General features: G+C 56.8%; 101 protein-coding genes and 1 pseudogene (1 of these 102 cut by a window edge). 29 read left to right on the top strand and 73 right to left on the bottom strand.

Annotated features, from left to right (window positions below; all coding sequences use genetic code 11):
- The 4 genes in view from arsJ to LN244_RS05605 are tightly spaced (at most 60 nt apart) and all read right to left on the bottom strand, a layout consistent with a single transcriptional unit that may run on beyond the window.
- On the bottom strand, positions 1 to 14 hold the 5' end (the start) of the coding sequence (gene arsJ, locus LN244_RS05620; protein WP_239041868.1) for an organoarsenical effux MFS transporter ArsJ. 1,231 nt of this gene lie to the left of the window's left edge; only the first 14 of its 1,245 coding nucleotides appear in the window; it begins with the start codon at positions 12 to 14; its stop codon lies beyond the left edge, outside the window.
- Positions 15 to 47: 33 nt separating this feature from the next.
- Positions 48 to 1,058, bottom strand: coding sequence for an ArsJ-associated glyceraldehyde-3-phosphate dehydrogenase (locus LN244_RS05615; RefSeq protein WP_239041867.1), 1,011 nt, complete (start codon positions 1,056 to 1,058; stop codon positions 48 to 50).
- A gap of 60 nt (positions 1,059 to 1,118) precedes the next feature.
- A complete protein-coding gene (arsB, locus tag LN244_RS05610; protein WP_239041866.1) occupies positions 1,119 to 2,141 on the bottom strand; it encodes an ACR3 family arsenite efflux transporter in 1,023 nt (340 codons plus the stop codon).
- A 25-nt stretch (positions 2,142 to 2,166) separates the two neighbouring features.
- Entirely contained in the window at positions 2,167 to 2,523 is a 357-nt protein-coding gene (locus tag LN244_RS05605) for a metalloregulator ArsR/SmtB family transcription factor (RefSeq protein WP_239041865.1), read from the bottom strand.
- A 300-nt stretch (positions 2,524 to 2,823) separates the two neighbouring features.
- Between LN244_RS05605 and LN244_RS05600 the strand changes: the two genes are divergently transcribed.
- The 4 genes from LN244_RS05600 to LN244_RS05585 all read left to right on the top strand — a co-directional run bounded on the left by LN244_RS05600 (position 2,824) and on the right by LN244_RS05585 (position 7,369).
- Complete coding sequence (locus LN244_RS05600; protein WP_239041864.1) at positions 2,824 to 4,314, top strand: SulP family inorganic anion transporter; 1,491 nt, start codon at positions 2,824 to 2,826, stop codon at positions 4,312 to 4,314.
- A 9-nt stretch (positions 4,315 to 4,323) separates the two neighbouring features.
- The gene (locus tag LN244_RS05595; RefSeq protein ID WP_239041863.1) at positions 4,324 to 5,184 is read left to right on the top strand and encodes a universal stress protein; all 861 of its coding nucleotides are present in this window, start codon (positions 4,324 to 4,326) and stop codon (positions 5,182 to 5,184) included.
- A gap of 214 nt (positions 5,185 to 5,398) precedes the next feature.
- Positions 5,399 to 5,974 (top strand): fasciclin domain-containing protein, encoded by a 576-nt coding sequence (locus tag LN244_RS05590; RefSeq protein ID WP_239041862.1) that lies wholly within the window; start codon positions 5,399 to 5,401, stop codon positions 5,972 to 5,974.
- A gap of 225 nt (positions 5,975 to 6,199) precedes the next feature.
- Complete coding sequence (locus LN244_RS05585; RefSeq protein WP_239041861.1) at positions 6,200 to 7,369, top strand: HD domain-containing phosphohydrolase; 1,170 nt, start codon at positions 6,200 to 6,202, stop codon at positions 7,367 to 7,369.
- 54 nt (positions 7,370 to 7,423) lie between these two features.
- On the opposite strand, the gene LN244_RS05580 is transcribed toward LN244_RS05585, so the two are convergent.
- Positions 7,424 to 10,651 (bottom strand): translocation/assembly module TamB domain-containing protein, encoded by a 3,228-nt coding sequence (locus tag LN244_RS05580; RefSeq protein ID WP_239041860.1) that lies wholly within the window; start codon positions 10,649 to 10,651, stop codon positions 7,424 to 7,426.
- The gene (locus LN244_RS05575; RefSeq protein WP_239041859.1) at positions 10,648 to 12,387 is read right to left on the bottom strand and encodes an autotransporter assembly complex protein TamA; all 1,740 of its coding nucleotides are present in this window, start codon (positions 12,385 to 12,387) and stop codon (positions 10,648 to 10,650) included. The genes LN244_RS05580 and LN244_RS05575 overlap by 4 nt, the downstream gene beginning before the upstream one ends.
- Positions 12,388 to 12,554: 167 nt before the next feature.
- On the opposite strand from LN244_RS05575, the gene LN244_RS05570 reads away from it, so the two are divergent.
- From LN244_RS05570 to LN244_RS05555, 4 genes are read left to right on the top strand one after another with little or no spacing between them, the layout of a single operon-like run.
- Positions 12,555 to 13,103, top strand: coding sequence for a ZrgA family zinc uptake protein (locus tag LN244_RS05570; protein WP_239041858.1), 549 nt, complete (start codon positions 12,555 to 12,557; stop codon positions 13,101 to 13,103).
- Entirely contained in the window at positions 13,100 to 13,789 is a 690-nt protein-coding gene (locus LN244_RS05565; protein WP_239041857.1) for an ABC transporter ATP-binding protein, read from the top strand. The genes LN244_RS05570 and LN244_RS05565 overlap by 4 nt, the downstream gene beginning before the upstream one ends.
- Complete coding sequence (locus tag LN244_RS05560; RefSeq protein WP_239041856.1) at positions 13,783 to 15,039, top strand: ABC transporter permease; 1,257 nt, start codon at positions 13,783 to 13,785, stop codon at positions 15,037 to 15,039. The genes LN244_RS05565 and LN244_RS05560 overlap by 7 nt, the downstream gene beginning before the upstream one ends.
- A gap of 15 nt (positions 15,040 to 15,054) precedes the next feature.
- On the top strand, positions 15,055 to 15,600 hold the full coding sequence (locus tag LN244_RS05555; protein WP_239041855.1) for a DUF3299 domain-containing protein: 546 nt from the start codon (positions 15,055 to 15,057) through the stop codon (positions 15,598 to 15,600).
- Between the two features lie 64 nt (positions 15,601 to 15,664).
- On the opposite strand, the gene LN244_RS05550 is transcribed toward LN244_RS05555, so the two are convergent.
- The 3 genes from LN244_RS05550 to LN244_RS05540 all read right to left on the bottom strand — a co-directional run bounded on the left by LN244_RS05550 (position 15,665) and on the right by LN244_RS05540 (position 22,843).
- Positions 15,665 to 18,529, bottom strand: a complete 2,865-nt coding sequence (locus tag LN244_RS05550; RefSeq protein ID WP_239041854.1) for a bifunctional diguanylate cyclase/phosphodiesterase — start codon at positions 18,527 to 18,529, stop codon at positions 15,665 to 15,667.
- A 128-nt stretch (positions 18,530 to 18,657) separates the two neighbouring features.
- Positions 18,658 to 22,077, bottom strand: coding sequence for an EAL domain-containing protein (locus LN244_RS05545; RefSeq protein ID WP_239041853.1), 3,420 nt, complete (start codon positions 22,075 to 22,077; stop codon positions 18,658 to 18,660).
- A gap of 67 nt (positions 22,078 to 22,144) precedes the next feature.
- Complete coding sequence (locus LN244_RS05540) at positions 22,145 to 22,843, bottom strand: SDR family oxidoreductase (RefSeq protein WP_239041852.1); 699 nt, start codon at positions 22,841 to 22,843, stop codon at positions 22,145 to 22,147.
- Between the two features lie 109 nt (positions 22,844 to 22,952).
- On the opposite strand from LN244_RS05540, the gene LN244_RS05535 reads away from it, so the two are divergent.
- Positions 22,953 to 24,053 carry a tRNA-queuosine alpha-mannosyltransferase domain-containing protein gene (locus tag LN244_RS05535; RefSeq protein WP_239041851.1) on the top strand — a complete coding sequence of 367 codons (1,101 nt, stop codon included), beginning with the start codon at positions 22,953 to 22,955 and terminating at the stop codon, positions 24,051 to 24,053.
- Here LN244_RS05535 and LN244_RS05530 read toward each other — a convergent pair.
- Positions 24,050 to 24,241 (bottom strand): zf-HC2 domain-containing protein, encoded by a 192-nt coding sequence (locus tag LN244_RS05530; RefSeq protein WP_239041850.1) that lies wholly within the window; start codon positions 24,239 to 24,241, stop codon positions 24,050 to 24,052. The two genes, LN244_RS05535 and LN244_RS05530, sit on opposite strands and share 4 nt — an antisense overlap.
- The gene (locus LN244_RS05525; RefSeq protein ID WP_239041849.1) at positions 24,228 to 24,836 is read right to left on the bottom strand and encodes a sigma-70 family RNA polymerase sigma factor; all 609 of its coding nucleotides are present in this window, start codon (positions 24,834 to 24,836) and stop codon (positions 24,228 to 24,230) included. Before LN244_RS05525 ends, LN244_RS05530 begins: the two co-directional genes overlap by 14 nt.
- Before the next feature lie 222 nt (positions 24,837 to 25,058).
- Here LN244_RS05525 and LN244_RS05520 point away from each other — a divergent pair, with 222 nt between their 5' ends.
- Positions 25,059 to 26,825, top strand: coding sequence for a DEAD/DEAH box helicase (locus LN244_RS05520; RefSeq protein ID WP_239041848.1), 1,767 nt, complete (start codon positions 25,059 to 25,061; stop codon positions 26,823 to 26,825).
- A 1-nt stretch (position 26,826) separates the two neighbouring features.
- Here the strand turns inward: LN244_RS05520 and LN244_RS05515 are convergent, their stop codons facing one another.
- Complete coding sequence (locus LN244_RS05515) at positions 26,827 to 28,053, bottom strand: NnrS family protein (RefSeq protein ID WP_239041847.1); 1,227 nt, start codon at positions 28,051 to 28,053, stop codon at positions 26,827 to 26,829.
- Between the two features lie 180 nt (positions 28,054 to 28,233).
- Between LN244_RS05515 and LN244_RS05510 the strand changes: the two genes are divergently transcribed.
- Positions 28,234 to 30,846 carry an EAL domain-containing protein gene (locus LN244_RS05510; RefSeq protein WP_239041846.1) on the top strand — a complete coding sequence of 871 codons (2,613 nt, stop codon included), beginning with the start codon at positions 28,234 to 28,236 and terminating at the stop codon, positions 30,844 to 30,846.
- Positions 30,847 to 30,856: 10 nt separating this feature from the next.
- On the opposite strand, the gene dauA is transcribed toward LN244_RS05510, so the two are convergent.
- Entirely contained in the window at positions 30,857 to 32,578 is a 1,722-nt protein-coding gene (dauA, locus tag LN244_RS05505; RefSeq protein ID WP_239041845.1) for a C4-dicarboxylic acid transporter DauA, read from the bottom strand.
- Between the two features lie 115 nt (positions 32,579 to 32,693).
- On the opposite strand from dauA, the gene LN244_RS05500 reads away from it, so the two are divergent.
- The 8 genes from LN244_RS05500 (at position 32,694) to LN244_RS05465 (ending at position 39,779) form a co-directional block, all read left to right on the top strand.
- The gene (locus LN244_RS05500) at positions 32,694 to 32,885 is read left to right on the top strand and encodes a CopG family transcriptional regulator (protein WP_239041844.1); all 192 of its coding nucleotides are present in this window, start codon (positions 32,694 to 32,696) and stop codon (positions 32,883 to 32,885) included.
- A gap of 80 nt (positions 32,886 to 32,965) precedes the next feature.
- Complete coding sequence (locus tag LN244_RS05495; RefSeq protein ID WP_239041843.1) at positions 32,966 to 33,175, top strand: DUF2788 domain-containing protein; 210 nt, start codon at positions 32,966 to 32,968, stop codon at positions 33,173 to 33,175.
- A 116-nt stretch (positions 33,176 to 33,291) separates the two neighbouring features.
- The gene (locus LN244_RS05490) at positions 33,292 to 33,864 is read left to right on the top strand and encodes a LemA family protein (protein WP_239041842.1); all 573 of its coding nucleotides are present in this window, start codon (positions 33,292 to 33,294) and stop codon (positions 33,862 to 33,864) included.
- Positions 33,865 to 33,870: 6 nt separating this feature from the next.
- Positions 33,871 to 34,797 (top strand): GIDE domain-containing protein, encoded by a 927-nt coding sequence (locus LN244_RS05485; protein WP_239041841.1) that lies wholly within the window; start codon positions 33,871 to 33,873, stop codon positions 34,795 to 34,797.
- 74 nt (positions 34,798 to 34,871) lie between these two features.
- The gene (locus LN244_RS05480) at positions 34,872 to 35,276 is read left to right on the top strand and encodes a hypothetical protein (RefSeq protein ID WP_239041840.1); all 405 of its coding nucleotides are present in this window, start codon (positions 34,872 to 34,874) and stop codon (positions 35,274 to 35,276) included.
- Positions 35,277 to 35,312: 36 nt separating this feature from the next.
- Positions 35,313 to 36,161 carry a 3-deoxy-8-phosphooctulonate synthase gene (gene kdsA, locus LN244_RS05475; RefSeq protein ID WP_239041839.1) on the top strand — a complete coding sequence of 283 codons (849 nt, stop codon included), beginning with the start codon at positions 35,313 to 35,315 and terminating at the stop codon, positions 36,159 to 36,161.
- A gap of 96 nt (positions 36,162 to 36,257) precedes the next feature.
- Positions 36,258 to 38,345: an SUMF1/EgtB/PvdO family nonheme iron enzyme gene (locus LN244_RS05470; RefSeq protein WP_239041838.1), complete on the top strand. Its 2,088-nt coding sequence runs from the start codon at positions 36,258 to 36,260 to the stop codon at positions 38,343 to 38,345.
- 12 nt (positions 38,346 to 38,357) lie between these two features.
- Positions 38,358 to 39,779, top strand: a complete 1,422-nt coding sequence (locus LN244_RS05465) for a DUF4139 domain-containing protein (RefSeq protein ID WP_239041837.1) — start codon at positions 38,358 to 38,360, stop codon at positions 39,777 to 39,779.
- On the opposite strand, the gene LN244_RS05460 is transcribed toward LN244_RS05465, so the two are convergent.
- On the bottom strand, positions 39,769 to 40,260 hold the full coding sequence (locus tag LN244_RS05460) for a tetratricopeptide repeat protein (protein ID WP_239041836.1): 492 nt from the start codon (positions 40,258 to 40,260) through the stop codon (positions 39,769 to 39,771). The genes LN244_RS05465 and LN244_RS05460 overlap by 11 nt on opposite strands.
- 177 nt (positions 40,261 to 40,437) lie before the next feature.
- Between LN244_RS05460 and cysK the strand changes: the two genes are divergently transcribed.
- Entirely contained in the window at positions 40,438 to 41,406 is a 969-nt protein-coding gene (cysK, locus tag LN244_RS05455; RefSeq protein WP_239041835.1) for a cysteine synthase A, read from the top strand.
- Positions 41,407 to 41,484: 78 nt separating this feature from the next.
- On the opposite strand, the gene LN244_RS05450 is transcribed toward cysK, so the two are convergent.
- The 7 genes from LN244_RS05450 to LN244_RS05420 all read right to left on the bottom strand — a co-directional run bounded on the left by LN244_RS05450 (position 41,485) and on the right by LN244_RS05420 (position 48,083).
- Complete coding sequence (locus LN244_RS05450; protein ID WP_239041834.1) at positions 41,485 to 41,682, bottom strand: hypothetical protein; 198 nt, start codon at positions 41,680 to 41,682, stop codon at positions 41,485 to 41,487.
- 114 nt (positions 41,683 to 41,796) lie between these two features.
- A complete protein-coding gene (locus tag LN244_RS05445) occupies positions 41,797 to 42,690 on the bottom strand; it encodes a patatin-like phospholipase family protein (protein WP_239041833.1) in 894 nt (297 codons plus the stop codon).
- 131 nt (positions 42,691 to 42,821) lie between these two features.
- A complete protein-coding gene (locus LN244_RS05440; RefSeq protein ID WP_239041832.1) occupies positions 42,822 to 44,744 on the bottom strand; it encodes a S8 family peptidase in 1,923 nt (640 codons plus the stop codon).
- 284 nt (positions 44,745 to 45,028) lie between these two features.
- Complete coding sequence (locus tag LN244_RS05435) at positions 45,029 to 45,247, bottom strand: VF530 family protein (protein ID WP_239041831.1); 219 nt, start codon at positions 45,245 to 45,247, stop codon at positions 45,029 to 45,031.
- A gap of 79 nt (positions 45,248 to 45,326) precedes the next feature.
- Complete coding sequence (locus tag LN244_RS05430) at positions 45,327 to 45,752, bottom strand: DUF3010 family protein (RefSeq protein ID WP_239041830.1); 426 nt, start codon at positions 45,750 to 45,752, stop codon at positions 45,327 to 45,329.
- 98 nt (positions 45,753 to 45,850) lie between these two features.
- Positions 45,851 to 46,780, bottom strand: a complete 930-nt coding sequence (locus LN244_RS05425) for a Dyp-type peroxidase (RefSeq protein ID WP_239041829.1) — start codon at positions 46,778 to 46,780, stop codon at positions 45,851 to 45,853.
- A gap of 25 nt (positions 46,781 to 46,805) precedes the next feature.
- Entirely contained in the window at positions 46,806 to 48,083 is a 1,278-nt protein-coding gene (locus LN244_RS05420; protein WP_239041828.1) for a tryptophan--tRNA ligase, read from the bottom strand.
- A 161-nt stretch (positions 48,084 to 48,244) separates the two neighbouring features.
- On the opposite strand from LN244_RS05420, the gene LN244_RS05415 reads away from it, so the two are divergent.
- The 3 genes from LN244_RS05415 (at position 48,245) to yaaA (ending at position 49,700) form a co-directional block, all read left to right on the top strand.
- A complete protein-coding gene (locus tag LN244_RS05415; RefSeq protein WP_239041827.1) occupies positions 48,245 to 48,523 on the top strand; it encodes a hypothetical protein in 279 nt (92 codons plus the stop codon).
- 86 nt (positions 48,524 to 48,609) lie between these two features.
- Entirely contained in the window at positions 48,610 to 48,843 is a 234-nt protein-coding gene (locus LN244_RS05410; RefSeq protein WP_239041826.1) for a DUF2789 domain-containing protein, read from the top strand.
- 74 nt (positions 48,844 to 48,917) lie between these two features.
- The gene (gene yaaA / locus LN244_RS05405) at positions 48,918 to 49,700 is read left to right on the top strand and encodes a peroxide stress protein YaaA (RefSeq protein ID WP_239041825.1); all 783 of its coding nucleotides are present in this window, start codon (positions 48,918 to 48,920) and stop codon (positions 49,698 to 49,700) included.
- A 35-nt stretch (positions 49,701 to 49,735) separates the two neighbouring features.
- Here the strand turns inward: yaaA and LN244_RS05400 are convergent, their stop codons facing one another.
- The 5 genes from LN244_RS05400 to LN244_RS05380 all read right to left on the bottom strand — a co-directional run bounded on the left by LN244_RS05400 (position 49,736) and on the right by LN244_RS05380 (position 55,953).
- Positions 49,736 to 51,886 (bottom strand): methyl-accepting chemotaxis protein, encoded by a 2,151-nt coding sequence (locus LN244_RS05400; RefSeq protein WP_239041824.1) that lies wholly within the window; start codon positions 51,884 to 51,886, stop codon positions 49,736 to 49,738.
- A 203-nt stretch (positions 51,887 to 52,089) separates the two neighbouring features.
- Entirely contained in the window at positions 52,090 to 52,959 is an 870-nt protein-coding gene (locus tag LN244_RS05395) for a Tim44 domain-containing protein (protein WP_239041823.1), read from the bottom strand.
- 9 nt (positions 52,960 to 52,968) lie between these two features.
- Complete coding sequence (locus LN244_RS05390) at positions 52,969 to 53,865, bottom strand: DMT family transporter (RefSeq protein WP_239041822.1); 897 nt, start codon at positions 53,863 to 53,865, stop codon at positions 52,969 to 52,971.
- Complete coding sequence (locus tag LN244_RS05385) at positions 53,865 to 55,565, bottom strand: potassium channel family protein (protein ID WP_239041821.1); 1,701 nt, start codon at positions 55,563 to 55,565, stop codon at positions 53,865 to 53,867. The genes LN244_RS05390 and LN244_RS05385 overlap by 1 nt, the downstream gene beginning before the upstream one ends.
- A 4-nt stretch (positions 55,566 to 55,569) precedes the next feature.
- Positions 55,570 to 55,953, bottom strand: a complete 384-nt coding sequence (locus tag LN244_RS05380) for a DUF6394 family protein (protein WP_239041820.1) — start codon at positions 55,951 to 55,953, stop codon at positions 55,570 to 55,572.
- Between the two features lie 167 nt (positions 55,954 to 56,120).
- Here LN244_RS05380 and LN244_RS05375 point away from each other — a divergent pair, with 167 nt between their 5' ends.
- Complete coding sequence (locus LN244_RS05375) at positions 56,121 to 58,961, top strand: insulinase family protein (RefSeq protein ID WP_239041819.1); 2,841 nt, start codon at positions 56,121 to 56,123, stop codon at positions 58,959 to 58,961.
- Between the two features lie 6 nt (positions 58,962 to 58,967).
- On the opposite strand, the gene LN244_RS05370 is transcribed toward LN244_RS05375, so the two are convergent.
- Positions 58,968 to 59,564, bottom strand: a complete 597-nt coding sequence (locus LN244_RS05370; RefSeq protein ID WP_239041818.1) for a hypothetical protein — start codon at positions 59,562 to 59,564, stop codon at positions 58,968 to 58,970.
- Positions 59,530 to 60,984, bottom strand: coding sequence for an exodeoxyribonuclease I (sbcB, locus tag LN244_RS05365; RefSeq protein WP_239041817.1), 1,455 nt, complete (start codon positions 60,982 to 60,984; stop codon positions 59,530 to 59,532). The genes LN244_RS05370 and sbcB overlap by 35 nt, the downstream gene beginning before the upstream one ends.
- A gap of 89 nt (positions 60,985 to 61,073) precedes the next feature.
- Here sbcB and LN244_RS05360 point away from each other — a divergent pair, with 89 nt between their 5' ends.
- The 3 genes from LN244_RS05360 to LN244_RS05350 all read left to right on the top strand — a co-directional run bounded on the left by LN244_RS05360 (position 61,074) and on the right by LN244_RS05350 (position 65,451).
- Entirely contained in the window at positions 61,074 to 61,502 is a 429-nt protein-coding gene (locus LN244_RS05360; RefSeq protein WP_239041816.1) for a YchJ family protein, read from the top strand.
- A 66-nt stretch (positions 61,503 to 61,568) separates the two neighbouring features.
- Positions 61,569 to 62,699 carry an EF-hand domain-containing protein gene (locus LN244_RS05355; RefSeq protein WP_239041815.1) on the top strand — a complete coding sequence of 377 codons (1,131 nt, stop codon included), beginning with the start codon at positions 61,569 to 61,571 and terminating at the stop codon, positions 62,697 to 62,699.
- Between the two features lie 139 nt (positions 62,700 to 62,838).
- The gene (locus LN244_RS05350) at positions 62,839 to 65,451 is read left to right on the top strand and encodes a DUF349 domain-containing protein (RefSeq protein ID WP_239041814.1); all 2,613 of its coding nucleotides are present in this window, start codon (positions 62,839 to 62,841) and stop codon (positions 65,449 to 65,451) included.
- Between the two features lie 78 nt (positions 65,452 to 65,529).
- On the opposite strand, the gene LN244_RS05345 is transcribed toward LN244_RS05350, so the two are convergent.
- The 10 genes and pseudogenes from LN244_RS05345 to ampD form a co-directional block, all read right to left on the bottom strand.
- The gene (locus tag LN244_RS05345; RefSeq protein ID WP_239041813.1) at positions 65,530 to 65,862 is read right to left on the bottom strand and encodes a DUF7352 domain-containing protein; all 333 of its coding nucleotides are present in this window, start codon (positions 65,860 to 65,862) and stop codon (positions 65,530 to 65,532) included.
- 98 nt (positions 65,863 to 65,960) lie between these two features.
- Positions 65,961 to 66,854, bottom strand: coding sequence for a LysR family transcriptional regulator (locus tag LN244_RS05340; RefSeq protein ID WP_239041812.1), 894 nt, complete (start codon positions 66,852 to 66,854; stop codon positions 65,961 to 65,963).
- Between the two features lie 113 nt (positions 66,855 to 66,967).
- Positions 66,968 to 67,879, bottom strand: coding sequence for a hypothetical protein (locus LN244_RS05335; RefSeq protein WP_239041811.1), 912 nt, complete (start codon positions 67,877 to 67,879; stop codon positions 66,968 to 66,970).
- 176 nt (positions 67,880 to 68,055) lie between these two features.
- The gene (locus tag LN244_RS05330; RefSeq protein ID WP_239041810.1) at positions 68,056 to 68,568 is read right to left on the bottom strand and encodes a M48 metallopeptidase family protein; all 513 of its coding nucleotides are present in this window, start codon (positions 68,566 to 68,568) and stop codon (positions 68,056 to 68,058) included.
- 23 nt (positions 68,569 to 68,591) lie between these two features.
- On the bottom strand, positions 68,592 to 68,897 hold the full coding sequence (locus LN244_RS05325; protein WP_239041809.1) for an MTH1187 family thiamine-binding protein: 306 nt from the start codon (positions 68,895 to 68,897) through the stop codon (positions 68,592 to 68,594).
- Positions 68,898 to 69,104: 207 nt separating this feature from the next.
- A pseudogene (locus tag LN244_RS05320) lies at positions 69,105 to 69,188 on the bottom strand (excalibur calcium-binding domain-containing protein); the annotation flags it as partial.
- Between the two features lie 22 nt (positions 69,189 to 69,210).
- The gene (locus tag LN244_RS05315) at positions 69,211 to 70,230 is read right to left on the bottom strand and encodes a leucine-rich repeat domain-containing protein (RefSeq protein WP_239041808.1); all 1,020 of its coding nucleotides are present in this window, start codon (positions 70,228 to 70,230) and stop codon (positions 69,211 to 69,213) included.
- 115 nt (positions 70,231 to 70,345) lie between these two features.
- Positions 70,346 to 71,011, bottom strand: coding sequence for a cold shock domain-containing protein (locus tag LN244_RS05310; protein ID WP_239041807.1), 666 nt, complete (start codon positions 71,009 to 71,011; stop codon positions 70,346 to 70,348).
- 352 nt (positions 71,012 to 71,363) lie between these two features.
- Complete coding sequence (locus tag LN244_RS05305; RefSeq protein WP_239041806.1) at positions 71,364 to 72,419, bottom strand: ABC transporter ATP-binding protein; 1,056 nt, start codon at positions 72,417 to 72,419, stop codon at positions 71,364 to 71,366.
- A 59-nt stretch (positions 72,420 to 72,478) separates the two neighbouring features.
- On the bottom strand, positions 72,479 to 73,018 hold the full coding sequence (ampD, locus tag LN244_RS05300) for a 1,6-anhydro-N-acetylmuramyl-L-alanine amidase AmpD (protein WP_239041805.1): 540 nt from the start codon (positions 73,016 to 73,018) through the stop codon (positions 72,479 to 72,481).
- Between the two features lie 102 nt (positions 73,019 to 73,120).
- Here ampD and nadC point away from each other — a divergent pair, with 102 nt between their 5' ends.
- Positions 73,121 to 73,966, top strand: coding sequence for a carboxylating nicotinate-nucleotide diphosphorylase (gene nadC / locus LN244_RS05295; RefSeq protein ID WP_239041804.1), 846 nt, complete (start codon positions 73,121 to 73,123; stop codon positions 73,964 to 73,966).
- 92 nt (positions 73,967 to 74,058) lie between these two features.
- Here the strand turns inward: nadC and LN244_RS05290 are convergent, their stop codons facing one another.
- From LN244_RS05290 to LN244_RS05120, 35 genes are all read right to left on the bottom strand, one after another.
- Positions 74,059 to 74,994, bottom strand: a complete 936-nt coding sequence (locus LN244_RS05290) for a Nudix family hydrolase (protein ID WP_239041803.1) — start codon at positions 74,992 to 74,994, stop codon at positions 74,059 to 74,061.
- 3 nt (positions 74,995 to 74,997) lie between these two features.
- A complete protein-coding gene (gene argJ, locus LN244_RS05285; protein WP_239041802.1) occupies positions 74,998 to 76,215 on the bottom strand; it encodes a bifunctional glutamate N-acetyltransferase/amino-acid acetyltransferase ArgJ in 1,218 nt (405 codons plus the stop codon).
- Positions 76,216 to 76,239: 24 nt separating this feature from the next.
- Positions 76,240 to 78,984, bottom strand: a complete 2,745-nt coding sequence (gene secA / locus LN244_RS05280; RefSeq protein WP_239041801.1) for a preprotein translocase subunit SecA — start codon at positions 78,982 to 78,984, stop codon at positions 76,240 to 76,242.
- 206 nt (positions 78,985 to 79,190) lie between these two features.
- The gene (gene lpxC / locus LN244_RS05275) at positions 79,191 to 80,105 is read right to left on the bottom strand and encodes a UDP-3-O-acyl-N-acetylglucosamine deacetylase (RefSeq protein WP_239041800.1); all 915 of its coding nucleotides are present in this window, start codon (positions 80,103 to 80,105) and stop codon (positions 79,191 to 79,193) included.
- Positions 80,106 to 80,202: 97 nt separating this feature from the next.
- On the bottom strand, positions 80,203 to 81,381 hold the full coding sequence (gene ftsZ / locus LN244_RS05270) for a cell division protein FtsZ (protein WP_239041799.1): 1,179 nt from the start codon (positions 81,379 to 81,381) through the stop codon (positions 80,203 to 80,205).
- A 69-nt stretch (positions 81,382 to 81,450) separates the two neighbouring features.
- Positions 81,451 to 82,740, bottom strand: coding sequence for a cell division protein FtsA (gene ftsA / locus LN244_RS05265; protein WP_239041798.1), 1,290 nt, complete (start codon positions 82,738 to 82,740; stop codon positions 81,451 to 81,453).
- Positions 82,730 to 83,488, bottom strand: a complete 759-nt coding sequence (locus LN244_RS05260) for a cell division protein FtsQ/DivIB (protein ID WP_239041797.1) — start codon at positions 83,486 to 83,488, stop codon at positions 82,730 to 82,732. Before LN244_RS05260 ends, ftsA begins: the two co-directional genes overlap by 11 nt.
- 2 nt (positions 83,489 to 83,490) lie before the next feature.
- A complete protein-coding gene (locus tag LN244_RS05255; RefSeq protein ID WP_239041796.1) occupies positions 83,491 to 84,435 on the bottom strand; it encodes a D-alanine--D-alanine ligase in 945 nt (314 codons plus the stop codon).
- Positions 84,432 to 85,841, bottom strand: a complete 1,410-nt coding sequence (gene murC, locus LN244_RS05250) for a UDP-N-acetylmuramate--L-alanine ligase (protein WP_239042368.1) — start codon at positions 85,839 to 85,841, stop codon at positions 84,432 to 84,434. The genes LN244_RS05255 and murC overlap by 4 nt, the downstream gene beginning before the upstream one ends.
- Positions 85,842 to 85,882: 41 nt before the next feature.
- On the bottom strand, positions 85,883 to 86,965 hold the full coding sequence (murG, locus tag LN244_RS05245) for an undecaprenyldiphospho-muramoylpentapeptide beta-N-acetylglucosaminyltransferase (RefSeq protein WP_239041795.1): 1,083 nt from the start codon (positions 86,963 to 86,965) through the stop codon (positions 85,883 to 85,885).
- Positions 86,962 to 88,194, bottom strand: coding sequence for a putative lipid II flippase FtsW (ftsW, locus tag LN244_RS05240; protein WP_338037885.1), 1,233 nt, complete (start codon positions 88,192 to 88,194; stop codon positions 86,962 to 86,964). The genes murG and ftsW overlap by 4 nt, the downstream gene beginning before the upstream one ends.
- Positions 88,191 to 89,540: a UDP-N-acetylmuramoyl-L-alanine--D-glutamate ligase gene (murD, locus tag LN244_RS05235; RefSeq protein ID WP_239041794.1), complete on the bottom strand. Its 1,350-nt coding sequence runs from the start codon at positions 89,538 to 89,540 to the stop codon at positions 88,191 to 88,193. Before murD ends, ftsW begins: the two co-directional genes overlap by 4 nt.
- A gap of 12 nt (positions 89,541 to 89,552) precedes the next feature.
- Positions 89,553 to 90,635, bottom strand: coding sequence for a phospho-N-acetylmuramoyl-pentapeptide-transferase (gene mraY, locus LN244_RS05230; RefSeq protein ID WP_239041793.1), 1,083 nt, complete (start codon positions 90,633 to 90,635; stop codon positions 89,553 to 89,555).
- Positions 90,636 to 90,639: 4 nt separating this feature from the next.
- A complete protein-coding gene (locus LN244_RS05225; protein ID WP_239041792.1) occupies positions 90,640 to 92,013 on the bottom strand; it encodes a UDP-N-acetylmuramoyl-tripeptide--D-alanyl-D-alanine ligase in 1,374 nt (457 codons plus the stop codon).
- On the bottom strand, positions 92,010 to 93,524 hold the full coding sequence (locus LN244_RS05220) for a UDP-N-acetylmuramoyl-L-alanyl-D-glutamate--2,6-diaminopimelate ligase (RefSeq protein WP_239041791.1): 1,515 nt from the start codon (positions 93,522 to 93,524) through the stop codon (positions 92,010 to 92,012). Before LN244_RS05220 ends, LN244_RS05225 begins: the two co-directional genes overlap by 4 nt.
- Positions 93,521 to 95,239: a peptidoglycan D,D-transpeptidase FtsI family protein gene (locus LN244_RS05215; RefSeq protein WP_239041790.1), complete on the bottom strand. Its 1,719-nt coding sequence runs from the start codon at positions 95,237 to 95,239 to the stop codon at positions 93,521 to 93,523. Before LN244_RS05215 ends, LN244_RS05220 begins: the two co-directional genes overlap by 4 nt.
- A complete protein-coding gene (gene ftsL, locus LN244_RS05210; protein WP_239041789.1) occupies positions 95,226 to 95,639 on the bottom strand; it encodes a cell division protein FtsL in 414 nt (137 codons plus the stop codon). Before ftsL ends, LN244_RS05215 begins: the two co-directional genes overlap by 14 nt.
- On the bottom strand, positions 95,636 to 96,574 hold the full coding sequence (gene rsmH, locus LN244_RS05205) for a 16S rRNA (cytosine(1402)-N(4))-methyltransferase RsmH (RefSeq protein ID WP_239041788.1): 939 nt from the start codon (positions 96,572 to 96,574) through the stop codon (positions 95,636 to 95,638). Before rsmH ends, ftsL begins: the two co-directional genes overlap by 4 nt.
- Before the next feature lie 21 nt (positions 96,575 to 96,595).
- Positions 96,596 to 97,048 carry a division/cell wall cluster transcriptional repressor MraZ gene (mraZ, locus tag LN244_RS05200; protein ID WP_239041787.1) on the bottom strand — a complete coding sequence of 151 codons (453 nt, stop codon included), beginning with the start codon at positions 97,046 to 97,048 and terminating at the stop codon, positions 96,596 to 96,598.
- 463 nt (positions 97,049 to 97,511) lie between these two features.
- A complete protein-coding gene (locus tag LN244_RS05195; RefSeq protein ID WP_239041786.1) occupies positions 97,512 to 99,164 on the bottom strand; it encodes an electron transfer flavoprotein-ubiquinone oxidoreductase in 1,653 nt (550 codons plus the stop codon).
- Positions 99,161 to 99,814, bottom strand: a complete 654-nt coding sequence (locus LN244_RS05190) for a TetR family transcriptional regulator (RefSeq protein WP_239041785.1) — start codon at positions 99,812 to 99,814, stop codon at positions 99,161 to 99,163. The genes LN244_RS05195 and LN244_RS05190 overlap by 4 nt, the downstream gene beginning before the upstream one ends.
- Positions 99,815 to 99,826: 12 nt before the next feature.
- Positions 99,827 to 100,582: an SDR family NAD(P)-dependent oxidoreductase gene (locus LN244_RS05185; protein WP_239041784.1), complete on the bottom strand. Its 756-nt coding sequence runs from the start codon at positions 100,580 to 100,582 to the stop codon at positions 99,827 to 99,829.
- Between the two features lie 64 nt (positions 100,583 to 100,646).
- Positions 100,647 to 101,852, bottom strand: coding sequence for an acetyl-CoA C-acyltransferase (locus LN244_RS05180; RefSeq protein ID WP_239041783.1), 1,206 nt, complete (start codon positions 101,850 to 101,852; stop codon positions 100,647 to 100,649).
- 11 nt (positions 101,853 to 101,863) lie between these two features.
- Positions 101,864 to 102,334, bottom strand: coding sequence for a MaoC family dehydratase (locus LN244_RS05175; RefSeq protein WP_239041782.1), 471 nt, complete (start codon positions 102,332 to 102,334; stop codon positions 101,864 to 101,866).
- 11 nt (positions 102,335 to 102,345) lie between these two features.
- Entirely contained in the window at positions 102,346 to 103,131 is a 786-nt protein-coding gene (locus tag LN244_RS05170) for an SDR family oxidoreductase (protein WP_239041781.1), read from the bottom strand.
- An 11-nt stretch (positions 103,132 to 103,142) separates the two neighbouring features.
- Positions 103,143 to 104,027, bottom strand: coding sequence for an SDR family oxidoreductase (locus LN244_RS05165; RefSeq protein WP_239041780.1), 885 nt, complete (start codon positions 104,025 to 104,027; stop codon positions 103,143 to 103,145).
- 71 nt (positions 104,028 to 104,098) lie between these two features.
- Positions 104,099 to 105,253, bottom strand: coding sequence for an acetyl-CoA C-acetyltransferase (locus LN244_RS05160; RefSeq protein WP_239041779.1), 1,155 nt, complete (start codon positions 105,251 to 105,253; stop codon positions 104,099 to 104,101).
- The gene (locus LN244_RS05155; protein WP_239041778.1) at positions 105,253 to 106,314 is read right to left on the bottom strand and encodes an acyl-CoA dehydrogenase family protein; all 1,062 of its coding nucleotides are present in this window, start codon (positions 106,312 to 106,314) and stop codon (positions 105,253 to 105,255) included. Before LN244_RS05155 ends, LN244_RS05160 begins: the two co-directional genes overlap by 1 nt.
- An 8-nt stretch (positions 106,315 to 106,322) precedes the next feature.
- Positions 106,323 to 107,489, bottom strand: coding sequence for an acyl-CoA dehydrogenase family protein (locus tag LN244_RS05150; protein ID WP_239041777.1), 1,167 nt, complete (start codon positions 107,487 to 107,489; stop codon positions 106,323 to 106,325).
- Between the two features lie 8 nt (positions 107,490 to 107,497).
- On the bottom strand, positions 107,498 to 108,250 hold the full coding sequence (locus LN244_RS05145) for an enoyl-CoA hydratase family protein (RefSeq protein ID WP_239041776.1): 753 nt from the start codon (positions 108,248 to 108,250) through the stop codon (positions 107,498 to 107,500).
- A gap of 1 nt (position 108,251) precedes the next feature.
- Entirely contained in the window at positions 108,252 to 109,355 is a 1,104-nt protein-coding gene (locus LN244_RS05140; RefSeq protein ID WP_239041775.1) for an NAD(P)H-dependent flavin oxidoreductase, read from the bottom strand.
- Positions 109,352 to 110,275: an enoyl-CoA hydratase gene (locus tag LN244_RS05135; protein ID WP_239041774.1), complete on the bottom strand. Its 924-nt coding sequence runs from the start codon at positions 110,273 to 110,275 to the stop codon at positions 109,352 to 109,354. The genes LN244_RS05140 and LN244_RS05135 overlap by 4 nt, the downstream gene beginning before the upstream one ends.
- A 13-nt stretch (positions 110,276 to 110,288) precedes the next feature.
- Positions 110,289 to 111,098: a CoA-transferase subunit beta gene (locus tag LN244_RS05130; protein ID WP_239041773.1), complete on the bottom strand. Its 810-nt coding sequence runs from the start codon at positions 111,096 to 111,098 to the stop codon at positions 110,289 to 110,291.
- Between the two features lie 14 nt (positions 111,099 to 111,112).
- On the bottom strand, positions 111,113 to 111,985 hold the full coding sequence (locus tag LN244_RS05125) for a CoA transferase subunit A (RefSeq protein ID WP_239041772.1): 873 nt from the start codon (positions 111,983 to 111,985) through the stop codon (positions 111,113 to 111,115).
- A gap of 28 nt (positions 111,986 to 112,013) precedes the next feature.
- Positions 112,014 to 112,904, bottom strand: a complete 891-nt coding sequence (locus tag LN244_RS05120; protein ID WP_239041771.1) for a VOC family protein — start codon at positions 112,902 to 112,904, stop codon at positions 112,014 to 112,016.
- Between the two features lie 257 nt (positions 112,905 to 113,161).
- Between LN244_RS05120 and LN244_RS05115 the strand changes: the two genes are divergently transcribed.
- Positions 113,162 to 115,087: an FAD-dependent monooxygenase gene (locus tag LN244_RS05115; protein ID WP_239041770.1), complete on the top strand. Its 1,926-nt coding sequence runs from the start codon at positions 113,162 to 113,164 to the stop codon at positions 115,085 to 115,087.
- Positions 115,088 to 115,343: the final 256 nt, after the last annotated feature.

The following is a 115,343-nucleotide window of genomic DNA, read 5'->3' as shown; positions in this document are numbered from 1 at the left end:
AGCTGGCTCAACATGATCTCGTGTGCCCTGTCGTCGTCAGTTTCAACTCAAGCCTGGTCCAGCCGCCCAACCTTCAGCGCCAGCTCTGCCGTGCGATTGGCATAGCCCCACTCGTTGTCGTACCAGAGGTACAGTTTCACCTGAGTACCGTTCACCACCATGGTAGACAGGGCATCCACTACGCTGGAGCGCGGATCGGTACGGTAGTCGATGGACACCAGGGGGCGCTCCTCGAACCCCAGCACACCTTTCAACTCTCCCTCAGCCGCCTGCTTCAGCAGTCGATTGACCTCTTCCACGGAGGTTTCACGCTCGACCTCGAACACGCAGTCGGTAATCGAGGCATTTGCCAACGGCACACGAATCGCGTGGCCGTTCAGCTTGCCTTTCAACTCAGGAAAAATATGGGTGATGGCCGTGGCTGAACCGGTTGTCGTCGGGATCAGACTCATGCCACAGGCCCGTGCACGGCGCAGATCCTTGTGTGGCGCGTCCAGAATCGTCTGCGTGTTGGTGATATCGTGAATGGTGGTCATCGAACCATGCTTGATCCCCAACTGTTCGTGAATCACCTTCACCACGGGTGCCAGGCAATTGGTGGTGCAGGAAGCCGCCGTGACAATCGGATACTGCTGCGAGTCATACAGGTCATCATTAACGCCCATGACAATGTTCAGTATGCCCTCTTCCTTCACGGGTGCCGTGACCACCACCCGCTTTACGCCCTGATCCAGATAGGCTTGCAGCAATGCTCGTGTTTTCATCTTGCCGGAAGCCTCAATCACCAGATCACAGCCGGACCAGTCCGTTTCGCTGATAGCCTTGTTGGCAGAGACCACAATGCTCTGATCACCGATCATCATGACATCCGCGTCCGCCAAAGCTTCATGGTTCCAGCGGCCGTGAACCGAATCAAAGTTCATCAGGTGTGCCAAAGTCGCCGCATCGCCGGCAGGATCATTGATCTGGACGATTTGAACGTCGGCATGATCGAAAATGGCACGCATGGTCAGGCGCCCCATGCGCCCGAAACCGTTGATGCCCACTTTAATGGTCATGATGTGACTCCTGTGAAAAAACGGTCATTCAATGAATTTGAGAACTGAATATCTGCAGAATCAGGTTCTGTCGAACCAGTGCCGGGTTCGATTGGCCACGGCGACCAATGACAGCATTACCGGTACTTCGACCAGCACACCAACAACCGTCGCCAAGGCTGCACCGGAGTGCAGGCCAAACAGGGAGATGGCTACAGCCACTGCCAGCTCGAAAAAGTTGGACGTCCCGATCATGCAGGCAGGGGCAGCAACTCGATGAGGCAGCTTTAACCACCAGGCAGCCAGATAGGCAATGATAAAGATTCCGTAGGTCTGGATCAGAAGTGGAGCCGCGATCAAGGCAATCGTTTGTGGTTGCTCGATAATGGTCCGAGCCTGAAAACCGAATAACAGCACCACGGTCGCCAGCAACCCCATAATCGACCAGGGCTTGAGTTGCTGCAGTAACCGCTCCAGACGGCGGCCGTCGTCCAGCCGTTCCAGCTGATGACGTGTCAACGCCCCTGCTACCAACGGCAGCAGCACATACAGTACGACCGATAGCAGCAGCGTTTCCCAGGGGACGTGTATATCGCTGACCCCGAGCAGAAAAGCCGCAATCGGCGCGAATGCAAACACCATGATGATGTCATTGACCGATACCTGTACCAGCGTGTAGTTGGGGTCTCCCTTGGTCAGCTGACTCCAGACAAACACCATCGCCGTGCAGGGCGCCACTCCCAGCAGAATCATGCCGGCAATGTATTCGCCGGCGCTCTGCGGGTCGACCCAGTCCACGAAAAGAACACGGAAGAACAGCCAGCCAAGCGCAGCCATCGTGAATGGCTTGATCAACCAGTTAACGACCAGAGTGAGCACCAGCCCGCGCGGACGCTTGCCGACATCCTTGATTGCGCGGAAGTCGACCTGCACCATCATCGGATAGATCATCACCCAGATGAACAGCGCTACCACCAGATTAACGTGTGCGTATTCAAGATCTGCCACTACGCTAAACAGCACCGGTATAAGGTTGCCCAGCACAACCCCCGCCAGAATACTGAGTCCAACCCACAGGGTCAGATATCGCTCGAAAATTCCCATCATTGCTCCTTGGTACTGACCTTATTCAACATGCCGAACCACAGGCATCGCCTCCGCCCGATGGGCGGGAAGCCATATTGGCGAGACGCTCCAGTGCGTCCTGCATCAGTAACTGCTCACTCTGCCCAACCTGCGCCAGCATCTCTGGCACCCAAGGCGGGAGCTCCGCATGCAAACGGTAAAACACCCACTGCCCCTGGCGCCTGTCAGCCAGCAAACCCGACCGACGAAGCTGCGCAAGGTGGCGCGAGACTTTTGGCTGAGCTTCTCCCAGCGCTTCCATCAACTCACAGACGCAGAGTTCACCTTCCCGCTGAATCAACAGGACACTGCGCAGACGGGTTTCGTCTGCCAGTGCCTTGAACAGGTCCTGTGCTTTCATCACGCCTCCCGCTACAAATATATGAAAAAACATATATATGATTTCACATATATTCAAGCACCACAGGATTACATTCGGGTTTCAAGCTGCATGCACTCGGGCTTTTCTGTATAATTTTGCGCCTTTATCGCTACAGAAAACGCATGTACCGCGTTTCTGTGCCGCCCGACGCCCAATACCCGGAGAAACGCTGTTCCGGTGTCGTAACGGTTGTCATCCAGCAACCCTAGACTTGTCCCGGCTCCGCCCTGAGCGAACGACGGCCTCCGAACAACTGACAACTCAAGCAAGAGACTGTAGATGCTGCAACGAATGAAACAGGAGTGGTTCTCCAACGTCCGCAACGATCTGTTGTCCGGGACGGTGGTAGCCCTGGCCCTGATCCCCGAAGCGATCGCCTTCTCCATCATCGCCGGCGTCGACCCCAAGGTCGGCCTGTACGCTTCCTTCTGTATCGCTGTGATCATCGCCTTTGTCGGCGGCCGACCGGGGATGATTTCTGCCGCGACCGGCGCCATGGCACTGCTGATGGTCACGCTGGTCAAGGAGCATGGCCTGCAGTACCTGCTGGCTGCCACACTGCTCACCGGGGTGTTCCAGATTCTGGCCGGTTTCCTGCGACTGGGGGACCTGATGCGCTTTGTCTCGCGCTCAGTGGTGACAGGCTTCGTCAACGCGCTGGCCATTCTGATTTTCATGGCCCAACTGCCCGAGTTGACCGATGTCACCTGGCACGTCTATGCCATGACGGCGGCTGGTCTTGGCATCATCTATCTGTTCCCGTATATCCCATTGATTGGCAAGAGCCTGCCTTCACCGCTGGTCTGCATCATCAGCCTGACCATCGTTTCCATGCTGATGGGCCTGGATATCCGCACCGTGGGTGATATGGGCGAGCTGCCGGACACACTGCCGATCTTCCTCTGGCCAGAGGTCCCGCTCAACCTTGAAACCCTGATGATTATCCTGCCCTACTCGCTGGGTCTGGCGGTTGTCGGCCTGCTGGAATCGATGATGACGGCCTCAATTGTCGACGAACTGACCGACACCAACAGCAACCGCAACCAGGAGTGCAAGGGTCAGGGTATCGCCAATATTGGCGCCGGTCTGCTGGGCGGCATGGCCGGTTGCGCCATGATTGGCCAGTCAGTGATCAACGTTAAATCCGGTGGTCGTGGTCGCCTTTCGACCTTCGTTGCCGGCCTTTTCCTGATCATTCTGGTGGTGTTCCTCGATGAATGGATCAGCCAGATCCCGATGGCGGCACTGGTTGCCGTGATGATCATGGTTTCCATCGGCACCTTCTCCTGGGAATCGGTCCGAGACCTGCGCAAGCATCCGCTTTCCACCAACATCGTGATGATCGCCACCGTAGCCGTGGTCGTCGCCACACACAACCTGGCACTGGGTGTCTTCGTCGGCGTGCTGCTGGCATCACTGTTCTTCGCCAACAAGGTGGGCCAGTACATGAGCATCAGCAGCGAAAAGGACAGCAGTACCGAAACCCGCACCTATCGCGTCAGCGGTCAGGTGTTCTTTGCTGCCTGTGAAAAGTTCACTGCTGCCTTTGATTTCAAGGAAGTGCTTGATAAGGTCATCATAGACCTGAGCCACGCCCACTTCTGGGATATCAGCGCCGTATCGGCCCTGGACAAGGTGGTGATCAAGTTCCGCCGTGAGGGTGTGGAGGTCGAGGTCATTGGACTCAATGAAGCCAGCCGCACCATCGTCGACAAGCTGGCCGTTCACGACAAGCCGGAGCAGGTCGACAAAATCATGGCCGGGCACTAAGGAGCGAAAATGAGCAAGATTATTGCCTGTATCGATGGCTCTCAGGCCGCGCTGGCGGTCTGTGCCGCCGCAGCCTGGGCTCAACAACAGCTGGACGCACCGCTGCAACTGCTGCACGTCCTGGAAAAGAGCGACTACCCGACCGAAAGTGACATGAGTGGCAATATCGGCCTGGGTACCCGTGAACACCTGCTTGAAGAGCTGGCGGAACTGGATAACCAGCGCAGTCGATTGATGCTGGAGCAGGGCCGCTTCATGCTTCAGGAAGCCCAGCACCAGATCGAAGCGGCCGGTGTCGCCACCGAGCAGATAGATCGTTTGCAGCGCCATGACACCCTGGTCGATACCCTTCAGGAATATGAAGGTGATACTCGACTGTTAATCATGGGTCGCCAAGGGGAGGCACATGACAGCAGTACCGTTGCGGTCGGCAGCCATCTTGAAAACGTAACGCGCACCCTTCACAAGCCCATACTGGTGGCACTGGACGGCTTCAAGGCACCACAGCGTTTCATGCTTGCATACGATGGCAGCGCCACCGCCAATAAGGCCCTGACCATGGTTGCCCAGAGCCCTTTGCTCAAGGGCGCACCCTGTCATCTGGTGATGGCAGGCAAACGGGTCGAGCGCCAGCGTGAACAGCTGGCCAATGCTGAAAAAATGTTGCAGGGCAATGGCTTTGATGTCACCACAACCACGCTTGAGCAGGAAGAGGTGCGCCCGGCACTGATCGACCATATCAAGGAACATGACATCGAACTGCTGGTAATGGGCGCCTGGGGCCATTCCCGGATTCGACATCTGCTGGTCGGGAGTATGACCAACTGGATGCTGCACAACAGTCCCGTGCCGCTCTTGCTGCTGCGCTGATTCCAGATTACATCCGGACCAAACCCGGCTGATCGCCGGGTTTTTCTTTTCGGAGCGGACCCTCTCCAGAAAACACCTCATCGAAGCATGTCAGTGATACTGACGTCGATGATCCACCCCTGAAACGTCCTCGTAAACGCCCTTACATCAGGACATCTCCGACAGGGACAGCCTCTCCCACCAAAACGTGATCAGCATCACGGGAGCAGCACCCATGAAAATAACAACACGCGTACTTGCCATCACCGCCTTCATGGCACTCCCCCTAACCGCCTCCGCTGAGGGCCCCAAGGACATCAATAGCCTGGTCGATACCGCGGTCAGCGTGAACAGCGAAGGCCCATTTGCAGGCGAGTTCGATACGCTTATTACCCTGCTGACTCAGGATACAGGCAACAGAGCCGCCATCCTGTCAACGCTAGACAGCAAAGGTCAGCATACTGTTTTCGCCCCTACTGACAGCGCCTTTGAGGCATTGCAGCAAACGGCGTTGACCCTTGGCTACTGCAGCCTCAATGACCTGGATCCCTATATCATCGATGTTGTACTGCTGTATCACGTTGCCCATGGCCGTCTCTACGCTTCGGATGTACTGGACGCCGAGCGGGTACGCATGCTGACCGGCGGCTTCTTGATGCATGAGTCTGCAGTACTGACCGACAACCTGGGTCGTACAGCCAACCTGATTCCGGGAGCTCTGGATGTTGAAGCAGATAACGGGGTTATCCATGCAATCGACGCAGTAGTGCTCCCCGTCTTGCCCGATTTGGGACCAGGCAATTGTTCATGACTCACTGACATCGCTGATTAGCGCAAGCCTCGGCACAACCTGCCGGGGCTTTATCTGACGGGCAAGAAATTCTATTACTTCTTTATTAAGCAAAATTTGAATATCCTCTTTTTTACGCCAGAATGAATCTGACATTTTTGCTTTGAACACACCTGCGGTCTTCAATGTATAATGGACAGTTCGTCGCCATATTGCGTCACAAAGGAATGACAGGTTGAGGACCTTATGCTCAAGTTCAACGGAATACCGCTTTTCGGCAATGTTGATTCTCTTACCGGCCGACTTGAGCTGCTTCATAACCGGATGCTTGAGAGCATTCCCGGCATCGCCCGCATTGCCTGCGCACTCTATGACACCGATACAGACCTGCTGAAGACATTTATCAACAGCACACACCAGGGACATGCTATTGTCTCCTATGAATATCCGCTTTCAGCAAGCAAATCACTGCAGCAGATGTCCAGGGACGGCAGCTGTCGGGTGATTGATGATATCGCCACTGATATTCCCCCCGGCACCGCACATTCGGATTGGCTGCTGAAGCAGGGGTACCGATCCTCGTTAACCCTGCCCATCTTCAACGGCCAGCAATTCATGGGGTTTATCTTCGTGGACAGCCGCCAGACCGGCGTTTTTACCGATGCCGTGCAACGGGATGTAGTCATGTTCTGCAACATGATCACCATGACCATCTCCAACGAGATTTCCACCGTACGAGCCCTGCTGGCCACAGCACAGGCGGCACGTCAGTTTGCAGACTTGCGTGACTTTGAGACTGGCAAACATCTGACCCGTATCGCACAGTTCTCGAGACTAATCGCCAAGGGCGTTGCGGACCAATTTGGACTCAGTGACGAAAAGGTTGAACACATCTGTCTGTTTGCGTCACTTCACGACATTGGCAAAATCGGCATTCCCGACAGGATTCTGCTCAAGCCCAGTCGATTGACCGCTGATGAGCGCACCATCATGCGGGAGCACGTCAACAAGGGCGTCCAGATCATCCTGAAAGTCCTTAAAGACTCCCAGCTGGATCATTTGAGTGATGCTCAAAGCATGCTCAATATCGTGGCCTGCCATCATGAGTTTCTGGACGGGAGCGGCTATCCCAAGGGACTCAGTGGCGACCAGATACCTGTTGAAGCCCGCATCGTGACAGTTGCCGACATCTTCGATGCACTGACCAGCAAGCGCCCCTATAAAGCCCCCTGGGAAGTACCCGCTGCCATTGAGGAGCTCGAGCGCATGGCCGCAGCCGGCAAGCTGGACACCTTCTGCGTGTCGGCATTAAAAGCGCAACTGGAAGCCGCGACACAGATTGTGACCCGGTTTAGAGATACCGAGGAAAACACCCCTGAGCCTCAAGGGCTCACCGCTGAAGCACTGAGTTATTGAATGGGCCCGTGTCCCGGGCCTGACTTCTGAACAACATCGAAGGGCGCTGCAGGCCTAGCGCTCCAGTGTGTAGAGAATATCCGCACCACTGCCCAGCTCGCTGCTTTGCGCCTCCACGCGCCACTTGTCGCTGACCTTGTACTTGAGGCTCAGGGTGTTGACCGCATCCAGCACGCCAATACCGTAACGCAGGTAGAGACGGGGCGACAAATACTTGCCGATGAAAAACGCAGACTCGTCACTGGCACTGCTATCAAACCCGAATTCATCCAGTGCCAGCGTCTCGCGCAGCTTGCCCGTGATCTTGTTGCCCTGACTCATCCCCAGTGCCAACGCAGCCTGCATAAGCATTTGTTGCTCGCCGGCAGAGCTTTCGCTTGGTGGCTTACCCAGCAAGAGATAAGAGAGCACACTGCTGTCTGGCATGGCGGGTTCTCCGTAAAGCTCCATGCGCGGATCTCGCAAAGTGCCACTGATATCGGCCCCGACAATCACCTCCTCGACCTGCCGCCCAATGCGCAGGTCCAGCCCCGGATTGTCCACCGGGCCCGCGGTATACACGAGGCTGCCGCGACGAATGTCGAGATCCTGCCCGTACAAGCGGTATTCACCGCTTTCGACCTGAATGCTGCCGGTCGCTCGAGTCGCCTGCCCGGGACTCTCTTCGATCTGCAAGGCACCCAGCAGACGCCCCTTGAAGCCGAGCGCATCCACACGAACGTCGTCACCCAGTTCTATGCGAAGATCGGCATAGACCGGTATCACGGGCTCTTTCTCAATCACCTTACCCTCTTTCACCAGAACAACGTCTGCTGACGGTTTCAGGGCGCTTTCGCGGGTTTTCGGTGGTGAAATATGGGCCAAGGGCACTTTCAGCGAACCGCCCAGACGGATCTCGCGCGCCCCTAACTGCAGTTGCAGATCCGGACTGATAAGAGCCCTGATCTCTGCCGTATCCATCGCTGTGAAATTGTCACCGCCGAGAGTCAGCACACCCTCCCGTGCTGCCAAATCATAATCTCCCTGCAGATCGAGGCGCCCTTCTCCGGAGGTTGCAGCAGCCGTGAAGCGCACCTGCCCTGGCAGGCCACTCTGGTTAAGGCGAAGCTCCAGCGGCGCAATCACCAGCCCCAGAGCCGGCAACTCAACAGCGCCATCCAGATAGTTCAACTCGCCTTCCAGCTCAGGCGCAGAGAGGCTGCCACTCAACAAAACCTCGCCCCCTACGCGCCCCTGAACGTTCTGCAGATCAGGCACCAGCACGGATACTCGGCTCAAGTCATCAGCCTGCAGCTTTAAGTTGCCCCGCAGTTGTTGCGCTGCACTCAAACCGCGGATATTCAGAGATAACGCCAGCTCACCGGAGAGAAACTCCAGCAGTGTTCGAGCCTGTACCTCCAGATCATCATCAGCCAGTTCAATACTGGCAGCGATCGGTGCCAGCGACAGCGTCTGATCAGCCTGCGCGGGCGTCAGCTCTCCGGCACTGGTCTCGAGAGAGGCCGTCAATGAAGGCTTGCCTCCCCGCTGCTGGCTGAACAGCACATCGGCGGACAGACTCGGGGTCAGTCGCATTCCGTTGAGGAGCGGCGCCAACAACTCCATAGCCAGCTGATTCAACTTCACCACAACGTCGGTGTCGCCAGCGAAACTGCCTTCTGCCTGCACGCAGAGGCTACCGCCTGCACTGAGCTCGTCCAGACAAAGACGTTGTAACTGATACCCTTCAGGCGACACCGCAAGTCCTGCAGCCGCCGACGAACGCCAGTGACTGAGCGGTTGGGGTTGCAACTCCAGTCGCTGCAATTGACCACCCCAGCGCTGATCGGCTGCCACCCAGCCACCGGCGGCCGATAGCTCTGCCCGTCCCGGTGAGCCACTGGCGGTCAGCGTCAGCTGATGTTGCTCGGGTATGCCCGTGAGCTTCAGTAACACCTTTTCAAGTGTATGCCCACTGGCCTCGGCATTGATCAGTTGCAAGTCCGCTGCCCAATCGCTCTTGCCGGATAAATCCAATGCCACATCACCACTGATCCTCTCCAGACGCGCCTGCTCGGCATAAGCCAACCCCCGTGCTCGAATACGTGCCTTGATAGCGGGTTGCAAGCGAGGACCACTGATCTCACCGCTCAGCTCCAGCTGGCCGCTGGCCGCTGGCAACAAGCGGGTCAGGTTCGGAGCACTCAAGGCCCATGTAAGCGCCAATTGGTCGCTGACAGCGCCGCTGATATCAGCCTTGGCACCGGCATAACGCAGTTTCAGGGCCTTAACCTGCCATTCGCGGGTATCGCCGGACAGGCTGGCGGTGGCACTGATTGACTCCTGCCTGAGCTGCCCCTGCAGGCTGTTAAGCTCCACTGCCACTTGTGGCAACTCATTACCCAGCTCAACACGACCACTGGCATCCACTGCCAGGCTACCGGGCCACTCCGGCGCGGCAAGGGCCGTATCCACCCCCTGGGCATTGAGCTGATAGCTGATGACAATACCCTCAGTTCCATCAATCTGGGATTGCAATCGCAGCCGAGTCTCTGCAAGTTCGGCATTCAGCGAGAGTGTGAGGTTGCGCGCAGCACCATCCAGATCAATCACCATGTCAGCCTCGAGCGGCAGCTGCTCAGGCCAATGATCGAAACGAATCCAACGTGCCAGGTCGGTTCCCGCCTGCAATTCCAGGTGGGTCAAAAACTGCTGTGATGGTTCCGTCCAGCCACTGAGTTCAAGGCGACTGCCAGGCTGCTCCATGATCAAGGGTTCGATCAATACCAGATTATTCAGGGTTCTAAGCGTGAGACTCAGACTGAGCTCATCCACCAGCACCTGCTCAGCCTGCACAACACGAACATGCCCCAGCGCGACACGTTCAGCTTCAATCGTCAGAGGCAGCGTTACTGAAGGCAACTCGGGCAACTGTCCGGCGGGGGCACCACCATCAGCCGCCTCCTGTTCAGCAGACGGCGGCAAACTGACATCAAGACGGACCACACTGAGTTCATGAATCTTCAACAGCGATTGCGTCAATAACCAGGGCTGCCAGGACAGGCGCAACTCAGACAGATCCAGCACCAGCTCATTTTGCTCGAAGCGCAGATGCTTGATCTGCAGCTCCGAAGCCAGGGTGCCATCAACCCCTTCGACTTCCACCTGAGGCAGAAGAGACGCTGTGAAATTAATCGCAAAACGAGTACCTGACGGCAGAAAAAGCACGGCCGACACCAGTACCAAAACGGTCAACAACAGGGCCAGAAAAGTCCCCAGCCCCCAGCGCAACAGCGGTCTCACAAATCAGGCCCCAAAGTGAAGTGTATCTGCCAGCCATCCTCATCGAGCGGTACAGCAAAGTCGAGTCGCACCGGCCCAACCGGTGACTGCCAGCGAGCCCCAAGGCCGACACCGGTTTTCAGCTCGGCCTGGGTATCATCAAAAGCATTACCGCTGTCCACGAAAGCAGCGACACGCCAATTTTCCTTGATGAGGTAATCCACTTCGACGCTTCCGGCGATCAGGTAGCGGCCACCGATCACATCGCCATCATCCCCTTGAGGGCCCAATGACTGGTAGTCGTAACCGCGCACGCTGTTATCACCTCCGGCATAGAAACGCATGCTGGCCGGTAGCTCATCAACAGAATCGATGAACGTCACACCCAACTCGGCTCGGGTTAGCAGACGCCAGCGTTCTGAGAGGGTATCCACCCGCTTGCCGCGCAGATCAAGCTGTAGCAGATCGGTATCTGACAGCAGTGTTTTGGCCGCGGCGGCGACCCCCAGGCTGATCTGATGCCCACGGGTTGTATTGATTCGGTTGTCTGCTCGGGTTCGGCTGAAACGTGCGCTGGGCACCAGCAAGGTCGAGTCCTGCTCCAGCCCTTCGAAGCGCCAGGTTTCCTGCTGCCAGTCCAGCGCCAACAGGCGCTCCCAGTCGCCCAACTGCTTCTGCCAGCTGCCGCCGATCCTCAGTGTGCGAGCATCAATGGTGTCTGACTGTTCGTCCTCCAATTGAAAATTGAGGGCAAAGCGGTCCGTCGTCGGATTCTGACCGGGAATCTGATAGCTGCTGGAAAGCTGTTGGCGGATTTCGGACAGGCGCAGACGGGTATCCAGTGTATGCCCCCGGCTATTGAGCCAGCGACGGGTAAGGCCCAACTGCATCCGGGCACCGGTATCGGTACCATAGCCGAATCCGGCCTGATAAAGGCTGCGTTTACGAGGCGTCAGTTTCACATCAATCGGCAGCTCTGCCCCCGCTCGCTCATCCAGTCGGGGCCGTACTTCAACGTCCGCGAAGTAGTCACTATTGATCAGGTGACGCTGAAGCTCCACCAGCTTGGCTGTCTCCACGGGATCTCCGCTATCAAAAGGCAAGTAACGACGCAGCAATGACTCTGAAACGGGGGCGGCATCAAAGCGGATTTCACCAATGCGTGCACGAGGTCCGGTTTCATAGATGAGCTCTATATCGGCCAGATTTGCCTCTACATCGACCCTGATCTCATTCGTGCTGAAACGCGCCTGATAATATCCACGCTCTGAGGCGTGAGACTGCAACCGGCTTTTTAACGCTTCATATTCCCCATGCAGCAGCGCAGCGCCTGCCTTGATCGACGACTCATCAATAACCTGTTGTAAAACTTCGTCTGTCTCACCCGGGCCTTCAAGTGCCAGCCTGGCACGATTTATTCGCATCTGAGGTCCGGCTTCGACCCTGTAGACAGCTGACCATTGATCCGGCTCCCCCTCAATGTTGAGCAGAAGCTTGAGTGTCGGCCGATAGTATCCATAGGGCTGCAGAGCAGTTCGAATCTCCGCTTCAGACTGACGGTGGAGATAGCGCAAGCGGCTGGCTGTGGGCAAGGAGCCTTCAGCCGTCATCAGGTCATCAATACTTAACAGGGCTCGAATATTGTCCGCCAGTTCCCCCTCGACACCTTCAAGGACAAACTGGGCTGCCATCAACTGCCCACTGATAGGCAACAGAAGCAATACGATCAGCTTGCGCAGTGGGGACAAGAAATTCACGCAGACGGCTCCCTGAGTAAGTGTGCCTTCATTCTAAACGCCAAAGTGATGAAAGTCCTTGTCTGACAGGCACGAAGCCTTGATTTGACTGCGTATCAAGAACTCACTGGAATTCATTTTGTTATGTAGTAACATCTCTCATCATTTCTGTCGAGGTTGAGGTCTGAATGCGCCTGGTTGCTACGTTACTTTTGATTGCCGGTTTACCTGTCCATATGGCTGTGGCTGCAAGTATCCATCAACATGGCGTAGCGCAGCTGGACATGGTGATTGAGCCACCGATGGTCGCAATCACATTGACCTCTCCATTGGCTAACCTGACCGGTTTCGAACACCAGCCCACCCGTCATGAGGAACTGGCTGTTTGGGATGCAACACTGGTCAAACTGAGACAGGCCGATGAGCTGATCAGGTTTCCGGAAGGGGCCGATTGCAGCCTGAGCCGGGTTGAGCTGCATTTGCCCTATACGCCCGACAGCCACGAACAGATGCACCATCACGCCCATGAACATGAAACGTCTCACTCGGCCGCTCATGCTGATCTGATGGCGGAGTACCAGTATCTTTGTGCCGACAGCCGGAAATTGAATGCCCTTGAGCTGCCCTTGATGCACCACTTTCCTGCCATCGAACACCTGGAACTGCAGCTCATTACACCTGATGGTCAGCACCGGCACATGCTTAACGCCGGGCACACCCGGTTGTCGCTGCCATGAGCTCGGTTCTGCGCCTTAAATCGCTCCGTTTTGCCTGGCCCAATCAGGCACCGATCCTGATGATCGACCAGCTTGAACTCGGGCCTGGTGATCATTTGCTTATTCAGGGACCATCCGGCAGCGGCAAGACCACGCTGCTGAACCTCATTTCCGGACTGCAGCCCGGTTATGACGGCACTCTGGAAGTCGCCGGGCAAAACCTGGCCTCGATGTCATCACGCGCCCTGGACCGGTTTCGGGCAGATCAGGTCGGCATGCTGTTCCAGCAGTTCAACCTGCTGCCCTACCTGAACCTGATCGATAATGTGACCCTACCCTGCTCCCTGTCAGCTCTGCGACGACACAGAGCAGGCATCAATGGTCAGTGTGTGGAGCAGGAAGCGGAGCGTCTGCTCACCAGGCTTCAGCTTGACCCTGCCCTGTTCCGGCAGCGCAAGGTAACCGAGCTGTCGATCGGACAGCAGCAAAGGGTCGCCGCTGCCCGTGCGCTGATCGGGCGGCCGTCACTGCTCATTGCCGATGAACCGACCTCGGCACTTGATACAGACAGCCGCGATCACTTCATGCAGCTGCTTTTTGAGGAGCTGAATCAGAGTAACACCACCTTGCTGATGGTCAGTCATGACCCTGCACTGGCAAAGTACTTCGCCCAGAGACTGTTCCTGGGGAGAACTGCCTCATGTTGATCCGCCTGGCATGGAACAGTTTGCAGAGCCGGCGCACATCCGTGTTGCTGACTCTTTTTACCATCACGCTGAGCACAGCCTTGCTGCTGGGTGTGCAGCAAATACGCGAGCAAAGCCGCCAGAATTTCATGGCAACCGTGGCAGGCACGGATCTGATTGTTGGTGCCCGTTCGGGACCTGTCCAGCTGCTGCTCTATTCACTGTTTCATATAGGCTCTGCAACCAGCAACATGGACTGGAGCAGTTATGAGTCTCTGACCAACGACGCTCGAGTTGAGTGGACCATTCCACTCTCACTGGGAGACTCACATCGGGGTTACCGGGTTATCGGTACGCATAACAGTCTGTTTCAGCATTATCGTTTTGCTGACCAGCAGGCACTGGCCTTTACCGCCGGAGGCCCCTTCGACGACCTTTTCTCCATTGTGATCGGTGCCGAAGTCGCACGTAAGCTGGGCTACCAGCCGGGTGACCCTGTAATCATCGCCCATGGCAGCGGAAATACCAGCTTCATGAAGCACACGCAGATGCCCTTCAGCGTTAGCGGCATCCTGGCCCCGACCGGCACACCACTGGATCGCACATTGATGGTATCACTGGAGGGGTTGGAGGCTGTACATCTTGGTTGGAGAGCCGGTGTGCCCTTGCCTGGACTTCAGATCAGCCCGGAGCGCGCACGCCAGCGCGATTTGACGCCGACTGAAGTGACGGCCGTTCTGGTCGGACTGAAATCGCGCCTCAACACCTTCCACCTGCAGCGAGAGCTGAACAATCGACGTGAAGCGCCCCTCACCGCCATTCTGCCGGGCGTTGCCCTGCAGGAATTGTGGCAACTGGTCGGCGTGGCGGAAAAAGCATTGCTCGCAGTCTCTGCAGCCGCTCTGCTGATTGGCATGACCGGAATGCTGGCTGTTTTCCTGGCCGCCACCCAACAGCGGCGACATGAAATTGCAGTCTTGCGAGCCCTTGGCTGCCCGCCCTGTCGAGTTGCTCAGTTGCTGATGCTTGAGTGCCTGATGCTTTCCCTGGGCGGTGTTCTGGGCGGTATCCTGTTGCTTCAGGCAGGAATGGCGCTGCTGCAGCAACCTCTACTGGAACAGTTCGGCCTGTTGCTCTATTTGGGGATGCTAAGCCCAACACAATGGCAGCTGTGTGCCGTGATTCTGACGCTGGGACTTGCAAGCGGGCTCATACCAGCGCTACTGGCCTGGCGAATGGCTTCGGCCAGCCGCCTGATACGACGATACTGACCGAGTACTTTCACCATGAGAAGTGTAATCCTGATGCTGGCGGCTCTGCTGAATCTGACGGCTGCCCATGCCGAAGACGTGATCATCAACGGTGAGGCGGCGCCGGAAATCGACTGGGCAGTGCTCATGCCCGAGGATTATGCGCTGTCACTGGAAACGATGTACAACAACCCGGAGCTGGAACAGCTCGATGACTACAGTGACAAGGCACAACGGCTTTATGATGAGCTGATGCAGTCACTGGCTTCAGCCCCGGTCGTTGAAACCATGAACGGGCAGATGGTCAGTGTCCCGGGGTTTGTCGTTCCCCTGGAAGGTGAAGGCGACAAAGTGGATCGTTTCTTTCTGGTGCCGTATTTTGGTGCCTGCATCCATGTGCCGCCACCACCATCCAACCAGATTATCGATGTCCACTACGAGCCTGGCACCCGTATTGAGAGTTTGTATGATGCCGTAATCGTCAGTGGCCGCCTGACTACAGAGGTATTCAGTCACGAAATGGGAACTGCGGGCTATCGGCTGGAGGCCTTCCGTATAGCCCCTTATGAGATCCCCGAGTGAACCGCCAGACATCACCGAACAGAGCCAGGATTGCGCCTTATTGATCCAAACTCAGAACAGTTGCCTACTCATTGACAGACATAACAGAAGGCTTGACTGACAGCTCTTCGACAGGCTGCGGCCGTCCAAAGAGATAGCCTTGCACGGAGTCGCAATCGTGTTTCTGAAGAAAGGCACTCTGCTCAGCGGTCTCGACACCTTCTGCCAGTACTTCGATACCCAAACTATGCCCAAGCGCGATGGTACTGAGCACCACGGCCTCGTCCTTGGGATTACGACCGATATCGCGCGTAAAACTCTTGTCGATCTTGATTCTGTTCAACGGCAGGTACTTGATGCGATCGAGCGAGGAGTAGCCGGTGCCGAAATCATCCAGTGCCAAGTGGTAACCTGACAGACGCAAGCGCTGCAGCTGCCGGATCACGAAGTCCGGGTCCTGCATAATCATCGACTCGGTAATTTCAAGCTCCAGCAGGTGACGATCCAGCTCATGTTCGGCCACGATCTGATTGAGACGCTGGATAAAATCGGCCTGTAACAGCTGCTGCGGTGAAATATTGATTGCGACCAGAGGTGTATTCACTCCCTCTTTACGCCACTGTGCCAATTGTCTGCAGACCAGTTCGATCACCTGCCAGCCCAGAGGCACGATCAGCTGCGTCTCTTCCGCCAGGGGTATGAAACGGTCAGGCCCCAACAGCCCCTGCTCCGGGTGTTGCCAACGCACCAGCGCTTCATAACCACAGAGTGAGCGGTCAGATAACTGATACTGTGGCTGATAATGAATCACCAGCTCCTGCTTATGCAGCCCAAGGCGCAGATCCTGCTCCAGTGAGAAATAGTTGAGCGCATCTGTGGTCAGATCAGCGGAATACAGCTCATATCGGTTCTTGCCTCGTCCTTTGGCACGGTACATTGCGGTATCAGCATGCTTGATAAGGTTGTTCGCGTTGTCGCCATGGTCTGGATACAGGCTGATCCCAATACTCGCGGTCAGCTGGAGGCGGTGACCCGCCACGGGGAAGGAGTTCTCCAACACGGCCAGTACGCCTTTCGCTTCGGCCTCGGCACGCTTCTGGCCACCCGGAACCAGCAGAATGAATTCATCACCGCCCATTCGAAAAAGCTTGAGATCATCGGGCATCTGCTGACTCAAGGCGCCGGCAACCGTCTGCAGGAGCGCATCACCGACCTGGTGCCCAAGACTGTCATTCACGTGCTTGAAGCGGTCAAGGTCAATGAACAACAGCGCAAAATGCGCATCGGACCCCGACAGTAGCTGTGTCAGGGTTTCATGCAAACCTTTTCGATTTTGTAACCGGGTCAAATCATCGTGACGCGCCTGCCAGGCCAGATCATCCGTTTGCTGCTGCACCCTCGCTTCCAGCTGTTGTTCACGGTTGTGCATCGACAACACCAGAAGGGAACCGAGACACCCGATACCGACCAGTAGTACCTGCAGGTACTGCGCCTGACTGATGGGGTGTGCCGCAAGATAATCGGGGCCAGCCAGAGCCTCAACGCGCCATACCTGCTGCGCCAACTGGATCTCAAATACCTGATGCAGATCCTGCTGGTGTGTGATGTCTTCGGTTGTCGTCGAATAGAAAGGTGGTTGCCCTGCCTCACTGACACGCAGTTCGATATTCTGCACACTGTTGCCGATCAGCACTGCCTCAAGCATGCGGTGAATCGTAAAGACCCCCACGACGAATCCCTGGAGTTGTCGTTGACTCTGCATCAACCCCTCGCCCACCAGGCGGTATACCGGTTGCAAAATCAGCATACCGGGCTCGTCCGGGGCCTGCGTCAAGTGCAACACTTCAGTTGCAACCGCTTCACCACGGGTTTGCGCCAGCCACACCCAACGACGACGATCTTCCAGTGAATAGAGATTGAAACCCAATGCCGCCATATTCGCGTCCATAGGTTCGACAAACTGAACCGGAATCAGCACGCGTTCCGTTTCAGGTGACTCACCATAGATACTGTACTCAGGCCACTGCAATTGCTCCCGGGTCCATTGCTCAAAGGCATCACGATCACTGCGCAGCACCAGTGGATCCCATGAGTAAGCGCGTAGTGCAGGGTTATTCTCCAGCAACGGTGCCACCAGCGCATGGAAATCATCACGAGAAACCTGCGTTTCCTTGTTCAACTCTTGTGCGAGGCGTGACAGGTCTCTCAGGTTCTGTTGAATGATCATCTGTATGCGAGCATCAACCAGCTGGACATCTTGCTCAAAGCTCTGCTTTAACAGACCAGAGAGGTGAGACAGGTAGTATTGGTTGATCAGAACGATGGCAAATAGGGTGCTACTCAATCGCAGCGGCAAAATCCAGTTGCGTTTTTGACCAGTCCCCCTGAAGGCACCTGTAAAAGACAGGAAGAGAGGCGTTCCCAGAATCACGCCAAAACTGTCGCCCAACCACCAGGTTGCCATATCCAGCAAAACTCCCTGACTGCCACCTGATTGGTTGAAGAAGGTAACCGCAAAGGTGCCGATTGAAGCGTTTAAAAGGCACACCAACAACCCGCTGAACAGCACGTAGCGCAGCATCCATTGATCTCGATGGGGCCGAGTGGGATCAGCCCCGTAACGCTGCAACAGCCAGCAACCGAGTGCAGTCTGGAGCGTCGCCCCGGTCGCGATCATTAATGCACTCCAAAAATGGTGCGCAGCCAAGGGATAGTTGAGGGCCGGGATGACCAGGTTGATCAACAGGCTGCCCAAGCCTATGCCCGGCAGGAACCTGAAGCCGCCGCGCAATACCGCGGCCAGTCCGAGGCCCGCAGGCAACCAGAGAGGCACTATCTGCTCATGAAGACCGGTTGGCAGGAATAACAGGCCAAGCAACATATAGCCCAGCGCCAACAAAAGGTTGGCGCCGATTGTCCCGAACAAAGGAAGTGGAGCGGATGTCTTCATGACGCTGAGTCTTCCCTGCCAAATTCAAGCAGACGTTTAACTGTCTGCGTAATCCTACAGGAAAAATACTCTAACCCCAGCAAAATACGTCCACTAATATGAAATCTGCCGGCCGGGCTTGTTTCAAGTCAAATTTCTCTGTTGACCAGCAAGGCCTCCAGCTCGGTTGCAGGCAAGGGACGGCTTTTGAGATATCCCTGGAATTGATGACATCCCAGACGTTCCAGTTCGACCCTTTGTCTCTCATCTTCAACACCTTCTGCCAGTACACTCAGACCCAACTTGTGGCCAAGCATGACAACCGTTTCCACAATGGCCTTGGCTTCATCACTGGCCAACAGGTCATCAGTAAATGACTTGTCAATTTTGAGCATATTCAAAGGAAAACGCTTCAGATATGCCAGTGACGAATAACCGGTACCGAAATCATCGATCGCAAGGCTCACCCCTAGCACGCGCAATGCGTTCAGCATCTCGACCGCCTCTACTCCCGGTGACATCAGAGCACTCTCGGTTAGCTCCAATTCCAGCAGTGTCGGTGGTATATGAGTCTGCTGGAGAATACTGGCCACTTCCTGCGGCAAATGGTGATGATGCAATTGCTGTGGCGAGACATTGACGGCAACGCGAGGCACCTGAATCCCTTGTACCAGCCAGCGAGCGATCTGCTCACAGGCGCTGCGCAACACCCAACTGCCTATTTGGCTGATCAGTGCACTTTGCTCAGCAACAGGGATAAACTCGGCAGGCGATATCAATCCCTTTTCCGGGTCTTGCCACCGCACCAATGCTTCGACGCCTGTCATTCTGGAGCCGTCAATCGACCACTGGGGCTGATAGTAAAGGCACAGTTCGTCATGCTCCAGGGCTCTTCTGAGCCGCTGTTCAAGCTGCATGCGATGATGAACAGCCAGGGTGAGATCATCACTGAAAAAGTGCAGGCTGCCCCGCTGCTCCTTGGCTTTAAACAAAGCGGCGTCTGCCTGCTGCAAAATCACCTCCGGCGATAAGCCCTGATCATCAATTAGCGTGATCCCCCAGCTTGCACTGGCACGCACCTCTGCACAGTCGCTCAGGCGAAACACTGGCTGCAAACGCTGTATCAATGCAGCGGCCGTGGAAACAACATCGTTGCTGTCCGAAACTTCCTGCAGCAAAATGCCGAATTCGTCCCCACCCAATCGATACAACAAATCACCTTCGCGCACTCCTTCCTCAAGCCGCTCAACAATCTGCTGTAGCAGACGATCACCCTCCGGGTGCCCAAGGCTGTCATTGATATCCCTGAAATTATCCAGATCAGCCATTAACAGAGCCGAAAGGCGCTCATGATGCCGATTGTAATGGCTGCAGGCTTCAAGCTGCCGGAACAGCGCCTTGCGATTGGGCAAACCTGTCAATGCATCATGGTTAGCCAGGTACTCGATTCGGGATTCACTGTTTTTCAATCTGGATATATCGGTAAAGACACTGACATAATGGCTGGCATCCTCGCTGTCCAGCCTAATCCGGCTGATACTCAACAGCGCCGGAAAGACCTCTCCATGACGCCGCCGGCACATGATCTCACCCTGCCAATGCCCCTCTTCCCCAACTTGCTGCCAAAGTGCATGGTAGAAACTGGCAGGGTGAAACTCGGAACGCAGAACAGCAAGCGATTGCTGACTCAGCTCCTCCTCATTCCAGCCAAACATGTCGGTGAATGCCGGATTGACCTGAATCACCTGCCGGTTGGCGTTGGTGATCAACACCCCTTCTCGGGTACTTTGCACAACGGCAGCAGCCTGCTGCAATCGTCTCTCCTGCTGCCGACGTGTTGTGATGTCAGTCAAAACCCCTTCAATAGCGACCACCTTGCCGGTCGGGTCCTGCAATACATGGGTTTGATCCTCAACCCAACAGGGATCATCCTCAGCTTTGTTACCCAGCCGGTAAGTCTGGGTAAATGTAGTCACGCCCTGTTGCATATACCGGTGCGCTTCTTCACTGACCCGGGTACGGTCCTGAGGATGTATGAATGATTCAAACCGACTGTCCCTGTGCATCAACTGCTCAGGCTCCAGGCCCAGATTGCGAATATTCTCCGACACATACTCGATCGGCCAGCCCTGTTCATGACGCCAGCGGATCAATACAAACGGGCTGGAGTTGATCACCTGATTGGCTGCTTCAAGAGCCTGATCTCGACTGATCGAATCGAGAGCAAAACCGATATCATGGGCCAGTTCTTCCAACGTTTTGACCAGCTTGGGAGAGAAAAAGTCGACGCTATCAGAATAGAGCGTCAGGTTGGCATAGACCTCCCCCTTATGGTGCAGGGGCAAGGCGATCGCCGAAAGACAGCGAAAACGACTGGCGAACTCGTGCCAAGGCTGATACTCGGCAACGGCCAAGCAGTCATTGACCACGACTGTCTCATCATTCAACACTGCCTGCTCACTTACGCCCTGGCCCGGGTGGCGCGCAAAGATTTGCATCAACTGCCGCACACCCAATGCAGTCGCTGGATCCCCTGCGTGAGCCTGTGAACCGGTAATTCGCCGATGCTCATCACACAAACCTATCCAGGCAAAACGGAGCTGGCCTTCTTCAACCGCAATCCTGCAAGCGGCCTGCAGCACTTCATCGACAGTTCGGCTGTACAGAATGACCTGATTAATTCTGGACAGCATGTTGTACAGATTCGACTGACGCTGGAGGGCTCGCTGGTTATGCTGCTCCCGAGTCAGGTCCTGTATCATGCAGATGACATGCTCCGGCAAGCCAGAACCGTCACGCAGCAGCTTGATATAGATTCGCACAGGTACATGTTGACCGCTGGCGGCAATAAAACGTTTTTCGAGCTGATAGGCTTCCGTATCACCATTCAACAACCGCCGGAAGGCACTCTCATCTGCAGCCAGATCCTCGGGATGGGTCAACTCCTGCCAGGTTTTCTGCCGCAGCTCTTCAACACTGAAGCCCAGGAGGCATTCCAGGCAGTCGTTAACCTTTATCCAGTGTCCCGTAGTGGGGTCAGTCAACCCCATACCGATGAAGGGCATGTCAAAAAAACGCCCCAACAACTGCTCTCGTTGGGATGCGACAGAATCAAGGTGCCACGCCAGACTCAGATTCAGCTGGCGACGGTAAATCAGAATGAGCAGGGCAGAGAGGGCCATGGCGGCCAGACCGGTCAGTAGCCATGCCTGTGTTGCATCGGCGAGAATGGCTTTCTCGGCTTCCAGCCACAGCGTCAGCGCGCCACCGACCGAAGGCAGCGCTAACGCAATGAGCATCAGGCTGGCAAAGATCACCCACTGTCCTCGGTCATGAACGACAGGCTCACCGGAGACTAACCTGTCGCTGGGCGGAGCGAGCGCAAGGTACAAACAGCTGGCACTGATTACAACAAAGGCGCTGCCCTTGAAGCTGTTAATCAGATCAAAGAGCCCGACACTGGGCGCCAACAGGCTGATCAGAAAATCCGATCCATGAACCCAGATCAACCCAAACAGCAGATAGAGAACAACATAACCGAGTGGCCGCCACTCTTTGCGGTGCATCATCCCAATCCACCTCTTGATACTAGCTATCCATAGAGACTGTTACTCTACTGCAGTACCACCCTCTTCACTACCAGTCGATCACAGAACCATCATAGTTCAAAAAACTGCCACTTTGGGACAAGTCCAACTGCGCCAGCAGAGTACGTAACGCGGAGACACTTTCTTCCGCTGATATGAGCGCATTCTGCCCCCCCATATCGGTTTGCACCCAGCCAGGATGAAGTGCGACAACCTTGACCCCAGCTCCTTCAAGGTCAATGGAAAGGCTTTTTATCACCTGATTCAGTGCCGTTTTGGAGCTGCGATAGTAATACCCACCGCCCGACTGGTTATCGCTGATACTGCCCACTTTGCTGCTCAAAAACGCAACGGTTTTCAGTTTGCTTGTCGCGATACGCGGGTAAAAGGTTTGCGTCAGCATCAACGGGCTCAGGGTATTGGTTTCCAATACCTGGCGCCACAATTCACGCTCTACCTTGCCGAAACACACGCCTCTGGGACCATAATAGCCAGCATTGTTGATCAGCAAATCAATGGTTTCATCACCGAGCACACGGTCCAATGCCTTGATCTGACCGTCCTTGTTCACATCCAGGGTGTGCAACTGGATTTGCTCGGGAAAACGAGCCTCCAACGCCTGCAAGTCCTCCGCATGCACCAGATCACGTGCACAGGCATGAACACGCCAGCCGTCACGGGCATACTGGTAGGCAAACTCTAGTCCAATACCTCGGTTACAACCGGTAATCAATACTGTTCCTGACATCTGACGTACTCCGCATGAGACTACCTCTCAGTCAAGCAGCCCACCCGAGATCTGACAAGTCTGCTTGTTCTCTGGCACAATCGCCCTCCCATTGCTCTGGAGAGTTCGGATGCGCATTCTGCTTTTATCCGCCTATGATGCGGTCAGTCATCGTTACTGGCGGCAAGGCCTGGTCACCGCCTTCCCGGAATACGACTGGACAACCCTGTCATTGCCTCCACGCTATTTCGCCTGGCGCATCCGCGGCAACAGTCTGAGCTGGGCCTTCAGCGAACGCGAAACACTGACTCGCCCCTATGACCTGATCATCGCTACCTCAATGGTAGACCTCACTGGCCTGCGCGGGCTGGTGCCTGAATTGGCAAGCATCCCTACGCTGGTCTATTTCCACGAGAATCAGTTTGCCTATCCGGCATCAGGTCGAGAGTTCAACAGTGTTGAGCCGCAAATGCTTAACCTCTACAACGCTCTGGCAGCCGACCATGTGCTATTCAACTCCGAATTCAATCGCCACACTCTACTCGAAGGCGCACAGACGCTTCTTCGCAAGCTCCCGGACCAGGTACCGGCCGGGCTGACAGAGCAGATAGCCCGACAGTCGCAAGTCATTCCCGTGCCTTTGCCCGATGAGGTCTTTCTTGATTCGAGTCCTGAAAGCGGACCTTTACAGCTGGTCTGGAACCATCGCTGGGAGTTCGACAAGGGACCTGAATTGCTGCTGGATGCCATTCTGATGATGCAGCAACGACAACTGGACTTCCGACTACATGTGGTTGGGCAGCAATTTCGCCACACCCCAAAGGTGTTCGACCACATTCATCAGACGCTGGAGGAAGGCGATAATCTTGGATATTGGGGGCATGTCGAATCACTGGAGGAGTATCGCCAGCTACTGCAGCAGGCAGATGTCGTGTTGTCGACGGCACTGCATGATTATCAGGGCATCGCCGTTCTGGAAGGAGTCGCGGCGGGCTGCACCCCTGTGGTGCCGGACCGCTTGGCTTACCGAGAGCTGTTTGACTCAGAGTATCGCTACGCACAAACCCATGAAGCAGAGGCGTTGACAGCTCGTCTTGAGCGACTGTCGGCTCTTAAGCGCAACAACCACCCGATGCCCTGTCCAAGCATCCGACAACTGAGCTGGACGCACCAGAAACCGGAATATCAGCGGGCCATGGATAAGGCCAGAGAGGCACGACGCAAAGCCTAATCTTGCTCAGTCTCGGACTGCCGAGATCGTGAGGAGGCCAGCTGGTGAAGCACCTTGAACTGCTCATCGCATTTGCGACAATGGCGACACATCATCAGATGCATGCGCAAGCTGAGTTTCTCGTTCATTTTCAGCTCACGGTCAAGCTGCTGAGACATCAGCTCAGTGGCACGTTTACAGGACTGCATTGCTTTCCCCCTTGCTGAACCAGCCGTTTTCAAGACAGGCACGTAACTTCAAGCGAGCCCGGTGCAGGATCACCCAGCAATTCTGCTCACTGATCTGCAACGTTTCGCAGATCTCGGCTGTTTCCATCCCCATCAATTCTCGCATCGAGAACACCTTGGCAGTATTTTCCGGCAGGTGCAGCACACAGAAATCAAATACCTGCCAGAATCCATCCTGCAGACACGCCTGCTCCGGCTCATGCCACTGCTGTGGTCGAGCCGATGGCAACCAGTGCGCCTTGGGATTGAACAGACCATCGACCTCAGGCATGTCATCGGGATTAAAGCCTGTCGTCTGCTCGCGGCTACGATAACGAATCTCGTCGATCAACTTGTGCTTGAGAATGCCAAATACCCAGGTTTCAAGTTTTGCGTTTCCGGCAAAGCTGTCCAGGCCTTGCCAAGCGGAGACCAGCGTTTCCTGTACCAGATCTTCCGCTTGCGCCTGGTCCCCCAGTTGCAAGCGGGCAAACGCCAGCAGCCTGGGGCGGATGTCCTCCAAACGCTGCTCAACCTCATCATCTTCCGGCATTGCTCGACCTTCTGTTGCCTTCAAGTTGCCCTTCCCCCATTCAACCTTCACCGAGCAGCCTTACCAGAGCTGAGCGGTATTAACATAGTCGTCTATGCTGGCCGATCCTTACAGATTCGACCAGTCCTTTGTGTGAATATACAAAATTACCTGCTTTGCCTCCCCGCCTTTCTCACCGTAGCGTTTGGCTATTTCAGTCCGTATCATCACCGTATCGCTCTAAAGATTCAGGAACTGACTCCAGGCATGCCCCAACCCGCCTTTACCCTGCGTGACTATCAGCAGGATGCCGTAGATGCCACTCTCAAGCACTTTCGATCCAGTGACGACCCGGCCGTCATTGTCTTGCCTACCGGTGCAGGCAAAAGCCTGGTCATCGCTGAGCTGGCCCGGCTTGCTCGTAAACGCATCCTGGTTATCACCCATGTGCGCGAACTGGTAGAACAAAACCATGCCAAGTATGCCGCACTGGGTCTGGAGGCCGGCATATTTTCAGCAGGTCTTGGTCGCAAGGAGTTCAGCCATCAGGTGACCTTTGCCAGCGTGCAGTCCGTTGCCCGAAACCTGACATCATTCGCAGATACCTTTTCATTGCTGATCATCGACGAGTGTCACCGTGTCGGTGAAGACGAGGACAGTCAGTATCAGCAGGTGATCCGCCACTTGCGTACACACAACCCGGGGCTGAAAGTGCTTGGACTCACCGCAACGCCCTATCGCCTGGGATATGGCTGGATCTACCGGGCTCATTACCGCGGCTTCGTGCGCAGCGAAGAGCCCAGGGTATTCGAAAAATGCATTTTCGAACTGCCACTGAGCCACATGATCCGCAACGGTTACCTGACCCCACCCGAAGTGATCGACGCCGCCATTGCCCACTATGATTTTTCCTCACTGTCACCCTCGGACAACGGCCACTACCCGGAGCGGGAACTGAACAGCCTGCTCGCCAGGCACCCGCGTGTCACGCGAGCAATCTGCGAGCAACTGGAGGAATTGGCACAGGCGCGTGAAGGGGTCATGGTGTTTGCCGCGACAGTGGCGCATGCCCATGAAATCGGGGGTTATCTGCCTGCCGATCAAACGGCCGTCATCACCGGCGAAACACCCGGGGACGAGCGCGACCGTCTAATCGGCATGTTCAAGGAACGCAAGTTCAAATATCTGGTGAATGTGGCCGTACTGACAACCGGGTTCGATGCGCCTCATGTCGATCTGATCGCCATTCTGCGGCCCACTGCCTCGGTCAGCCTCTACCAGCAAATTGTTGGCCGTGGGCTAAGGCTTAGCGCGAACAAGAAAAACTGCCTGGTAATCGACTATGCCGGCAACGGTTTCAACCTGCATCATCCTGAGGTAGGCACCCCCAAGCCCGCAACGGACTCTGAACCCGTTCAGGTATTTTGTCCCGGCTGCGGATTTGCCAACATTTTCTGGGGCAAAACCGATGACACGGGTCAGGTCATCGAACATTACGGACGTCGTTGCCAGGGACTGCTGGAAATGGAAGGAGAAAAGCCCCAGCAGTGCGATTACCGTTTTCGTTTCAAGGAGTGCCCACACTGTGGGGCAGAAAATGATATTGCGGCTCGTTATTGCCAAAGTTGCAGTGAGGCCATTATTGACCCTGATGATCTGCTCAAGCGCGCGTTGCAACTGAAGGATGCTCGTGTAATCCGCTGTGCGGGAATCAGCCTGAGCGCCAACAACGAGTGTGTGACGGTGACCTACCACGAGGAACAGGGTGAAGAGCTGCGTGAGCGCTTTCACCTTGATCGGCCAGCACAACGCGCAGTGTTTAATTCGCTGTTTGGCAGACGCTGCAATGCCGGAACTTCACCGCGTCAGTTCAGAACGGCGTCAGACGTCATGGCGGTCCAGCACCTGCTGCCGGCACCTGATTTTGTCATCGCCAGGCAAAGCGGCAAAAAAGGCCGTCAGGCAGGCTACTGGCAGGTGCGCGAGCGGCTGTTTGATTACCAGGGAGCCTACCGCAAGGCCAATGAGATGTGAGTCACCCTTTTTGGGTACTCGTCTGCGCTTTCAAACGATCACTGAAACTGAGCGATGGCCCCAAAAGAATTGGCAGATAGCGCCAGGCAAAAAACGCAAACGCCATCAGCCAAAGCAGCCCGGCAAGCATTAGCAATGAAGATGTCATCGCCGGCCAGAGGGACGCAAGCACTCGCACCAGTGCAGCCAGATGCAGACTGATAAACGCCATCACCATCAGCGGTCCCGCTACAAGCTCTCGCCCGGTATGCCCCAGTGCGGCGCGGGAGGCGACAGCCATAATCATCCCGCCCATTGCGCCAACCGTCAGCGCATGCAGGCCGGCACTCGGCAACCACAACCCGACACTACTACCTGCCAGCAACAGCAGGCCAATACCGAGCCAGGCGTAGCCCACATGCAACACCAGCAGCAGCGGCTCGGAAGCCGTCTGCCAGCCGCACCAGCGCACGAGTCGAACCAGCTGCGCTCCGCCAGCCAAGAACAGCAAGCATGCGGTGACTGGACTTTGTGACCAGAAAACCCATGCTGCACCCGCCACCGGGGTCGACACCGCCGCAACAATATCAACAACACCAAAAGCAGCCGGCATTTGAGCGGCTTCGAGTGACTGGCGGTTGAGCCAATTTCGGGTAAACGCAGGCGTAATACGTCCACCGATCAGAGTCAGCAGCGCCAGCACCAATACCACCGCCAGATGCAGAACCTGCAGCTCGGGCAGCCAATGCAGATGAAACGCCAAGCTTAACAGAGCAAAGAGCGCAATAATGACCAACACCTTGATATTACGCCGGTTGCCAGAATGGATTAACTCGCGACCGAACAGAAACGCCAGTAACAGCCAGTAACTGACCGCCCCCATCGCATTGATCACGTCAGGCCAGGCTCCTGCCGTTAGCGCCACAAACCGAGCCAACAACCAGGTACAGGCCAACAACAGAAGCGGCACTCCCGAAACAGGCTTGCGACCGGTCCAGTTGGCTACGGCTGCCAGCAGGAACCCTCCAATGGCGGCTCCGACAAAACCAAACAGCATCTCGTGCCCATGCCAAAGCACTGCCTGAAGCATGTCCCCAGGCGGATTCATCCACCCGCGCCAGAACGCCAGCCAGGCAGCCACTGCCAGAAGCGCCAGAGCACTCGCCAGAGCAAACATCGGCCGAAAGCCGTTACTCAGTATCCAGCCGATGCGTCCGCTCGGTTGATGCTCAAGGTTTATCACGGCCATAACGGAACCTTTAAATGTATTATGAATGCATTTTATAACGTGCAAATTCTCGCTTCTTTACCTGATCAATGTCTATAGTCAGGATTAAAATTGCCAATAGATTGATTTCACTATAGCAATGAGTCTCCAACACGATACACTTTGCACTTTAGATCCTCGCGCCTTTAACCAGAAGAACAGATGAGCAAATCCTCTACTCGCAAGTTGAAGCTGATTTTGCTGCTGACAGGTATCAACCTGTGCGTGCTCTTTTTTATCCTCTGGAAGGAAACCACTCCGGGTACGGGTAATGCCAGCATCGACAGCCGAGTTATCGGCGTTGTCATGTTTATCGTCTTTGCGCTGCTCTTCCTGCTGATGGGCGACCTGATGCGGCGCTTTGTGATTCTGCGCCGACAATCAGACAAGGCCCGGGAACGCATGCATGACGCGGTGGAAAGCCTTTCCGAGGCCTTTGCGCTCTTCAGTCCGACCGGGAGAATGCTGCTCTGCAATAGCCGGTGGCGTCAGGTCTACCCCTGGCTGGATAACCTTGAGTTAGAACGCTGGGATACATTCAAGGAACAGCTCAAGCCCCATCTCACCCACTTTGAACCGGTTGAAAGCGAGCAACCGGGCAGTACCAGCTATGTCGAACACCTTGACAGCGGCCACGCCATCCTGGCGAGTGATAGCCGAACTCGTGAAGGCGGCCTTGCCTGCGTGCGAACCGATATCACGCATACTCAGAAGATCGAGCAGAAGCTGCGCAACCTGGGACGAGCGCTCGAGCAAAGCCCTGCCTCAGTCATGATCACCAATACCCGGGGCATCATCGAGTATGTAAACCCGAAGTTTTGTGAAGTATCCGGTTACAGTCGTGAAGAGGCTATTGGCCAGGGAGCCGGAATGCTTCGGTCTGGCGAGATGCCGGATGATGTCTATCGTGATCTGTGGAAAACTCTCGAGAAAGGCAAGGAATGGCACGGCCACCTGCTTAACCGGCGCAAGGATGGTTCCTTGTTCTGGGAGTCTGCCTCCATCTCCGCTGTCCGCGACGAGTTTGGCAATTGCCAAAGCTATATTGCGGTGAAGGAAGACATCACCCAACAGAAGGAAATGGAAGAACAGCTGAAAATGATCGAGGCGGTGTTCAGCACCAGTAATGAAGCGATCATGGTGGCCGACCGAGACGGTCTGATCAAGACGATCAACCCGGCTTTCAGCCGTATCACCGGGTACACCCTTGAAGAGGTTCAGGGCCGCAACCCCAGCATTCTGAGTTCCGGGCGTCACGAGGCCGGGTTCTATCAGGACATGTGGCAGGACATCATGCAACAGGGCTGTTGGAGCGGCGAAATCTGGAACCGACGCAAGAATGGAACCATTTATCCTGAGTGGCTGTCCGTATCGGTTGTGTATGACAGCGAAGGCAACCCCAGTGAATACGTCGCGGTATTCTCCGACATCACCCAGCGCAAAAACGATGAAGCCCAGATCGTGCGGCAGGCTTACTACGATGAATTGACCGAGCTGCCCAACCGCACCTTGCTTTCAGACCGCCTCAATCTTGCCATCGCAACAGCCAACCGCGACGAGCAAATCATTGCGCTGCTGTTCATTGACCTGGACCGTTTCAAGTACGTCAACGACTCCATGGGGCATGAATATGGCGATGATCTTCTGAAGCAGGTGGCGCAGAGGCTGAACGGCTGCGTGCGTAACACGGATACAGTCGCCCGCTTCGGCGGCGATGAGTTCGTTATCTTGCTGCACAATATCAAGTCAGAAGCCGATGCTTCCTATGTCGCAAACAAACTGATCGAATCCCTGAGCACCCCCTTCCTGCTGGCCGAGCGGGAGATCATTATTGGGGCCAGTATCGGTATTGCCATGCACCCCGGGGATGCCGATACGGCTGAAACCCTGCTTCGTAACGCCGACTTGGCGATGTACAGAGCCAAACAGTCTGGCCGCAACCAGGCCCACTTTTTCACCGCTGCCATGCAGGAACATGCCAATCAGCGCATGACCCTTGAGCAGGACCTGCGCCACGCTCTGGAGCGCAAGCAGCTGGAAGTCTATTACCAGCCAATCATCACGGGTGATAGTGGGGATGTTAAAGGTGTGGAAGCCTTACTGCGCTGGCACCACCCTGAAAGAGGCATGATTCCACCCGATCAGTTCATCCCGATGGCTGAAGAAACGGGCCTGATCGGCAGCATTGGCGAATGGGTTCTGGACACAGCATGCCAACAGATTCAGCAGCTGGCGGCAGCCGGGCATGAGCTTTATCTGTCCGTCAATGTCTCGGAACGTCAGCGAGATCTGGGCCTGGACGCCGAGGCAGTGCGGGCCGTGCTTGAGCACCACAACCTTCACCCTTCTCGTCTGATACTCGAGATTACAGAAGGCCTGCTTCTGCAGGACAGCGAAGAAACCGTTACCTGGCTGCAAGGCTTCAAGGATCTGGGAATTTCCCTCGCAATTGACGACTTTGGCACCGGCTACTCTTCGTTGAGCTACCTGAAGCACTTCCCGGTGGACAGCCTTAAAATCGACCGAGAATTTGTCCGCGATCTGGACAGTGACCGTTATGCCGGCTCGCTCGTGACGGCGATCATTTCCATGGCTGCCAGCCTGGAGCTGCGGCTCATTGCCGAGGGCGTCGAAACCGAGAAGCAGCGCCTGACGCTGGTCAGTCAGGGCTGCCGTTACATGCAAGGCTATCTTTTCTGCCCGCCACTACCCGTGGATAAACTCTCAAGCTGGCTGGACAACTACCGGCCCACCCATTGTGGAATGGAGCCCTGACCCCGCATTTTCAAGTGCTTAACAAGGGCTGCAGGGCTTCAGCCAATGTCGGTGTAAACTTCAACTCCCCCTCGACCGGCATCATTCCGGCACGCGCCAAGGCTCGCAGGGGCTGGAATTGCAGATCCGCGATCACCAGTTCAATACCCTGCCGGCGACAGAGCTGGGTAAAGTGCGTCAAGGCACTCAGCCCCCCCGCATCCAGCAATGGCACCCCATCCATATAAAGCACGACCCCGCGAGAGCCTTTGATGTCTGTCTGCAGCTCATCAAAAACCCGGTCAGCCGCAGCGAAGAACAGCGGCCCACTCAACTTGTAGACCTTCCAGCCGGGTAACAGCTCGCCCGGCACATGCTTGGTCTGGCGACTGACATCGGTAAAACGTGTCATTCCGGCCAGGTCGCGCATGAACAGCAAGGATGCCAACAGAATGCCGGCAAAGATCGCGATCACCATATCGAAAAGCACCGTCAACAACAGGCAGGTGAACAACACCAGCACATCACCCGGAGGAGCTTTGCGCAGCAAGGCTATCAGCTTGGGCGCTTCGCTCATGTTCCAGGCCACCATCAACAACAGTGCCGCCATACTCGCCATCGGCAGCCAGGCCAGTACCGGCGCAAGAAGCAACAGACCTGCCAATACCACCAGAGCATGCACCATACTGGCTACCGGCGAGCAGGCCCCGGCACGGTAGTTGGCCGCCGACCGCGCCAACGCTGCTGTGGCCGTAAACCCGCCAAAAAAAGGGGCTATCAGATTACCCAACCCCTGCCCCAGAAGTTCACCATTGGCATGGTGTCGTTTTCCGGTCATACCATCGAGAACAACAGCACACAGCAGAGACTCGATGGCTCCCAGCATGGCGATGGAGAACGCCGCCGGCAGCAGCTCACGCACCAGCGACCAGCTGAGCTCAACCGTCCCTCCGTCCGGACCCGGACGATCCCAGGGCCAGGCGAACTCAGGCAGGAAAGGGGGTATACCGGCACCCAGCGAGCCATCGGGCAGAAGATAACTGAAACGGCTCCCGATAGTTTCCACTGAGTACCCCATTAGCCCCATGCTCCAGGCCACCAGAAGCCCCACCGCCAGCGCCGGCAAATGCCCGGGCATCGGCAGCTTCAAGCGCGGCCAGATGACCAGAACAGCCAGGGTAGAAACAGCCACTGCTGTCGCAGCCATGTCCAGTGTCGGCACAGCCGCACCCAGCGCAGCCACTTTTTGCCACCAGTGCTCCGGCAGCTGGTCCAGCCCCAGACCGAAGAAATCATTGACCTGAAGGGTCGCGATGACGATGGCAATACCAGATGTAAACCCCAGCGTGACCGGCTCGGGAATATACTCGATGAGCCGCCCCATTCTGGCGAAAGCGAGTCCCAGTAAAATAACAGCTGACATCAGCGTGGCAATCAGCAACCCCGCCAGCCCGTAGGCCTGGGCAACAGGATAAAGAATGACGACAAAAGCGGCCGTCGGCCCGGAAACGCTGTAACGAGAGCCTCCTGCCAAAGCGATAATGAAGCCGGCGATAATCGCCGTATAGAGCCCGTACTCAGGCCGGACTCCACTGGCGATGGCCAGTGCCATCGACAGGGGAATGGCAATGATGCCAACGCTCAGCCCAGCCATCAGATCCTGCATCAATGCTCGGCGGCCATATCCCTCCCGCACTGTTGCACGCAAGGCGCTGGCAAAAGAAAGCGAGTGAAGCCGGGCTTGCCTGGACATGGGAAAGCATCCTTACTCTGGTCACGTTTTGTTCACCTACATTAACTGTCCATCATGTATGATTCAATGTTAATATCATTAACATGCTATGCCGCTGTAGAGATGAGATTCGACCATGGAAAACCGCACTGCCCGTCTGACACTGCTGATCGACCCGAAAAAGAAAGCCGTTTTTGAGCAGCTCTGCAGCCGACAGGACGTCACCCCCTCTCAGATGGTCCGCAAGTTCATTCGTGAGTTTATCGAGCAGGAGCTGGGGGAAGATTGGCAGGATCAGGTCTATGGCAAGGATGACACCCTCGGCTGACCCACCTGTTGGCAAGCACCGGTATTTGAAAACGCCAAATTGATGTATCATCTGTTCGCCATTTAACCAGGAGGTTTTTCATGCGTCTCGCCGAGATCGAAGCCATCATGCTTAACGTGGGTCTGGTCGTATTTGCCGGTGCCGTTTTCTTCATCATTTACGATCTGGCAAAGAAATCGAATGCCGGCCGCTTTGGCACCTTCATTCTGTTCTTCGCACTGGGACTGGGATTGGCTGCTTTCCTGATCAAAACGGTTGTCGTTGAAATGATTGGAGGCGGTGGCGTATAGAGAACCGGCTCACAAGCCCCCTTCTCAATCATCGCCCCTGATCAAACGGGTAGACTTTCGCCAGCCGATAAACACGGTATAGTGTCGAAAACGCGTCTGGCAAGGTAATCACCAATATGGATATTTCTCTGATCATTGTGCTGGCGATCATTGTTGTTGCCGCCCTCTACTTCGTCTCGCTTTACAATCACCTGGTGCGTCTCAAGCATGGCGTTTCACGAGCCTGGGCCAATATTGATGTGTTGCTCAAGCAACGCCACGATGAACTGCCGAAGCTGGTCGAAACCTGCAAACAGCACATGGGATATGAACAGGACACCCTCACTGCAGTCATTGAAGCCCGTTCCGCGGTAGCCAAGGCGCGCGAGCAAGGTGATGTCGGTGCCCTGGGTCAGGCGGAAACCCAACTGCGCCTGGGGCTTGGCAACCTGTTCGCCGTTGCCGAGGATTACCCGGAGCTGACCGCAAGCGACAGTTTCCATCACCTTCGCAGCCGTATCACCGGACTGGAATCAGGCATTGCGGATCGTCGGGAGTACTACAACGACTCCGTCAACCACCTCAACGTGCGTATCGAGCAGTTTCCCGATGTCATCATTGCCCGCCGCTTCGGTTTCAAGCCCGCACAATTGCTGGAGTTCGACGAAGCAGAAAAAGCGGATGTCAATATCCAGCAACTGTTCGGATAAGCTTCCATGCTGTTGGATCTTGCCCCTCTGGAGACAGAAGAAAAACTGATTTTCATACTGATCTGCATCCTGGGGGCCCTGGCCTCAATCTGGTTCGTGTTCAGCCGAATGGCCCGCTATCGGCTCATAGCCGATACCCCGACTGCCAAAATCCGCTCGGCCCCCCAGGGCTACGTGGAATTGATTGGTCACGTCATCGCCGGCGAAGATGGTTTACTCAATGCCCCCCTGTCTGGACGTGCCTGTGTCTGGTATGACTACAAGGTCGAAGAGCTTGATGAAGAGGGTGAGCGCAAGCGGTGGCGCCATGTTCGCAGCGGCCGATCCAATCACTGGTTTCAGATCAATGACGGCACTGATACCTGCCTGATCGACCCCGAAGGTGCCGAAGTCAGCGCACAGCACAAGCATAGCTGGCGAGGACGCAGCGCCTTTCCGGGAGGCCATAATCTTGACCCGCACACAGCCGCGGCCTTCTTGAGCAGCCAGATAGGCGACGGGCAATACCGTTTTACCGAGCGGCTGATTTTCGAACATGAAAAGCTTTATGCTCTGGGGCATTTTCATACCGTTGGCGGAGGACGCGATCAACTGGATATGAACGCCACCGTCCGCGACCTCCTGCGTCTCTGGAAACGCGACAAAGAGCAGCTGGTTAAGCGTTTCGACACTAATGGTGACGGTAAAATCAGCGCCGAGGAATGGCATGCGGCACGTCAGGCAGCGGAGCAGGAGGCATTACACCAGCAGCAGTCTCTGCACCAACTGCCCAGCATGAACGTGCTGACTGATCCACAGACGTCGCGGATGCCGTATCTGTTATCGACACTCGACGAAGCGGACTTAATCAAGCGCTACCGATGGATGACACTTGGGTGCCTGGTTGCCGCAGCGCTGTTTTTCTGGCTATTTCTTGAGATCCTGCTGGCATAATGAGGCAAAAGTGCTCAAGCTGTAATTATAAACGCCGATAGAATTTCATATCTTCTGCGTTTGAGGAAGGGATTATGATTGGCCCGCAATGCTATCTGCAGCATCCAGAGCAGATCGAACTCGAACTCAACCCTCTCATGGAGGCACCCGCCTCTTCAACACCGCCTTTACCCCTTGGTCTCCTGCTGCACTGCCACCACTATTATCCCAGCGGCAAATGGTTACGCATTCAGGCCCCGGCACTCACCGAAGAGTTAAGCTTCAATGCTCGAGTGGTTGACTGCAACCCCGGACGAAAAGGGGATTACCTGCTCAAACTGTCATTCCCTGACCAGGAACAGCTGTTTCGTGCCCGGATGCTTGAACAACTGTGCCAGATTTTCATTTATCAGCCCCAGGGACCGGATAAGGACCTGGATCAGCGAGCCCTTGAATGGATCGAAGCAGAGGCGGCACATTTCCCGTCTAATGGCTTATAATTCACTTTTTGCCAAAGCCAGTGACGAGAGGTTGATATGCAGCAAAAGGTCGTACGTGCCGGATCCATCGAGATCGGCAACGACAAGCCGATGGTTTTGTTCGGCGGTATGAACGTACTGGAATCCCGTGACCTGGCCCTGAGCATTGCCGAATACTATGTTGAGGTCACTGAGCGCCTGAACATCCCTTATGTGTTCAAGGCTTCGTTCGACAAGGCCAACCGGTCATCCCTGAATTCCTTCCGCGGCCCTGGCCTGGACGAAGGACTGAAGATTCTGGAAGAGGTGAAAAACACTTTCAATGTACCGCTGATCACGGATGTGCATGAGCCCTACCAGGCGGCACCTGCGGCCGAGGTCTGCGATATCATTCAGTTGCCCGCCTTCCTCTCCCGTCAGACCGACCTGGTAACGGCCATGGCGGCAACAGGTGCAGTCATCAATATCAAGAAGGCGCAATTTCTGGCCCCTCAGGAAATGAAGCACATCCTGCACAAGTGCGAAGAAGCCGGTAATGACCGATTGATTTTATGCGAGCGCGGCACCAGCTTCGGCTACAACAACCTGGTCGTGGATATGCTGGGCTTCAGCGTCATGAAAGAGTTCGGCTATCCGGTCATGTTCGATGCCACTCATGCCCTGCAGATGCCCGGCGGACGTGCCGACTCTGCCGGCGGTCGACGCGCACTGGCCGCTCAACTGGCGCGTGCCGGGGTCTCACAAGGCATCGCGGGCCTGTTCCTCGAGGCTCACCCGAACCCAGAGGAAGCCAAGTGTGACGGTCCCTGTGCCCTGCCGTTGGCACAGCTGGAGCCCTACCTGGCGCAGATGAAAGCAGTTGACGAGCTGGTCAAATCTTTCGCCCCACTGGACACCAGCGCCTGATTGTCCCACCGTCATTACTCTTTGGCCCCTGCCCTCCCGGGTAGCGGCCAAAGGGTTCCGTGGTCGTCATAATGGTTACAAGGAAGCCCTGGACTGATGAACACCCCGACAGATGCCATTTTTGCCGCTCTCAAGGAAGAGTTGGTCATCGGACCCAACCATCATCGTTTTCAGCTGGTGCGTCACCAGCGCGACCACTATCTTGGAACTATCTGGCTCGCTGAAGATATCTCGACGACATCTCGTATCGAAGTCAGCCTGCTTATTCTGCGGCCGGAGCTGGCCCGACAACCCTCACTGACCGACAAACTGCGCAAGCGTATCACGCAACTGCGCCCGGCAATGGATCATCCCCACATCGCCACCTGCTATGGATATTTCAGTTGGCGAGGGCTGGAATTCCTGTCTTTCGAGCAGCTTAGCGGACAGACACTGTCGGACCTGATGGCTCGAAAGCAGGCATCCAAACTTAAGCCACTGCAGAAACAGGGACTACTGACTCAACTGGCCAAGGCGCTGGACTATAGCCAAATCAAAACCCACCTTTCCCACGGTCTACTGGCTCCCGATCTGGTTTTCCTTAATCCCGGAGGTGGGGTCAAACTGATCGGCCAGGGGTTACGGGATTTGGTAGAGCCGATTCATAGCCTCCTGCCACATGCGCCTGAATACACACGCTATCAGCCACCTGAAGCCTTCCACCCTCAACCCGCACACGCGGGACATGACGTCTATGCCCTGGCCCTGATTGCCTGGGAAGTATACAGCGGCAAGCAGGCGTTCCAGGCCGATGACCCTGAATCCTCTCGCTTCCAACGCGAACTTAAGGCTCCAGCGGAATTGAGCAAGCAACAATCGCAGGCATTGTCACGCGGGCTAAACCCTGATCCCGAGCAGCGTTACTCAAACTGCAGTGAGTTGATTCGTGCGCTCTTCGTGCAGGAAGAAGAATCCTCCCATGAGAATGACACCGATAAACCGGACCAAAACACGGCAACACTGGACGTCGCTGCCAATGATCCCGATTCTCCGCAACCATCCAGCTTGCCAGCCGATCAGGACACACCTGCAGCAGATGCAGCACCTCTTGCCCCCAAGAGCCGCTCTGCAAGCTTTGCGCGTCGTCTACTGAGCAAACCTTTCAAGCGCATGCTGTTGGCTGTATTGATCTTCGGCGGCGGTTTTGCTGCGGGTGTATGGAGTACGCTACTGCTGACCCAGGGCCAACTGGATTCGATCAGCGCTCAGGCGTTGAACCAGATGAAAAGCAATCGCGAGCTGCGTGCAGCCTTCGAGTCATTGGAACAGGCACACGAGCAGCTCCAAAAAGAGCATGAAGCCGTCAAAGCCTCAACTTCGCGCTCCGAGCCCAGCAGCTCCAAAGACAAGATTGAGTCTGCAAAAGAACTTCGTGAGGCCCAGCACCCTGCTGCCAATCTGACACTGTTCCAGGACGAACTGAACGATGGCAGCCGCGGCCCTGAGATGGTCATCATCCCTGCCGGTCGATTCCGTATGGGAGACCTGCACGGACAGGGTGATGACAATGAATATCCCGTGCACGAAGTCGTGATTGGCCACAGCTTTGCGCTCGCCCGCCACGAAATCACCTTTGCGGAATATGACCGTTTCGCTCAGGCCACCGGCCGCCCAATGCCCGATGACGAGGGCTGGGGACGGGGCCAGCGCCCAGTAGTGAATGTTACTTGGCTGGATGCAGAGGCCTACACTCAATGGCTCAGCGAACAGACGGGACAACCTTACCGGTTGCCGACCGAAGCCGAGTGGGAATACAGCGCCCGTGCCAGTACCGAGTCCGTTTACTGGTGGGGAGACAAGGTCATGGATGGTTACGCGGTCTGCGACGGCTGCGGCTCGGACTGGGACGGAAAAAGTACGGCGCCGGTCGGAAGCACAAAAGCCAACCCCTGGGGCGTTTTTGACCTCAGTGGTAACGTGGATGAGTGGGTACAGGACTGCTACCAGCCCAACTACAATAACGCCCCGGGTGATGGCCGTGCAGAACAAAGCAGTAGATGCCATCAACGCGTGATGCGTGGCGGTTCATGGTTCGATATCCCTCGACTGGTACGACCATCCAGCCGTTATCGACACCCGGCTGACACTTCACGTAACAGCTGGGGTTTCAGGGTTGCACTCGACCTGCCAGCCAGCATGCAATAAGGAGAGCCTCAAATGCTGAACAACCGATTCGTTGTCATTCTGGGACTGGGTATGGCACTGACGACTACTTCCGGGTGGGCCGCCTCCGGCGAGCACTTCCTGGACGAGGCAACCCGCAGCCAGTTGAGTCTGACGCTCTATCAGCAAAACCTGGCGCTGGTCGAGGAGCAGCGTGAGATTCCCAGCCTGGCTACCGGCAGCCGTGTCATTCTTCAGGGGGTTAGCCCGCAAATGCAGGCCGAAACACTGCAGATCTCCGGGGCCGGCGTCGTCACCGAACAAAACCTCGAGCAGAACCTGCTCAGCCTGGCCCAACTGCTGCAACAGAATACCGGCAAAATGATTACCCTGGCTCGTTTTAACAGCGTGACGGGCGTCGAAACCCGCCAGCAGGTTCGTTTACTGAAAGCCGAAGGCAATCAGGCATTGATCGAAAACAGCGAGGGCCACATTGAAACCCTGCCACTGAATCACAGCGGCTGGCGACTTATCTTTCCGGCTCCCGCAGAAGGCTTCCAGCTTCAACCGCAGCTCTCTTTCGTTAGCGAAGGCCTGAAAAAACCCGGTTTCGCTCAACTCAGCTACCTGACCCGCGGGCTTAGCTGGAGTATGGATTATGTCATCAGCCTCAATAAGGAAGGCGATGCATTGAGCCTGCAAGGCCTGGCGACCCTGAGCAACCAGAGCGGCCAAGCCTGGCCTGAAGCCCACATCAAACTGCTGGCCGGCACTGTCAATGAGCCAATGGAACAGCCTCATTTCGAGGCACTCGGGGTCATGCGCGCAGCCAAGATGGACCAAACCGGTGGACAGATCGCCCCTGGCAATGTGCAGGACTATCATCTGTATGCTCTGCCAGCGCCCTTGGCACTGAAGGATCAGCAGCAGAAACAGATACCGCTGATCCACCGCGAGCAGATCAAGTCAGAAATTCGCTATCATCACCAATTACAGGTAAGCGCTCATCAACAGCTTCAGACGCAGCAATACAAGGCGAGCATACATCTGACATTCGATGCGCCGCAGATGGATAATGCAAAGACCCCTCTGCCCTCGGGACAGGCCCGTGTTTTCCGTCCTGATGCCTCGGGCCAGATGCAGTTTATCGGCGGCAGTCAGCTTCATGCGACCGCACCGGGCGACACCACACGACTGGTGCTGGGTGAAGCTTTCGATGTAGGCGTTGAATACACCCAAACCGGCTTTAAAAAGGTGTTTGATGGTTATGAGGTCAGCTATGAAGTCCTGCTGACCAATCGTTCGGCAAAAGACAAGCCATTCAACCTGATTGCACTGATGCCCATTCCATTCACACTGCAGCAGGCCAGCCTGAAACCGACTGAGGAGACCGCAGCACAGATCGGCTGGACCTTTGACCTGAAGGCCGGAGAAGAGAAGACGCTGACCTTTACCGCCAAACTGATCAAGTCCTGATAGCCGCCTCGGGCAGGGGCGACAGGCGCTTGCGCCAGCACTCTGCCCGAGCCGGATCAATCGCAGCACCTAAAGCCCCTTCGTCATAGACTGCAATCATTCGCTTAACGGCCAGCGGATGATTTTGCTCTCCCGCAAGGCGATAGTATGCCAGCGCCTTGACCGGATCCGGCCTGAAATAATGCTCAAAGCCTTGCTCATAAATCCTGCCCATCTGGTACTGTGCCTTGGCATCCCCAAGGTTAGCCGCACGTTCAAGATAGATCCCTCCCTGAATACGGCTGCTGACATCCTCGCCACGAAAGTGCAGCAAGTGGCCATAGGTGGAAAGCGCATTGCGATTACCCTGCTCAGCAGCCCACCGGAACAGGCGCATCGCTGCCCGATGGCGACTGCTGGAACCGCGAAGGAAAGGAAGATGAAACAACTGTCCGGCCAACCCATTGATCAAAGGCGCTGTTCGCCGCATCAGCCAGCTCATATATATCCCCTAGCAATCAATCCTGTTATTTTTATAACAATATGATAAAAATGTCTGACATGGTCGCGCGTAGACCGATACACTGAACTATACCTGTTGTCGACCGGGATACAGAAGCCCGTTCTGACATCAAAGAGTTTCGACAATCAACCGAGCAGCTTTGGAGTTCACTCCCTGATGAACATCTTCGAAGACAACGCCCTGACAATCGGCAACACCCCTCTCGTCCGCCTGAAGCACCTGTGGCCAGCCGGCAACCTCTTTGCCAAGATCGAATCCCGCAACCCAGCCGGTTCGGTCAAATGCCGTATTGGTGCCAACATGATCTGGGCCGCCGAGCAGGATGGCCGCCTGAAGCCGGGCATGACCCTGATTGAGCCAACCAGCGGCAACACCGGTATCGCCCTGGCTTTCGTTGCAGCAGCCAAAGGCTACAAACTGATTCTGACCATGCCCTCCTCCATGTCTCTGGAGCGTCGCAAGCTGATGAAAGCCCTGGGAGCCGAGATCGTGCTGACTGAGCCGGCAAAAGGCATGAAGGGCGCAATCGAAAAGGCACAACAGCTGGTGGACGAGAATCCCGACACCTACCTGATGCTGCAGCAGTTTGAGAATCCGGCCAACCCGGCGATTCACGAACAGACAACGGGCCCTGAAATCTGGCGCGACACCGACGGTGGCATCGATATCTTTGTAGCCGGTGTAGGTACCGGCGGCACTCTCAGCGGCGTTTCTCGCTTCATCAAGAAAACGCAGGGCAAGGCGATCACAAGCGTGGCTGTAGAGCCGGTTGATTCTCCTGTCATTTCTCAGACACTGGCCGGTGACGAAGTCAAACCCGCGCCACACAAGATTCAGGGTATCGGTGCGGGTTTTGTGCCCAAGAACCTGGATCTGGAACTGGTCGACAAAGTGGAGCAGGTCAGCAACGATGAAGCGATTGCAACCGCACGCGAGCTGATGCAGAAGGAAGGCATTCTGGCAGGCATCTCCTGTGGTGCGGCCCTCACCGCAGCGCTGCGCCAGGCCAGGCTGCCGGAAAATGCAGACAAGCAGATCGTTGTTATCCTGCCGGACTCCGGTGAGCGTTACCTGTCATCTGTATTGTTCGAAGGCATGTTCAGCGAAAACGAACTGGTCCAGTAACTCAGGGGTTGAATCGCCCACAAACAAAAACAGCCGCATCAGCGGCTGTTTTTTTGCGTGCATTCTGCAGCCGGGCTATCAGGCCATCAGCTCACGAACCTGTTGATGGCTTGGAAAGCTGCTCAGATTGCGAACTTCAGCCTTGTCGCCGGTGCGGGTCAGGATGTATGAACTTGGCTTGCGCGCGCTGCCCTGGTAGACACCGCTGACTTCGAAGCTTTCGCCGTCTACGCCCAGAATTGCGATGGTGCGCTCGTGTTTGACCTGTACATCCATTCTCTTAACCTCGCCCACTATTTTGTAGTTTTATTACAATAAGGATAGCCTAAACAGAGAATTTGACAAGTCCGTGAGCGTTTTTTTGTCGTTTGATGACAAGATCATCTAAGCTTATCGCACTTCCTGCTCAACCCCCAGCAGCTCTTCTGCCATTCGGTAGCCCAAGTCAATCATCTCGGCAGCCCGGTTGAACTCGAGCAGCTGGCAGGCGTTACGTGGCACTTCAATAACCTTGTCAGGTGGATAAACCGCCAGCTTCTGTCGCGCAATACTGCTTTGCATGGTATCGAATGCCTGAATCGCCACTTCATAAGCGCCCCAATCTCCGTGACGACTATCGACCATATTCTGCTGCCAGCGTTGAATAAACCGGTTGATCCTGTCTCTGATCGGCGATGCCGAGGCTTCTTCCGCCTCCGCTGGCACCTCATCCAGAACGGCCTTTTCAGACACCGGTGCGTTGAGGTTAACCGCCAGCGTCAAGTCGGTATCATCATGAAAGGCCGGTGCAATGGGGACCGGGTTCAAGACCCCTCCATCCACCAACACATGCCCCTTGTACTTGAATGGCGTAAACAGCAGAGGAATCGCTATAGATGCGCGTATGGCATCGAACAGCTTGCCGGTATTGATCCAGACTTCCTTCTGAGTGTGTAGATCCGTTGCCACTGCCGTGAAATGGATCGGCAGGTCCTCAAGGTGAACATCACCCACCAGATCGATAAGAGTGTCGATCAGCTTATCGCCTCTCACCAGCCCTCCCTTATCCCAGGTAAGATCCAGTAACGCCATGATATCTCTGCGAGTCACAGAGCGAACCCACTCCTCATATTGGTCCAGTTTGCCGGCGGCATATATTCCCCCGATCAAGGCTCCCATCGAACAGCCGGATATTGACTGTATCCTGTAACCGTTTTCCTCAAGCCAGTGGATAACACCGATATGAGCCAATCCCCTGGCTCCCCCACTGCCAAGTACCAACGATACGGTTTTGTCTGCAGACACTACGAGCTCCCCATGCGATCCATCACTGTCAATGTCGGTCTGACCAATATCCGTACCAAGACGGATGGGTCCACGATAGGCCAACGACTGATACCCAACATATAACAGGAGAACTCCACGTCCAAAATTACCTAACATTGGCCTCTCTCCTTCTTCTTGGGAGGGCAACCACCGTTCCCGCCGCTGTCCCCCCCGCCACCACTGTCAGCGGACACACTTCCGCTTTGTGTCTGATTCGGGCGTTTAAGGTTCAGCGAAGTGGATACAGAAGACGGCTGGCTGCCATCGTCCACGGTCAGTGTCACGGTATAACTGCCTTTACCGGCATACTCATGCTGCACGGTCATACCACTGACATTGACACCATCACCGAAGGCCCAATCGTAGTTCAGGCTTTCACTACCGGTACTCGCTTCAGCGTTAAAGGCACAGGTGAAACCACTGCAGGCATAACTGAATGCAGCCACTGGCGGCACATACCCAGGCGGCTCAGGCGCTCCGTCATCTGCCAGCGCCGCAGCCACATCAAGTCGCCCGAAACGGGTCCAGTCACGCAGATTCTGACCGCGAGCACCAAGCGCAGCGGCGTTGTTCTGCAACCGGTCTCGCACCAGTCGATTGCAGGGCACTGCATTCAGCTCACATGGCATTGTTTGAGCGAGTTCCGGGTGGTCAGCATGCAAATCTGACCAGACCAGTGCTGCACCACCAGCCACAAGCGGTGCTGCCATTGAGGTACCATCCCACCAGTCCACACAACTGTCGACTCCCGAAGCGAGCCCGCACTGCGCGTCCGGCAGGATACCGATAATAGCCTCACCCGGTGCCGACAATGAGACCCAGGGATCGGAAGGCCAGCTGAACGTGGTAAATGCGGCACGATCGTCATGATGATCAGAGGCCGCCACCGCTATAACGGTCGACTCACCGGCAGCATCCGTGCAGGCAGCGGGATAAACACGACCGGTATCTCCGTTATTGCCTGCTGCCGCCACCACCACTACGCCGTTATTCCAGGCTGACTCGATCGCTTCACACTCGGCATTGGACGGCCCGGTCGGATATATATTGCCCTGCTCGTCAATGAAGTCGCTGCCATAACTCATGGTAATGACCGAGTAACGGCTGCGCAGCAACTGGCCATCGCCGTCGAGCTGGTCTTGAGAGGCATGCTCGATCGCCGCAATTGAGCCGGAGACAGGACAGAGCCCCACCACGAAATAATTGATGTAGTCGGTTACCAGCTCCTGATAACAGACCTTGAAGATGCCCAGACTCGTATCCCATCCAATGCCGGCGATACCCTCGCCATTATCAGTATTGGCCGCCACTTCCGAACTGACGAAGGTGCCATGGCCCAGATTATCGCAGGCTGGCTCACTGCCGGTGCAGTAGTCGAAATACCCAACGGAAAGCCCGACCAGGTTCACCTGCTCGACACATTTCCCTGACAGCTCCAGCGTATTACAGTCAGCACCGCTGTCCAGCACGGCCACTTTTGGGGTGCCTCTCGCTGTCGCAACCACCGTACGCTGTCCAATACTGATATCCCATGCTTCGGGCGCATTGATGTCGGTGCCATCGCTGCCCTGAGTGGTTCCCAGCTGACTGCCGATGGGCGTGCTCTGAACATAGGTATGCTTCTGCCCCTCATTGTGCAGGTACCACTGCTCGTTAAAGTAATTCCCTCCACCTGCAGGAGTAGGCCCGGGTTCTTCGGCCGGGATACGTAACAGACGGTAATAGTCCGGCTCTGCATAGAGCACATTGGGGTTGGACTGATAGAGACTGATCGCCGCTGGAACCGAACCGGAAGGTACGCTGATCAGCTGCACGCCAATGGAGTCGAAAGCATCCATCACGTGCCCACCAGCCGCCTGGTGTGCCAGAAGCTGCGCTTGCGCCACCACGCCGGGTCGAAACTTGACCAGCACCTTATCAGGTGCATAAGGGGAGAGTCCCAAATCAGACAGTGACAGAGCCCCTGCAGCGGCAGAACTCAACACAGCGCCGCAGCAAAGAGCAAACAGAATTACACGAAGTCGGTAGAACATTGGATGCCCTCCTGTCCTGCTGTTCCGGCCTGGTCGGGGGCATACGGCTCAAGGCCTGAGAGAGGCATGTATACTGGATGACTTACTTCAGATATAGGCCAGTGACACATTTCCTGCACACTGTCCTTGGCAGTGTAAACTGTCAGGCCTGGTTTACATCCAAATAGATTTGTTCTTTTAAATCAAAACCTTGCTAAAACACCGGCAGGACTTGCAAGAAAAGTGAAATTTTCTACAGTTTCAGCGAGGCATCAGGAAATTCTGTCATCCTGATGCCTGCCCCCTCAGCAAAAGGTCGACAGGTAGAGCTGCTCAACCTTGGCTCGTGCCCAGGGGGTCCTGCGCAGAAACTTCAGAGAAGACTTGATGGAAGGGTCGTTTTTGAAGCAATTAATATTGATCATCAGCGCAAGCTCGTCCCAGCCATAGTGTTCCACCAGTCGAAGCAGAATGGTTTCCAGCTTGAGACCATGCAGCGGGTTGTTCGGTTGTTCCGTGTTCATCGTGACCACCTCAAGAACCCAACAAAGCTCCAGTCTATTCTGGACGAGAGCATCGTTGATGGGCTGACCGGGATAACGTTTACTTCAGCATATGGGCTGCGTAGGCGAGGTTGAATGCCGACTCCTGAAAGACTTTAAGTCCGGTTTCGGCAAAAGGAATGGGCAGCGGATGTTCCGACAACGCTGTCTTGATCTGCGCAGCCGACAGCAACTCTACTTCAAGGCCCTCAATCAGCTGGATAGCGGCTTCCAGTTTGAAGCTGACCGCACCACCGGCAAACTTGCCCTTTTGCATGCGCTCTCGAATAACGACCTTGTCGACGCTGTAGTCACTCATCAGCTTCGCAAAGGCAAACTGGAATTGCTTCAGGTCTCCTTGCGTGTGCCCCTTTTGAAGAGTCAGCTTGCGCACTCGGCACTCGGGTATCAGAAATTGCCCCTGATTCAGGCTCAGAAGACATACAACGGCATCATTGCCGGTTAACTCAACACCACAGATATTCATTTGAATTCATCTCTATTGCAGGATCACAACCTGCTGAAAAAGCCGCGTTTACACAAAGACGGCATTACCGGCCCCTGTTTGGACACAGGACGCCGGCATCAATCACCCAGCTGCACCAGCCAGGCATTAGAGGGCAGGAAGAATGAAGCGCCGGTCACGGCTCGCGTAAATTCAAGAATACGATCGGCCCTGCCATCTTCATCACCTTCCACCATGCTCTTGAGCATCAGCCCGAAGTGCTCTGGCGTGCGGCAAGTACTGATAAATACAAGACCCTTTCGCTGACTATCGCCATACGGCATGCTATGTCGCAGGATCTCCATGGAGCTGCCATCGGGACGCTTCAACGAAGTACGCCTGGTGTGCGCATGAGGTGATTTCTGGTCACCGGGATACTCGATGTTGTCCACCTTGGTGCGACCATAAGCGTCTTCCTGCTGCTTGACTGACAAACGCTGCCAGGCGGTCAAGTCATGCTCATAACGCTGCAGATGGAGATAGCTGCCACCGGCAAACTCCGGATCTTCATCTCCCACCAGTGCTACCTCAAGGCGGTCATCACCCTGAGGGTTCTCGGTACCGTCGACGAAACCGGTCAAGTCACGCATATCCTGATAACGGAAGCCGTGCACCTCCTCCACCAGTTCAGCTGCATCACTGAGTGACTCGATGATCTCCTGCCCAAGCTCAAACACGGCATCGTGCTGATCGGCACGGATGATGAACAGCAGATCAACCGGTGTCGAAGGCGCCACACGCTCACCGTTTTCCAGTGCCGGGAAGCCGCGCAACAGCGCCGGACGCTCCTCTGGACTGAGACGGTCCCAGTAGGCAGAGCCGATTCCGACGACCAGATGCAAGCCCGCATCTGGATAACGCTCACGGAATCGGGCCAGCAGTGCCGGCATACCGGCAAGCTCCTTGCGCACCACCTCGGTGGCATCAGGTTCGTGGCTCTGATTGAAGGTCAGGAACAGTGCATCCTTGCTGGCTTCAGCAATCACGCCGGACTGGTAAGTATCTCGCATGACTCTCTCCTGGGACTGAGGCCGCTTACAGCAGGGCGGCCAACTCTTCGGTCAACAGATCCAGTTCATTCTGGGCTTTCTGACGCGCTTTCTTCTTCAACGACTCCACTTCAGCAGTCTTCTGCGCTACCAGCGCCTGAGCTGCAGCCGCCTTGTCATCGGCCTGTTCCACCTGATCCAGCAACGGGCGAATCTGCATCAGAATCGCACGACGGCGACCTTCTTCGGCGCGAGCAATCTCCTCAGCTGACTTTTCCTTTTCCTTCACGTCAGCCTTTTGCTGGCTTGCACTGGTGTCAGTCAGGCGACGAATGCCGACAGCGTGGCGGACTTTGTCCAGGAAAGGCGCGGAGTATTCACGCGCACGCTCGGCACCCTTGTCCAGAATCGCCTCCACGGCCCCCATGTCGTTCATCAGCTCGTTATAACGGGCACGGGGCGCGGTCAACTGAGCATCGATGAACTCGAACAGTTCCTTCTTGGCATCCCCCCAGCCAATCCCTTCGATAAAGCGCTGACGCATCGCCGCGCTCTCCGTTTCGCTGGCAAAGCAGCGGTACAAGTGCATCAGGGTATTGTCTGGATCTTTGGGCTCACCCGGCTCACGTGTATCAGTCACGATCTGGTTGATCAGCTTGCGCAGCTCGTCTGAAGAGCAGAACAACGGAATAGTGTTGTTATAGCTCTTGGACATCTTGCGTCCATCCAGCCCGGGAATCAGCTGGGTCTCTTCATCCACCTGCGCTTCCGGCAGGGTGAACAGTGGCTCGAAGTTGTGGTTGAAACGGCCAGCGATGTCTCGCGCCATCTCGATATGCTGAATCTGATCCTTGCCGACCGGAATGATGTCGGCATTGAACATCAGGATGTCAGCGGCCATCAGAATCGGGTAATTGAACAGCCCCATGGTAACACCGTCATCCAGGTCTTCCTTGCCCGCTTCGCGGTTGGCGTCCACAGCCGCCTTGTAGGCGTGTGCACGGTTCATCAACCCCTTTGAAGTCTGGCAGGTCAGAATCCAGGTCAGTTCGGTAATTTCCGGGATGTCGGTCTGACGGTAGAAGGTCGCCTTGTCGGTATCCAGTCCCAAAGCCAGCCAGGTTGCCGCAATTTCTCGGGTTGAACGCGCTACACGTTCAGGCTCCTGGCACTTGATCAGGGCATGGAAATCGGCCAGAAAGAAATAGCTGTTGAAAGCAGGATTTTCGCTGGCTTCAATAGCAGGCTTGATGGCGCCGAGGTAGTTGCCGATATGCGGTGTACCGGTGGTAGTAATACCGGTCAGAACGGTTTTCTTACTCATCTATTCACTCGTCAGTCGTTTCATCCTGCCGGGGTCACGGGCTAATGGATGACCCAGCGTGGCTCAAAAGGCTATGATACAGCTTGCATCGCTGCTGTCCCAGTGTAATGGCCAACTGATACACCGGGAAAATCACATTGCGACACAGGAGAGAAGTACCCATGGACGATCAACTGCCCTCTTGGATTACGTTGAGCGGTTTTATCCTGCCGGCGTTGATTCTCGTATTGAAAGAACATCCCCGTGACCTTGCTACGGTCAGCTACCTCATGGTCATTGCCGGACTCTGCCTGCTCGGCGGCCTGCTCTTCTCCGCAGCCCTGATCCATTGGCAGCCGAATATCGGCCAGCCGCTGCTGGGTTCAGCGCTGGTGTTGATCGGCGCTCTGCTCAGCCTTGGTTTGAGAACCCTCTGGTCTCGCTGGCTTAAAGTTGACTAAAACCATTGGTTTTTTGACAAGCCTGCGTCCTCGGCCATAATAGAACCGAACCAAGTGCATGATTGCAGACAACAAGGAGGACCCCCATGGATACTTCCACGCATACCTTCTCGGCGCTTTTCGAGCAGCTGGGTCTGGCAAGCGACAAGGACTCCATCGAGCAATTCATTCGAACTCACCAGCTGTTCAGTAACGAAGTTGCGCTGCACGAAGCGTCTTTCTGGAACGAATCCCAGTCCGCTTTTTTGCGCGATGCCATCACGAACGATTCTGACTGGGCTGAAGTCGTCGACGAACTGAACAACAGCCTGCACGCCTGACACGATTGTCGATAGCGCGGGCCCATTTGGCCCGCAGAGTTTATTTTTGTCTCCAGAACAAGGGACTTACCTAGATGCTGACACTGGTTTCACCAGCCAAAACCCTCGATTACGATTCCCCCCTGGCAACCCAGGTCTACTCTCAGCCGCGATTTACCGAGCACTCTCAGGAGCTGATCTCCACTCTGCGCACACTGTCGGTTCAGGATGTTGCTGAATTGATGAAACTCAGTGACAAGCTGTCCAGCCTGAACGTGGCTCGATACGAAAGCTGGCAGCCGGAACACACACTGGACAATGCCCGCCAGGCCATTCTCGCCTTCAAGGGCGATGTGTATACCGGCCTGGATGCAGACAGCTTTTCTGCCGCCGATTTTGAGTTCGCACAACAGCACCTGCGTATTCTGTCAGGGCTTTACGGTGTCCTGCGTCCGCTGGATTTGCTGGAACCCTACCGCCTGGAGATGGGCACCAGGCTGAAAAACGCGCGCGGCGACAACCTTTACCACTTCTGGGGCGATCTGATTACCGAAGCGTTGAATGGAGAATTAGCCGAGCAGAATGCTGACGTTGTAGTCAACCTGGCCTCCAACGAGTATTTCAAGGCGGTCAAGCCCAAATCCCTGAAGGCACGCCTGATCACACCCGTGTTCAAGGACTTCAAGAATGGTCAGTACAAGATCATCAGTTTCTATGCCAAGAAGGCCCGCGGCCTGATGAGCCGTTACCTGATTCAGAACCGGATCGACACCCCTGAAGCATTGAAGCAGTTCGACCTGGAGGGTTACTACTTCAGCGAAGAGCAAAGCAAGGGAGACACCTGGGTCTTCCTGCGTGACGAACCACCGGCCAAGTAACGATCAGGCCCGGGCTTTGCCGGGCCTGGGTGCTTTTATTTGATGGCACTGACTTCGAAGGCGCCAACCAGCTGCTGAAGTTTGGCCGCCGTACCCTTCACCTGATCTGAGCTAAACTGCAGTTCACTGACCGCACGGTTCATCCGGGTGGTGATCTCGGCAACGGATCGTGCATGACCGCCATGTGCCTGACTGTGCTGATCCAGATGCTTGATGATATCGAACATCTCGGCCACCGAATCATGCAGCGCCGAGTTGTCCGAGGTGGACTGCTCGGCCAGAGTCAGACTGCGATCCACGTCTTCGACGCCAGACTCCATGAATCTGACCGCTTCCTCACTTTCAGCCTGAATACGTCCGACCCGCTCACCGATCTCACGTGCCGCCTGATCCGTACGGGCTGCCAGTCCTCGCACCTCATCCGCGACCACCGAGAAACCGCGTCCGTGCTCACCGGCTCGAGCCGCTTCAATTGCTGCATTCAGCGCCAGCAGATTGGTCTGGGCCGTAATATCGGTAATGAGCGTGACGATCTCGTCAATTTCGGTGGTTCTGGAATTCAGAGCCTGCACGCGCTCAGCAGACGTCTGCACGATATCACGGATCGCCTGAGTGCCCGAGCGCACGGATTCATATTGATCACGCGCTTGTTCAACCACCTGCTCCATGGCGGATTTCATCACTTCAGCAGTGGATGAGGCACGCCCTATTCCCTCGAGCTGAGCCTCCACCAACGCCAGCATCCGCTCGGCCGCTTCGTCAACCGAGGTCGCGGCTTCCAGAGCCACCTGATTTCGGGTCTGCATCAGCTGGCTGTTCTCGCCCACATCCCCTGCGGCACGAATCACCTGCGCGACAATATTGTCCAGATTATCGACAAAGCTATTGATCCAACGCGCGAGATCCCCGGTTTCATCCGCCACGATCCCCTCTGAATCCAACCGCTGGCTCAGGTTACCTTCACCTTCGGCCAAATTACGAATCACCTCTGTCATATCCCTCAGCCGCTTCGATTGCGGACGGATACCGATCCGCCAGAACACCAGCACCGACATCATGACAAACAGGAAATTGAGCAACATACCCGGCAGAGGATCCAGCGCCAGCCAGTACTGCAGCCCGTAGCTGGCCCCCAGACCAACGGCCAGAGATCCCAGCAGGCTGGAGAACATGCGCACGCTCAGTGAGCGACGCCGATACACCTCCTCCAGGTCTGACTCGCACATCATGCCCCAACGGTCACGTGATCCTGGCATGGTGAAGGTGACGCCTTTACCGATCACGGGAATGTGGCGGTAGTCGGAATACCCGGGGTAAGTGACGAACAGATTTTCGCCATTGCGGATCGTCTCCCTGACACCCGGATGCAACTGTCCCGTTGCCGGATCGGTAAAACGAATTTCGAACTCGGTATGCCGGCTGACCTTGACGGTACCCCACTGGGTTCTGATGCCGCTTTTCAGGTTGTCACCATGCGAAAAGGTGTCATCCTCAAAGCGTGAGCGCGAGAGGGCGACCCCCTGCTCAATCGTTGGATCGAAGCGGGAATCCACCATGAAGAGGTAGTTGTCACCGGATTCTGGATAAATATGACCGGCCTCACGCTGGATCAGGTCACCCAGAACATCATTGGGTACCCGTGCACACAACAAGCCAACGGTTTGGCCTCCACGTACAACCGGTTGATAGAACATCAGGGTAACCGCATCATGAAAGCGCGAGGAGCTTGGCCCAAGCTCAAGAGTCACCTGATCGACATAGGGACCATGTAAGAAAGGAGCGCGACATCCCTCACGAACCGCGGCCGGATTCAGGTCGCTAAGCCCAATGCGCGAGGGTGCTGTCGAGAACAGTACCTTGCCTTCGGGGTCGACATATGCGAGTTCGGACCAGTCCACTGCCTGCTTCAATTTGTAGTCAAACAGCTTTGCAGACTCTGCCGGGGAGTTTGTATCGATCTGTTCGGCCAATGCAGCCAACAACTCCCATTGAGTTTGTGCCCACTGGGTCAACAGACGAACACGAATTTCAGCAATACCCTCGAACGTCTGCTCTACCATCGGTAGCGTACTGCGGTTCAACCAGCAGGATTTGCGCATCGCCAGTTTTCCGGTCGCCCCCCACCAGGGCAACCAATGACGTTCTGCGTTGGAAAGCTGCATCCGGGTACTTTTTAACACTGACATCCACTTTCTCCATTCTTGCAATGAGAGAGCTTTAGCAATAAGTGCGCCAAAGAGGGGCAAGGAGAAAAAAATGCGTAAAAATGGCAACACTTACCCGGGCGACCGCACCAAGGGTGTGCACCTATTGAGCTTTAAACGAGGGAATGCACCATAAGTGAGCAGTGCGGTCGCATCGAATGTGCGACCGCTGCAGCCAGACCGGATCAGCCGGCCTGTTCGATACCGACGATTTTCCAGTCCGCGCCGGCAACCTGCATATTGCGGTTCAGGTGCCAGACTTCACTGAATTCACTGGTGGGCTGCCCGGATTCGGCAATCCAGCCATAGAAATGGATACTGGCGACAACATGATCGCCTTCGTCGATGAAGTTGACCAGTTCGGCCATCACAGAATCGACCTCGGTGTGTTGCTGATCCGGCAGCTTGGCACGTTCTTGCTGGAGAGACGCGAACATTTCTTCCGACATATAGTCACGAATCTCGCTCCAGTCCTGTGTATCCCAGGCCTTCTGCAGATGAATAAAGTGCTGCTGGGCACCCTCCACAAATGCCTTCTCGTTAAACCATTCAGGCAAGTTCAGACGGCTGGAAGCCAGGGCTGCATTGCTGGCACCGCTGAAGACCGGGGACTGCGGAGCGGCCGCCTGAGGTTCCGTCTCTTGGTGCATCATGCCGCCGTCCGGCGTGGCGTAGGCCGGCTGAGGCTGCTGCACCTTGCGGCGGGCAAAAAGCTTGAACAGCACAAACCCGATTACCGCAATCAACAGGATGTCCATAATCTGGATGCCTTCGAAAGCACCTCCCATGAACAGAGCCGCCAGCAAACCACCCGCCAGCAGGCCGCCCATCAGGCCACCGAAGCCCTTGGATTTGGTGCCCGTTGCGGTAGTCCCGGTTTTAGCAGTGGAAGTAGTAGCCGTTTGCTCTCGGGTTGGCGTCGGAGCCGTCCGCTGAGGCGTGGAGTAGCTTTTGCCAAAGCTGGAGCCACCGCCCAGACGCTTGGCCTCTGCCATATCCGGCATCATGACAAAGCCCAGCAACAGGGCAAAGAAGCTGTTGATCAACGTTCGCATTTTTTCTCCTCAAGTGGTTTTGCTTAACCGGCGCAGGGATTGCGCCAGTATTGCGATATAAAGTCCGGTAAAGATCAGCAGAATTCCGACCAGGTGATAAAGCCCCAGGCTTTCCCCCAGAAACACGGTCGCCAGCAACAGCCCGAACATCGGCATCAGATGGATAAACAGTCCGGCTGTTGCAGCTCCCAGCCGCTCTACCCCCAGGTTCCAGAACAGGAACGACAGGATCGACGGAAATATGGCCATATAGAGTACAGTCAGCAGAAAGGGTTCCGTGGTGGGGACAACAAATCGTCCACCCTGCTCCCACAACATCAGGGGAAAGAGTACGACAACACCGACCAGCACCGAGAAACCGAAGAAGGTCAAACCATCAAGCACTGCCGGGCGCCAGCGAAGGCTGATCGTATACAGTGACCAGCTGAGCATGGCCAGAAAGATCCACAGGTCGCCTTCGTTGAAGGCAAATCCCGTCAGCACCTCCAGCTGACCGCGACTGACCAGTACCATTACGCCGCCCAGGGAAAGCACGACCCCCAGCCACTGGCGCCCGCTCGCCCGCTCACCAAACATCAGCGCACCCAGCAGCAGAATCATCAGTGGCACTGCCGACTGCATCAACATGGCATTGGATGCCTGTGTGTACTGAACGCCGAAGTAGACCAGCGTATTGAAACAGGCCACACCGAGAATGCCCTGTACAGCAAGTACGGGCAGGTTGGCCTTCAGGGTCTGGCGCATTTTCCAGGCACGGGGCAGCCACCAGGGCGCGATGATCAGCAGTGCCAGTGCCCAGCGCAGGAAGGCCAGGGTAAAGGGCTGCATATCAAGGTGAATGGCGCGCGCCAGCACGAAATTGCCAGCCCAGAACAGGGTTGTCAGTATCAACAGCAGGTAGGGCATCAAAGGGTCTCTTGTTTGTTCCGGCGCAACAACCGGGCAAGCAGGGTATGAGGCGGATCTTCACCGGTCAGCAGGTAGTGAAGCACGTTGTAGTTATTAACACTCCACTCCATCTGACGCTTGGCCGCTGCCAGGCCACAAAACAGCAGCTCATCACCAACATTGATCGCGTGCAGTTCTCCCGGCAGCAGGTGAACACCTCCAGCGGTTTTCAACAGCAGCGGGAAACAGGGAAGCATGCGATCACGCTGACGTGGATCCTTGCTCAGGTAGCGCAAGGACACCGGCCGCTGGGCCAGCATAGTCGTTACGGCAGGAGCCGTCTCTGGCGTGACCTGAACAGACCAGCTATCGAGTTCCCGATCCCCCACCACGCTGCTCATGCGATTGACCAATGTGTGCGCCCAGACATCATCCTTGTGCTGCAGATGCTCCAGAAACAGCGGCAACAGGGGCGTTTTCAGCTGGGCCAGAATGCGATTGGCGATGATTCTGCCGGGCTCCATCACAAAGTCACACCGACTGTTACGGAAAACGAGAGCGTTCTGATGCAGGTTCTGACGCACGACCGTGGTCAGCCTGGGGTTAAGCTCACGCGCCGTCATAATAATGGACAGGTTATCGGCATCATTGCCGGTACCGGCGATAATACCTACGGCTGTATCCACACCCGCATCCATCAGTGTATGAGCTTCGGTACCCACCCCGACCACCGCGTTCCTCAGCGGCGCCAGGCTGCCGGGACTCGGGTCGATAATGGTCATGTCCATCTCTTCAGCTGAAAAAGCGGCTGCCAGGGCACGACCAAAACGGCCGTAGCCACAGATGATCCAGCGCCCGGGGGCATGTTTGTAGACACTGGACAGAGTGCGGTGATGCGGGTTCATCAACCAGTCATAGGCCAGTAGCTTGTGCGGAGAGCGAGCCGCCAGCGCCATGTAGTCAGCATACGCACGAAAGGGATCAACGATCATGTCAGTTCCGAAGGAAGCCATGTTCGCCGTTGTCACTTCCGAATTGGTGCGGGTGATCACCTGTCGCCTCGGGGCAAGCAGCTTACTGGCAATCGCAATCGACAGGTTGACGTTGTCATTGTTGGTCAGCGCCAATACGCCAATGCACTGCTTATGCTGCAGACCGGCGTGGTCGAGGATATCCGGCAGCGAGGCATCGGCACAGAGCGCAGGCACCGGAATCACCAGATTATCCAGTTCCAGCGCATCGATACGGTCCTGTTCGATATCAACCACGACCACGCGGACACCACGGTCGATTAACCTCTTGACCACGATGCTGCCGGTCACGCCGTAGCCGCATACCAGATAGAACGGCTCGCGCAGATTACGTACGTGTGAGGTAAACCCACGCAGCCGCATGAGGCGGCCAAACATCGGCTCCTGCAGCACGGCAAGCGTCTGACCGATGCCATAGAGCCAGCTGATGACCGTGGCGTAGATCGACAGGGTGACCCACATTCGCTGGGCATCGGTGAACTCATAGGGAATCTCGCCGAAGCCTATGGTCGTCCCCATGAAGGAGACGAAGTAGAAGGCATGGAAGAAATCCATGTACCAGATGTTACCCTCAGCATCACGACCGGGGATCAGCGTCATGCCAAACACGGTGATCGCGTAGACGGTGATCAGCGTGATCAGCGGCGCACGCAAGCGCCGCATGAACAGGAAAACCAGGTTATTCATGCGCTCAGCGCCGTATCAAAGCGGTTTCCACCACCAGCAGGATAACCGAGATCAGGTTCGCCACTGCTGCGCCGGCAGCAAAAGACACCACGCTGGCCATCATTTTCGGTGTCATCCCGGTCGCCGCCACTTGCTCGCCATAGCCCCAGAAAACCGCAGCGATGATCAACTGAACGTCCGCCACCAGACTGGTTGCCAGCATCAGTGCCCCAAGATGAGTACGATCGCCAAACTTCAGCACGGTACAGATCAGGCTCACCACCAGTGCTGCAAACAGTTCAAACACATCGTGGTGGTCGACATTGTCCAGATCCCCCAGGACAAAGCCGAAGTTCAGCGTCAGTGCCAGCACAATGAAAAACGCAAAGATCACCTTTTCACGGTTCATCCGTCAGTTTCCTATCCTGTAAACTCTGACTGATTGTATCGACTGTCTGCGTCCTCTGCATCCACGACGGTATAAAACGGGCATCGCACTGCACCCTTGAATTGAACTGCCCGTGCCTGCGGCTGTCCCAAAATGTTCAGAGACCGTATAACTTCAAGTGAGGGAATATGCTCCGTCTTCGTCTCCCATTGGCTTTTCTGCTGCTTCTGCTGCTCACCTGGCTCTCTCTGCCATTGCGGGCCGAAATCATCACTGCACCTGTGGATACCCGTGAATACCGCTATCTGCAGCTGGAGAACGGACTGAGAGTGGTCGTCATATCCGATCCGCGTACCGACAAGGCAGCGGTCTCGCTTAACGTTTCGGTAGGCTCCAATGCCAACCCTGCCGAGCGCCCAGGACTGGCACACTTCCTTGAGCACATGCTGTTTCTTGGTACGGAGAAATACCCGGAAGCCGACAGCTATCAAAAGTTCATCAGCTCGCAAGGGGGCAGTCATAACGCCTTCACCGCCTATGAAAACACCAACTATTTTTTCGATGTCGAAGCCAGCGCCCTGCCCGAAGCGCTTGACCGCTTTGCCCAGTTTTTCATAGCCCCACTGTTCACGGCCGAGTATGTCGACCGGGAACGTCATGCAGTACACTCTGAATATCAGGCCAAACTCAGGGAAGACAGCCGCCGCAGTTTCGAGGCGCAGAAGCAGGTACTCAACCCCGAGCATCATTACAGCCGCTTTGCAGTTGGCAGTCTGGAAACGCTCGCCAATTCGGATGACAGCCATATTCGCCATGAGCTGATCGAGTTCTACAAACGCTACTACTCGGCCAACCTGATGACGCTCGCGATGATCGGTCCACAGCCGGTTGAACAGCTGGAAAGCTTGGCTCGGCGCGCATTTTCAGCTGTGGAAAACAGAAATGCTGCTCCTTTTGTCGATCAGGCACCACTCTTTGTCGAGGGCCGTCTGCCTGCTCAACTCAATATCGAAACCCTGCGAGAAACACGCTTGCTGAGCCTGAGCTTTCCCATGCCTCCAATCCGCGAGCACTGGCAGCAGAAACCTCTCTATTACCTCAGCAGCCTGATCGGCTACGAAGGCAGCGGCAGTCTGCTTTCGCTGCTCAAGGAGAAGGGCTGGGTACGCAGCCTGTCCGCCTCTCCAGCTCTGGACCTGCCCGGCCAGGCCATGTTCCAGATCCAGATGGAACTGACCGAGGCGGGCTGGAACGCCGTGGACCAGATCGCAACTGACACCTTTGCGTTCATCGAAACCTTGCGCCAGGAAGGCATCAACGCCGAACTCTTTGCTGAAGAGCGCCAACTGGCTGAAGTTCAGTTTCGCTTCCGCATGCCAGGTGACCCGGTTCATGAAGTCATGCGCCTGTCTCAGGCATTGCAGCATTACCCTGTCCCCTATCTGCTCAAGGCCGATTATTACTTCGGAGAATTCGATGCCGAGCTGATCCAGCACTATCTGGATCAGATGCGCCCTGACAACCTGCTGCTGACACTGGAAGGTCAAGACCTGCCCACCGATCAGGTGGAACCCCGCTACCAGACAGCCTATTCAATTAAACCGATCGATGAAGCGCGCCTTGCCCTGTGGCAAGCACCCGAAATGGACGAGCGCCTCCACGTTCGCAAGCGCAATCCCTATGTCGCTGACAAGCTTGAGCTCATCGCGACTGAAGACTTTGCGCATCCGCAAGCAATCTGGTCCAAGCCGGGTTCAGTGCTCTGGTACCTGCCGGACAACGAATTCCAGCGCCCCAAAGCAGACTTCTATTTCAGTCTGCTGTCTCCCGTCGCCAATCAGTCAGCACACAACACCATGCTGGCTCACCTCTACACTCGCATGGTCATGGATCAGCTGAACGAACCGCTGTACGACGCAGCGCTGGCGGGACTTGGTGTCAGCCTCTACCCGCACATGCAAGGCATCAGCCTGAAGCTCAGTGGTTTCAGTGACAAGCAACCCCTGTTGCTGGAGACACTGGTCACGGCCATGCGCAACCCGATACTGGATGAGACACGCTTTGACCGCATCCACGACCAGTTGCGCGAAGAACTGGAAAACAGCGCCCAGGAGAAACCGTACAATCAGGCCTTTAACCACCTGTACAATCACTTGGTGGGCAGCTGGACCCGTGAGCAAAAGCTGACGGCTCTGAAGAGCATCAACATTGAGGATCTGCAGCAGTTTTACCCGCGCTTGCTGGAACCTGCAGGGCTGAGGTTGTTGGCGCACGGCAATCTGTCAAAGGACACGGCCATCACCATGGCACAGCAGGTCAGCAAAACCCTGCAGCCCGCCCAGCTCGGCTGGCTGGCCGAACCGCCCCACGTACTCTCGTTGCCTGAAAGCGAGCCGCTGATCGATACCTTCCTCACCGAGCATGGCGATGCTTCAGCTTTGCTCTACCTGCAGGGCCCTGATGAGGACCTCCGTACTCGAGCGGCTGTGGCGCTGATCAGCGAAATCGCTTCTACGCCCTTCTATTCGCGCCTGCGAACGGAAAAACAGTACGGCTACATCGTTTTTGCCAACTTTCTGCCGGTTCGCGAGCGGGCGGGCATGGCTCTGGTGGTGCAATCACCCAACACCGATCCGTTCGTTCTGGCGACGGAATATAACCGCTTTCTGCAAGATATCTCGGCCATGCTGGCGAAAATCAGCAAGGAAGAGCTTCAGCGTTACAAACAAAGCCTGCTGTCACGGATCAACCAGCGTGATACCAACCTGAACGAGCGCACCGAACGCTACTGGCGAGAACTGGACCGGGAAAATTTCGAATTCGATACCCGCGCCCGCCTCAGCGAGCATACCCTCAGCCTAAGCCGTGAGGAACTGAGCACCATGATGGAAAGCCTGATGTCACGCCAGTTGCTGGTGCGCAACTTTGGCACCACCGTTGAAGAAAATGTAAAGCAACAGGCACAGTTGGATGATGATGTCCGGCTGAATGCTCTCAAGCACGAACAGTTGGGACTTCCACTCGAGTAAAACGGATCAGGGCGTTTTGGCGGGCTCTTCGACGAAGACCCGTCCCGGCGCCCGATTGCCAGGCCCTTCAGGCAATTGCTCCTCGGCTTCGCCGCCCTCACTGATCATTTCCAGCATAGCGTCTGCACGCCCGGTCCAGTCACCGCCTTCCTCTTGATCGTCCCCCATATAGCCCCCGGGGATCGCCTTGACCTCATCGGTACAGATGTTCTGGAAAATACAGCGCTGGATATCCAGATCGAGCCGGATGCGATCAAAGATCTTGTCTTCACCGGCCAATACGATTTTGCGCTCGGGCTGAACGACGACCTGCTGAACCGGTGGAGGCTCCGAGGGATGAACAACCTGCACCGGCAGCTCTTGTCGATCGTTATCAGCGTAGGAGACCTCGTTCATAGGCTCCCAGTCCTGGTTACCACGGTCCTTGCCCTCATAGACGTCACGACCGTGCACTCGACCCGTGGAAAACTGGTCAACGCTGGTTACCTTGTAGGGAATCGGCTGCTCTGCCATCAGACCGACAGAGCAGCCCAGCCCCAGCAGACAGACGCAGAGCAGCTGACAGCGCCTAGAAAAAATCACCCGGGTAGATCGACTCGGCATAGAGTGCCAGTTCCTCCAGTATGTGGCGGTCGCGATCCGATAGCTGCGGATCCTGGGCAAGCTCATTCAGATCCTTGAACAACTGGGGCAGGCTGTAGCAGCCCCCTTCCCCCTGCAGCAGCTTGCGGCTGCGATACTCTTCCCAGCGCAGAGCATCTTCCTCGCTCAACGTATACTCGAAATTGCGTGCCTTATAACGCAACAGCATCTCTTCCAGACGGGCATCCTGAAACGGCAGGTCCAGTTCGGTCAACGCCATCGGTTCTGCAGCACGTACCTGCTCCATCAGTGCACGATCATGGTCAGAGAAAAAGCCGCCGCTGTAGAGCATATGATCCGGATCCCCATCCGATTGGGGGCCACCGTCATTGAATATATCGGCCACTTTCGCCGCAATTCCAGTTTCATTGCGCAACATTTGCAGGTGACGACGACAGGTATCGCCATCGATGGCAAGACGATCCGCCTCAACTTTGGTCAACATCCCTGCCGGCGCGATGATCGGGCACTTGTTCGCCAACACCTGCTTGAGTGCAATCCGCGGTGCTCCGGGCGGCAGTTCATCATGGCGGGTATAGATCAGTTCCCGCAGCTGTGCGACGCTTAACTCGAACAGGGGCGTCGGGTCTTCACGCAAGTCCCAGACAAGTGTGCTGTTGCGATTACTGGGATGGTTGGCGACAGGCGCCACGATGGCCGCATTTCCCCATTCGGTGGGATACCGGGACGAAATGTGCAGCACCGGCTTCATCCGCGCCACATCCAGCAGCGCCTGAACGGTCCGTTTGCCGCGGTTACGCAGCACGAAATCGAACAGCTTCGGCTGCCGTTCCTTGATCAGTCTGGCAACCGCGATGGTGGCATAGACATCCGACAGCGCATCATGGGCATGACCGTGATCGATGCCATTGGCTTTGGTCAAGTCTTCCAGTCGCAGGCTGGGACGGCCATCTTCATACTCAGGCCAGACGATACCTTCCGGGCGCAGAGCCCGAGTCAGACGAAGCATGTCGATAATATCCCAGCGGGAACAGCCGTTCTGCCACTCGCGGGCGTAAGGGTCATAGAAATTGCGATACAGCGTGTAACGAGTCACTTCGTCATCGAAGCGCAAACTGTTATAGCCCACGCCACAGGTGCCCGGTGTTGCCAGCTCGGCATGGATGCGGGCTATGAACTCGGCCTCGCTCACGCCCTCCTGCAGTGCCGTTTGCGGGGTAATCCCTGTCACGAGGCATGCCTGTGGGTGAGGCAAAACATCTTCGGAGGGACGGCAATAGAGCATCAGGGGCTCGCCGATGATATTGAAGTCGGCATCGGTGCGAATACCGGCAAACTGCAGGGGGCGGTCTCGGGCCGGATCAATGCCCGTCGTTTCGTAATCGTGCCAGTAAAAGGTCTCGTTCTGCTCGCCCGCCATCGGTTATCTGTCTCGACTTTTCGTAAGGGGAATGTTTAGATCGGTCTGAACGTCTCAGATTAACATCTCAACCCCAATGGATCATCCGTATGCTGACCGATAACAAGGATTTGGACACCCGCTGCCCCTGTGGCTCGGGCAAGCCTTTCAGTTTCTGCTGCGAACCGGCCATTTCCGGACGCAAGCCGGCAGCCACTGCTGAAGCACTCATGCGCTCCCGCTACACCGCCTTTGTTCTGGGTGCCATCGACTATCTGATCAACACCACTGCCTCACGCAAACGCAATCCCCGGGATGCCGAGCTGCTTTCGGAACAGACCCAGGTCACCACATGGACCGGACTGGAAATTCTGGATACCGTTGCCGGTTCGGCCAGCGATCAGAGTGGTGTCGTCGAGTTCAAGGCCGCCTTTGACAGCCCTGAAGGCAGTGCCATCCTGCATGAACGCTCCCGCTTCGAGCGTGAGGAAGGTCACTGGGTCTATACCGATGGTGATGTTGAGCTGCTGCCCGCCTGAACTGCTGGCTAAATTTCAGCCGCCTCTGGCCGATACCCCTGAGGATAAACAACAGAGGTATCGGCAATGCAGATCAAGCAGCACAGCCTGCAGTCAACCAGTGAACGCAGCTACAGCCGCAGCGAATCAGAACAGACCGCTCTGCGTGTAGGGCGTGTCAGCACTGACTCTGAGACCGGTAACCGGCGTGTTGATGTGGTTTTCGAAACCAGTGCGGCCAGCCAGCGCGAGCTGAACACCTACAGCGCGATGGCCCTGCGCGCCCACGCTGCCAGCCCTGCCTCGTCTGCCACCGACATGGCCGGCAAAACACAACCCTCTTCAATTGGTGGCATAGACGACCCTCAAAACCTGATTCAGACAAAAGATCGACTGAAACTTGAACTGATAGTCAGGCTGCACAAGGCGATCACCGGGAAAGAAATCAAGGTCATGCTGATCAACCCGGATCAGCTGCGCACCAATGGTGGTCACGAGCCTGCTTTCACCCCAGACAGCGTCTCACCCTCTTCCCCGCCGGTACAGTCCGCAATCGGCGTTGAGCTTGAACGCTCTCAGACCATCCGTGAGTCCGAGCAGACTCGCTTTGCCGTCAACGGCAGAATCCAGACCCGTGACGGTCAGACGATCGATTTAGAGATTGAACTCAACATGGCTCGCTCCGTATCCATCGAGCAGCATCAAATGCTGCGACTGGGTGCCCGTCTTTCCGACCCACTGGTACTCAACTTTGACGGCACAGCCACTGAACTGAGCAACACACGTTTCAAGTTCGACCTGGATCTGGACGGCAAAGCGGACGATGTACCCACGCTTGCAGGCCAAAATGCATTCCTGGTGCTGGATCGGAACGGTGACGGGCAGATCAATGACGGCCGTGAAATGTTTGGAGCACTCAGCGGTAATGGGTTTGTCGAGTTATCCGAGTACGACAGCGATGGAAACGGCTTTATTGATGAGGGCGACAGCATTTTTTCACACTTGCGTCTCTGGTCTCCAACCGCTGACGGACAGGGGCAGCTCATGACGCTTGGCTCCAGCAACGTAGGCGCCATCTGGCTCCACCATAGCAGTACCGAGTTTTCATTGACCCCGGACCTTGAGGAAAATCGGCTGGGGGTGATCCGATCCAGCAGTATTTACCTATCCGAGGATGGGCAGGTCGGCACCGTTCAGCAGCTGGATTTGAGCATTTAATTACAACCGTCCCGAATAACTTGACCCCATTCAGCGTCTGTCAAGGCTTTTCCTTGCACTCCACTGACCGGTAGAATAATGGCCCGCTCGAGCATTCAGGATTTCGGATGCCGGGACTCTCCTCTGGTAGTGGTGACTGATGTTTGCAAACCTGTTCAAGCCCAAGTGGCGCCATTCAAATCCGGAAGTACGTGCTTCTGCAGTCAACAAGCTGCGTCCGGACCATCCTGAGCAGGCCGGTATTCTTTGCCAGCTAGCCCTGAGCGACAGCAATCGACAGGTCCGCTTACAAGCCGTTCAACGGCTGGCTGACAAGGATTCGCTGCTGATGGTACTGCGCCAGTCTGACGACGCCGAAATCCGCGAACAGGCGGGCATACGTGTCAGTCAATGTCTCAATGGCGACGAGGACCCGAACAGTCTCTGCCAGTTGCTTGAACTGATCAATGACGATTCCGCACGTACTCAGATCATCATCAACAGCAACAATGCCCAGCTGGAGACAGGTACACTCAACAACATCAATGACGAATCTGTACTGCTGCAAATTGCCCTGCATGCACGGTTGGCCAACATTCGCAAAGAAGCCGTTCAGCGCATTGAAGATGCTACCCTGTTGGAACAGGTGCAGCGTGCTACGCGGGGACGTGACAAGGCTGTTCACAGGATCAGTCGGGATAAGCTGAACAGCCTGCGAGAACAATCGAGACTTCAGGCCGAAGCCAGCCTTCGTCGTCAGCAACTGCTGACCCAGCTGCACCAGTTGGCAACCACCGAGGACACCCAATTTCTGCAGGCGCGTGCCCAGGCGCTTTACCAGGAGTGGCAGCAACAGCCCAATATCGAAGGCAATGAACAGCAGACCTTCGACAACCTCAAGCACACCATCGAACAGCGTCTGAATCGGAAGGCTGAAGCAGAGGCCCAAGCCGCCCGCGAGCGGGCGGAACAACAGGCACGCGAAGACCAGGCCAAATCGCTGCTCGATCAACTCGCCGCTACGGAATCACAATCCACCGATCAGATGCAATGGGTTCTGACTGAACTTCAGGCGAAATGGCAAGCATTGGCACAACAGCTTCCGAGCCAGTTACAACAACAATGGCAAGAGTCTTATGACAACCTGGCAACGCTGGCATCCGCCCGTGCTCGACTGGAGCAACAGAGCCAGACCATTGCACAGTTGCTCCAGCAGGATGACCAGCCGCTGACCAAACGCCTGCGCAAGATTCGGGAGCTGCTCGCCCTGGTGGACTGGCCGAGCAGCGAACCCCGCCCTGAAGCCCTGCAGCAACTTCATGCGCTGGCTGACGAGCTCAAGCAGCAGCAGAATGCGCTCAGCCAGGAAGCCCGTCAGCAGGAAACGGCCATCCGGGACCAGCTGACTGAGCTTGAGCAGGCGATCGACAGCGGCAATCTGGCCGATGCCAACCGATTGCATCAGTCCGTCGGCAAACGCATCGAAAAACTTAACGTACTGCTCCCGGATGCGCTGGATAACCACTATCGGCTGCTGAATGCACGACTGGCCGAGCTGCATGATTGGCAGGGATTCGCTGCCGCTGGCAAGAAAGAATCCTTGTGCGAACAGATGGAAGCGTTGATTGGTGCCGAACTGCCGCCGCAGGAACTGGCAGACCAGGTCAGAGCCCTGCAGCTGGAGTGGAAGCAGATCGACGCAACCGACTCCGTGCATTCACAGAAGTTGTGGAAGCGCTTTCAGGAAGCGGGCGAAAAAGCCTACGCACCTTGCCAGACATGGTTCAAGGCTCAGCGGCAGCAGCGAGAATTCAACCTGGCCCAGCGCCAACAGATCTGCACCCAGCTACGCACCTACCTGCACCAGATGGACTGGAACCAGGCCGACTGGCCTGCCGTGGAAGCAGTCAGCCGCGCCGCCCGTGAAGAGTGGCGTCGTTACACGCCGGTTGACCGGGCCCCGGGCAAGCCACTGCAACAGGAGTTCAACACCCTGCTCCGTGAGCTGGACCACCACATCAAGGAACACCGCCAACACTGTGCCGACATCAAAGAGCAGTTGATTGCCCGGGCAGTCGAGCTGGCAGAGGCCGAAGACATTAATGCCGCCGCTGATGAGGCCAAACAGTTACAGAAGCTGTGGAAAGCAGCAGGCCCCACCTTCCGCAGCCGGGAAAGAGCCCTGTGGCAAGCCTTCCGCGAGGCCTGTGACCAGATTTTTGGTCGCCTCAAGGAAACGCGCAAGGAAGAGGCTCGGCACCAGCGCAAACAGGCTTCCGAACAAGCACGTCAGCCTCTGGCCGACGTCGCCGTGGACGCTCTGCAACGCTTGGCCGTCCTGGCTGAACAGGCCGAAGAAGAACTGGCCAATAACGGCAGCAGTGAAACGCTTGCCACCCTGCTGACTGAAGCCATTACAGGTCCGTCACCGGGCGACTTCTGGCGCGAGCGCATTGGACAGCGACTTGAAGCAATCCGCCTTATCAGCGCCGGGACCCGCTCCATCGAGCAGCAGCTGGTACTGTCAGATCGTCAGGCGCGTGAGCTCTGCATTCGTCTTGAAATTCTGTTGGGCGTCCCCTCACCCGAGAGTGACGAAGCCCTGCGCATGGAATACCAGATGGAGCGCCTGAATCAGGCTCTGGCCCAGCAGGATGACGAGCCTACACCAGCTGCACTGCAGGCACTGGAACTGGAATGGCTCACCCTGCCTTTCGCCTGGCAGTTCGGTGAACTGCACGAGCGTTTTGCCGGTCTGCTTCAGGATGCCTGACGCGCTTTCGGCTGCTGAGATTAAAAAACCCCGAGTGGCTGACCACCCGGGGTTTTTTATTGGCTGGTTCGCAGTGAATCAGGCCGCTGCATGCCTTACGAGCTTCGGCTCAGGCTTAGTACGCTCACGACTGGCCACTGCAATGCGGAACAGATGGTAGGCTTCAGGTCCGAAAGGATCCAGCGCGGTATCCATGTATTCGTACTCCATGGCCACCGGCTTGCCGGTCATTGCAACTCTGAAACAGGCTTCACAGAGCGGCACATCTGCTCTCAGCGGCTCCTCTACCCACATGAAGAGCCCTTTTTCGGCCATCAGGTACTCAAACCGCACGACTCGGTAACCTTCCTTCAGATGCAGGGTATTCGCACTGTCTGACGCTTCAAGGCGGTATTTGTGAATCGCTTTCATGGTCGGACTCCTCGTCTCTTTGATCACAAACTCATCATGGACAAGGAACAACCAAGAAAAAAGCAGATTTATTAATCTCAAATATCAGATTTTTTCGATCAATCTTGCCACCGAGTCTGACAAATGGCTTGAACCGCCGGGTGCGATGGCTGAGCCCCCCGAGTAATGGCATAAAGCCGATCCTGAGCAGTCTGAACCTCTCCAACCCACTCTACCTGATACTGCCGACATACCTCGTCCGCAATCACTGAGGGCGCCGCGAAAAAGCCCATCGCATGGTGTCCAAACACCTTGATCAGCGCACTGTCATCGACCTCTGCACGGATCGAAACCCTGACGCCCACATCATCGAACCACTGCATTAACTGGTTCACGTAAGGCGCTTCAACGGCATTAGCCAGGAATGGCTGACCATCGAGGCTGTCTGGAAAGCCGTCCTTCAAGGACTGTGCGAGCAACGGCGCTGCGAAGAGACTCATCGGAGAGCTGACCAGTTCATGCATATGGAGTCGGCTATCCGCTTCCAGTATTGGAGGGCGATCCGTCAGGACAATATCCAGATCGTGGCGCTTGAGGTCTTCCAGAAGGTTGGGCGTACGGCCTGTCTCGCAGCTGAGATTGAGCGCTCGATCCAACTGAAGCGCGGGTTCTATCAGACGCCAGGCGATGAGCTTGTGAATCGATGCTGAAATACCGACAGCGAGCCGCAAAGGGCGTTCATCAGCCGGCATGTTCAGTACCTGCTGCAACGCCTCGGCGGCATCAAAGATTTCATCTGCATGACGTTGCACCGTCAGGCCCAGATCGGTCAGCCGGAGCCCCCGCCCCTCACGTCGAAACAGCAGACCGCCAATCTCGCTTTCCAGCGTCGCCACCTGACTGCTCAGTGTCTGCGGTGCCAGATCGAGTATCTGACTGGCCTTGGCCATGCTGCCCTCTCGGGCCACCACCCAGAAATGATACAGGTGACGAAAATTGAGTTTGTTCAGCATCCGACACTCCCTTTGCCTGAATGCTGAACAGTCTAACTCAGGCAGACACGAACGCCAGCAAGAGGGATAAAGGCGTTAATGCTTTAGCCCAAGTGCAACATCCGATGACCCATTCAAGATTCAGATGCGGACGTTACAGTGCTCGACCCAGGCGATGAGAATGTATCGTCACCGATAACATTGGAAGTGCCACCGGATGTGTCCATTTTTTTGCCCGTTGCAAAAATTTCTGTACCGGCAAACTCCATCGCACTCTCAAACTCGGAGTTCATAAAAAGATTACCGGTCCGAAGATCAATTGACGCCTCAGCTCGACCATCGGCTTCCCCACCCAAACGGTCGTGCAAAACTTTGGTAGTTGTCTGATTGATGACCGTATAGGGTACCGTGGTTTGTTTAACGGCAGCCATTATGGCTGCGGGAGCATCAGAAACCACCGGATTATTCTTAAACCCTCTCAGGCTGAACATCTGACCCGGATTAACCGTATATTTCTTACCCGTGGCGGCGTGGGTGATCACCAACTGACCGGAAGTACAGATCATATTGCCTGCCGTATCAATTGCCCAAGAGGTACCGTGAACATTCAGCGTCGCAACGTTTGTGCCAAAGCTGAAGTCAGCCCCTTCTGTTAGCCTGGACAAAGACATGGTGAAGAAGCCTGAAACAGCTTCAAAATGCCCACCCAGCATGTCGCCTGACTCGGCCACCCTGTAAGCACTCATTTTCAGCCAGGCATTCTTGCCCAGATTAACATTGTTGGTTTCATCACCGGTCAAGGTAATTTTGGCAAAAGAATTATCTCCGGTTTTGAGTTCATCACCTTCATATACTGTATCCCCAAGTTTCAACGCAACGGTCTCGCCATTGCGAATCACCTGCAATTGCCCACCGAGGATATCCACCTTGCCAATCGCTACTGCCGCTTTATCAGCATGAGCAATCGGGGTTATTAAAAAGGTTGCAAACATCAAAAGACTGAGAAAGAGATTACGCATTTCTGATAGCTCCCAAGAAAAATTCATGGTCAATTGCATCCTTGGTCATAAGAGCGCAATCCCATAAATGTAACTGCGATTCTATGCAGCAAAGTCCACATAAACAAGCGGGACTATCATCTTAAAACGGAGAACTGCATTTATGCGCCCAACCCATTCCAGACTCGGGCATGACACTGGTGTCCTTCCCCCTCCCTTAAAGGTCACCAAAGATCGCCAAAGCGGTCACGATGGCAAAGATACAGGCGCAGCTCGAACTCCAGCTGGTGGTAATCCGGTTCCATGTGACAGCAGAGGTTATAGAACGCCTTGTCGTGCTCCTTCTCGCGCAGGTGCGCCAACTCATGTACCAGAATCATACGCAGGAACGGCTCGGGCACCTTGCGGAACAGGGAGGAGATCCGAATCTCGTTTTTCGATTTCAGCTTCTTGCCCTGCACCCGCGATGCATAGGTATGCAGACCCAGTGCATTGTTAATGATGTGGATCTTGTCGTCGTAGATCACCTTGCTGATCGGCGAAGAGCTGCGCATGTACTGGCTTTTGATCCTCTGGGCATAGTCATACAGCGTCTTTTCTGACACCAGGTCATGCGGCTGAGGATACTTCTTCAGCAACCAGGCACCGGACTGCTCATTATCCAGCAATGCCTGTGCCTGCTGCTGAACCTGCGGGCTGTAGCCGCTGAGATAGTTTGATTTTTTGGGCTTGCTCATGGAGTCATTATTCACAGTAACGCTCAATCGGCGGCCAGCTTGTCGGTCACACTTTGAATTTTATCCTGAATGCTCTGCTCCCGATCAACCCGGGTCCCCAGACGCATGGACGAGCTGATCCTCGGCGCCCCCATCGCATGGACAACTTCATGACAGCGCTTCACCGCCGCCATCACCTCATCCCAGTCACCTTCGATATTGGTTCCGTAAGCATGCAACTGGTGCTCAAGCCCCGCTTCCTCCAGCACGCGCTGGCAGGCCGTGACATACTCGGACACCGAGACACCGACGCCGATCGGGATGACACAGAGATCGATCATGACTTTCATAGATGCTCCTGTTTGTCAGTGTTGGGAATGGAACAGGAAGTCTATGTTACCTTTGTGCCTGGCAAACGGGAAAAGACACGTGCAGGCTATGACAGAAACCCGCATGGAACCGACATGAATGGCGACCAAGGGCACAACAGCAGCGTCAAGCCAACAAATCCCATTGCGTGTCATGTTGAATAGCCACACTTGACCCAAGCCGTCACATCAACGACCGAACTGCCTTTCACAGGGTACGCCATCACTATCACCGTCCATTTTGGTGTTTGGACAGTTCCCGAGGAAATATGTGGATTCCTCTAAGGAACAGCTTTTACCTTTTGGATGACCACTTTAGATACTGACTGGCAATCTTATTGAACTGATCTCTGTGCTTTTGAATTTTCACTGCATCACAGCTTTGGCACATCCATAGCTTGCCTTTGCCTGTAGGCAATACCATTTTTTTCTCGCCACATTTTTTACACGCAAAGAAATCATAAACACCCGAAACAGGTTCAAACAGATCACATTCAATATCAGGCCTTGCTCCGGCAAGAGCGGCCACCTCTTCGAATTTATATTTATTACTGATGGACAGGTATTTAAGTTTTCCAAGCTTGGCAAGCGGCAAAAGTCCATCCTCCTCGACCATAAACGTACCGAGGGATAACCAGTAAAGATCTTGCAGGGCCGTCATCGGCTCCAGAGTTTTAGCCTTCAGGTACTTGATACTGTTGCCATCACCGGCAATAGAAAGACCCTTGAGACCTGTAAGCTGCCTGACAAATGACAGGTCCGAGCAGGCTTTTATGTTTTCCAGCTCTAACCATTCAAGACTTGGCAAGTCTCCTAGAGGTTCCAGCGGTGCCAGCGATGGAGAACTACCGATATGAAGATACTTGAGTCCCTTCGCCCTCACGATATTATCGATCGATTTAATACCACTCCACTTTATATAAAGCCCTTTCAGTGACTTCATATCACATACCGCATCAAAGAGTTCTTGATTTGCCCTCGATGAAAACCAGACATATTCAACCTTATCCAGACTCGGCAATACTTCACACCAGGATTCAACCAGTTTCTTTTGCTCTCCGGCTTTAAGCTCTGTCTGTGTGCAAACAATATTCAATCGATCACTGCCATCATAGTCTGATGGATAGCGAATGGATTTCGGCGGAAAGTCTCGGGTTGGGCGGTGATACCAGAAGCTGTGTGAGGGCTGAACGTCTTCACTTCTCAAATGCATTTCATGCTTCATCAAATCCAGAAAGCCTTGAAGCACCGCCTTTGATGATTGGGCTTTAGCCTTCTCCCTGTAGCGAGTAAATTCATCCTTTTCATCTATCATTTATGCTGTCTCTCTGGTCTAAGGTTTACGACGCCCTGCTGGGTCTCCAAACTGCACAGCGGTTTGGAGCTCCAAGCTCGAAGGGCTGTAGTTGTATGATTTGTTAAACGGCTGCTCATGCCAGCCACTGATACAAACCTATACCCCCTAAAACCGGCATAATTACCAAGAGAGCCAACACCCCAAGGCAACCACGCCCCTGATTATGCATTGCGCCCTGCTGATGCCTCGGGTTGTCCTTGAGCCATTGATGGTGGCAAGGTCCACAATACAGTTTGGTGAAGCCATTATTCCAAGCCTGTATTGTTCGTGCGTCATATTCCGCTATTTTGCGGCAACGTGAACATGAAAACGATTTTTCTCTTGGTTTTTTCTGGCGGTTCAAGATAAAAAAAGAAATAACCGCAGGGATAACAAAAGGCCAGCTGCTCTCTATTGCGCTTGAGCTGTAAAACTCAAAACCGGCGGCAGCAATCGATATCAAGGCAACCAGGATTGAAACGTAATCAACAATGTTTTTCTTCGGCGGTTCGATTTCAATTGGGCGTTTTACCGGAGATGTACTTGAGCTTTTCTTTACGCCTTCGATCACGACACCTTTGGCTTTAAGCCTTTGCTGAGAGTCACGCATTGGCTCGTAAAGAACTCGATCGCCGACTTGGGGCCTCCTAGCATTAGTCTTAACGCTGGAAACATGGAAAAATAATTGCTCAGAACCGTCATCAGGCTGTATGAACCCAAAGCCCTTATCATCTTTCCACAGGGTAACTTTCCCTTTCATAAATTCTAACTACTCCTTGCCAGATCGAAGCCATTTAACATTATAGACATGCGTGTTTTTACTCAAGCAAACAGCTCGTGCGAGGATTTTAACCAACTGACTTTACGAGAAAATCGATGAGTCACAGCCATTTTCCTCCGTTGAAAACAAGCATGCGTACAGGTATGAGAGTGCAGGCACAGTTTCCTGCAACACAATATCCATAATCGTTTGATACTGAACCATTTCAGACCATGAATCCAGTCGAAAATGCGCTTCAGGCATGCACTACCCCCTATCCTTAGCCCTGAAAAATGGGTATTCGGGGTGTCTTTCGCAGGCTCTGTGCCAAGCCTGCTTCAGCGGATCGGGGTCAACGGATAGGACAGGAAGAAAAAACGATAGGACGGTGAACCGCTACGTGCACGCTCAGCTGCTCACCTTCAGCATAACGGTGCAAGCCCTGCTCCAGCACTTCGACTTCACGTCCGGACCCCAGACGCAGACGGTAGAGCACCTGGCTGCCCTGAAACTCGGAGCTGAGAATGACGCCTGGCACACCTCCCTCATGGCTCAGATAGAGGTCACCGGGACGCAGGAAGAGTTGAACGTCACAGCCGCCATCCACGCCCAAAGGCTCGGCAAACTCCAGCAGCCCAAGCTCTGTTTCGACAGCCATGGTTTCCAGCACACGACCACTGAACAGTTCGCCCTTGCCGACAAAGGCAGCCACTTCCGGGGTCGCCGGCTGGAAATACAGGGCTTCGGGAGTTCCCCACTGCTGCACCTTGCCTGCCGAGAGGATGCCGATCTTGTCACTGATGGTGAAGGCTTCCTGTTGATCATGGGTCACCATGATCGCCGCAATATCACGCTGCTTGAGGATATGGCGTACCTCCTGAGACAGCTGACGTCGCAGATCGGTATCCAGGTTGGAGAAAGGCTCATCCATCAACAGCAGACGGGGGTTGGGGGCCAGTGCGCGCGCCAGAGCAACACGCTGCTGCTGGCCACCGGAGAGTTCATGCGGATAACGACCGCTCAGATCAGGAAGCTCTACCAGATCCAGCACTTCCTGAACGCGCTTGCGCTTTTCATTACGGCCCAGACTACTCAGGCCAAACGCGATGTTGTCCGCGATGCTCAGATGTGGAAACAGCGCATAGTCCTGAAACACCATGCCCATGCCACGCTTCTCCGGCGGTACAACCTGCTGCGGACTGCTGATCACTTGTTCACCCAGACGCACAACCCCTGCCTGAGGGTTGATAAAGCCGGCAATGGCTCTCAATACGGTGGTCTTGCCACAGCCACTCGGTCCCAGCAGGCAGGCGATTTCGCCCTGCTCCATCGACAGAGCAACGCCATCCAGCACTGTCTGCGACTGATAAGCACATTTAAGACCTTCAATACTGAGCAAAGCGGCCATGCTGTCCTCGGGACGAAAGAATTACGGGTTGCATATCATAATTGAAAACGATTCTCAGATCATCCAAGAGATCGCCGGTAGCGTGACCAGTCGAAGACAGAACCGGGATCGGTCTTGCGGCCCGGGGCGATATTACTGTGACTGGTAATACGGTCTTTCGTCAGCTGCGGATAGGCCCGCATCAACGCCCGGGTCACCACAGCCAACGCCTCATACTGGGCATCGGTATAGGGGGTATGATCGGTACCTTCCAGTTCAATGCCGATGGAAAAGTCATTGCAGGCCTCACGCCCCTCAAAGATCGATTTTCCGGCATGCCAGGCGCGACGATCAAAAGGCACAAACTGGGTCATGGTTCCGTCCCGCTCGATGAGCAGGTGCGCCGACACTTCCATTCCCTGAATTTCAGCGAAATAGGGATGCTCATCAGGATCCAGCCGGTTGGTAAACAGTTCGGTCACATGCCCGCCGCCGAACTGTCCCGGTGGCAGGCTGATGTTGTGGATGACCAACAGTGAAATTTCCCCCTCCGGGCGCTCATTGCAGTTCGGCGAGGGTATGTAGGTGGCATCCGTAATACGATGATCAATGATATCCATGGACTGGGTGTTCGCAGACTCTGGCCAGACAGCATACTCAGACTGTCCTATTTCCGTTAAAATGCGCGCTCCATAGTACATCATAGGGACAGGCCCGCCACCATGCTGACGCTGACCGAGCTCAAACCGATCATTGAAGAAAATGTGCGCACCGCCCTGCTGGAAGATGTAGGCAACGGTGACATTACCGCTGAACTGATTCCGGCCAGTGACCAGAAGAAAGCCCGGGTGATCTCACGCCAGACCGCCGTTGTGTGCGGCCAGGCCTGGGTTGACGAGGTGTTCCGCCAGGTGGACCCCAGTGTGAAAGTGGAGTGGCTGGTTCAGGATGGGGACCTGGTTGAGCGCGATCAGGTGCTGTTCCGTCTGGAAGGTTCCGCACGTTCCCTGCTGACCGGTGAACGTGCAGCGCTGAACTTTCTGCAGACGCTGTCGGGCACCGCGACAGTGAGTCACGAATACGCCCAGCGCGTTGCCGGTACTCCTGTGACGCTGCTGGATACACGCAAGACCATCCCCGGCCTGCGCATGGCGCAGAAATACGCCGTGAGCTGCGGTGGCTGCTCCAACCATCGTATCGGTCTCTACGATGCCTTCCTGATCAAGGAAAACCACATCATGGCCTGCGGCGGCATTGAACAGGCTATCGAGACGGCGCGCCGTAATCACCCGGGCAAGCCGGTGGAAATCGAAGTGGAAACCGAAGAGCAGCTGGAACGTGCGCTGGTGGCGGGTGCCGATATCGTCATGCTGGACAATTTCAGCCCTGAACGGATGATCGCCGCAGTGAAGCAGACCGCTGGCCGTGCCAAGCTGGAAGCCTCAGGCAATATTACCGATGCAACACTGCTGGATTACGCCAACACCGGCGTGGACTACATTTCCATTGGTGCACTGACCAAGCATTGCCAGGCCGTCGACCTGTCCATGCGCATCATCGAGGATTAAGCAGAGCCAAAGACTCGGCGTAATTGGCCTGAAACAAAAAACGGCACCTCCAAGTGAGTGTGCCGTTTTTTATGCCTGCCGCGCTGTACCGATTACCACCATGCCGAAATCGCCGCGATGCCCTGGGCTCCCTGCTCACGCGCCCTGCTCAGGTCGGCTTCATCCAGTCCACCCAGCGCATAAACCGGCAGCGTACATTCAGCTACCCACTCGGCAAAACATGGCCAGCCCAGAGCCGGTTCTCCCGGATGGGACGAGGTCGGCTGAACAGGTGACAGGGTGATAAAGTCGAGCCCTTTTTCCTCAGCCATTCGGATCTGCTCAGGGTTATGACAAGAAGCACTCAGCCAGCGGCCGTTAAATTCGGCTCGATCACCCAGCGCCAGTAGACGTTCCGAGGTCAGATGCAGGTGCTCGGCTCCAAGCGCATTGGCCTGCTCCACCGAGGTGTTCACGCCAAGACATGCGCCCTGCTGCTGACACAATGGCAGCAATGCTTTGAAGAGGTCCGCAAATTCGCACTCGGAGAGAGTCTTGGCCCTCAGCATGACCTGTTTGATACCCTGCCCCAAAGCCGCCTGCAAACGCTCGGCATATTCCTGTTGTGTGGCAGCTGAACCGGTAATCAACATTCGCTCAGGCAAACGTGCCGCCGCAACAATTGGCGTATTCGCAGCCGGGAAGTCATATTCATCCAACTGTTCAGGAGCGACCCAGCAGATCGGCTGACCCTCTGCTCCATGCGCCTCACCCTTAAAGCCATCGACGTCCCATACATCCAGCAGCACGGATTTGTCGGGATAATGATGAGGAATCAGGATGAGCGGACGGGCAGAGGTGACTTGAATACCCAGTTCTTCCTGCAGTTCACGCGCCAGTGCGTCTGCTACAGGCTCATTGGGCTCCACTTTGCCGCCGGGAAATTCCCAAAGGCCACCCTGATGCTTATCGTCAGGACGGCGGGCAATCAGAATATGACCGCGGCGGTCACGAATGACGGCCGCGGCAACGTGGATCAGTTTGGGCATGAATCAGCTGCGATAATCCGCGTTGATGCTGACGTAATCATGGGAAAGGTCAGTCGTCCAGACACGTTCGGTCACCTGGCCACGATTCAGGACTACGCGGATCAGAATCTCTTCGCCATCCATTACCGCCTGACCGGCTTCTTCGGTATAGCTGGCTGCACGACCACCATTTTCAACGATACAAACGTCGTTGAGGTAGATCTGCAGGGCTTCAAGATCCAGATTATCGATACCGGCACGTCCCACACAGGCCAGGATACGGCCCCAGTTCGGATCACTGGCGAAGAGCGCGGTCTTGACCAGCGGCGAGTGAGCGATGGTGTAAGCAACGTCGAGCGCTTCCTGGCTGGTCCCGGCCGACTCAACACAGACCTCGACAAACTTGGTTGCCCCTTCGCCGTCGCGCACGATGGCCTGTGCCAGCGACAGCATCACACGCTCCAGTGCTTCGGTAAACAGGGCCGCCAGCTCGTAGTCAGAGCCGTCAACACGCACACCACTGGTACCGGTCGCGACCAGCATGCAAGAGTCGTTGGTCGAAGTGTCACCGTCAACCGTGATGCGGTTGAATGAACGATCTGCAACCTTGCTCATCCACTGCTGCAGCAGCTCCTGCGGCACTTCGGCATCGGTCGCAACATAGCCCAGCATGGTTGCCATATTGGGCATGATCATACCGGAGCCTTTGGAGATACCGGTCAGGGTAATGGTTTTGCCCTGGTATTCGATCTGTTCGCTGGCCGCCTTGGGACGAGTGTCAGTGGTCATGATGCCCCAGGCTGCCTGCTCCCAGTTGTCCTCGGACAGATCAGCCTTGGCATCTTCCAGCACGTTGACGATCTTGCTGACCGGCAGCGGCTCACCAATAACCCCAGTGGAGAAGGGCAACACGGCTTCAACCGGCACATCGCAGCGCTCGGCCAGAGCCTGACAACAGGCCATGGCATCCACCATGCCCTTTTCACCGGTACCCGCGTTGGCATTACCGGTATTCACCAGCAGGTAACGAATCGGAGATGTCGCCAGATGCTGTTTGCAAATCCGTACCGGTGCGGCACAAAACGCATTCAGGGTGAATACGCCTGCCACCGAGCTGCCTTCGGCCAGCTCCATCAGCACCACGTCACGTCGGCCCGGTTTCTTGATCCCCGCGGATGCGATACCGAGACGAAACCCTTTCACCGGATGTAATTGAGGCAAAGTAGCCGGACCAACTGCCATGATGCTTGTTTTCCTTCGTAATGATTAACTGAGTTTACCGTGACACTGCTTGTACTTCTTGCCGGAGCCACACGGGCAGGGCTCGTTGCGCCCTACTTTTGGCGTTTCACGCTTGAAGGGCTCGGCATTATCACCCTGATCAGCAGCGTCGGGTGCGTCCTGCTGTTCTCCCATGCCACTGCTCTGGGCATGCTCGAAATTCATTTTTTGACGTTCGGCCTGAGCGCGGCGCTCTTCTTCCATCCGCTCCACTTCTTCAGGCTGACGTACCTGAACGTGGCTCAGAATACGTACCACGTCACGCTTGATATTTTCCAGCAGATCCTGGAACAGGGCAAAGGCTTCACGCTTATATTCCTGTTTCGGGTTTTTCTGCGCATAACCCCGCAAGTGGATACCCTGACGCAGCAGGTCCATGGTCTGCAGGTGTTCTTTCCACAGCGTGTCCAGTACCTGCAGCATTACCTGCTTCTCGAACATGCGCAACGTCTGAGCACCTACAGCCTCTTCCTTCGCCTGATAGGCCACCAGAATTTCACTGCGAATCTTCTCGCGCAGCGTTTCTTCGTGCAGAGAGTCATCTTCATCCAGCCACTGCTGTATCGGCAGCTTGAGCGCAAATTCGGTTTCTAGCGCCTTTTCAAGACCAGGGATATCCCACATCTCTTCCAGGCTCTGTGGCGGCACATGCTCACTGATCGTGTTGTCGATCACTTCGTCACGAACCGACTCGATGGTTTCAGAGATATCGTCGGACGCCATCACTTCGTTACGCTGATCATAGATCACGCTACGCTGGTCGTTCGCCACGTCATCGTACTCAAGCAGCGCCTTACGAATGTCGAAGTTGCGGCCTTCTACCTTGCGCTGGGCTTTCTCGATGGCGTTGGTCACCATCTTGTGCTCGATCGCTTCGCCCTTCTCCATGCCCAGAGCCTGCATGAATGAACGGACGCGCTCGGAGGCGAAAATGCGCATCAGGTCATCTTCCAGCGACAGGAAGAAACGGGACGAGCCCGGGTCACCCTGACGACCGGCACGGCCTCGAAGCTGGTTGTCGATACGACGGGACTCATGTCGTTCGGTACCGATAATATGCAAACCACCGGCTTCCAGTACCTGCTCGTGACGCTTGCGCCACTCTTCACGCGCCTCGTCAACCTGAGCATCATTCACATCTTCGCCCAGTGCAGCAATTTCCGCTTCGAGCTTGCCACCCAGCATGATGTCGGTACCACGACCGGCCATGTTGGTTGCGATGGTGACTGCGCCAGGACGTCCGGCTTCAGCAATGATGTCAGCCTCACGACCGTGGTTCTTGGCGTTCAGCGTGTTGTGCGGAATCTTTTCCTTGTTCAACAGTGCTGACAGCAGCTCCGAAGATTCCACTGACGCCGTACCGACCAGCACCGGACGGTTATGCTCACGGCAATAACGAATCTCTTTGACGATCGCCTGGTATTTCTCCTCCATGGTGAGGAAAACGATGTCGTTGTAGTCCTTACGCTGTACAGGACGGTTGGTCGGAATCACCACCACGTCCAGACCGTAGATCTGGCGCAGTTCGTACGCTTCTGTGTCGGCAGTACCGGTCATACCGGACAGCTTTTCGTACAGGCGGAAGTAGTTCTGGAAAGTCGTGGAAGCCAGGGTCTGGCTTTCCATCTGGATCTGTACACCTTCCTTCGCTTCCACCGCCTGGTGCAGACCTTCTGACCAGCGGCGCCCCGGCATGATACGGCCAGTATGCTCGTCAACGATAACGATCTGGCCGTTCTGAATGATGTAGTCCTTGTCACGCTGGAACAGGTAGTGAGCACGCAGGCCCGCCAGCACGTGGTGCAACAGGTTCAGGTTCTGAGGTGCATAAAGGCTCTCACCTTCCTGCAGCATGGCGTGTTCGATCAGCAGATCCTCGACCAGCTGATGGCCGGATTCAGTCAGCTCTACGGTACGGTTCTTTTCGTCGACAACGAAGTGCTCATCGATAACCTGAGTCGTGTCCTTGGGATCGATCTCACCATGGAACTGTTTCAGCTCAGGAATCAGCTGATTGATCTTGTGATAGGTCGCGGAGCTGTCTTCGGCAGGTCCGGAGATGATCAACGGCGTACGCGCCTCGTCGATCAGGATGGAGTCCACCTCATCGACCACGGCAAAATGGAAATCGCGCTGCACCTTGTCGTTGATGCTGAACGCCATGTTGTCGCGCAGGTAGTCGAAACCGAACTCGTTGTTGGTACCGTAGGTGATGTCGGCCGCATAGGCTGCACGCTTGGACTCAGAATCCTGACCCGAGAAAACAACACCGACCGTCAGCCCGAGTGATTCATAGAGCGGACGCATCCAGCTGGCGTCACGCTGTGCCAGATAGTCGTTCACGGTCACAACATGAACGCCCTTACCCGGCAGTGCGTTGAGGTATACGGCCAGGGTAGCGACAAGAGTTTTACCCTCACCGGTCTTCATCTCGGCAACCTTGCCGTCATGCAGCACCATGCCACCGATCAGCTGAACATCGAAATGGCGCATTCCCATGACGCGTTTGGAAGCTTCACGGACCGCCGCAAAGGCTTCGGGCAGCAGTTTGTCCAGCGCCTCGCCCTGCTCAAGCCGTTCACGGAAAGCAACCGTCTGTCCCTTGAGATCGGCATCTGAGAGTGCCTCGAAACTCGCTTCCAGATCGTTGATCTGCTTGACGACCTTGCCCAGTCGCTTCAGCTCACGATCGTTTTTACTTCCCAGTATCTTCTTGAACAGTGACAGCATAATTCGACTTTTAACCGGTTGAATGCAAAGACCTGCTCCTGCACCGCAGCAATCTTTGCCAGAAAAATGGATACGACATTCTACCTGTATTGGGGCGGATAATTGAATGTCAATGGCGCGGAATTTTGATCTGTCTTATTAGCGGCCAGACAGGAAGCCCAAAAACACAAAAGCCGGCATTTGAAAGCCGGCTTTTGAGGTAAGGTTCAACCCGCCGCGACAGGACGGTGGTAGGAGATAGGCACAGGGTTTGCCTGATCCTCGAAGGTCACGGTTTCCCAGGCTCCCTCGGTTGCCAGCAGCTTGCGCAGCAGCATGTTGTTCAGATAGTGACCGGACTTGTGACCGTAGAATTCACCAATCAGGCTCTTGCCCAGCAAGTAGAGATCACCGATCGCGTCCAGCACCTTGTGCTTAACGAACTCGTCTTCGTAGCGCAGGCCGTCTTCGTTGAGAATCTTGAAGTCGTCTACGACGATCGCGTTTTCGAAGCTGCCACCGAGTACCAGATTCTGCGAACGCAGATATTCGATATCACGCATGAAACCGAAGGTGCGAGCGCGGCTGACTTCTTTCACGAAGGAAGTACTGGAGAAGTCCAGCACTGCTTCCATGTTACGGTTGGCAAAAGCCGGATGGTCGAACTCGATGCAGAAGCCCACCTTGAAGCCATTGAACGGCTTGAAGGTTGCCGTTTTGCCTTCATGGCTTACGGTGACTTCCTGCTTGATCCGGATGAATTCCTTCGGCGCGCTCTGCTCTTCGATACCTGCAGACTGGATCAGAAAGACGAAAGGTGCCGCACTGCCGTCCATGATCGGCACTTCTTCGGCGCTCAGCTCTACATAGGCATTATCAATACCCAAGCCCGCCAGTGCGGAAAGCAGGTGCTCAACCGTGGCAACACGTACACCATCACGCGCCAGATTGGTCGACAGCGTGGTATCTGCAACATTGTCAGCGCGGGCCTCAATCTCGAAAACAGGATCCAGGTCCACTCGGCGGAATACGATACCGGTATGGACCGGTGCCGGCTTCAGCGTCAGGTACACCTTCTGACCAGTGTGAAGACCGACGCCAGTGGCCTTGATGCTGTTTTTGAGTGTGCGCTGTTTGATCATCCGCTATGCCAACCTGAATTTACAAAAATATCTTGAAATTTTAACAAACCCGACACCCTTTATACAATTGGCACAGGCCCGTCAGGCTGACTATTTTTCAGTCAGCCTGACGACGCAGGAAGGTCGGGATGTCCAGGCTTCCGTAGTCGTCCTTATGGGACTTCTCAGCTGTGGCATCCTGTTTGGGCTTATCCACAAGTGCCTCTTCGCGCTGACGGCGCAGAATGGTTGGCAGCTCAATTTCGTCCAGGTTCAATGAGCCATCAGGCTTGCGGCTGTTGGCGCTGTTCCCGTGAACGACTGTCATTTCCGGCTCACGGGCACGATCCAGCCCGGTCGCAACAACGGTGACTTTCAGCTCATCACCCAGTGACGGGTCGATGACGGTGCCCACCACGATGGTTGCGTCTTCATCGGCATACTGCTCGACGATGTTACCCACCTCAGTGAACTCACCCAGGCTCAGGTCTTCACCGGCGGCGATGTTGACCAGAATACCGCTGGCACCGCGCAGGTCGATATCTTCCAGCAGCGGGCTGCGAATGGCGGCTTCTGCAGCCTCTTCAGCACGGTTGTCACCACGGGCAACGGCTGTCCCCATCATCGCCATGCCCATCTCAGACATAACGGTGCGCACGTCAGCGAAGTCAACGTTGATCATGCCCGGACGGGTAATCAGATCGGCAATGCCCTGCACCGCACCTTTCAGAACATCGTTGGCGGCGCTGAAAGCGTTGACCAGACTGCAGTTTTTGCCCAGCACCTGCATCAGCTTCTCGTTGGGGATGATAATCAGCGAGTCCACTGCATCACGCAGCTCGGCGATGCCGGCTTCCGCAATTTTCATGCGCTTGCGGCCTTCGAACGGGAACGGACGGGTCACGACCGCAACCGTCAGAATGCCCAGTTCACGAGCCACTTCCGCTACGATGGGCGCAGCACCAGTGCCGGTACCACCGCCCATGCCGGCGGTGATAAACACCATGTCAGCACCGGACAGGGTCTCTGCGAGCCTGTCACGATCCTCCAGAGCCGCCTGTCGGCCGATCTCCGGGTTCGCGCCCGCGCCCAGGCCCTTGGTCAGCTCACCGCCGATATGCAGTGCCGTACGGGCGGCGTTGCGGCTGAGCGCCTGAGCATCGGTGTTGGCACAGATGAACTCAACCCCCTCGACCTCGGTATCGACCATGTATTGCACGGCGTTACCGCCGCCGCCCCCCACACCAATCACCTTGATCAGTGCGCTCTGCGTTACGCTTTCTACCAGTTCAAACATCTTTTCCTCCTCTCCGGACGCCTCTCACTACCTTCCGGCATCTCCGGCGACTAACTAAAAATTGAATGCTTAAAAGTTGCCCTGCAACCAGGTCTTGAACCGCTTCAGGTAATCCCCCAGCCCCGGACGTGGCTCCCGCTCCAGAATCGGTACCAGCTCCTGTGTCGGTGACGATTCTGCCGCGATCGGCGCCATCGGGACCTCATGATCCTGACGAGCGTAATGCAGCAAACCGATACTGGTGGCATAGATCGGGTTACTCAACTGCGCTTCCATTCCACGGATGCCTTGCGGCTTGGCCAGTCGTACCGGCATATGGAAGATTTCTTCCGCCAGCTCGACAGCCCCTTCCATCTTGGAGGTCCCGCCGGTCAACACGATCCCGGCTGCCACCAGGTCCTCAAAACCACTCCGACGCAGTTCAGCCTGCACCAGAGTGAACAGTTCTTCGTAGCGCGGCTCAACGACTTCCGCGAGCGCCTGACGCGACAAATCCCGAGCCGGACGATCGCCTACGCTCGGGACCTTGATCATCTCGTCCGCCTGCGCCAGCTGAGCCAGCGCACAGGCATACTTGATCTTGATCTGCTCTGCATGCTGAGTCGGAGTACGCAATGCCATGGCAATATCATTGGTCACCTGATCACCCGCGATCGGGATCACGGCTGTATGGCGAATGGAGCCACCGGTAAAGACGGCAATATCCGTGGTACCACCACCAATATCGACAATGCAGACCCCCAGGTCCTTCTCGTCCTCAGTCAGCACGGAATAGCTGGATGCCAGCTGCTCCAGGACGACCGCATCCACTTCAAGGCCGCAGCGACGAATACATTTCTCGATATTCTGGATAGCATTGGTCGCACCGGTTACCAGGTGCACCTTGGCCTCAAGACGGACCCCGGACATACCCAGCGGTTCCTTGATCCCCTCCTGATTATCGATCAGGTACTCCTGTGGCAGGATGTGCAGGATTTTCTGATCGGCCGGAATCGCCACCGCACGAGCCGCATCAATCACACGCTCGAGGTCGTAGTCGGACACTTCACGATCACGTACTGCCACAATGCCATGGGAATTCAGGCTGCTGATATGGCTGCCTGCGATGCCCACGGTCACACCGTGTACCTTGCAGCCTGCCATCAGTTCGGCCTCTTCCACCGCCCGCTGAATCGAGCTCACCGTGGATTCGATATTGACCACGACACCACGTTTGAGACCTCGCGAGGGGTGTGACCCCACTCCGACAATCTCGATCGTGCCCTGGGGCGTCACTTCACCGACCAGGCAGACCACTTTCGAGGTGCCGATATCGAGTGCAACGATCATGTTGCCTGCCATGTCACCCTTAACCTGCATTGTTATTACCTGCTCCTGCGCGCCAACTCACGGCCACGCCATTGGTATAGCGAATATCAACCTGTTCTATCTGCCCTGCCCGACTCGCCAGGCTCTGTTGATAGATACGAATAAACCTTTTCAGCCTCGGCACCAGTTCTTCACGACCTGCAATCACGCGAATGCCGTTATCCAGTTCCAGCGTCCACGCACCGCGCGACTCCAGCATCAATCCCGTCAGGCGCAATCCGGCCGCCGAGAACATGCGATTCAAATCGTGGTACTGCTGCATGATCCTGACCGTTTCATGCGCAGGCCCCGTCAGTTTTGGCAGCGCCGCATACTCGGGCTTGAGCTCGGGCCAGAAAATATCGCCCTGATGATTGAGCAGCCCTTTATCACCCCAGCGCGCAACGGGAACCTCTTCCTCCAGCACCACCTCAACCGCCGGTGGCCACTGTCGACGTACACTCGCGTTGTGCACCCAGGGATCCTGTACCAGCCGTTCCTGCAGTACTTTCAAGTCCAACTGCAACAGCGGTCGATCCAGTCCGGCCGCCAGCGTCTGCGCCAGCAGTGTCTTGTCCAGGTGACGGGTTGCTCCCCCCACACGCACCTCGGCGACCGGCTGGTTCAGCCAGCTCCATAACTCTCGCAACACCGAACTGCCGACACCCAAAAACACGACCAACAGAGTCAGGATGACAACGGCACGCCAGTGGCGGTCAAGGCCCTGTCCGGTTGCATCCTGAGTCTCTGTACCGGTCATGATTACGCCTCAGCAATGCTCAGAATTTCGACCACCAGCTGCTCGAAGCTGATGCCGGCTTCTCGCGCGGCCATAGGCACCAGACTGTGATCAGTCATGCCGGGCGCCGTGTTGACTTCCAGCAACTGAAAATGCCCGTCAGCATCCATCATCGCGTCGATACGTCCCCAGCCACGGCAGCCAGCCACATTGAAAGCCTGCAACGCCAGCTGCTGCAACGTTTCCGTCTGCGCTTCTGTCAGTCGGGTATCAAAGTGGTAATGCGTATCCGCAGCGGCGTACTTGGCATCGAAATCGTAAAAATCATGCGGCGTTTCCAGTCGAATCACCGGCAGCGCCTGTCCGTTGAGCAGTGCAATGGTGAACTCGGGACCATTTACCCACTGCTCGGCAATGACACAGCTGTCATACTCGCTGGCGGCCGCATATGCGCTTTCCAGCTCTGCACGACTGCGCACCTTGCTCATGCCGATGCTGGAGCCTTCGTGCGCGGGTTTGACCATCATCGGGTACCCCAGCTGAGCCTCAACCATGCCCAGATCCGTATTGGCATCCAGTACGGCAAAAGCGGGGGTTGGCAAGCCGGCACCCTGCCACAGCTGCTTACAGCGCAGCTTGTCCATGCCCAGCGCCGAAGCGGCGACACCACTGCCGGTATAGGGTTTGCCCATCATTTCCAGCAGTCCCTGAATGGTGCCGTCCTCGCCACCGCGACCGTGCAGAATCAGGAATGCACGATCAAACTGGCTGTCCAGCAGCTGAGCCACCGGGTTGGCACCGGCATTGCCCAGATCAATACCGAAGGCATCAACACCCGCAGCCTGAAGCCCCTTCAGTACTTCATGACCACTGCGCAGCGAGATCTCGCGCTCGGCAGAGGTCCCCCCCATGATCACGGCCACGCGCCCGAATGCTGCCACGTCTCTTGATTGCATCAGATCACTCATTTATCTGTCCCCTTGGCTTTTGCCACCAGGGATTCATTGATCAACTGGTGTGCCAGGCTGGTGATATTGCCGGCTCCCTGAGTCAGCAGCAGGTCTCCGGGCTGCAGTACATTGCGCAGAATATCCGCTACCCCTTCCGGGCCTTCCACAAACACGGGCTCCACACCACGCTGGCGGATACTGCGACAAAGACTGCGCGAATCGGCTCCCGGTATCGGCTCTTCACCCGCCGGATAGACTTCCATCAGCAACAACAGGTCAACCTCAGACAGCACCTTGACGAAGTCTTCATAGAGGTCGCGGGTACGGGTATATCGGTGCGGCTGGTGAATCATCACCAGACGTCGCTCAGGCCAGCCTTCACGGATCGCCTTGATAACCGCTTGCACCTCGGTCGGATGATGACCGTAGTCGTCCACGAGGGTCACTTCGCCCCCGGCCACCGGCAACTCGCCCAGCACCTGGAAGCGGCGGCCCACGCCCTCAAAACGATCCAGTGCACGTACAATAGCGCCTTCATCGATGCCTTCATCAAGTGCAACCACAATGCAGGCCAACGCATTCAGCACATTGTGACGGCCCGGCATATTGACACAAACATCAAGCGGCGGCAGGTTGCCAGGACGCATGACCGTAAAGCAGGTTCTCATCCCCTGCTGACGAATATCGACGGCACGGTAGTCTGCTTCCTCATGAAAGCCATAGGTCAGCACGGGACGGCTGACTTCCGGCAGAATCTCGCGCACCACAGGATCTTCTGTGCAGAGCACCGCCAGCCCATAGAACGGGAGGTTATGCAGGAAGTTGACAAATGTCTGCTTCAGCTTGCCGAAGTCACCACCGTAGGTGTCCATATGATCGGCGTCGATGTTGGTCACAATCGATACCATCGGCTGCAGATGCAGGAATGAAGCATCGCTCTCGTCTGCCTCCGCGACCAGATAACGGCTGCCACCCAGCTGCGCATTGGTACCGGCACTGTTCAAACGACCGCCAATTACGAAGGTCGGATCCAGTCCCGCCTCCGCCATGATGGATGCCATCAGACTGGTCGTCGTGGTCTTGCCATGGGTACCCGCCACCGCAATACCGTGACGGTAACGCATCAGTTCAGCCAGCATCTCGGCACGGCGCACAATCGGGATACGCAATTCGCGTGCTGCCAAAACTTCAGGATTATCCGCCTTGACCGCCGTTGAGGTGACAACCACATCAGCACGACTGACATTGCTTTGCGCGTGACCGATGAAGATCTCGGCTCCCAGCGCCTGCAGACGTTCAGTGGTCGCCGACGGGCGGATATCGGAACCACTGATTTCGTAGCCCTGATTCAGTAGTACTTCGGCAATACCGCACATGCCAACGCCACCGATACCGACGAAGTGAATCCGACGGATACGACGCATTTCAGGCACTTCATACACTTTTACACTGCGGTTTACCGCTTTCACTGCATTACCTCCAGGCAGACCGCTGCCACCCTGTCACTGGCATCGGGGCGCGCCTGCTGTCGGGCACGCCGGGCCATATCCAATAATCTGTTACGTTCACTCAGTTCCGTCAGCAGCTGCGCCAAACGGTCAGCATCCAGATCGGCCTGCTGAATGACCTGAGCAGCACCGGCCTGCTGCAAGTGCTGAGCATTGGCTGTCTGATGGTCATCGACCGCATGGGGAAAGGGCACAAAAACCGCAGCCAGACCGGCAATTTCAATTTCACTCACCGTCAGTGCTCCAGCGCGGCACAACACCAGATCGGCCCAACCGTAGGCCTTGTCCATACGGTCAATAAAGGGAACCACACTGGCTTCTACCCCAGCCTCGGCATAAGCCTGCTGCGTAACGTCCAAATGGCGCTTGCCGGTCTGATGCCATACCTGTGGGCGCTGCTCAGGCGGCAACTTGGCCAATGCCTGAGGCAGAACCTGATTGATTGCCAGCGCGCCCAGGCTGCCGCCAACCACCAGCAACCGCAGCGCCCCTTCGCGGCCCGCCATTCTCTGCTCCGGAGCATCCAGATCAAGAATGGGACCACGCACCGGGTTGCCGGTGGTTTCCACCCCCTTGCGGCCGGCAAAGGCCTGTGGAAATGCCTGAAGAACACGCGCGGCAAAACGCGCCAGCGTCTTGTTGGTCATACCGGGAATGGCATTCTGCTCGTGCACCACCAGCGGGGTGCGCAGCAGCCAGGCCGCCAGACCACCGGGGCCAGAAGCGAAACCACCCATGCCAAGCACTGCATCCGGGCGCACCCGACGCAGCACGGCCAACGCCTGCCCCAATGCATTGGCCAGGCGGAAGGGTGCCAGCAACAAGCTTAACCGCCCCTTGCCACGCAGTCCGGTGACGGAAATTCGGTGCAGCGGGATGCCAGCAGCCGGAACGATCTCGTTTTCGATTCCGGTGCGGCTGCCCAGCCATTCGACCTCGACACCCTGCTGCTGCAGCTTCTCGGCTGTTGCCAGCGCCGGGAACACATGCCCACCGGTGCCGCCTGCCATGATCAGCACTTTGCGTGCCCGGGTGCTCATTCCGTTTTCTCCTCAAGTCTCAGTAACCGCCGTAACCAGGGCAGCTCTCGCGGCTGAAGATTCAACCGCTGACATTTCAATTCGTAATCGACACGCAGCACGATGGCGATCATAGTGGCGCACACCAGCAGACTGGAGCCGCCGTAACTGAGCAGCGGCAGTGTCAGCCCCTTGGTTGGCAGTGCGCCGACATTCACACCGATGTTGATCAGTGCCTGACCCGCAATAATGAAACCGAACCCATAGGTCAGGTAAGCCATGTAAAAACGCTGCTGTTTTTCTGCCTGACGCCCAATTCGGAAGATCCGGGCCACCATTAAGACGTAAAGCCCGATGATCAACAGCGCACCAACAAGCCCGAGTTCCTCGGCCAACACTGAATAGACGAAGTCGGTATGAGCCTCGGGCAGATAAAACAGCTTCTGCACACTGTTGCCCAGCCCCGTTCCAAACCAGTCACCCCGCCCAAAGGCGATCTGTGCCTGAGACAGCTGATACCCGGCACCGAAGGGATCTGCCCAGGGGTCGGTAAAGCTTTTCAAACGCTCCATTCGGTAGGGCTGCGCAAACGCCAGCAAGGCGATCAGTCCACCACCGCCCAGCACGACAACCACCAACTGAGCGAACTGCATGCCACCCAGAAAGACGATCCCGGCGACCGTACCCACCATCACCACCAGGGCACCATAGTCAGGTTCCGCCAGCAGCAGCGCACCGTACACCCCCATCGGCAGAGCCGGCTTGATCACGCCCCACCAGCTGCTGCGGACTTCGTCCAGACGACGGACCAGATAGCCGCTGACAAAGATGACCATACAGGCCTTGGCGATTTCGGAGGCCTGCAGGTTAACCGGCCCCAGCCCGATCCAGCGGCGGGAGCCATTCACTTCACGCCCAATGCCGGGAATCAACACCAGAATGAGCAAAACCAGACCAAAGACCAGCAGCGGCACACTGTACTTTTCCCAGGTGCGGACCGGAATGAAGGCCGCAACAGTGGCGCATGCAAGCCCCAGCAACACGAAACTGCCGTGGCGGATGATGAAATGGGCGGGCGACCCGAAATCACGCGCGGCCACATCCATCGACGCCGACGTAATCATGACCAGTCCCGTCAGCATCAATGCCAGCGCGCAGCACAACAACAGCGGGTCCATCGGGGCCATGCCCTCCGGTACTCGCATGCGTGCCGGCAGTGCCGGTATTGGAAGCCTCAGGCCCAGTTTCACGTCAGCGCCTCCACTGCCTGAACGAAGCATTGGCCACGTTCGGCATAACCGGTGAACATGTCAAAACTGGCACAGGCCGGTGAAAGGAGCACGATATCACCGGCGCGGGCCAGTTCATGAGCTTTGGCAACAGCCGCCTGCATCGAGTCAGCAAAATGCGTCCGGTTGGGCGAGACTTCGGCGGCAATCAGCTTGGCATCACGACCGATCAGGATCAGGTCGCGACTGAAACGCTGCAATGGAGCGTCAAGCTCTGCAAACGACTGTTCCTTGCCTACGCCTCCTGCGATCAGTATCAGCTGCGCCCCTTCATCAAGAGTTGCCCCCAACCCATCCAGAGCCGCCAGTGTGGCACCCACATTGGTACCCTTGGAATCGTTGAAGTAGCTGACACCGTTCACTTCGGCAATCCACTGACAGCGATGTTCCAGTCCGGGAAACACCTGCAGTGCGGCCAGCGCTGCTTCGCGCGGAATCGACACGGCATCGGCCAGGGCCAGCGCGGCCAGAGCATTGGCCAGATTGTGGCGGCCCCGGATTTTCAGAGCCGACTCCGGCAACAAATTTTCCAGACCGCAGGCGAGCCAGGTTTCACCGTCATGCTCGCGCAATCCGTACTGCTTCAGATCAGGCTCGTTGAGACCAAAGGTGCGCAGCTCAACGCCTTGTGCCAGCAACGGCTGGGTCAGTGCATCCTGACGGTTGGCCACCACCACCGAAGCGCCACGATAAATCCGCTGCTTGGTGAGGGTGTAATCCTGCATGCCCGCGTAGCGATCCAGATGATCAGGGCTCACATTGAGCACCGTCGCCGCAGCCGCTCGCAGTTCATGAGTGGTTTCGAGCTGGAAGCTGGACAGCTCCAGCACGTAGAGCTCCGCCGGATCCAGCAGCAGATCCAGTGCCGGGGTGCCGATATTGCCCCCCACGCCCACGTTCAAACCGGCCTGCTGTGCCATCAAGCCCACCAACGTCGTCACGGTACTCTTGGCGTTAGAGCCTGTAATCGCAACGATAGGGGCTTTCGCTTCACGACAGAACAGATCGATATCTCCGATCAGAGCTGCACCGGCGCTGGTCGCAGCCTGAATCGCGGGATGTCGCTTGTCGATGCCGGGGCTGATCACCAGCTCTTGCACCTGACTCATCCAGTCAGCGTCCAGCTCACCCAGACGCAGTTCGACGCCCGGAAACTCTGCTCTGAAGCTGTCTGCCGCAGCAGGAGCCTCACGGGTATCGCAGATCGCAAAGGGAACTCCCTTGCGATGGAGATAGCGCGCACAGGAGAGTCCGGTCTGGCCCAGACCGATGATAATGCGCTGTTTGTCAGTCGTGATCAGACTCACACTGCTCTCCTGTTACCGAATCTTCAACGAGGCAAGACCGATCAGCACCAGTACGACGGTGATGATCCAGAAACGCACGATTACACGCGGCTCAGGCCAGCCCTTGAGTTCGAAGTGGTGGTGGATCGGCGCCATGCGGAAGATGCGGCGACCGGTCAGTTTGAACGAAGCCACCTGCAGAATGACCGAGATCGTCTCCATCACGAACACACCGCCCATGATGACCAGCACCAGCTCCTGACGCACAATCACGGCGATCACGCCCAAAGCAGCCCCCAGAGACAGCGCCCCAACGTCGCCCATGAACACCTGTGCCGGGTAGGTGTTGAACCAGAGAAAGCCCAGTCCGGCCCCTACTATGGCACCGCAGAAGATGATCAGCTCACCGGAGCCCGCCACATAAGGAATGTGCAGATAGTTGGCGAACTGCACATGTCCACTGAGGTAGGCGAACACTGCCAGTGCCCCCGCAACCATTACCGTTGGCATGATCGCCAGGCCATCCAGTCCATCGGTCAGGTTGACCGCATTGGAGCTGCCGACAATGACGAAGTAGGTGAAGACTACAAAGAAGATCCCCAGGTCGAGCGCCACGTCCTTGAAGAACGGTACAATGAGCTGAGTCTCGACCGGTGACTGGGCCGTCATGTACAGCACCACGGCCGCGCCGATACCGCCGATGGATTGCCAGAAGTACTTCCAGCGCGCAGGCAAACCGCGAGGATTCTTCTCGACCACCTTGCGCCAGTCATCCACCCAGCCGACGGCCCCAAAGATCAGTGTCACGATCAACGTCACCCAGACATAGCGGCTGCTCAGGTCACTCCACAGCAACGTGCTGATGGCGATCGACAGCAGGATCAGGGCGCCCCCCATCGTCGGCGTCCCCGCCTTGCTCAGATGAGACTGGGGACCATCGTCACGCACAGCCTGACCGATCTGTTTCTCTTTCAGCCTGCGTATAAGCCAGGGACCGAGAAACAGGGAGATACCGAGGGCCGTAAGAATACCCATGATGCCGCGCAGGGTAATGTAGCGGAACACTCCGAAACCGGTATGAAACTGTGACAGGAAGTCGGCTAATAGCAAAAGCATGGTATCAGTGGTCCCCTTCCAGCAGGCCAGCAACGACCCTGTCCATCTGCGCGCTGCGCGAGCCCTTGACCAGAATGATGGTTTCGGGTGCCAGCAGTGTTTTCAATCGCTCAATCAATGTCTTCTGTTCCATAAAATGTTCAGCCCCCACCTTCAGCGAGGTGTAGGCATCCGCCGCAGCCTGCATCTTGGGACCGGTCACCAGCAGGCGCTCAATGCCACGCTCGGCAGCATAATGCCCAACTTCGGCATGCAGGCGAGGAGATTCCTCACCCAGTTCAGCCATATCACCCAATACGAGAATCCGTTCGCCGGACAACTGTGCCAGCAGATCGGTTGCCGCCTTGATCGCATCCGCATTGGCGTTATAACTGTCGTCAATCACCAGGGCGCCGCTCTTCAAACGGTGTGGGCTCAAACGACCGGCCACCGGCGTAAACCGGTCCAGCACGCCGGATATCTGTGGCAAAGGCATCCCCGCAGCAACCCAGGCAGCCGCTGCTGCAGTTGCATTGGCAACGTTATGTCGACCCAGAATCTTCAGGTTCACCGGTAGCTGATCGGTGCCATCATCCAGCACGAATCGCCAGCTGCCATCGTCATTCATCTCCAGATGGCTGGCACTGATATCCGCAGCACCATTCTCCACCCCAAAGGTAAAGACCCTGCGCTTGAGTCGGTGCAACCGCTCAATCCAGACCGATGCATGAGGCGAATCCAGATTAACCACTCCGACACCGCCTTCGCGCAAGCCACCAAAAATCTCGCCTTTGGCCCGCACCACGCCTTCAAGACCACCAAAGCCTTCAAGATGAGCACCCATGGCATTATTCAGGATCGCCACGTCCGGCTGTGTACAAGAAACCGTTCTGGCGATCTCGCCCTGAGCACTGGCGCCCAGTTCGATGACCGCCGATCTGTGCTCGGGCGTCAGACGCAGCAAAGTCAGCGGTGCACCGATCTCGTTATTGAGATTTCCCTCGGTCGCCAGTACTTCGCCCTTGGTCGCCAGCAGCCCCGCCAGCATTTCTTTCACGGTGGTCTTGCCACCACTGCCGGTCACGGCAAAAACCGGTGCGCGGAACAGCGAGCGGTTATAACCGCCCAGCTGTCCCAGCGCTTTTAAGGTGTCGGTGACAACCAACTGGGGCAGTCGGGTATCGACCCTGTGGTCCACCACAACCGCCGCAGCCCCCTTCAACTCGGCAGCACCGACAAAATCGTGCCCGTCAAAATTCGGGCCCTTCAGCGCCACAAAAAGATCGCCCGGCGCCAGAAGACGGCTGTCGGTCACGACTCGTTGCAACGTACAGTTTTCACCCAGCTGCTGCGCACCCAGCACCTGCTGGAGCTCATTCAGCTCGAAGGCGCGCATCATACATCAGCTCCTTCCTGCAATACATGCCAAGCCTGTTGACAGTCATCAAAAGGCTCCTTGACTCCATTGATCTCCTGCCAGCGCTCATGCCCCTTGCCTGCAATCAGCACCAGATCTTCGGCCGCAGCCTGATCAATCGCCCAACGGATGGCCGCTGCTCTATCGGCCTCTACATGAACGGCGGCTTCTGGACTCACGCCTGCCAGAATGTCGGCAATAATGGCAGCCGGGGACTCTGAACGAGGGTTGTCACTGGTAACCACCAGTTGATCGGCCAGTTCAGAGACGATTCGCCCCATTTCCGGACGTTTACCGGCATCGCGATCACCGCCACACCCAAACACACATATCAGCCTCCCCTCGGAGGGACGATGCAAACGCAGCGCCTGCAGCGCCTGGGCCAGTGCGTCAGGGGTGTGCGCAAAATCCACCACTACCGACGGCGCGTGTGCAACGACTGGAAGAGCCTGCATCCGCCCCGCCACGGGCTGAACCTTGCCCAGCACATCAGCCACCTGCGCCAGTGGATACTCCATCAACTGCAACAAAGTGGCGCAGAGCAACAGGTTGCTGACATTGAAGCTGCCCATCAGTGACGTTTTAACTGCTGCGCATTCATCACCGACCCGCAGCGCGAATTCTGCCCCTTCGGGACCAAACGCCAGCCCTTCGACCCTGACGTCTGCCCCCGGCTCACTCAACCCGAACCCCTCGACCCGAGCCTGTACCGGCTGCAGTTGTTGCCAGAGCGTTCGACCGAACACATCATCCAGGTTGATCGCCTGCAGGGCCGGCATATGATCCACGAAGAGCTTGGCCTTGGCGTCTCCATAGGCCGCCATATCACCGTGATAATCCAGATGATCGCGGGTCAGGTTTGTAAAACCGGCCGCGACAAAGCGCATACCGGCCACGCGCTGCTGATCCAGCGCATGACTGGACACCTCCATCACCACGTATTCCGCGCCCGCCTGCTTCAGTTCGGCCAGCAAGGCCTGCAGGGCAATCGCATCCGGCGTGGTATGGGTTGCCGGCTTGAGGTCTTGCAGAAAACCGTTACCGAGCGTGCCGATAACCGCTGCTCGATGACCCAGCAATTCCAGCGCCTGTGCCAGATAATTGCTGCACGAGGTTTTGCCGTTGGTACCGGTAACACCGATCACCTTCAGGTGCTGACTGGGGTTGCCATAAAAACGACTGGCCACCTCTCCGACGACCGCGTCCAGTCCCTGTACTTCCAGCAATGGCACCTTGATCCGGGCACGCTCAGCGCCCGTCAGCTCACCCTCTTCAACCACAACCGCGACCGCACCTTTCTGCTGAGCGTCCGCGATGAAATCAGCACCGCGACAGGAGACGCCGCTGCGGGCGAAAAACAGATCACCCGGCTTTACCTGACGACTGTCCAGGGTCAGCCCGGACACCACTACCGGCCTATCAACGGGCAAAGCCGCGAGCGTCGAAGACGCCTGCGGCAGCAGTGTTAACAGGGACTGTGTATAGATACTCATTGCATCGCCACCTGTGAAGACGCGGGTTCAGGCCATTTGTCCGGCGGCACGTTAAGCAACCTCAACGCCCCGCCCGCAATTCGGGAAAAAATCGGCGCCGCCACCAAACCGCCGAAATATTCCTGCCCTTTGGGGTTATCCACCATGACGGCAATCACGAATCGCGGATTGCTGATCGGGACAACCCCTGTAAAAACGGAGACATATTTGTCATCGGCATAGCCACCGCCACTGGCCTTGTGCACGGTGCCGGTCTTGCCTCCTACACGGTAACCTTCAACAGCCGCACGCCTGCCTGTACCCGCTGGACCGATGACGGTTTCCATCATTTCCAGCACCTGAGGCGCAATACCCGGCGGCATCACTCGAGTCCCGGCCGTGGGCTGAGTCTGCTTGAGCAAGGTTACCGGTCTAAAAATCCCGTCCGCGGCCAAGGGCACATAGGCCTGGGCCAGCTGCAGCAGAGTCGTGGACAGACCATATCCGTAGGACATGGTGGCCCGCTCCACGCGCTGACGTTCATTCAGATAAGGCAGGACACCTGTGCGCTCACCGGGAAAACCGGTACCGGTGTCCTTACCCAGCCCCACATTGAACAGCAGATTGCGTACCGCATCCGGTTCCATTTCCAGTGCCAGCTTGGTGACCCCGACGTTACTGGACTTGGTGATAATACCGGTCAGGTCCAGCTCGCCATAATTGCGGTGGTCCTTGATGCTGGCACCTGAAACCCGGATAAAGCCGGGTGAGGTGTCAATGACTGAATCACCGGTATAGTCGCCGCTCATCATGGCCGCGGCCACGGTAAATGGCTTGATGGTCGAACCGGGTTCAAACAGATCGGTCAACGCCCGGTTGCGCAGCGCCGACGTATTCAGCCCTGAACGGTCATTGGGGTTATAGGACGGCTGATTGACCAGTGCCAGAACTTCACCCGTGTGGGCATCCAGCACGACAGCTGAACCCGAATCCGCCCTGTGCGCTTCCACTGCCGCTTTCATCTCACGGTAAGCCATGTACTGGACACGCAAATCGATACTCAGCTGCAGGTCGTTACCGGGATCGGCATCCTGTAGTGAACGAATATGTTTGACGGTACGTCCCACGCGATCCTTGAGTACCAGCTTGCGCCCTGGCTCGCCACGCAGGCTGTGGTTATAGGCCAGCTCCAGCCCTTCCTGGCCTTCACCATCAACGTTGGTGAAACCGACCAGATGGGTACTCACCTCGCCTGACGGGTAATAGCGCTTGTATTCACGATCGACATGGATGCCGGTAACCCCCAGTGCCTCGACCTTCTCGGCCAGTTCCGGAGTCACCTGACGCTTCAGATAAAGAAAACGGCGCTCACGGTTGGCCGTCAGCTCTGCCTTGATGTCATGCGGACGCTTCCCCAGCAACTGAGCCAGCCGAGTCAGCCCCGCATGCTGGAGGTCGGTTTTCAGGGGGTCGGCCCAGATGGTTGCCACCGGCGCGCTGACGGCCAGTGGTTCGCCGTTGCGATCACTGATCAGCCCACGGTGTGCAGGAATGAGCATGGTACGCAGAGAACGCGCATCACCCTGACTGCGCAGAAAATCCTGATCGTTGGTGTAAAGCGAGAAAAGCTTGGAGGTAATGGCCGCCACGATCAGGGCGAGCAACACCACAACCAGCCAGATGCGCCAGCCGCGCGCCGCTTGATTCTGAATGTCACTCGCTTTATCGCTGCTCATGGCGGACGATCTCGATCGCTTCGGTTGCAGGTACTACCATGTTCATCTTGTCCGCGGCCACGGCTTCAACCCGATGATGCGCGGACCATACACTCTGCTCCAGCAGGTACTGTCCCCATTCGACCTGTAGTTCATCCCACTGCTGTACCAGCACCTGATGCTGGTTAAACAGACGGCGATACTCATAGGCCGAGAAAATGACCGCCATGGCACTTCCCATCACCATCAGCGTCAGCAGCAGCGTGGTCGCCGCCGGAACAAGCAGCTCGCTACCACTCAGCATCCGTGCAGGCTGCGCCCTTTCCCTTGGCGCCACTCGCCATTGCGGCAGCTTGCCCTTAAGCGTCTGCGCCCACTGTCCAATGTCGGGGCGCTTAACCTCGAACCGAGGACGTTTCATGCCAGCTTGATAGCCGCACGCATGACGGCACTGCGTGCACGAGGGTTCTGATTCAGTTCATCCTTGCCCGCACGTATCGCCTTCCCGGCCGATTTCAAACGCCGCTTCAGCATTGCATCCGTGACCGGCACACCCGGCGGAATATGCTCATCCCCTTTCACATGACGGCGGATGAAGCGCTTAACAATTCGATCTTCCAGCGAGTGGAAGCTGATCACCACCAGCCGACCACCCGGCGCCAGCACCTCCAGCGCCTGATCCAGACAAGCTTCAACATCAGCCAGTTCGCGGTTGATATGAATGCGGATGCCCTGAAAAGCACGTGTTGCCGGGTGCTTGCCTTTTTCCCAGCGAGGGTTGGCTTCGGAAATGATTTTGGCCAAACGCGCCGTGGTCGTGATCGGTTCCTGTTCACGCTCGGCGACGATAGCCCTGGCCATACGGCGGGAGAAACGCTCTTCACCGTACTGGTAAATCACATCGGCAATTTCGGTTTCAGACGCTCGGTTAACCCAGTCAGCAGCACTCTCTCCGGACGTGGTGTCCATACGCATATCCAGAGGACCGTCGTTGAGGAAGCTGAAGCCGCGCTCGGGATCATCCAACTGGGGAGAGCTGACACCCAGATCCAGCAGTACGCCACTGACCTTACCCATCATCCCGCGCTGCTCAACAAACGACTGCAACTGGGCAAAGGAGCCGTGCTCGATACTGAAACGGGGCTCGTCCGCAAAACGGACATGCGCATGACGAATCGCTTCCGGATCCTTGTCGATCGCCATCAGATGGCCGTTGTCCGACAACTGCTCAAGCACCAGCGCACTGTGACCACCTCGACCAAAGGTGCCATCGATATAAAAGCCGTCCGGATCCTGGACCAGTTCCTTGACCGCTTCATTAAGCAGCACGGTAATGTGACTGAATGTCTGACTCATGTTGATCCGTCGTTATGTCCGTTAAAGCGAAAGGCTCTGCAATTCAGGCGGGATATCATCTTCATCGTCCACCTGCAGATACTCATCGCGCGTGCTGTTCCAGAGCTCTTCACTCCAGATTTCGAATTTATTCCCCTGACCAAGCAAAACGACCTTCTTGTCGAGCCTGGCGTAGTCACGCAAAGGTGCCGGCAATAACATGCGTCCATTCGCATCCAGCTCCAGGTCCGTCGCATGCCCGGTCAGCAATCGCTGGATACGCCGTACCGCCTTGTTGAAACTGGGTAACGCATCGATCTTGGCCTGGATTTCATCCCATTCGGGCTGTGGGTAAAGCAGCAGGCACCGATCTTCAGTATCAATCGTGACGACCATTTTACCGCCACAATGCTCCCGCACCGAATCGCGATAGCGAGCCGGCAGGGCCATACGGCCTTTGGCATCGAGATTGATCGGATTCACTCCGCGGAACATTATTCCCACCGCAGCACCCAAAATTACCCACTTTTATCCACTTTTTCCCACTAGGCGACACTATAGGTAGTAAGCACAGTAGATGCAAGGTGATGTAAAGTCCGGGTGACAATTAAGCAGCGCCGAAATCACAAACCAATCAATAAAAAATATTCTTTATTAACAATGTATTAGATAGAAAGGCAGACATCATGAATCATGCAGGGGGGAGGAGTGTAACAGAGTGGAACAACATGATTTTCACTAATGTAACAATGGCTGTTTTAAACGAAGACGGGCATCTCATCGCATTAAATCAATCGTTTAAAAGCTCTACCTCTGACGGGACGAAGGAGCATACACCAGAATATTCATAATGGGATTTTCTGGAAATAAAAAAGGAGTCCCAAATAACGGCTGCATCAGCGTCTCAGTGGACAGCAGGAAACGAAAAGGGGTGCCAAAAGGCACCCCTGAGAATCGTTTACATGTTCGGATAGTTCGGCCCCCCCGCTCCTTCCGGCACCACCCAGGTGATGTTCTGGGCCGGGTCCTTGATGTCGCAGGTCTTGCAGTGAACGCAGTTCTGGCCGTTGATCTGGAACTGGGGTCCGTTTTCACCCTCCACCACTTCATATACCCCCGCCGGGCAGAAGCGCTGTGCCGGTTCGGCAAACATCGGCAGGTTCTGGCTGATCGGGATGCGGGCATCCTTCAGCTGCAGATGGCAGGGCTGGTCTTCCTCATGGTTGGTATTGGACAGGAATACCGATGAGGGCTTGTCGAAGGAGAGCACGCCATCCGGTTTGGGATAGTCGATCTTCGGGGACTGGTCCGCCGGTTTCAGCTGGGCGTAATCATGTTCGGTGTCATGCAGCGTGACCGGAATCTTGCCGCCAAACCAGTTCTGATCCACATAGTTGAACGCACCGCCCAGCCAGGTGCCCAGTTTGTGCATCGCCGGACCGAAATTGCGCGAGCGGTAGAGCTCGTCGTACAGCCAGGACGCCTTGAACGCATCGGTGAAAGCGGACAGATCACGCCCTCCCTCATCACCGGCCAGCAGGGCTTCGGCCACCGCTTCCGCGGCCAGCATGCCGGATTTCATCGCGGTATGCGTACCCTTGATCTTGCTGAAGTTCAGCGTTCCGGCATCACAGCCCAGCAGCAGCGCACCGGGCATGGTCATCTTCGGCAGTGCATTGAAGCCGCCCTTGGCGATGGCACGGGCGCCATAGGACACACGCTTGCCACCCGCCAGCACGCGGCTGATCTCGGGGTGGTGCTTCATGCGCTGGAACTCGTCAAACGGGCTCAGCCAGGGGTTGGCATAGTTCAGGTCGGTGATCAGACCCACCACCACCTGGTGGTCATCGGTGTGGTAGAGGAAGAAACCGCCACTGGCGCCGGATTCGGTCAGCGGCCAGCCGGAACCGTGCACCACCAGACCGGGCTGATGCTTCGCCGGGTCGATGTCCCAGAGCTCCTTGATGCCGATACCGTAGTGCTGGGGGTCCGCATCCTGATCCAGCTTGAAGCGGCTGATCAGCTGTTTGCCCAGATGCCCTCGACAGCCTTCAGTAAACAGGGTGTATTTGGCATGCAACTCCATGCCCGGCATGTAGTTGGGGCCCTGCTCACCCGCGGCGGTCACGCCCATATCGCCGGTGGCGATTCCTTTAACGCTGCCATCCTCGTGATAGAGCACCTCGGCAGCGGCAAAGCCCGGGAACACCCCCACGCCCAACCCCTCGGCCTGCTCCGCCAGCCAGCGACAGACATTGCCCAGGCTGACGATGTAGTTGCCGTCATTGTGCATCGGCTTGGGCACCAGCGCATTGGGCAACGCGGTCACGCGTTCGGCATCCTTGAGCATCACCACACGGTCGGCGGTCACCGCCGTATTCAGCGGTGCCCCCAGCTCTTTCCAGTCGGGAAAAAGCTCATCCAGCGCCCTGGTTTCCATCACCGCGCCGGACAAAATATGGGCCCCCACTTCAGAGCCCTTTTCAACCACACAGACGGTCAGTTCCTGCTCGTTGGACTGCGCCAGCTGCATCAGGCGGCAGGCCGCGGACAGACCGGCAGGGCCGGCCCCCACGATGACCACATCAAATTCCATCGATTCACGACTCATACTTCACATACCTCATCATCGACAGAGTCGGGAACAGGCTGTAACGCACTCAGACTGGCGATCACCGTATCCACAAACACGTCTGCATTACTTGAAATCGAAAAAAAATCGGCCCGCTGCAGCCAGCTGGTCACGAAGCCGTCAATCATCGCCTTGATCAGCCAGGATGCGGCCTCGGGATCGATGTTGACGGGCAGCTGCCCCCGCCGGATTGCATTGCGGATCACACTCAGCCTGCGCTGGTGCTGATAGTGCATGAAGGCCGCCACGGGGTCGGACACCTCGCGCTCGCCCATGCCGGAGCTTTCACGGATGAACATCAGCATCATCCGTCGGAAGCTGGCGTCATGCTCGATCCGGCTGAGCAGCGTCACCAGCAGCTGACGCAGCTTGCCCAGCGGGTCCTGTTCCTGATCGGACAGGCAGGCATCGCTGAGCGCCTTGAAGGGCCGGGAATAGTGTTCGCTGATTGCCTCGAACAGATCCCACTTGTTCTTGAAGTGCCAGTAGATCGCCCCGCGGGTGAAGCCGGCTTCCCGGGCAATATCACTCAACCGGGTCGCCGCCACGCCCTGTTCGGAAAACAGCTCAAGGCCCTTCTCCATGATGGCCAGGCGCGTGGCTTCAGCTTCTTCGCGGGTACGACGCATGACACACTTACCTCAGGAGGTGATGGAACCACCGTTGAGCGGCAGCACCTGACCCGACATCCAGGAGGCCTCACGCGACGCCAGATAGGCCACCGCAGCACCCACGTCTTCCGGTGTTCCGGTACGACCCACGGCAGTCGCCTTGGCATACTCGGCATAGTCACCGAAGTTGTTCATCGTGCCCAGCGATACTGCATTGGCCGTGATGCCCTTGCGTCCAACCTCATGGGCCAGATGACGCATGAAACCCAGCGCAGCCGACTTGGCAGCCGCATAGTTGGTCAGGCCAAACTGCAAGCCCTGACGCCAGGATTCGGAACTGATAATGATGATGCGACCAAAGCCCTGCTCCACCATGCCATCAACGACACGGCGGGTCAGACCCAGAATGGCGCGCAGGTTGAGGTCCAGCTGGCGCTCAAAATCCTCGTCGGCCAGATCCTTGAAGTGACGCAATGAATCCGGCATGCCCGGCGGGACACCGGCGTTATTAACCAGAATACTGACCGGCCCGTACTCGCGTTCGGCGGTGGCCACGATGCTTTCACGTACCTCGGCATCAGTGATATCACCCGGTGCAGCGCAGACGTCAAAGCCTTCTTCACGCAGCTGAGCCACGGCGTTCTCGGCACGCTCGGCGTAATAGTCGTTGATCACGACCTTGGCCCCCTGAGTCGCCAGCGCACGGGCAACACCCAGCCCCATTCCCTGGCCGGCACCGGTCACCAGTGCCACCAGGCCTTCAAGTTCAAACAATTTCTGGCTCATGTTCTTGTCCTTGTATCAGAGCGTTTTCAAGACAGGGCGCCCCGCAGGACGCCTATGCTGTCGATCAGGGGCAGACTTCGAACAGGCCCGCTGCGCCCATGCCACCACCGATGCACATGGCGATGACGACATACTTGACGCCACGACGACGGCCTTCGATCAACGCATGACCCACCATGCGCGCGCCGGACATGCCGAACGGATGGCCGATGGAGATGGCCCCACCATTCACGTTCAGGCGATCATTGGGGATGCCCAGCTTGTCGCGGCAGTACAGCACCTGACTGGCAAAAGCTTCGTTGATCTCCCACAAACCCACATCGTCCACTTTAAGGTTGAAGCGCTCCAGCAGCTTGGGAATGGCATAGACCGGGCCGATACCCATCTCTTCCGGCTTGCAGCCGGCCACGGCGATGCCCTTGTAGATGCCCAGCGGCGCGATACCACGGCGATCCGCTTCTTCACGGCTCATCAGCAAGGCAGCGGAGGCACCGTCGGAGAACTGGGACGCGTTACCGGCGGTGACATGCTTGCCTTCCACGATCCACTGACCGTCCTTCCACACCGGCGCCAGTCCGGCCAGGCTTTCGTAGGTCGTTTGCGGACGGTTGCACTCGTCACGATCCGCCACCACTTCCTTATGACCGGCCGGCTTGCGGTCGGCATCGAACACCAGCTGCTGAGCCGTCAGCGGTACGATCTCGTCATCGAACAGACCCGCTTCCTGCGCGGCAGCGGTGCGCTGCTGGCTCTGCAGGGCATAACGATCCTGTTCCTCACGGCTGATGCCATAACGCTCGGCCACGATCTCGGCGGTTTCGATCATCGGAATGTAGGCGCTGGGCACCACTTCCTTCACCGCCTCGGACTGGGCGCGATAGGTATTCTTGTGCTTGGTCTGGGTCAGTGACAGCGACTCGACGCCACCGGCGATGGCCACGTTCATTTCACCGGCCATAATGCTCTTGGCCGCCACCCCGATGGTCATCAGACCGGAGGCACACATGCGGTCCAGCGCCATCCCCGGCACCGTATCCGGCAGACCGCCGGTGTACGCGCACAGACGGCCGATGTTGTAGGCCTGGGTGCCCTGCTGCACCGCCGCGCCCATGATCACGTCTTCCACCGCTTCCGGTTCGATACCGGCGCGCTCAACAACAGCACGGACCACATGGCCACCCAGCACCGGGGCTTCGGTATCGTTGAAGGAGCCGCGGAACGACTTGGTCAGCGCGGTACGCGCCGTGGATACAATGACTGCTTCGCTCATCTCGATTCTCCTTACTGAGCCGGATTGAAGGTGTAACGGCTGATGGTGTCGATGACGCAACCCGGACGGTCACTGCCTTCGATCTCGACGGTCACGCGCACGGTGGCCTGCACCGCCTGTTTGATCGCTTCCACGGCGATCACTTCACCGCGGCCACGGATGCGACTGCCCACCGGCACCGCCGCCGGGAAGCGCACCTTGTCGCAGCCGTAGTTGACGCCCATCTGCAGGTTTTCCACGGCCATCAACTGCGGCAGAAACAGGTTCACCAGCGACAGAGTCAGATAGCCGTGGGCGATGCATTTGCCGAAGGGACCTTCGGCGGCTTTCACCGGATCGACATGGATCCACTGGTGGTCACCGGTCGCCTCGGCAAAGAGATTGATCCGCTCCTGGGTGATCTCCAGCCACTCGCTGCAGCCCAGATCCATCCCTTCGGCGGCCAGCAGCGACTCGGCGCTGCTGAATGTCTGGTTTGCCATCATCAATCTCCTTAGGCGTGCTGAGAGCTGACCGAGAGCACTTCACCGGTCATGTAGGACGAGTAATCGCTGGCCAGGAACATCATCACGTTGGCCACTTCCCAGACCTCGGCCGCACGACCAAAGGCTTCGCGGCTGGCCAGCTGCGCCAGCAGCTCTTCGCTGGAGGCTTTCTTGAGGAAATCATGCAGCGCGATCGACGGTGACACCGCATTGATGCGCACGCCATGCTCGGCGGCTTCCAGTGCACTGCAGCGGGTCAGCGCCATCACCCCGGCCTTGGCCGCGGCGTAATGCGCCTGTTCCTTCTGCGCACGCCAGCCCAGTACCGAGGCGTTGTTGACGATGGCACCGGCGCCGCGTGCCTGCATGTGCGGCAGCATGGCGCGGGTCATGCGGAAGGTGCCGGTCAGGGTGATATCCAGCACCCGGTGCCACTCTTCGTCGCTCATCTCGACCACGGTCTTCTGACCGCCGAGACCAGCGTTGTTGATCAGTACATCGACACCGCCCAGCTGCTCCTCGGCAGCGGCAACCAGTGCCTGGACTTCTTCTTCCACGGTGACGTTACACAGCTGGCCGTAGACTTCGTTCAGGCCGGTCTCCTGCTTCAGCGCCGCGACCGCCTCTTCCAGACGACGCGGATGGATGTCGGAGATCATCAGCGCACGACAGCCCTCTTCGGCAGCACGCTTGGCGGCCGAAAAACCGATGCCCGCCCCAGCAGCAGCTGTAATCAGCACGGACTTGCCCTTGAGCAGACCGTGACCTTCAACGTATTTCGGAATAGTGCTCATGTGCGTTCTCCTCAGCTGCCCCAGACTTTCTGTGCCGGAACGGCGTCTTTAATCAGTTTGTGGACCACTTCACCCAGCTCGGACGGCTCCCAACGGTCGCCCTTGTCCACGCCTTCAGTGGTGCGCCAGCCGTCACAGATACAGATGCGACCGCCTTCGGACTCGAACACCTTGCCGGTGACATCGCCCGCTTCCTCGGAGGCCAGCCAGGCCAGCAGTGAAGACACGTTTTCCGGTGCCCAGTAGTCGAAGCTGCCGTCTTCCGGCTTGGCCATACGGGTAGCCATGGCTTCAACGGCGGTCGTCATGCCGGTACGCGCCGCCGGCGCAACCGCATTGGCAGTGATGCCGTAACGGCCCAGCTCGGCAGCCTGGTTCAGCGTCAGTGCAGCGATACCGCCCTTGGCAGCAGCGTAGTTGGACTGACCGATGGAGCCCTGCAGGCCCGCACCGGAGGTGGTATTGATGATGCGTGCAGCTACCTGCTTGCCCGCCTTGACCTGATCACGCCAGTAGTGAACGGCATGGGAGGAGATGCAGAAGTGCCCTTTCAGGTGCACCGCCATGATGGTGTCCCACTCCTGTTCGGTCATGGACGCGAACATGCGGTCGCGGTTCACACCGGCATTGTTCAGCACAATGTGCAGATCACCGAAGCTCTCGATGGCCTGCTTGACAGCGTTGGCGCTGTCTTCGTAGTTGGTGATGTCGGAGGTGTTGACCACCGCCTTGCCACCGGCTGCGGTGATCTCGTCAACTACAGCCTGAGCCGCAGCTTCATTGATGTCGTTGACAACAACGGCACAGCCTTCGGCGGCAAATACTTTGGCATGCGCGGCACCCAAACCACCGCCGGCACCGGTAATGATGGCCACTCGGCCCTGAAGAATAGACATAACTCTCCCCTGGACCCGCCGCAGCGGGTCAGTCAATTCAAGTACGGATAGCTAGAAAAGGATGTTGGCTATCAACCTAAGCGTTCGATAATGGTCACATTGGCCTGGCCGCCGCCTTCGCACATGGTCTGCAAACCGTAACGACCGCCCCGGCGCTCCAGTTCATGCAGCAAACCGGTCATCAGACGCGCACCGCTGGCACCCAACGGGTGACCCAGGGCGATTGCACCGCCGTTGACGTTGGTCTTGTCATGGCTATAACCGGTCTCCTGCAACCAGGACATCACCACGGACGCAAAGGCTTCGTTGATCTCGACCAGGTCGATCTGATCCAGGGTCATACCCGCTTTCTTCATCGCCGCTTCGGTAGCCGGGATCGGTGCACGCAAATGCCAGATGGGATCGTCACCGCAGACACTGATGTGATGGATGCGGGCGCGCGGCGTCAGGTTGTAACGCTTGAGCGCAGCTTCCGACACCACCAGCAGCGCAGCGGAGGCATCACAGGTCTGGCTGGAAACAGCCGCGGTGATCGACGGATAGGTCGGGTCCACCGGCTCCAGCTCAGCCATCTTTTCCAGCGTGGTTTGACGCGGGGTCTCGTCACGGGTCACGCCTTCCAGCGGCACGATCTCGCGGTCAAAGTGACCGGCTTCAATCGCCGCAATGGCACGGCGGTGACTTTCCAGTGCGAAGGCTTCCATGTCGGCGCGGCTGATGCCCCAGTGATCCGCGATGCGCTGAGCGGCATAGAACTGGTTCACCGGTGCATCACCGAAACGCGCCTGCCAGCCCTTGCTCTCGGCAAAGGGCGTGGTGAAGCCGTAGGGCTGGCCGGCCAGCATGGCGGCCGAGATCGGAATCTGGGTCATGGTCTGAACACCGCCCACGGCGATCACGTCCTGAGTGCCGCTCATCACCGCCTGGGCCGCGAAGTGCAGCGCCTGCTGTGACGAACCGCACTGGCGGTCCACGGTAGTACCCGCCACATTGAGCGGCAGACCGGCAGCCAGCCAGCTGGTCCGGGCGATATCACCGGCCTGAGAGCCGATGGTGTCCACGCAGCCGAAAATGACGTCGTCATACGCGTCGGCCGGGATGGCGTTACGCGCCACCAGCGCCTTGAGCACATGCGCACCCAGATCGATGGCGTGGACATGGGACAACCCGCCCTTGCGGCGCCCGGTGGGCGTGCGCAGGGCATCGACAATATAGGCTTCAGCCATCATGACCTCCCGAATGTCTGACCCGGGCCCAGAGGCGCGTCGTCAGCAAAGATGGCGGCGCTGATACGCGCCTTGTGGAAGGCACGATCTCCCCAGGAGGATTCCAGTGCCCAGGTGCGTTTCATGAACATCTGCAGGTCCACTTCCCAGGTGTACCCCATGGCGCCGTGTACCTGGATGCCGTGACGGGCCGCCAGGTGCGCCGCTTCAGCACAGGCCACATGCGCCTGAGAAATGTGCAGAGCGGCGTCAGCCTGACCGTGCTGCAGCGAGTAGGCCGCACGGTAAAGCACCGGCTTGGCGAATTCGATTTTGCTGGCCACATCGGCCAGATGGTGCTTCACCGCCTGGAAGCTGCCGATGGGCTTGCCGAACTGCTTGCGCTGAGCCACATAGTCAACGGACAGGTCCAGCATGCGCTGAGCCAGACCCAGCAACTGGCCCGCCACCGAGAGCGCACCACGGTTCAGTGCTTCTTCCCAGATCGGCGCACCGGTTTCAGCGTCCGCAACACGGGTCGAATTGCTCGGCTCCCACATCACCCGACACAGGCGGCGGGAAGAGTCGATGCTGGCGTTGTGCTCCACGTCAATCAGCGAGCGCGGCACCGCATGGATCTCACCCTCGTGATTGAGCAGGGTGAAGTCAGCCAGATGGGCGTCGGCCACCAGAGGATTGACCGGATGACCGACGGCGATACGGATGCTGCCCTCAGCAATCTGTTCCAGCCAGCCGTTACGGTCTGCGACGGTCTCGGGCAGGGCCGCAATCAGTCCGGCACTGACATAGGCGGTGTCCGCCAGAGAGTCAGGAATGCCGTAGTAGCCCAGCTCCTGGGTCATCAGCGACCAGACCACATCACCCATGCCCAGGCCACCGGCCTCTTCAGGAATGGACAAGGCAGTCAGGCCCTGCTCGGCCATTTTATTGCGCAGATCCGGTGAACGGCCGGCATCGGTTTCCCAGATTTCGCGCAGCGCTTCCGGAGCCGCCTCGGTCATCAGGAAGCGGCTGATCGCATCCTGGAAGGCGCGTTCGTCATCAGTAAAAGTGAAGTCCATGGCGCACCTCAGGCTTTCGGCAGGCCAAGCATGCGCTCGGCAATAATGTTGCGTTGAATCTCGTTGGCACCAGCGTAGATCGGGCCGGCCTGAGCAAACAGGAAGCCCTCCAGCCAGCCGTGGTCATCCTGGTTCTGCGGCGCGCTGGAGAGCAGTTCGCCACGAGCACCCAGAATGCGCATCGCCGTTTCATGGATCTTCAGATCCAGCTCGGACCAGATGATCTTGTTGATGCTGGACTCGGCACCGATCTTTTCGCCACGGGCCAGACGACCTACGGACTGATAAGCCGACAACGCATAGGATTCGGCACCGGCCCAGACATCCATCACCGCATCGCGAATGCTCGGGTCACGATCAGCGGCGGCCTGGTTGGCCTTGTACAGCTCGACCAGCTTGCGTACCGGCTGCTGGAATCGGGCCGGTGAACGCAGCAACAGACCACGCTCGAAACCGGCGGTGGCCATGGCCACATGCCAGCCGCTGCCCTCTTCACCGATGCGGTTTTCAACCGGCACACGCACGTTGTCGAAGAAGATTTCGGCAAAGGCATCCTTACCGTTGAGCGCCTTGATCGGGCGAATGGTCACGCCTTCGGCATCCAGCGGCACCATCAGGAACGACAGACCGTGGTGACGCTTGGAGTCGGCATCGGAGCGGAACAGACCAAAGGCCCAATCGGCGTAGATGGCACGGGTGGACCAGGTCTTCTGGCCGTTGATCACGTAGTGATCGCCATCACGGATCGCCTTGGAGGAGATCGCCGCCATATCGGAGCCGGCGTTGGGCTCGGACCAGGCCTGCGCCCACATGTCGTCACTGGCCGCCATGCGCGGCAGGAAGCGTTTTTTCTGCTCCTCGGTGCCGAACTCCATCAGTGTCGGGCCCAACAGCAGCTGGCCGTTCTGGTTCACGCGCATGGGCGCGTCGGCACCGTAGTATTCCTCTTCGAAGATCAGCCACTCGGTCAGGTCACAGCCACGGCCACCCAACTCTTCCGGCCACATCACCATCGACAGGCGCGCATCAAACAGCTTGCGCTCCCATTCACGGTGCTGCTCAAACCCTTCGCAGGTGTCATAGCTGGCCAGCTTCTGCGCCGGCAGATTGTCCTTTAGCCACGCACGCACTTCCTGGCGGAAAGCCTGCTGGCGGGGGGTATAATTCAGATCCATGGCGAACCTCAGAAACTGGCGTCACGTTTTTCGACAAAGGCACGGCGGGTTTCCGCCGAATCCGGACTGGTGTACGCCTGCAGGGTGAAGCCCTGCTCCCAGCGGTACTTGTCTTCCAGATTGCCATCCTCAATTCCGTTCAGGGCTTCCTTGGCGATGCGGATCATGTCCGGGCTCTTGGCCGCGATCTTGGCCGCAATCTCCAGCGCCGCTTCACGCAGCTGCTCTTTCGGTACGATGCGCTCGATGAAGTTGTAGCGATCGGCTTCACGGGCCGATACCGCCTCACCGGTGAAGAACATCTGGCGCACTTTCTGTACCGGGAACAGACGCTGCAGGTGAGCACCGCCGCCCATGGCGCCACGGTCCACTTCCGGCAGTGCGAAGCTGGCACACTCGGACGCCACCACGATGTCGGCGGCGCCGGTGATGCCGATGCCACCGCCGAGCACATAACCGTGAACCGCGACAATAACCGGCACCTCACAGCGGTGAACCGCCTTGAAGGTGGCGTAGTTGCCGCCATTCACCGCGACGATGCGTTCGGGGTGCTGATCCAGTTCCTTGATATCCACGCCGGCACAGAAGCCGCGCCCTTCCGAACGGATCACAACCACGCGCACATCCGGGTTGCGACCCAGAGCGTCAATCCCCTCGGCCAGCTCAAACCACTCACGGCTGTCCAGGGCATTCACCGGGGGCTTGGCAATGACCAGCTCGGCCACACCGTTTTCAATCCGGGTCGTAAAAGCAGTACTCATATCAGGAAGCCTCCTCCAGAGCCTGACCATTGGCGCGGGCACACAGCGCCTCCAGACAGGTTTCAGCTTCACCGGCGATCGACGCGATCAGGTCCGGTGCGCTAATCAATTCATTGATGGCCGCGGCCACCTGGCCGCTGGGCAGAATGCCCTCGTCAGGGAAGCCCTGAACCATGGAACGCTGCAGCAGAACCGGCTGGTTGGCAGACATCACCACCTGCGACATCTGCGCCGGGTCCTCTTTCACAGCCTTGAAGAATGTTTTCAGCATGTGGCCGAAGGTCATGCCGGTCTCACGCTTCCACTGACGCGCACTGCTCAGCGCGATCCACAGCTTGCGCATGGGACTGGCCCCTTCCAGCTTGTGGATAAAGGCGTTTTCGACCATGCGGTGGCGCATGCCATCCACCGCCAGGGTGACGCGAATCTTCTGCGGGTCCTGAACAGCCAGATAACGCTCCAGCGTCTGCTGCGGGGTGGGTGAATCCGACGTCATCATGAAGCGGGTGCCCATGGCGATACCGGCAGCACCGGCGGCCAATGCCGAAGCCAGACCACGACCGGTGGAATAGCCACCCGCCGCAATCACGGGCACATCGACCGCATCCAGCACCTGCGGCAGCAGAATGGTGGTCGGTACGCCACCGGTGTGACCGCCGCCTTCGCTGCCCTGAATGGTGATCATGTCAGCACCGAGTTGAACCGCTTTCACCGCATGCTTGAGCGCCCCAACGGTGGGGATACAGAGCACACCGGCCGCCTTGAGTCGACCGATGGTCTCCTTGTCCGGGCCACGGCCATAGCTCACAGCCTTCAAGCGGTACTTGATCGCCAGTTCCACGCACTGCATGGCGTTTTCCTGGAACATGTGGAAGTTGAGACCAAAGTTGCTGCCACCGGTCGCGTTGATCACTTTCAGGATCTCGTCTTCCAGCTTTGCAGGCTCGATGGTGGCACCGGCCAGAAAGCCGAAGCCGCCGCCGTTGGTGGTGGCGATCACCAGATTGGCGTCCGACACCCAGCCCATGGCCGTCTGGATGATCGGGTAACGACATCCCAGACGACGGGTCAACTCGGTCTGCAACAGCGGGCTGGTGCTGTTCATGCTTTCTCTCCGCTGTCACCCGCTTCGGCCTTGTTGGCCTTGACCATGCCCTTGGCGTCATAGCCGCCCAGCAGGTCACCGGAAATCTGTTCGTTATGAACGTGCGCAAAGTGATGCCAGGCGAAAGCCGCTTCCATACCGGTCCGCTTGCCCTGCAGGTCTTCTACGTGATTGATCACCTGCTTGGTCAGCGCCAGCCCCATGCGCGGCTGACGCGCAATCCTGGCCGCCATCTCATAGGTGGTGTCAGCCAGTTCCGCGCGAGTGGTGACCCGGTTAACCATGCCCATCTCGCGGGCACGCTCGGCACTCATGCGATCACCCAGGAAGAGGAATTCCTTGGCCACACGGGGATTGAGTTCGTAAGGGTGAGCAAAGTACTCGACACCCGGAATCCCCATACGCACTACCGGGTCCTGGAAGAAGGCATCGTCACTGGCAATGATCAGGTCACAGACCCAGGCCAGCATCAGGCCACCGGCGACACAGGCGCCCTGCACCATGGCGATGGTCGGCTTGGGCAGGTCACGCCAGCGGCGGCACATGCCCAGATAGACTTCCTGTTCACGCGCATAGAGGTATTCGCCACCCGGCTTGTTGGTGTGGTCCCACCAGAGGTGGCGGCGATCAAATTCCTTGTTGATATCGCGGCCGGGGGTGCCGATGTCATGACCGGCGGAAAAGTGCTTGCCTTCACCGCGCAGCACGATCACCTTGACGCTGTCGTCATCAACGGCCTGACGGAAAGCCGCGTCCAGGGCGTAGGTCATCTGCGAGTTCTGCGCGTTATTGAAGCTCGGGCGGTTCATGGTCACGGTGGCGATACCGTCTTTGACGCTGTACAGCACCGGCTGCTCGGTCTCGTAGACCGACTTGTCTTCGCGCTGCACGAATTCCTGCGATTGATTGGCTGCAGTCATGACAGGCTCCTGTTTACTGTTCGGTTGACGCGGTACGGATACCCGGCGGGTTATCCTTGAGCTGACGGGCACGCAGGTTGTGCGGGTCCAGCTGGGCGATGATCGCCAGCTGTTCTGCGGTCGGATGCGCGGTTTCGCCCATGTCCGGTGCTTTCAGCAGTTCAAAACCGGTATTGGCCTGAACTTCTTCGAAGGTCACGCCCGGGTGCAGGGAACGCACACGGATGGCGTGATCCGGGCCACCAAAATCCATCACACAGATGTTGGTGACGATGTGACGGATCTCCATCAGGTCCTGACGCATATCCTCGGTCCAGCGTGCCGGGTTGTAGCCCACGCCGGAAACCATATCGACTTCACCCGCCACGAAGGCACGCGTGTTGTGGCTGGGCACGAACAGCGAGTTGATGTGGTTGATGCTGTTGCCCGGCAGACCGCGCACACCCAGCATCGCCACCTTCGGCTTGTTGTAGTCACCCACCACGGACAGGTTGGTCTGACCGAAACGGTCGACCTGAGTCGGTCCGATCATGGCGTGACGCTTGCCACCCCAGACACACTCGAACACCCGCTCAAAGGACATGTAACCGGAGTACTTCGGCACATAGTCACCCCGCGGGCCGACCGGGATTGGCTCTTCAACCAGCAGCGATTCGCTGTCGGTCATGAGCAGCTCCGGGGTGTGGGTCATCTTCGCCAGACTGGCGCCCAGGCGCGGAATGATGCCCAGACCGGAGGCGAGGATTTCACCATCGCCGCGGAAAGCTTCGGAAGCGGCCACAATCATCAGTTCGGCCAGCGTAAATTCACAGTTGGTCGTCATTGTTGTGACTCTCCTCAGAATGTCGGCAGGGGCAGCTTGCCCATCGCTTCAACGCCACCATTGGCAGCCTGGTAAGCCTCTTCACCACCGTTGATGAACTCGTCCATGTACACCTGCCAGCCATTTTCATCACTGGCACTGGCGACATAGCGCTTGAGGTGGTTCAGATCCCAACCGTAATTCGGCGCACACATGGTCGGATGAGCCCCCATAGGCGCATGCACCACGCCCTGCACCAGGTAGCGCTCGAAGGTGTTGAAACGAGCGGTTGCCGCATCCAGCTCCAGCTTGTCTTCCAGCTCATCGGTGGAGACGATGCAACGCTCGGCGGCACGGGCCACCAGGTGGTCAAAATAGGGATCGCTGCCGGTGATCAGCGTGTTGCCCAGCTTGTCTGCCTTGTTGACGTGGATAAACGCCATATCCAGATTCAGCGCCGGCATCGCCAGCAGCTCTTCACCATCGTCGTATGGCGATTTGATGGTGCGCAGGTCGTTATGGGTGGTCACATCGGTGGCCAGACCACAGCGAGTCGGCAGGAACGGCAGACGCATGCCGGCGGCACGCAGCCCCCACTGGAACATGCCTTCATCCAGCTCCATCACTTCGATCTCGCCCGCCTGACGCACCTTGCGGAACCAGGGCTCCAGCGGGATCGCATCCAACGTGGCAAAACCGAAGATCAGCTTTTTCACTTTGCCGGCGGCACAGAGCATGCCCACTTCCGGTCCACCATAGGCAACCACGGTCAGGTCTTTAACGTCAGAGCGCAGGATCTCGCGCACGATCGCCATCGGCTTGCGCCGGGGACCCCAGCCACCAAAGCCGATGGTCATGCCATCGCGCAGCTGGGCTACCGCTTCCACGGTTGTCATCTGCTTGTTCATCTATAACTCCTTACTTGAAACCGGGCGCTTATTTGAAGCCGATCGAGAAGTCGTGTCCCCAGACACTGACGCGAGTAAATTCAAAGGCACTGTGCTCGCTCCAGTCGACCTGCAGGCCACCAAAGCCGTACTCCATATCGAAGCCGGACGGGGTTTTCATGTAGAACGAGGTCATGCGGTCGTTGAGGTGCTCGCCCAGCGTTGCGGACAACTTGACGCCGTTGGCTGTCATGCGGTCATGGGCACGCCCCACTTCAGTCATGGAGTCCACTTCCACCATGGCGTGAACACAGCCAGACGGTACCGGGAACTCGGCAATGGCCAGACTGTGGTGACGGGCGTTGTTACAGTGCATGAAGTGGATGCGCAGCGGATCGGCGTCCGGCGCAGGCTTGTGATTCATGATGTCGGAGAGACCGAAACCGAAGACGTTTTTCAGGAAGTCGCGGGTTTCGTCAAAGTTGGGAGCCGGCAGTACGATGTGCCCCAACCCCATATCACCGGTGACAAAGCGCGGCACGCCCTGTGGTGATACGAACGGCAGGAAGTCGGAACGGTGGCCCCAGTAGAGTTCGTGACGGTTACCCGCCGGATCACGTACAATGGCCAGCTGCTGAACGCCGCGCTGGTTGCACAGCGTCTTGTCGCCCGCTTCCCAGGCAATGCCCTTTTCGTCCAGCTCGGCGGTAGCGGCAGCAAAGGCTTCCTCCGATGCCAGCTCCCAACCGGAAGCGAGATAACGATTTTCGCTGCCTTCCAAAATCAGCATTCGGAAAGGGCGTTCATCCATTTTGACGTAGAGGCCGCCCTCAGGCGCTTCCGATGTCATCATGCCAAGTACGTTCTCGGCATAGTCCTGCCATTCCTTCAGGCTTTCAGCCTGGGCCACAAAGTAACCCAACTCGCGAATATCGATCATCTCATCCCTCCGGGGTCTTGTTCTTTTGCCCATTATCGGAAGGGAGGTACAGCGTCTCATCGTCCATTGAGACTAAACAGAATTCGGAAAAATGAATGGGATCAAATCCGGGGCTGGAAGACCGTGATTCTCTTGTCCCCATTTTCAGGTGACAAACCCTCTCGGGCTGAACGCCTAGGCTTAACCCATCTGACAAACGCCAATATCAGGCACTAAAGTAATAGTCAGCCGACCAATAACGATAAGAGGATTCTGTGATGCAGTATCATCTCAACGGCTTTAAGCCCGGCAACTACGAGATCCCGGATGCGGCCCGTGAACCTGCCCCCATTCCACCGATCGTGGACCTGCCCAAAGAAGTGGATGTCCTGATTGTGGGCTGCGGCCCTGCCGGGCTTGCGCTGGCACGTCAGCTGTCGGAATTTGCCGATATCAAGACCTGTATCGTTGATCAGAAGGACGGCCCGCTGCTGTTCGGCCAGGCGGATGGTATTTCCTGCCGTACCATGGAGATCATGGAAGCTTTCAACTGCAGCGAAATGATGGTGAAAGAATGCTATCAGCTGCGCCAGAACGCCTTCTGGGAGCCGGATACCGAGCATCCTGAAAACATCAAACGCACCCACAGGGTACGCGATGCGCGTCTTGGCCTGTCCGAGTTTGTCCACGGGGTCGTCAACCAGGCTCGTCTGCACGAACTGCTGCTTGAAGGGATGGAGCGTTCCGTCACCCATCTGGTGCCGCATTACAGCCGACGCCTGCTTGAACTGGACGTCGATGAAAGCCTGACTCAGGACCTGAGCGCCCACCCGATCACTGCCACCTTTGAACGCATCGGTGCCAGCCAGTCAGCCAAGGTCGAAACCATCAAGGCACGCTACGTGGTCGGCTGTGACGGCGCGCGCAGTGCGGTGCGCAAGAACCTGGGCATCCAGCTTGAAGGGGATTCCGCCAACAAGGCCTGGGGTGTCATGGATGTTCTGCCCGTGACCGACTTCCCCGACATCCGCGTAAAAAGCTTTGTCCAGTCGAAGGAAAACGGGGCGGTGATGATCGTCCCGCGCGAGGGCGGCTATCTGGTTCGCCTCTATGTCGAACTTGACCTGCTCGACAAGGATCAACGCGCCTCACAGCTGGACATGACCGCCGACGACATCATCGCCAAGGCACAGCTGATCATGCATCCTTACACACTGGATGTGAAGGAAGTGGCCTGGTGGTCCATCTACGAAGTCGGTCAACGTGTCGCCGATCGCTTTGACGACACCCCGGCGGGCAACCCTGACAATCTGATTCCGCGAGCCTTTGTGGCCGGCGATGCCTGTCACACCCACAGCCCCAAGGGTGGCTGGGGCCTGAACACTTCCCTGCCCGACACCTTCAACCTGGGCTGGAAACTGGCTGCTGTCATTCAGGGCAAAAGCCATCCCAAGCTGCTGCAAACCTACGAGGACGAACGTCGCAAAGTCGCCTTCATGCTGATCAATGCCGACCGCGAGATGTCCAAACTGGTGGCGACCCGTCCGACGGCCAATCAGGATGAACAACCAACGAAGAAGAGCACCGCTGATATCGAGAAGTTCATCGCCCGACAGAACGGTTTCATTGCCGGCACCTCCATCGGCTACGATGAATCCTACCTCTGTACCGGCCATGAACATCAGGGACTGGCAACCGGCTACCCCATTGGCCAGCGCTTCCACTCGGCCGAAGCGGTTCGCCTGGCCGATGGCCGGCCGGTGCATCTGGGCCACCTGGTGAAAGCCGACGGTCGCTGGCGCATCTTTATCTTCGGCGACGAGCAAAGTCCGCTGGAAACGAACTCGAAATCCGGCAAACTGATCGACTTCCTGGCCAATGCAGCCACCTCACCAGTGAAGAAATACACGCCTGAAGGCGCCGATATCGACGCCGTGATCGACACCTATGCGGTATTCCAGCAACAGGATCTGGGCATCGAACAGATGCCGGATTACCTCTGGCCGGCCAAGGGCAAATACGGCCTGAGGGATTACGAAAAGGTCTTCCGTACCGAGGAAGGCATGGATATCTTCGAGCAGCGTGGCATCGATCGCACCAACGGCTGCATGGTCGTGGTTCGCCCCGACCAGCATATCGCCACCATCCTGCCACTGGATGCACATGAGGAGCTGAGTGCGTTCTTTGATGAGTTTATGATCTGATCAAGCTGCTTTAAAAAGACAGCGCCTCTTGAAACAAGCAATACGCTTCAAGAGGCGCAGGGTCTGTGATTTAGTTTGGTTTTGGCCCAGAGCGGACGTTAAGTGGGCCATGCATTGACATACAAACCGTACAAATTATGTCATTAACGCCTCAATTTGCGGCGAGTTTCAGCGAGTCCGGCCACGTAGTGGCGAACAACATAGACTTGTTTATGCTACTTAGTCGAGAGCAGGGCACGAAATAATCTTCCCACTT

The organism is Marinobacterium sediminicola (assembly GCF_022343685.1).
GTDB lineage: Bacteria > Pseudomonadota > Gammaproteobacteria > Pseudomonadales > Balneatricaceae > Marinobacterium > Marinobacterium sediminicola.
Note: the sequence above shows the minus strand (reverse complement) of the source record. Positions and strands in the feature narration are given on the sequence as shown.

Excerpts from the sequence above, each read along its gene's own strand:
- LN244_RS05310 (WP_239041807.1), bottom strand. The coding sequence starts at position 71,011 with ATGAAAGGGAAAGTTACCCTGTGGAAAGATGATAAGGGCTTTGGGTTC.
- LN244_RS05125 (WP_239041772.1), bottom strand. The coding sequence starts at position 111,985 with ATGAACAAGCAGATGACAACCGTGGAAGCGGTAGCCCAGCTGCGCGAT.
- ftsL (WP_239041789.1), bottom strand. The coding sequence starts at position 95,639 with ATGAAACGTCCTCGGTTCGAGGTTAAGCGCCCCGACATTGGACAGTGG.
- LN244_RS05180 (WP_239041783.1), bottom strand. The coding sequence starts at position 101,852 with ATGAGCGAAGCAGTCATTGTATCCACGGCGCGTACCGCGCTGACCAAG.
- LN244_RS05485 (WP_239041841.1), top strand. The coding sequence starts at position 33,871 with ATGCTGTTGGATCTTGCCCCTCTGGAGACAGAAGAAAAACTGATTTTC.
- LN244_RS05470 (WP_239041838.1), top strand. The coding sequence starts at position 36,258 with ATGAACACCCCGACAGATGCCATTTTTGCCGCTCTCAAGGAAGAGTTG.
- LN244_RS05145 (WP_239041776.1), bottom strand. The coding sequence starts at position 108,250 with ATGAGTACTGCTTTTACGACCCGGATTGAAAACGGTGTGGCCGAGCTG.
- LN244_RS05460 (WP_239041836.1), bottom strand. The coding sequence starts at position 40,260 with ATGAGCTGGCTGATGCGGCGAACAGCGCCTTTGATCAATGGGTTGGCC.
- LN244_RS05330 (WP_239041810.1), bottom strand. The coding sequence starts at position 68,568 with ATGAGCAAGCCCAAAAAATCAAACTATCTCAGCGGCTACAGCCCGCAG.
- LN244_RS05165 (WP_239041780.1), bottom strand. The coding sequence starts at position 104,027 with ATGTCTATTCTTCAGGGCCGAGTGGCCATCATTACCGGTGCCGGCGGT.
- LN244_RS05520 (WP_239041848.1), top strand. The coding sequence starts at position 25,059 with ATGCCCCAACCCGCCTTTACCCTGCGTGACTATCAGCAGGATGCCGTA.
- LN244_RS05370 (WP_239041818.1), bottom strand. The coding sequence starts at position 59,564 with ATGCCGAGTCGATCTACCCGGGTGATTTTTTCTAGGCGCTGTCAGCTG.
- LN244_RS05135 (WP_239041774.1), bottom strand. The coding sequence starts at position 110,275 with ATGACTGCAGCCAATCAATCGCAGGAATTCGTGCAGCGCGAAGACAAG.
- LN244_RS05480 (WP_239041840.1), top strand. The coding sequence starts at position 34,872 with ATGATTGGCCCGCAATGCTATCTGCAGCATCCAGAGCAGATCGAACTC.
- LN244_RS05385 (WP_239041821.1), bottom strand. The coding sequence starts at position 55,565 with ATGAATAACCTGGTTTTCCTGTTCATGCGGCGCTTGCGTGCGCCGCTG.
- LN244_RS05430 (WP_239041830.1), bottom strand. The coding sequence starts at position 45,752 with ATGAATATCTGTGGTGTTGAGTTAACCGGCAATGATGCCGTTGTATGT.
- LN244_RS05130 (WP_239041773.1), bottom strand. The coding sequence starts at position 111,098 with ATGACGACCAACTGTGAATTTACGCTGGCCGAACTGATGATTGTGGCC.
- LN244_RS05605 (WP_239041865.1), bottom strand. The coding sequence starts at position 2,523 with ATGAAAGCACAGGACCTGTTCAAGGCACTGGCAGACGAAACCCGTCTG.
- murG (WP_239041795.1), bottom strand. The coding sequence starts at position 86,965 with ATGAGCACCCGGGCACGCAAAGTGCTGATCATGGCAGGCGGCACCGGT.
- LN244_RS05550 (WP_239041854.1), bottom strand. The coding sequence starts at position 18,529 with ATGAAGACATCCGCTCCACTTCCTTTGTTCGGGACAATCGGCGCCAAC.
- arsB (WP_239041866.1), bottom strand. The coding sequence starts at position 2,141 with ATGGGAATTTTCGAGCGATATCTGACCCTGTGGGTTGGACTCAGTATT.
- LN244_RS05350 (WP_239041814.1), top strand. The coding sequence starts at position 62,839 with ATGTTTGCAAACCTGTTCAAGCCCAAGTGGCGCCATTCAAATCCGGAA.
- LN244_RS05590 (WP_239041862.1), top strand. The coding sequence starts at position 5,399 with ATGAAAATAACAACACGCGTACTTGCCATCACCGCCTTCATGGCACTC.
- argJ (WP_239041802.1), bottom strand. The coding sequence starts at position 76,215 with ATGGCAGTTGGTCCGGCTACTTTGCCTCAATTACATCCGGTGAAAGGG.
- cysK (WP_239041835.1), top strand. The coding sequence starts at position 40,438 with ATGAACATCTTCGAAGACAACGCCCTGACAATCGGCAACACCCCTCTC.
- LN244_RS05220 (WP_239041791.1), bottom strand. The coding sequence starts at position 93,524 with ATGAGTATCTATACACAGTCCCTGTTAACACTGCTGCCGCAGGCGTCT.
- LN244_RS05440 (WP_239041832.1), bottom strand. The coding sequence starts at position 44,744 with ATGTTCTACCGACTTCGTGTAATTCTGTTTGCTCTTTGCTGCGGCGCT.
- LN244_RS05595 (WP_239041863.1), top strand. The coding sequence starts at position 4,324 with ATGAGCAAGATTATTGCCTGTATCGATGGCTCTCAGGCCGCGCTGGCG.
- ampD (WP_239041805.1), bottom strand. The coding sequence starts at position 73,018 with ATGGATATCATTGATCATCGTATTACGGATGCCACCTACATACCCTCG.
- mraZ (WP_239041787.1), bottom strand. The coding sequence starts at position 97,048 with ATGTTCCGCGGAGTGAATCCGATCAATCTCGATGCCAAAGGCCGTATG.
- mraY (WP_239041793.1), bottom strand. The coding sequence starts at position 90,635 with ATGCTTTTGCTATTAGCCGACTTCCTGTCACAGTTTCATACCGGTTTC.
- LN244_RS05495 (WP_239041843.1), top strand. The coding sequence starts at position 32,966 with ATGCGTCTCGCCGAGATCGAAGCCATCATGCTTAACGTGGGTCTGGTC.
- dauA (WP_239041845.1), bottom strand. The coding sequence starts at position 32,578 with ATGTCCAGGCAAGCCCGGCTTCACTCGCTTTCTTTTGCCAGCGCCTTG.
- LN244_RS05435 (WP_239041831.1), bottom strand. The coding sequence starts at position 45,247 with ATGAACACGGAACAACCGAACAACCCGCTGCATGGTCTCAAGCTGGAA.
- LN244_RS05225 (WP_239041792.1), bottom strand. The coding sequence starts at position 92,013 with ATGATGCGCGCCTTCGAGCTGAATGAGCTCCAGCAGGTGCTGGGTGCG.
- LN244_RS05360 (WP_239041816.1), top strand. The coding sequence starts at position 61,074 with ATGCTGACCGATAACAAGGATTTGGACACCCGCTGCCCCTGTGGCTCG.
- LN244_RS05335 (WP_239041811.1), bottom strand. The coding sequence starts at position 67,879 with ATGAATTTTTCTTGGGAGCTATCAGAAATGCGTAATCTCTTTCTCAGT.
- LN244_RS05425 (WP_239041829.1), bottom strand. The coding sequence starts at position 46,780 with ATGCGAGATACTTACCAGTCCGGCGTGATTGCTGAAGCCAGCAAGGAT.
- LN244_RS05260 (WP_239041797.1), bottom strand. The coding sequence starts at position 83,488 with ATGACCGGTACAGAGACTCAGGATGCAACCGGACAGGGCCTTGACCGC.
- LN244_RS05190 (WP_239041785.1), bottom strand. The coding sequence starts at position 99,814 with ATGCGTCGTACCCGCGAAGAAGCTGAAGCCACGCGCCTGGCCATCATG.
- ftsZ (WP_239041799.1), bottom strand. The coding sequence starts at position 81,381 with ATGTTTGAACTGGTAGAAAGCGTAACGCAGAGCGCACTGATCAAGGTG.
- LN244_RS05415 (WP_239041827.1), top strand. The coding sequence starts at position 48,245 with ATGGACGATCAACTGCCCTCTTGGATTACGTTGAGCGGTTTTATCCTG.
- LN244_RS05140 (WP_239041775.1), bottom strand. The coding sequence starts at position 109,355 with ATGAACAGCACCAGCCCGCTGTTGCAGACCGAGTTGACCCGTCGTCTG.
- LN244_RS05345 (WP_239041813.1), bottom strand. The coding sequence starts at position 65,862 with ATGAAAGCGATTCACAAATACCGCCTTGAAGCGTCAGACAGTGCGAAT.
- ftsA (WP_239041798.1), bottom strand. The coding sequence starts at position 82,740 with ATGCAGGTTAAGGGTGACATGGCAGGCAACATGATCGTTGCACTCGAT.
- LN244_RS05150 (WP_239041777.1), bottom strand. The coding sequence starts at position 107,489 with ATGGATCTGAATTATACCCCCCGCCAGCAGGCTTTCCGCCAGGAAGTG.
- LN244_RS05560 (WP_239041856.1), top strand. The coding sequence starts at position 13,783 with ATGTTGATCCGCCTGGCATGGAACAGTTTGCAGAGCCGGCGCACATCC.
- LN244_RS05390 (WP_239041822.1), bottom strand. The coding sequence starts at position 53,865 with ATGCCCTACCTGCTGTTGATACTGACAACCCTGTTCTGGGCTGGCAAT.
- LN244_RS05615 (WP_239041867.1), bottom strand. The coding sequence starts at position 1,058 with ATGACCATTAAAGTGGGCATCAACGGTTTCGGGCGCATGGGGCGCCTG.
- nadC (WP_239041804.1), top strand. The coding sequence starts at position 73,121 with ATGCTGACGCTGACCGAGCTCAAACCGATCATTGAAGAAAATGTGCGC.
- LN244_RS05465 (WP_239041837.1), top strand. The coding sequence starts at position 38,358 with ATGCTGAACAACCGATTCGTTGTCATTCTGGGACTGGGTATGGCACTG.
- LN244_RS05395 (WP_239041823.1), bottom strand. The coding sequence starts at position 52,959 with ATGCGAACGTTGATCAACAGCTTCTTTGCCCTGTTGCTGGGCTTTGTC.
- LN244_RS05185 (WP_239041784.1), bottom strand. The coding sequence starts at position 100,582 with ATGAGCCAGAAATTGTTTGAACTTGAAGGCCTGGTGGCACTGGTGACC.
- LN244_RS05490 (WP_239041842.1), top strand. The coding sequence starts at position 33,292 with ATGGATATTTCTCTGATCATTGTGCTGGCGATCATTGTTGTTGCCGCC.
- LN244_RS05515 (WP_239041847.1), bottom strand. The coding sequence starts at position 28,053 with ATGGCCGTGATAAACCTTGAGCATCAACCGAGCGGACGCATCGGCTGG.
- LN244_RS05290 (WP_239041803.1), bottom strand. The coding sequence starts at position 74,994 with ATGCCCAAACTGATCCACGTTGCCGCGGCCGTCATTCGTGACCGCCGC.
- rsmH (WP_239041788.1), bottom strand. The coding sequence starts at position 96,574 with ATGAGTCAGACATTCAGTCACATTACCGTGCTGCTTAATGAAGCGGTC.
- LN244_RS05565 (WP_239041857.1), top strand. The coding sequence starts at position 13,100 with ATGAGCTCGGTTCTGCGCCTTAAATCGCTCCGTTTTGCCTGGCCCAAT.
- LN244_RS05215 (WP_239041790.1), bottom strand. The coding sequence starts at position 95,239 with ATGAGCAGCGATAAAGCGAGTGACATTCAGAATCAAGCGGCGCGCGGC.
- LN244_RS05120 (WP_239041771.1), bottom strand. The coding sequence starts at position 112,904 with ATGATCGATATTCGCGAGTTGGGTTACTTTGTGGCCCAGGCTGAAAGC.
- LN244_RS05195 (WP_239041786.1), bottom strand. The coding sequence starts at position 99,164 with ATGAGTCGTGAATCGATGGAATTTGATGTGGTCATCGTGGGGGCCGGC.
- LN244_RS05255 (WP_239041796.1), bottom strand. The coding sequence starts at position 84,435 with ATGAGTGATCTGATGCAATCAAGAGACGTGGCAGCATTCGGGCGCGTG.
- LN244_RS05410 (WP_239041826.1), top strand. The coding sequence starts at position 48,610 with ATGGATACTTCCACGCATACCTTCTCGGCGCTTTTCGAGCAGCTGGGT.
- secA (WP_239041801.1), bottom strand. The coding sequence starts at position 78,984 with ATGCTGTCACTGTTCAAGAAGATACTGGGAAGTAAAAACGATCGTGAG.
- kdsA (WP_239041839.1), top strand. The coding sequence starts at position 35,313 with ATGCAGCAAAAGGTCGTACGTGCCGGATCCATCGAGATCGGCAACGAC.
- LN244_RS05155 (WP_239041778.1), bottom strand. The coding sequence starts at position 106,314 with ATGGACTTCACTTTTACTGATGACGAACGCGCCTTCCAGGATGCGATC.
- LN244_RS05555 (WP_239041855.1), top strand. The coding sequence starts at position 15,055 with ATGAGAAGTGTAATCCTGATGCTGGCGGCTCTGCTGAATCTGACGGCT.
- LN244_RS05325 (WP_239041809.1), bottom strand. The coding sequence starts at position 68,897 with ATGAAAGTCATGATCGATCTCTGTGTCATCCCGATCGGCGTCGGTGTC.
- lpxC (WP_239041800.1), bottom strand. The coding sequence starts at position 80,105 with ATGATCAAACAGCGCACACTCAAAAACAGCATCAAGGCCACTGGCGTC.
- LN244_RS05545 (WP_239041853.1), bottom strand. The coding sequence starts at position 22,077 with ATGATGCACCGCAAAGAGTGGCGGCCACTCGGTTATGTTGTTCTCTAT.
- LN244_RS05570 (WP_239041858.1), top strand. The coding sequence starts at position 12,555 with ATGCGCCTGGTTGCTACGTTACTTTTGATTGCCGGTTTACCTGTCCAT.
- LN244_RS05375 (WP_239041819.1), top strand. The coding sequence starts at position 56,121 with ATGCTCCGTCTTCGTCTCCCATTGGCTTTTCTGCTGCTTCTGCTGCTC.
- LN244_RS05170 (WP_239041781.1), bottom strand. The coding sequence starts at position 103,131 with ATGAGCACTATTCCGAAATACGTTGAAGGTCACGGTCTGCTCAAGGGC.
- LN244_RS05340 (WP_239041812.1), bottom strand. The coding sequence starts at position 66,854 with ATGCTGAACAAACTCAATTTTCGTCACCTGTATCATTTCTGGGTGGTG.
- LN244_RS05540 (WP_239041852.1), bottom strand. The coding sequence starts at position 22,843 with ATGTCAGGAACAGTATTGATTACCGGTTGTAACCGAGGTATTGGACTA.
- yaaA (WP_239041825.1), top strand. The coding sequence starts at position 48,918 with ATGCTGACACTGGTTTCACCAGCCAAAACCCTCGATTACGATTCCCCC.
- murC (WP_239042368.1), bottom strand. The coding sequence starts at position 85,841 with ATGCGTCGTATCCGTCGGATTCACTTCGTCGGTATCGGTGGCGTTGGC.
- LN244_RS05305 (WP_239041806.1), bottom strand. The coding sequence starts at position 72,419 with ATGGCCGCTTTGCTCAGTATTGAAGGTCTTAAATGTGCTTATCAGTCG.
- LN244_RS05450 (WP_239041834.1), bottom strand. The coding sequence starts at position 41,682 with ATGGATGTACAGGTCAAACACGAGCGCACCATCGCAATTCTGGGCGTA.
- LN244_RS05510 (WP_239041846.1), top strand. The coding sequence starts at position 28,234 with ATGAGCAAATCCTCTACTCGCAAGTTGAAGCTGATTTTGCTGCTGACA.
- LN244_RS05500 (WP_239041844.1), top strand. The coding sequence starts at position 32,694 with ATGGAAAACCGCACTGCCCGTCTGACACTGCTGATCGACCCGAAAAAG.
- LN244_RS05585 (WP_239041861.1), top strand. The coding sequence starts at position 6,200 with ATGCTCAAGTTCAACGGAATACCGCTTTTCGGCAATGTTGATTCTCTT.
- LN244_RS05600 (WP_239041864.1), top strand. The coding sequence starts at position 2,824 with ATGCTGCAACGAATGAAACAGGAGTGGTTCTCCAACGTCCGCAACGAT.
- sbcB (WP_239041817.1), bottom strand. The coding sequence starts at position 60,984 with ATGGCGGGCGAGCAGAACGAGACCTTTTACTGGCACGATTACGAAACG.
- LN244_RS05420 (WP_239041828.1), bottom strand. The coding sequence starts at position 48,083 with ATGAGTAAGAAAACCGTTCTGACCGGTATTACTACCACCGGTACACCG.
- LN244_RS05530 (WP_239041850.1), bottom strand. The coding sequence starts at position 24,241 with ATGCAGTCCTGTAAACGTGCCACTGAGCTGATGTCTCAGCAGCTTGAC.
- LN244_RS05400 (WP_239041824.1), bottom strand. The coding sequence starts at position 51,886 with ATGTCAGTGTTAAAAAGTACCCGGATGCAGCTTTCCAACGCAGAACGT.
- LN244_RS05380 (WP_239041820.1), bottom strand. The coding sequence starts at position 55,953 with ATGAACCGTGAAAAGGTGATCTTTGCGTTTTTCATTGTGCTGGCACTG.
- LN244_RS05160 (WP_239041779.1), bottom strand. The coding sequence starts at position 105,253 with ATGGCTGAAGCCTATATTGTCGATGCCCTGCGCACGCCCACCGGGCGC.
- LN244_RS05115 (WP_239041770.1), top strand. The coding sequence starts at position 113,162 with ATGCAGTATCATCTCAACGGCTTTAAGCCCGGCAACTACGAGATCCCG.
- LN244_RS05355 (WP_239041815.1), top strand. The coding sequence starts at position 61,569 with ATGCAGATCAAGCAGCACAGCCTGCAGTCAACCAGTGAACGCAGCTAC.
- LN244_RS05535 (WP_239041851.1), top strand. The coding sequence starts at position 22,953 with ATGCGCATTCTGCTTTTATCCGCCTATGATGCGGTCAGTCATCGTTAC.
- LN244_RS05175 (WP_239041782.1), bottom strand. The coding sequence starts at position 102,334 with ATGGCAAACCAGACATTCAGCAGCGCCGAGTCGCTGCTGGCCGCCGAA.
- LN244_RS05315 (WP_239041808.1), bottom strand. The coding sequence starts at position 70,230 with ATGATAGATGAAAAGGATGAATTTACTCGCTACAGGGAGAAGGCTAAA.